The organism is Bradyrhizobium sp. 192 (assembly GCF_023100965.1).
Taxonomy (GTDB): Bacteria; Pseudomonadota; Alphaproteobacteria; order Rhizobiales; family Xanthobacteraceae; genus Bradyrhizobium; species Bradyrhizobium symbiodeficiens.
The window spans coordinates 57,672-173,014 of the sequence record NZ_CP064691.1; the positions used below are offsets into that span (position 1 = coordinate 57,672).

Sequence of the window (115,343 nt, forward strand, 5' to 3'; positions counted from 1 at the left end):
GTCGTCCAGTTGGCGAGATCACCGTCCTTGGACACCTGAAAGGCGCCGAGCACGGCCACGTCGAGATGACCGCCTCGCATCATCGCGAACGAGAGGCTGGAGTCGAAGTAGGAACCGCCGGTTCGGATCGAGATAGGCATCTTCCCTGCATTGATGAGATCCCAGTCCTCTTCGCCCGCCGGTGGCTTCGGACCCACGTTGAGGACTCCGTTCTCGCTGTGAAGGATCACGCCAGACCCCTCCGGCAGGTAGTCAGCGACGTGCGTCGGTGCGCCGATACCGAGATTGACGAATCCCTCCTGCGGCAGATGAAGTGCGACCATGCGGGCCAGCGCATCGCGTGCAAGCGGTGTCATCGGGAGCTCCTTGCGAAAACGCGATCGACGAAGATGCATGGAGTGACTATGGCTTCCGGATCCAAATCGCCGACGTTGACCACGCGGTCGACTTCCACGGCGACCGTCCGGCCGGCGGTCGCCATCACCGCGCAGTGGTTGCGCGCGGTCTTGTTATAGGTGACGTTGCCGAGCGTGTCGGCGAGATGACCTTTGACGAAAGCGAAATCTGCATGAAGCGGTAGCTCAAGAATAAATTCGCGGCCGTCGACGACGATCTTCTCCTTGCCGTCAGCGAATACCGTTCCGACGCCGACGGGAGAAAGGAAGCCGCCGAGACCGGCGCCGCCTGCCCGGATGCGCTCCACCAACGTGCCCTGCGGAACGAGTTCGAGCTCGACCGTGCCGGCACGATATTGTTCGGCGAACTGCTTGGCGCTGCGCGGATAGGAGCAGACGATCTTGCGAACGATCCTGGCTTCGAACCACAGCGACAGATCGTCCTCCGTGGAGCCGGCGTTGTTCGATATCAGCGTCAGGTCGCGGACGCCCCGGTCGAGCACCGCCTTGACCACTCCGAGCGGAAGCCCCGCTCCGCCGAACCCTCCCATCATGACGGCGTCGCCGTCCTTGATGCCTTCCACGGCCGCCGCCGCGTCTTCAACCACTACGTTGCGCATCGTAAATCCGCCGTCTCTGCTACGGGATTGATTTGAGGTACGTCGTTGACAGGCCACGGCCGACCCGGTCGAGCAGCATCTCGTTGGTGCCGTCGGCGTAGGCCGCCATCCGGACCTCGGCGAAATGCATGTTCAGGCGGTGGGCTGCGCCGGCGCCCGTCGCGCCCACGATCCGGACGCACTGATCGATGCCCCAAAGCGCGGTGTCGACAGCGAACTTCTTGGCTTGCGCCGCGAGCGCGACCGGATTTCCCCCGGTCTGTATCTGCTCGGCGGCGCGGAAGACGAGCGCGTTGGCGGCCTCAAGCCGGACCGACACCTCCGCCAGCTCCCAGCGCAGGCCCTGATGTCCGGTCAGCGGCTTTCCGAAGGCCTGCCGGCCTTCGCAGTAGTCCACCGCCTCGCACAGCGCCGCATGCAGAGTTGCGACGCACATGGCGGCCACGTGAACGCGGGCCGCGTTGACCGATGCCATCGATGCCTTGAGCGCGGCGCCGGGCGCTGCGATCAGACACCAATCGGGAATGAAGTGGGCGTCAAAGGCCACTTCGGCCAGACGGAAGGAACGCGCTCCGGGAACGACGATCTCGGTCCGCTTCACCGTCTCGGCTTGGCCGAAAGGCACGTAAAAGCTGGCGATCTCACCGGTCCCCGCAGCGTCTCCGACGCGGGCCAGGACGATCAGACCACCGACCAGCAGGCCGTCGGTCATCCACGCCTTGGTGCCGCTCAGAGCCCAGCCGCCGTTGACTGGAACCGCGGTGGTGGTCAGGGCGGAGACATCGCTGCCACCAGCTGGCTCCGTCATGGCGGTTGTCAGAAGAAGCTCGCCGCGCAACGCGGGCTGCAGCAGGCGCTCGATCTGGATCGACGTACCGGTTTGTGATAGGCGCGTGGCTCCGCCTTGATGGTGGTTCAGGCAGAACGCTGCCGCAAACCCGTGGTGCGCCATTTCCTGCGCAACGCGGACTTTGCACAAATAAGACGCTTCCAAGCCACCGTGAGCGCGCTTGGCCTGGAGGCCCAGCATGCCGAGAGCGGCCCACTCGGCGATCCACCTCTGCGGGAACGCGTCACCTGACACGTGCGCGGCGAAGACGCTCTCGGAGAAGGCACCGGCGCAGAACGCCCGCGCCTTCGCCACGTGATCACGCTCTTCGGCGGAGAGATGAACGTCATACTGGTAATAGAAGTCCACAGGAGATCCTTCGGCGAGCTACTTCTGAAGAGGCGCCCCAATGTCCTTGGCCCACTTATTCCAGTAGGCCTCTTCCTGTCCGACCTCGGCCGTGAAGGTCGAGACCGTTGAACCTGTGATCAGCGTGGCGCCGATCGTTTCCAGTTGCTTCAGGAATTCCGGGTCGCTCGAAGCCTTGTCAAGTGCGGCGCCAATCTTGGCGACGACGTCCGCGGGAAGGTTCGGCGGACCCGCGACCCCGAACCACGGCGAGATATCGAGAGGCTTGCCAGCGGCCTGCTCGATCGTCGGCAGATCCGGGAAGGCCGGCGACCGGTCGGCCGACGTCACCGCGAGCGCCTTCAGGGATCCGGCCTTGACCTGCTGGCCGATCGTGGCTTCGGTGAAGAAGCCCACCTGCAGGATGCCCGACATGCAATCGACGATCGGTTGATTGCCGCCCGAATAGTTGATGAACGTCATCTTCGTATCATAGGCCATGTCGAACAGCGTGCCGCCGACATGGGACGTCGCCCCGAACGTGCCGCCGAAGTTTACTTCTCCAGGGTGCGCTTTCAGATAGGCCACGAGTTCCGGAACAGTGGACACTGGAAGCTTCGGGTTCACCACGAGCAGGTTCCGCTGTTTCGCAACCTTGCGGATATAGGTGAAGCCCTTCTGCTGATCGTAGCGCACCGACGAATACAGTGCCTTTGCGCGAGTATTCGAGGACTCCACCGCGACGAGAAGCGTGTAGCCGTCAGGGTTTGCGCGGGAGACGTTGGACGCGGCGATCATGCCCCCGGCGCCGCCGTTGTTCTCGACGATGACGTTTTGATTCAACTCCTTCGCCAGCAGACGACCGATCACCCGGCCGATGATGTCCGTTGGCCCTCCGGGGGGAAATCCGACGACCAGCTTAATCGTGGTTGAGGGATAAGCATCGGCGGCCTCGATCGGTCCAGCAAGGAAGCCGAGACAAAGAACGGCGGCGCCGGCGCCAATCGACGCAGTTTTTCGGAGCGATCGAAACATGCAGCACCTCCCTCGAAGGACGACCCACCTTCAAGCCAAGGACACTTTGTGTCAAGTGTGAAACGATCGTGATCCGACCAGGAGACGCACATTGACCGGGCAAACGTTGCGGAAAAAGCGTGCATCATGCCTGTTAAGCCACATCTAAGCCGAATGTGCCGCCCGGCAGCCCAACCCTCCAGGGTTGCCAAACCCCGTCGTTGTGTTCTAGACGATCGGTCTACAGAGAACACAAATGGCGAAATCTACAGACAACCACCGCGAGCTCAATGGGCAGGGCCGAAACCAAGTCGGCTATGCGCCGACCCGCGACGTTCTGATCCGTTGCGGAATGGAGGTGATGACCCAACAAGGTTTTGCAGCTACGGGCCTGGACGCGCTGCTGCGCCGCGCCACCGTGCCAAAGGGTTCGTTCTACCACTACTTCGAAAGCAAGGCCGACTACGGCCGCGAAATCATGAAGGCCTACGACTCCTTCTTCCGGCACAAGCTGGACCGCGCCCTGGACGACGAAACGCTTGCGCCGTTGGCGCGCATGCGAGCTTTCGTCGAAGGCGCCAAAGCGGGCATGGCGAAATACAGCTATACGCGCGGCTGCCTCGTCGGAAACCTCAGCCAAGAGGTCGAAGCGCTGCCCGACGATTACAGGTCCGCCTTGGACGAGATCGTCAAAGGATGGCAGCGGAAGGTGGCGCATTGCCTGGAACGCGCATACGAGGCTGGCGAGATCGGCAGCGCGGACTGCGATGCCCTGGCTGAGTTTTTCTGGATCGGTTGGGAGGGAGCGGTGATGCGTGCGCGCCTCGTCAAGAACGGCCTCCCGCTCGATACCTTCATCGCCGGTTTCGTCGCCGGCCTGCCGCGTCCGGACGAGCCGAAGGCCAGGTCCAGAAGAAAATCGTGAAGAGGAGTTGGAGTTGTTCAAAGCCGTGTTGATCGAGAAGGACGAGCGGGGATATCGCGCCGACGTCGCTGAATTACCGGACAGCCGCCTCCCCGACGGTGAGGTGACGGTCGAAGTCGAGTTCAGCACGCTGAACTACAAGGATGGCCTCGCGATTACCGGCAAGGGCCCGATCGTGAGATCCTTCCCGCTGGTGCCCGGGATCGACTTCGCTGGCGTGGTGTCGTCGAGCTCCGACCCGACCTACACGCCGGGGGACCGGGTAGTTCTCAACGGCTGGGGTGTCGGCGAACAACATTGGGGCGGCCTGGCGCAGCGAGCAAAGGTCAAGGCCGACTGGTTGATCAAGCTGCCGCCCTCGATGCCGTCCCGCCGCGCGATGATCATCGGTACCGCCGGGTATACCGCGATGCTGTCGGTCGTAGCCCTCGAGAAGTATGGCATCCGTCCCGGCGCAGGCGACGTGCTGGTGACCGGCGCCGGCGGAGGCGTCGGCAGCATGGCCATCATGCTTCTCCACAAGCTCGGTTTCCGCGTCGTGGCTTCGACCGGCCGACCGGACGAGGAGCCCTATCTCAAGAGCCTGGGCGCTGCCGAGATCATCGACCGGTCACAATTGTCGCAGCCCGGCAAGCCGCTGCAGAAGGAACGATGGATCGCTGCGATCGACTCTGTAGGCAGCCATACGCTCGCCAATGTTTGCGCCGGAATCAAAGCGGACGGAGCGGTCGCCGCGTGCGGCATGGCGCAGGGATTGGATTTTCCCGCAAGCGTCGCACCCTTCATCCTGCGCGGAGTGGCGCTGTTCGGCATCAACAGCGTGACCCGCCCGAAGGCAGAACGGGTCGAAGCCTGGGATCGTCTCGCTTCCCTGCTAACCGAAGCCGATCTGGAGAAGACGGCGGTCGAGATCGGTCTGAACGAGGCCGTCGCCGCGGCTGGCGGGCTGATGAGTGGCCAAGTGCGCGGGCGCACGGTCGTCAACGTCAATAGATGACATCGTCCGAAAAGTAGAGCGATGCGACCGTGGCGGTCCGCCTCGGGGCAAATCTGAAAGCAATGACCGCTCGTCCAAAAATGGGAAGATCCCCAAATATGGCTGCTTCGGAACGAATTGGAACGGATGAACCTGGGTTCGGGTTCTCGACGCGAGCGATCCACCATGGGTATGACCCTGCCCATCACTCTCGCGCGGTATCCCATCCCATTCATATGACCTCGACCTTCGCCTTCGACAGCGTCGCCGAATTAGATGCGGTGGCCGCATTGGGGGGCAAACTGTATGGGCGGGAGTTCAATCCGACGACCGCATTGCTGGAATCCCGTTTGGCAAACTTGGAGGGTGCCGAAGACGCCGTCGTACTGGCCTCGGGAATGGCCGCGTTCGGTGCCTTGGTACTTTCGCTCTTATCCCAAGATGACGAACTCATCGTCCATCGGACCTTGTATTCGAATACGACGACCATGACGGAACAGGGCTTGCCGCGCTTCGGCATAAAGACCATCCCTGTCGATCTCAATGATCCCGCCAATCTGGATACTGTTCTCACATCTCGCAGTAGAGCCGTCTACTTTGAGACGCCGGTCAATCCCACAGGAGACGTGCTCGACATCGAAGCCATTGCGCAACGTGCTCGGCGGGCCGGCCTCTTGGTCATCGTCGACGGCACATTTGCATCTCCCGCGCTGCAGAGGCCTCTCCAATGGGCGGACATCGTGCTCCACTCCCTTACCAAATATATCAGCGGGCATGGAGACGTTCTTGGAGGGGCTCTGCTGGGACGGACCGAGTTGATCGAAAAAATACGTGATCGCGGCTTGCGCTACATCACCGGTGCCGTCATGTCGCCGATGGTTTCTTCTCTGATTTTGCGCGGGATCAAGACGCTTCCTCTCCGAATGGACCGCCACGGGTCCAACGCACTTGCGATTGCGCGCATGCTCGATGCCCACTCGGCGGTAGAGTGGGTGAATTATCCATTTCTGCCGTCCCATCCGCGGCATGCAGTCGCAAAGAGACAAATGTCAGCGGGCTCTGGAATGCTGTCCTTTGGTCTACGCGGGGGTTTTGATGCCGCCCGCTGTTTTCTCGACCACCTCAAGCTCATTACGCTTGCCGTCAGTCTCGGAGATGCTGAAACGCTCATCATGCATCCCGCGAGCCTGGTTCATGCCCGGCGCGCCGTTCGTCCCGAAGCGCGCCTGCAAAGGGGAGTCGGAGATGACCTGATTCGCCTCTCGGTTGGTTTGGAAGACGAGGCAGATTTGCTCGGCGACCTTGAGCAGTCCCTGAATCGTCTTTAGGTCGCCCGCAACGAACGTACGTCAAGGAGAGGCCTAAGATGATTGCGCCGCCGCCAGGACTCGAGCCCGCCATGGACTTTGCTCGAATTACTCTCAGCCCTCAGAAAGAGGTCGTCCGAAAGTTCTACAAGGACATGTGGGACAATGCGGACGTTGCTCTAATCCCCGAAATATTTCAACCTGGGTTCACCTTCCGGGGCTCCCTTGGTCCTGTCCTCGTCGGCTTCGATCAGTTCGCGGACTACGTCAGATGGGTGACAGACTCCCTTGAAAACTACACGTCTGATATCCTCGATCTCCTGGAGGAGGGCAATGCGGTGTCGGGGAAGCTGCGTTTCCACGGCATCCATCGGAAGCCAATGTTCGGCCATGCGGCCACCGGACGCCACGTGTGGTGGTACGGTGCGCCGATCTTCACGTTTCGAGGCGACAAGGTGAGCGATCTGTGGGTCTTGGGCGACATCCACGGACTGATCGGTCGTCTCGCGCCGGATCCAACTAGCAAGCCGGAATTCACAACGGATAAGTAGCCCTGGTCCATGATCGCTCGCGCCAAGCGGGGACTCGAGAATCCTGCGGACCGTGCCGCGGCCCCTCTAATTCCCGTACCTTTCTAGCTTACGGAGGTACGATGTTTGAGCTTCAAACGTTCGCGCTGTTCTTGGCCGCCGCTACGGTCGTGGCGGTCACGCCGGGGCCGGGCATTTTCTACATCGTAGCCCGCACGCTGGCGGGCGGCCGGACCGAGGGATTAGCATCCAGCGTCGGCTTGGGTGTCGGTGGCTTCGTACACGTGCTCGCCGGCGCAATCGGCATCTCAGCCCTGGTGATGGCGAGCGCGGAAGCGTTCACCGCGCTGAAGATCGCCGGCGCGTTCTATCTCATCTGGCTCGGCATCAAGACTTGGAGGCAAGCGCGAGTCCCCGCGCCCGCCGAAGTCCAGACGACCGGCGCAGGCCGTGCATTGCGGGAAGGCATCGTCGTGGAGGCGCTGAATCCAAAGACGGCCGCGTTCTTCCTTGCCTTTATTCCGCAGTTCGTCGACACGAGCGCGAACGTGGCTCTGCAGTTCGTTGTGCTCGGCACGATTTCCGTCGCCTTGAACACTGGCGTAGACCTGATCGTAACCCGTTGGGCGGCCAAAGCGAGGGATGGACTCGCCGGGCGACCCACGCTTATCGCGCGGACGAGACAGATCTCTGGAGCGGTGATGTGCGGACTCGGGGCCACGCTTCTTATCGCGCGTCGCGCAAGCTAGGCTAACGCTTTGTCGCAGTGTCGATCTGACAGTCGTCTTCCCATCAGAACAAGCAAAACACAGGCGCCCGACCCAATCGACCATGGGCGAATGTGGGTAAACTACAGCCAAATGCGCAAGTATGCTCATCCTGCTGTCACACTCAACCTTGTCCGCCGGCGCGATCGTCGATGTAGCGCCGAAGCGCTGCGGCGGCGTTCAACATGTGCGCGCGCATTCTGCGAGAGGCCGTATCGCCATCGCCCTCCGCAATCGCCTGCATGATGGAATCATGCTCGTCACGGGACTTGCGGATGCGGTCGCCCTGCCGCAATTGCGTGCGGCGGAAGGCGCTGAGACGCGCACGGACCTCCTGCGCCTGCTCGGCCATGAACGCGTTGTGCGTTGCGCTATAGATGCCTTCGTGGAACAGCCGATTGAACGCGTCGTAGGCATCGACGTCGTTGGCATCGACCATTGCCAGCGAGCTGTCGTGGAGCTCGATTAGATCGCTGCGCTCCAGCGGCGTCATGCGATAGGTCGCGAGCCTGACACACATCGCCTCCACCTCTGCGCTGGTCTCGAACATGTCCATAATGCGTTCGGGTGTCATCCGTGCCACGACGAGCCCGCGACGGCCCCGCACCTCGACGAGCCCGCTGACGACGAGCTGCCGGAGCGCTTCTCGCACCGGCGTGCGGGAAGCCCCAAAGCGATCGGCAAGCTGCTGCTCTTCCAGCGCCGAACCGGCAACCAGCGCACCGGAGGCAATCTCGTCGGTGAGCGCATTGCGGATGCGATCGGAGAGAAGGCCGCCATCTTCTTCTGCCTCAGCCGCAACTTTGAACAGACCTGCCATTCAGCTTCCTATGATTGCGCGCACCGTAAAGTAGAGAATGGATGGTGCGACGAGGCACCCCAAGCCGGTATGAAATGTCGCCGTCAACGCACCGTAAGGCACCAGACGCCGGTCGGTCGCCGCAAGCCCTCCGGACACGCCGCTGACCGTTCCCATCAAGCCGCCAAACACCATTGCGCTGCGCGGATTATTCAGACCGATCATCTTCGCGACGAAGGGCGTACCGATCATCACGATCACTGCCTTGAATACACCCGTCGCAATCGAGAGCGCAATAACCGGTGAAGATGCTCCGATCGCCGCCCCCGTGACCGGCCCGACGATGTAGGTCACCGCGCCGGCGCCGATCGTCGTCATCGAGACGGCATCGGTGTAGCCAAAGGCGGCTGCGACAATTACGCCGAGGATGAAGGGAACAACCGTTCCCAGCCCAAGCGCGATGGCGCCGATCGCGCCGGCCTTGCGCGCATGAACGACGTCGACCTCGAAGGCCGTGGCGACGATGGCGAAATCCCGCAGCATTGCGCCGCCCATCAAGCCAATCCCCGCCAGCGCCGGCAGGTCGGCCACACCCTTTTCGCCACCGGTGGCCAGCCCTCCGAAAAAGGCCAGGGCAAGGCCGAGCATGATAGCGATCGCGGAGGCGTGGATCCGCCCGAAGGTGAGGTATTTCGAGATCGCTCCCGAGATCCACATCAGGATCCCGACGGCCGCGAAAGCGGTGATCAGCGCATTGGCGGCGAGAACGTGAGATATCATGTTCATCCGATCCTCCCGGATTTGAAGTGAGGCACAGGCCCGGCGAGTGCCTCGGCCTCTCGCGCTTCGATCTCGTCCATGGTCTCGACACGGCCGCTGAGCCGGCCGATCAGGGCCACCATCGCGAAACACACCGCGACCGAGCCGATTCCCGCAATGAGGACGACCGGTCCGCCTTTGACCGCAGCGACCACGTTCTGCTGCGCCGCCATGGCGACCACGATCGGGATGTAGAAGCTGCCCCAGAACTCGACGCCGGTCTTGAGCCCGTGACTGAGCTGGCCATGCCGCATCAGCCAGAGCCGAGCGGCAATCAGGAACATCATCGCGATGCCGACGCCGCCGACATTGGCTTTCACGCCGAGGGCAACGCCAAGCAGGTCCCCCAACTGGCCGCCGAGAAGGGTGCAGATCGCAAGCAGTGCAACGCCGGAAATGGTCACGGGCGCCTCCGCTTGCTGAGCGAGGAACCAAGCCCTGGATATGGCCGCCTTGTATGCAATCGCATCCTAGTTTTCCTCCTGTGTATGCGAACTTCCATCGCTTATGGCTTGGTGCATACACTAATTGACAATGAAAGACAATACGCATACATTAAGGATCGTCGAAGCCAATTCGGCATGCCAAGGAGCCACGATGAGCGATTGGGGTATGCAAAAGGCCGCCCTCGGAGAGCGCCTGACGGCCGGTCGACGGCACGCCAAGGGCAAGATCGTCCCGCTCCCAAACCTGCCCGCGTTTCTCAAGGCGGTGATCAGGTCGGGCGACCGGGTGTGCCTGGAGGGCGACAATCAGAAGCAGGCCGACCTCCTCGCTTCCGCGCTCGCGAACCTCGACCCTGCGGAGGTTCACGACTTGCACATGGTGCAGTCCGGCGTGGTGCTGCCTGCGCATCTCGATGTCTTCGAGAAGGGCATCGCGCGGCGGCTCGACTTTTCCTATTCCGGTCCGCAAGCGGCGCGCATCGCCAAGATGCTGTTCGGCCGCAAGATCGAGCTCGGCGCCGTCCATACCTATCTCGAGCTGTTCGCCCGCTATTTCATCGATCTCACGCCGAACGTCGCGCTGATCGCCGCGGTGAGCGCCGACAAGGACGGCAACCTCTATACGGGACCGAATACCGAAGATACGCCCACGGTGGTGGAAGCGACGAGCTACAAGAACGGTCTCGTCGTGGCGCAGGTCACCGAGATCGTCGACAAGGTGCCGCGGGTCGACATTCCCGGCGACCTCGTGCATTTCGTGGTCGAGGGCGGCCGGCCCTTCTACGTCGAGCCGCTCTTCACCCGCGATCCCGCCGCCATTACCGAGACCCAGATCCTGACGGCGATGCTCGCCATCAAGGGCATCTACGCGCCCTACGGCGTGCGCCGGCTCAATCACGGCATCGGCTTCAATACCGCCGCGATCGAGCTGCTGCTGCCGACCTATGGCGAAAAGCTCGGCCTCAAGGGCAAGGTCTGCACCCACTTCGCGCTCAATCCACACCCCACAATGATTCCGGCAATTGAATCCGGCTGGGTTGAGCAGATCCACTGCTTCGGATCGGAAGTGGGCATGGAGGACTATGTCGCCGCCCGTCCGGACATCTTCTTTACCGGGCCGGACGGCTCGCTGCGATCCAACCGCGCCTTCTGCCAGACGGCGGGCCTTTATGCCTGCGACATGTTTATCGGCTCGACGCTCCAGATCGACCTCGAGGGCCACAGTTCGACGGTGACGACCAGCCGCATCGCCGGATTCGGCGGTGCGCCCAACATGGGATCCGATCCGCGCGGCCGTCGCCACCCGAGCGAACCCTGGCTTAAGGCCGGCGCCGAAGCCGATCCGGACTCCCCGGCTGCACTGCGCCGCGGTCGAAAGCTCGTGGTGCAGATCGGCGAGACCTTTGGCGACCGCAACGCCCCGCTGTTCGTCGAGCGGCTCGACGCGCTCGAGCTGGCGCGCGCGCTCAACCTCGATCTCGCGCCGGTGATGGTCTATTCCGACGACGTCACGCACATCGTCACCGAAGAGGGTATCGCCAACCTCCTGATGTGCCGGACCAAGGACGAACGCGAGCAGGCGATCCGCGGTGTTGCCGGATACACGGACATCGGTCGAGCCCGCGATCCAAAACTGGTCGAGCAGCTCAGGCAGCGCGGTGTGATCCGGCGCCCCGAGGATCTCGGCATCGATCCGCTCGACGCCGATCGGCGTCTGCTGGCGGCCCGCTCGATCAAGGATCTCATGCTGGCCTCCGGCGGCCTCTACCATCCGCCCAGCCGCTTCCGCAATTGGTGAGGAGTTTTGCATGGAAAAGCTCAGCTTCAGACTGTCTTCCCCGAACAGCGCCGGCGGCACCCGCACGCAGGCGATCGTCGGGGTCGTCGCCTCCGGCAATCTCGAAGTCCTGCTGCAACGGGCCTCACCGCCGGATGTCTGCACCATCGAGATCGCGACGGCGGCCCACGGCTTCGGCATGGTGTGGGACGCTGTGGTCCGCGACTTCGTCGCCCGCCGCTCTGCCGGCGGCTTGCGCATCTCCATCAATGACGGCGGAGCCCGACCCGACACGGTCGCGTTGCGCCTCGCGCAAGGCGTCCGCAAGATCGAGGAGCCGGAACAATGACAGCCGTCACAGCCAACACCGTTTCGCTGAGCTGGTACGAGGCGAGCGCCCGGCAACGCGTCGACGCGCTCCTCGATGCCGGCAGCTTTTCCGAATTCATCGGTCCCGAGCAGCGCGAGATGAGCCCGCATCTGGCGATCTTCGACCTGCCGGAGCAGTTCGACGACGGCATCGTCATCGGCCGCGGTCGCCTGGATGGCTCGCCGGTGTTCGTCGCCGCACAGGAAGGACGCTTCATGGGCGGCGCCTTCGGTGAGGTCCACGGCGCCAAGCTCACCGGCCTCCTGCGCGCAGCTCGCACGCTCAAGCAAGATCTGCTGATCCTGTTCGACACCGGCGGCGTGCGGCTCCAGGAGGCCAATGCCGGCGAGCTTGCGATCGCCGAGATCATGCGCGCGATCATCGAGGCACGCCGCGGCGGCATCCACGTCGTCGGCCTGATCGGGGGGCGCGCCGGCTGCTATGGCGGCGGCAGCCTGATCGCGGGCACCTGCTCGCGGCTGATCATCTCCGAACAGGGGCGGCTCAGCGTCAGCGGCCCCGAGGTGATCGAAACCAACAAGGGGATCGAGGAATTCGACTCGCGCGACCGCGCGCTGGTCTGGCGCACGATGGGCGGCAAGCACCGCTATCTCATCGGCGGTGCCGATATCTTCGTCGACGACGAAGCGACGGCGTTTCGCGAGGCGGCCATTGACGCGATCAAAATAGCCAGACGATGCGACGCCGAGATTCTCGAGGCCGAGCAGAAGCGCCTCGAACGACGGCTGCAGCGCTTTGGCGAGGCCGAGGACGCCGTCGATATCTGGGAGACGCTCGGCATCGGGCAGCCGACCGAGATTCCCGCACTTCCGACCGGCGCATTTCTTCGCGCGGCAGCCAACAGGGAGAATGCCGATGACGCTCGATGACATCCTGGCCGGCCTATTCCCGAACGGCCGCAAGATCAAAACGACCGGCGCGATGATCGCGGGGGAGGCGACGCTGCCTGACGGCGGACCAATCCACGTGCTCGGCATCACGCAGGGGCAGCCGCTCGGCGTGGACGAAGCCATCGTGCTCGCGGGGCGGCTGGTCGAGATCGTCCAAACGAAGGACCGTGCGCCGATCCTGTTCCTGGTGGATTCCGCCAGCCAGCGCATGAGCAAGCGCGACGAACTGCTGGGCCTCAGCGAATATCTGTCGCATCTCGCCAAGGCCCTGCTGCTGGCGGAAGCCGAAGGACACCGCACCGTCGGCCTGCTCTATGGCGGCAGCGCCGCCGGCGCATTCATCGCCACCGCGCTTGCCGCCGGCACGCTGGTGGCGCTGCCCGGCGCGCATCCCGCGGTGATGGATCTGCCGTCGATGGCCCGGGTCACCAAGCTTCCGATCGACGTCTTGAAAGCCAAGGCCGAAGCCACGCCGGTGTTCGCGCCCGGGCTCGACAACATGGTGCAGACCGGCGGCATTCACGCCGTCTGGGATGAACATGCGCCGCTGGCGCCGCAGCTTGCGGCCGTGCTGCAACGACCGCACGGACAGGATGATCGCGGCCAGATCGGTGCCCAACGTGGCGGCCGGCGGAAAGCGGCCGAACTTGCCGAGCGCGTTGTCGTCTCAGCCACTTCACATCAAGGAGCGCCAAATGGGTGAAGCTCTCGCGCGCCACAGCATGGTCAAGGTCACAGCCGCCGGCTGGACGGCCGTGATGAAGCGTTATCCGGAACTCGCCAGCGAGCCGATCGTCGCAGGCTGGGCACACGTCGGCCGTCCTCTCGTCGTTCGCCGACCGGCTTGCAGCGATACTGCAGGCCTCGTTCCGCTCGGCCTGCCGCTGCCGCCGAGCCATGGTAAACGTCGTATTGCGGTCTCGCTGGCCGCAGCCGATATCGTCGCGTTCGCTCAGCCTCCGTTGCTGGCCGACGCCGCGGCCGCGGCGCCGACCGCTTGGCGCGAGACGATTGAGAAACTCGTCGAACTCCTGCCGGAGACCCGCGCCTATGGCAGCCTTGCTTGGCAGCACCTCACCGGCCTGCCCTATCTTTCGGACGGCTCGGACCTCGATCTGCTGTGGCCTCTCTCGTCGGCCGACAAGACCGGAATTCTGTTGTCCGGCATCGCGCGGATCGCAAAGCAGTCGCCGATGCGGCTGGACGGTGAGATCACAGGTCCCGCCGGCGGGGTTCAATGGCGCGAACTAACCGGCACTGACGAAGACGAAGTGCTTGTGAAGAGCCCGGCAGGAGTGACCACCACGACTCGCGCGGCCTTCCTCACAGGTCATGTCTCATGACCATTGCGCTCAGATGGCAATCCCAGCCGGGCGGCGCGCTTGATGCCGAGCAGCTCGGTCATCTTGCTTCGCTATGCCTGAAGCTGGAAGTAAAGACCTATCCGAAGCCCGGGCTTGTCAGCCATGTCGACAACGGTGCGCATCGCGACATGGACGCCGGGCTGTTGTGCCTGAGCGCTGAGACCTTGATGCCTTTCTTCAGCGATCTCGCCCTCGCGGGCGCCGCAGGTGCGGGCATGAACCGGCTGCGCGCCATCGGGGTTGCCGCGGAGCGCGCGATGATGGCTGCGACCTCCGGCGTCAACACCCATCGCGGCGCGATTTTCGGACTGGGCCTGCTCTGCGCCGCGGCCGGCTATCGGAATGCCGTCGGCATTTGCAAATCTCTTGGCCGGCTGGTTTCGGAGCGTTGGGGCGAGGACATCCTATCTGGCCCGGTATCGCTGCGCAGCCACGGCGCTGTGGCCGCGCGGCGCTATGGCGCCGGGGGCGCCAGGGGGGAAGCCGCCGACGGTTTCCCGTCTGTCTACGACATCGCCCTACCCGCGCTGCAGGCAGCGCGCGAGCTTGCACCTCATGACGAGGAAGCCGCTCGCGTTCAGACGTGCATGAGCTTGATTACTAGCGTCACCGACACCAACCTCCTGCATCGAGGCGGGCCCGAGGGACTGTGCTTCGCGCAAGCCAGCGCGTCAGCGTTCCTTTCCGCCGGCGGTGTTGGATCACCGGAATGGCGCAGGCGTGCCGCCGACATTCACCAAGCGTTCCTGACCCGCAATCTCAGTCCCGGCGGCTCCGCAGACCTGCTGGCCATGGCGCTATTCGTCGATCGGATAGATCGCGGATGTTAGCACTGCTCTGCGGCGGACAAGGTGCGCTTTCCGGCAAGATCTTTGATCTTGTCGCGGACCAGCCTGCCGCGGAGTCAATCTTCGCCGCGGCGACGGCTTGGCTCGGTGAGGACCCGCGGGAATTCGTTCGGACGCGCAACCCCGAGCAACTGTCCGAGAATTATGCCAGCCAGATCCTGACCGTCACATCGGCTCTCGCGACCCACGCCTGCATCGCTGACCTGTTGACCGAAAAGACCGCTGTCACCGGGTATAGCGTCGGCGAGATGGCGGCCTGGGGTATCGCGGGAATCTGGACTGCCGAAGAAGCGTTGCGGCTCACCAATATTCGTGCCCGGCTGATGGAGAACGCAGCGGGGCCCACCGGTCGCCTGGGTTACATCCGCGGGCTCGACCGGGCTACGATCGAACCTCTGCTTGCAAAGCACCGCTGCGAGATCGCGATCAGGAATCCGGACCTTCTTTTCGTGATCGGAGGCGTGGAGCGGGAGGTCATTGCGCTCTGCGACGAGGCTGCCCGGAAAGGAGCGCGAACGGGGCTTCTGGCCGTCAAAATCGCGTCGCATACGACAAGGCTCGCGCAGGCCTGCCAACCTCTGCAACAGGCACTCGATGTCAACAGGGACGCGGCCGTCGCAAACCATCGCGTCTTACTTGCCGGCGGTGACGGCGAACGCATCTTCTCGGTCGCGGGCGCGACGGTGAAGCTGGCAAACCAGGTCGCCCATCCTATTGATTGGGCGGCAACCCTGGACGCGCTTACAGAGCTGGGCGTCACCGAGGTATTAGACCTCGGGCCCGGACACGCGCTGGCGGAGATGATGCTAGCATCTCAGCCGGACATGCGCTGCTACGCCGCCGACGGCTTTCGCACGATCGAGGGCCTACGTAACTGGGTTGCTGCCGTATAGCAGGAGATCCGGGAGCGAGCCACGCTCGCGTGCGTTGCAAAGCAGGCCGGATCTGCGAGCTGTTGAGGAAACGGTCTCACCGCCCGATCCACGAAGCGGCCGAACGTTGTTAGGCCGCGGTTCAAGTAACACTAACGCACGGACGATCTTGCGTCGATCGGGCCCAGCGCCCATGCTGGATGCAGTCGCGAAGTGGCCCGCGTCTCGCGTAACGGCGCCTTCGCGGCGAGGGGTCGCCGCCGTCACAAGTGACGGCCCCGCCCATGATCAGCTCTAGTCACCGCGCCGCACTGCTCGGGGCACAAACGGCAGTCTCGGAGAAAACGACTTCGCGATCGCGAGAACTGCGGCTTCGTCAGTTTCGAGTGCGATCTTCTGGGCGAGCATCACATCGCCAACTGCCAACGCCCGTTCGGGGAGGAAGCACCACCCCACCTTAGGCTCCAGTTGTTCATCCAGCTCCAAAACATTACTCATCGTGCCCTGATAAATTCGGTATCGACGGCCAGTAAGAGAACCAGCGACTTCAAAAAAGCCATTGGCATCAAATTGCGCGCGCTGTTCTGGAGATAACCATTCCCGCAAAAGACGACGTGCACGCGCTTCCGGGCCATTTTGCTCGTTGAAGTTCCGATAAAGGGCACGCAGGGCACGTAGACGCGCGCCCTGGGCGACGTTACGTCCGAACAAAAACATCTTTGATGCTGGACGGTTCTAACCGCCGACTAAGTGCGGATAGAACAGCGTTTCCTCCGCTGTTGGATCAAACGACCGTATCAGCTTGAGATCGCCGGCCGGCGTCCGAGTGGCAGCGGTAAATCCCTGGGCGGTGAACTTCTTGAAGCGCCGCTCAGCCTCGGCGAGCCCCTTCGGGTCCTCTCGCTCAAAAAAATGTCTGCTGTCGCCTGTGCTGTCCATTACGATCTGGGTAGCCATGGAAGAGAACTCCGCGATCCCTAGCCTCTGATGAAAAGCAAACCTCGCCCCGGTGAATAGTGTTCCTGCTCTCGGCAAATTTCGTTCTGCCGTCTTTTTAGTCGGGATCGTCTGGCTCGCTGAAATCGATGAGAACCTGATCCGCGACCTGAGGGCGGCACAACGGGCGAAGCTGGTCGCAAAGCGGAAGCCGGCTTATGAGGCGGTGCATCCGAGACGAAGAAGGGCGGCGACCGCAGATCAATCCGCCAAATTGGCGGTACGGGCAGCTTCGCAAAGGACACGGCAGAAAAGAGCGGAACACCGCTTCGTACGGTCGAGCGGATAGTACGCGCACTCGGAAGCTAGGCCCCGATCTCGGACCATGTTTCAACAAGTTGCGTACCAACCCTCAGGAAATGGAACGAGCAGCGAGGGGCCGTCCTCGTTGTTATCGTTTGCAGCTTCGGGCCTGCCGGTCGCTAGAGGCTCGGCGGCGAACTCTTCCACCTCAACGGCACTCGCCGCGTGACGCCCGGCGCACCTTAAATCGCTTTGCATGAACAAAACTCCCCACCGGGGTACGATCAAATTTGGAGCGTCTTCAAAGATTTCGATGAAAAGGTTACGGCGACAAAATATCAGGTCTCCTTCCCAAGCGATAGGAGCGCGACCCTGTCCTTTTCGCATCCTAATCGTGCAGCGCCATCGGCGTTGCAGTGCAGCCAAGAGTCGCCCCTCATCGTTTGAGCAACGGACGCTAGTCGCAACGGCGAAGCTCGCTCGCCACAGTCACGTCCATCTCAGACAGCGCACACACAATGTGGAAAGCCGCCCCCGTGATGCTTTGCGGCGGGAGGTGATCGGCCGTCACGACGTCGTCATGGAGCAGCTCGTAGGTAAGGTCATCTTCGTTCTCGAGCCCACTGTTTCGCGAGCACGTAGCACTTTTGAGCCTAGGCCAGAACCGGGGCGCGTCTGCATGTCGTTCTCCCCAACCGCCTCAGCATTGCGCTCGACAGCTTGTGCGACCAGTCCATCGCGCCGCGCTCATCATCGGGCGAGCGCGACCATCCTCGGCCGGATCACGATCGGCCGCGGCTCGACGATTGGGGGCAACGTCTGGGTGACCGAAGATGCGCCGCCAAACAGCTTCGTGACGCAGGCTACGGCCCGCAACAACGGGGCTAGGCCGCTACGGGCGCCTTCCAGCGCATCAAGCGACGTTCCAGCGCCTCGAGGATCGCGTTGAAGACGAGGCCGATCACGGTGATGCCGAGGATGCCGAAATACATCTGCGGGATCAGGAAACTGTACTGGCTGTTGATGATGAGATAGCCGAGCCCGGACTTGGCACCGACCATCTCGGAAGCGACCAACACCAGCATCGCGGAAGCGCTTGCCAGCCGAATGCCGACGAAGATGGTTGGCAGCGACGCCGGCAGGATCACCTTGCGGAACAATTGGCTTGGCGTCGCGCCCATCGTCCGCGCCGACTTGACCAGCAGCGGATCGACCTGCCGCACGGCCGCGATGGTGTTGAGCAGCAGCGGCCAGGCGCAGCTATAGACCACCATCGTGACCTTCGAGAGCTCGCCGATGCCGAGCAACAGGATAAACACCGGCAGCAGCGCCAGCGGCGCCGTGTTGCGCGCGATCTCGATGGTCTGGTTCAGCAGATCGCCAAGCCGGGCGTACCATCCCGTCAGCAGGCCGAGCGGCACCATCACAACGACCGCGATCAGGAATCCGCTCAGCGCCCGCAGCAGGCTCGCACCGACGTCCTCATAGAGTTCACCGCTCTGCGCGAGCTGCCAGCCCGCGGCGATCACCTCGGAGAACGGCGGCAGGAACGTCACGTCGATCAGACCCAGCCGCGGCGCCGTCTCCCAGACTGTCAGGAACAGCACCAGCAGCAGCGATCGCTGCCCGATGACACCGAACCATCGCGCGAAGCCGCCCGGCGCCGCGGTAAGCGCACCGACGCGTTGTGCGGCCCGGTGCTTCGGACTTCCCTCGGCCAGCTCCAGCAGCGTCAGGACCTCCAGATTAGACATGAGCCAGTTCCTTCGCCTTTGCGACGCCCTCGCCGTCCGCTGCGGGGCCCTGAGCTCCTTGTGCCGTCAACACCTCCTCGCGCAGCAAGAACCAGACCTCATGCCGCACACGCCCGAATTGAGGCAACGAGCGGACGTCCTCGGTTTCGCTATGCAGTTCGTCGGGAATATCGACGATCTGCTTGATGCGGCCGGGACGCGAAGTCATCACCGCCACGCGCTGGCCGAGGACGACGGCTTCGTCGATGCCATGCGTGATGAACAGGATGGTCTTTCCGGTGCTGCGCCAGATCCGCAACAGCTCGCCTTGCAGCGTCTCGCGCGTCTGCGCGTCGAGCGCCGCGAACGGCTCGTCCATCAGCAGCACCTCGGGATCGTAGGCGAGGCTTCGCGCGATCGCGACGCGCTGCTTCATGCCGCCCGAGAGCTCGTGCGGATAACGGTCGGCAAAGCCGGACAGCCCGACCAGATCGAGATAGTGCAGCGCCTTCTCCCGCCGCGCCCTGGCCTTCAGGCCGGCGATGTCGAGTCCGAACTCGACATTCTGCGCGGCCGTCCGCCAGGGAAACAGGGCGTATTGCTGGAACACGATGCCCCGGTCGCGCGCCGGTCCGTTGATGGCCTTGCCGTCGAGCAGGATCCGCCCGCTGCTCGGCAGCGAAAGGCCACCGAGCAGATCCAGCAAGGTCGACTTGCCGCAGCCGCTCGGCCCGACCAGCGCAAGGAACTCGCCGGTCCGAACATCCAGCGTGATGTCGTCCAGCGCGGTGAAGCGCTGCGCCGGCCCACCACCCGTACCCCGGACCAGGAATTCCTTCCGGACATGCTCGAACCTGATCTTGGCCTTGGTCATTTGGCCTCCGCGGTCTTGCCGGGGCGGAAATAGTTGAACTCGTTGGTGTAGAGATCAGACGGCTTGAGCTGGTCCGTCTTCAAGAGACCATCCTTGACCAGCCAGTCGACCCACACCTGAAGCTCGGCATCGCCGATCACGCCGCCCTTGGTCGCAACACCCGTGCTCTTCCAGTACTTGATCGGTGTGGCGTCCTCGTTGCGCTTGCGATCGGCGATGATGCGCTCAAAGCGGGCGCGAACTTCCTCCGGCGGCGTCGTCTGCGCCCATTCGATGGCACGGGACACGCCCTCGACCAGCCTGCGCGAGGTGTTGGGATTGTCCTTGATGAACTTGTCCCTCAGCACGTAGGACCCGCCGGTGAAGTTTCCGAAGATGTCGGTATCGGCAAACAGCCTGCGGATGCCGCCGCGTTCGAGCGCCTTGTCGCGCAGCACGCCATTGAGCGTGGTCACCTCGACTTGGCCCTGTCGCAGTACCTGCTCGCCGGTGACGGGCGGGATCGCGACCAGCGTCACCTGCTTCGCCTCCGCCGGCGTCAGGCCATTGCGAGCCAGATACTCGCGCAGCACGAATTCGAGATGTGCACCGAGCGTGTTGACGGCGACCTTCTTGCCGATCAGGTCACGCGCGGTCTTGATCGGGCTGTCATCCTTCACGTAATAGCCGTTGTAGGTGTTGTCGTCCGAGCCGTAATAGCCGACCACCGCCTTGATCGGCGCCTTGGCCGCGATCAGCTTGATGATCGCGCCATAGAACGCGCCGCCGATGTCGATGTCGCCGGTCACCACGGTCTGGATGTCCTGCGGACCGCTGATGGTGTTGCCGATCCATTTCAGCTTGAGCGGCGCGAGATAGCCGAGGTCATCGGCCAGCTCGATAAACGTGACCTGGCCGGCCCAGCCTTGATAGCGGATCTCGGTCCTTTCGAGCTGCGGCTCGGCCATGGCGCTGCCGACGAGCCCTGTCAGCCCGATGGCGGCGAGGCCAAGTTGCCGTCCTCTTGCACGCAGACCGGCGACCAGGCGACGCCAGGTAGAGATAGAAATTCCCATTGTATTCACTCCTCGCTCGTTTCAGGCGGCCTTCGCCTGTGGCTTGGTCGACTTGACGCGGGTGACGCTGTTGCGGCCGTCGATGCTGACCGGCACTTCGCCGTCGATGGTGGCGCGCCGGACGACGCGGTGCTGGTCGCCGTAGTCGTTGACCGCGTAGTGCTGGGTAGCGCGATTGTCCCAGATCACCACATCACCCTGCTGCCAGCTCCAGCGCACCGTATTCTCGGGCGCGGTGATGTGTGACTGGAACAGGTCGAACAGCTTCTGGCTGTCATATTTCGACAGGCCGACGAAGCGCTGGACGAAATTGCCAAGCACCAACGTCCGTTCTCCGGTCTCGGGATGAACGCGAACGACGGGATGCTCGGTCTCGTAGATCGTGCCGGTGAAAACCTCCTCGAAGTGCTTCCTGTCGGCCTCGCTCGCCCGGGTCTTGACGGCGTAGTCATAGGCGTTGCTGTGCACCGCCCAGAGTTCGTCCGCGAGCTTGCGCAGCGGTGCCGGCAGATTGAGATAGGATGCCGCCGTGTTCGACCAGATCGTATCGCCGCCGAACTCGGGAATCACGACGCCGCGCAGCACGGAGATCTTCGGATAGGCGTCGACGAAGGTGACGTCGGTGTGCCACTGGTCGGCGCGGCCGCCGCCGCGTCCGGAATCGAGCTCCAGGATCGACGCCGTTCCCTTGGTCGCGCCGACCGTCGGGTGCGGAACCAGTTTGCCGAGCCTCACGGCAAAACTCTCCTGCCCCGCGTCGTCGAGATGGTTCTGGTCGCGGAAGAAGACGACCTTGTGCTCGAGCAGAACCTGGTTGATCGCCGCGATCGTCGGGTCCGGGAGATCGCCCGAGAGCTTGATGTTCCTGATCTCCGCGCCGATACGTGCCGACCGCTTGACGATATCCGCGCGCGGAATGACGTTGCCGATGGTGATTGCGTCCGTCATGTCATTTTCCCCAAGATCGCGATCCCGTTTGGACAAAGCTCCGCCGTTCGCCGGTCGCTGACGCGATGGCGGAGTAAACACACAGCTGATGGTCGTGATCGATCCTCTTGCAGTATCGCCGTCAGCTCTGGCGGCAATCGGGTCTGGCGGGATCTTCCCCGAGAGGCTGCATCAATGCAGCCTTTCGCTCAGTCACAGGATGCTAACTCAAGGTCCTCGGAAATAACTTCCAAAGTTGGAGGGGGCTGGAAAATAGTTGCACGCACCCGCACGACGTATCCGATTGTTATCTGCGCTTTCTGCTATTCAACCGCGGCGGCGCTCGGGACGCGTCACACCGCGGGCGCATAGAGCGCAGGTTCGAAACCGTCGGCGATCGGCGCATTGATAAGGTGTTGAACGATTTTCCTTGATGGGATGGAGCGGCTCGCGCTGAACAGTCAGAACGTAAAACGAAGCGCGAACGTCTACTTTGATCTTCGTCTAGTGTCGGCGGCGATTTCGCTAGATTCATGCTCGCATCGATCCCAACAACGTAAATCCATTTCATCGACATTCCTGTTGCCGGGGACTTACAGTCCAGCTCGATTGAGCCATGTTAACGGCCTCGTGGAGAACTCGAAAAGCACGTGACGACCCCGGGCTCATCTGCCTCTAACGGGACACGCCCGGAAGCCGGAGCCGCGGGATTCCACTCATGATCCATAATCGTTTCAAGTTTCACCATCGGCCATCGGATCCGGACATACGACCATGAGCAACCAACGCCAGCTTGTTCTCAATCTCTTCATCTATCCCGGCGGCCATCACGAAGCCGCCTGGCGCTACAAGGGATCTGAACCAGACCGCATTCTCGACATCGCCCATTATCAGGAGCTGGCGCAACGGGCCGAAGCCAGCAAATTCGACGCCATCTTCTTTGCCGACGGGCCGGCGCTGGCCGACAATGTTCGCTACGCCCAGCGCTTCCGTTTCGAACCAATCACCTGGCTCGCAGCGATCGCCGCCGTCACCAGCCGTATCGGGCTGATCGCGACGGCGTCGACCACCTATACCGAGCCGTACAATCTGGCACGGCTGTTTGCCTCGCTCGATCATCTCAGCCGGGGCCGCGCCGGCTGGAACATCGTCACCACCAGCGCGCCCCAGGCCGCGCAGAACTTTGGGCTGCCTGAACATCCGCCTCACAACGAGCGCTATGAGCGAGCTCGCGAATATCTCGATGTGATCTCGCGGCTTTGGGATAGCTGGGAGGACGACGCACTCATCAACGATCCGGCTTCGGGCATCTTCGCCGACACGAGCAAGATCCACACGATCGACCATGTCGGCAAGCATTTTCGCGTTCGTGGCCCGCTGAACATCTCGCGCACGCCTCAGGGCCGGCCGGTCTATGTACAGGCCGGCGCCTCCGACGACGGCCGCGCCTTCGCCGCCCGGTTCGCGGAGGCGATCTTCACGGCGCATCAGACGCTGGAGTCGGCGACGGCGTTCTACACCGACGTCAAGCGCCAGGCCCGCACCTTTGACCGCAGGCCCGACGAGATCAAGATCCTGCCCGGCATCAGCCCTTTCATCGGCAGCACGCAGGCCGAGGCGGACCGCCTCCAGGACGAATTCAACGAGCTGATCCAGCCCGAATTCTCCCTGACGCAGCTGCGTCAGATGATCGGTCTCGACCTCACCGGCTATGATCTGGATGGCCCAGTTCCTCGCGATCTGATCGACACAGCGAGCGCGCGCGGAGTCGCAAGCCGCTTCAAGCTCGTGGTCGATATCGTCGATCGCGAAAAGCCCACCATTCGCCAGCTGGTGCAGCGCCTTGCTGGCGCGCGCGGCCACTGGGTCATCGCCGGCACGCCCGAGAAGATCGCGGACAACATCCAGACCTGGTTCGAGAGCGGCGCAGCCGACGGCTTCAACGTGATGCCGCCCTGGCTGCCCGGCGGCTTCGATACATTCGCCGAGCTGGTCGTCCCGATCCTGCGCAAGCGCGGCCTGTTTCGCGAGGACTACACCGGCACGACGTTGCGCGAGCATTACGGCCTCGCCCGCCCTGCCAGCGTCTACTCGAACGCGGTCAAGGCAATCGCCTGACACCGTTTCGGTACCCACATCCAGACTGAGATCAGTAAGCAGATATGAAGACAACGTCGTTTCTCCTCACCGGCCTGTTGGTCCTTGCCCCATTCTCCGCCCGGGAGTCCCTGGCACAGCAACCCGCCAAACCCGAGCTACGGGTCGGTTTCGTACCGGGGCCGTACATTGACGAGTTCAAGATCGGCGTCGAGCCGGAGCTGGAGAAGAAGGGCTACAAGGTTCGCTATGTCGAATTCTCGACCGGCCTTGAAGCCAACAAGCGTTGTTCAAGTCCGAGATCGACGCCAATGTGATGCAGCACACGATCTTCCTCGACTCCTACAATGAACGGCAGAAGACCGATCTCGTCGGAATCGTCCACGTTCCGACGCCACCGATGGGCCTCTATTCGAAGAAGCATCCGCTGGGCAGGCCAATCAAGCCGGGCGCCAGCGTCGCGGTGCCGAACGATCCCGTCAATCTGCAGCGCGCGCTATGGGTGCTGCGTGATCTCGGGCTGATCGAGATCCGTGACAGCAAACCGGTCGACGTCACCGAGCTCGATGTCATCAAGAACCCCGGCGGCATCAAGATTGTGCCGCTCGAGGCCGCGCAGGCGCCACGGGCGCTCGACGACGTCGACTTCGCCGCCGTCCAGGGCAATTTTGCGATCTTCAGCGGACTGAAGCTGACCAACGCCTTCGCGCTGGAGAAGATGACGACGCCCTATATCAACGTGCTCGCGGTGAAGAAGGCCAACGCCAGTGCCGAATGGGCCCAGGACATCGTTGAGGGCTACAAGTCCCCGATGTTGAAGACAGCGATCCAGGCCGACCATTTCTATGACGGCTTCACTCTACCCGACTACATGAATTGAAGGGTCGTCGAGCAACAGCAGCACAGATGGGGCCAGCATGTTCGAATTCACATTGGAATGGACCGGCCTTCGTTCTCCCGCCGAGAAGGCGACCGATGCGAGAGCGTCACGGATCGCATCGGCAGGCATGAGGCATTGATCCTCCCGCTGCTCCTGCTGATCGCGTTCCTGGTCGTGCTTGGCCTCATGACGGGAGCGCATCTGCATGGGCGCGCCGACCGGAGCCTGCTGTATGCATCATTCGGCAGCATGGGCATGCCTATGATGCTCAACGAGTCGGAGTCGTGCCGCAAACCGCCGAACTCCGGTTCCACACCGCACTTTCAGCACGCCGACGGGCTCGCGCTGCTCGCAAACGACTGATCCAACGCCTCCGCGCCCGGTACAACGCGTGAAGATCCTCCCTTGCAAAAAGGTGCTATGGAACTGGCTGTCTTTAAGAAATAGTAGCTTCAGTAAGATCCAGCCAAACTGATCTATTCCAAGCGCGCGATGTTCAACGTGATGTCGCTCGTGGTGGCCTTCCCGGAGTCTCGCCCACAATGTTTCTCGTGACCTCAACATTTCAACCGGTGCGGCGGGATGGATAATCTCAATCTACGCACTCTCCTACGCGGTTTTTGCGCCGCTGAATGCCTGGATGTTCCGGGCCGCAAGCCGCCGCAATGTCCAGATCCTATCCGTTTCAATCTTCATCATCGGCAACGTGATCTGTGCAATCGCTCCGAACTTTGCAACCCTGGCTGCAGCTCGCGTCATTTCAGCCTACGGCGCAGCCATGTTCACCCCGGCGGCCACCGCATTGGCAACCGAGCTCCTGCCGCCCGGTAGCAAAGGGTCGGCATTGTCCCTTATCTTCGGTGGTATGACCGTTTCACAAGTTGCGGGTGTTCCGGCGACCAGCTGGATCGCTGATGCCATCGGCTGGCGTTTTGCCTTCGGTTTCGTGGCAGTTGCGGGGCTCCTGGCATTGCTGATCTTTGCCCCTATGATGTCCGGTGTCTCTGCAAAGGCGCCGGAGCGCGGAAACGGCCCGGCTTCGAAAGACTTTCCCAGGGCTATCTACGGTGTTCTTTCGGTTACCCTATTCGTGGTCATTTCCGAGTTCGTTGTTTACTCCTATGTGAGCGTCATTATCACCGGTTCTCTGCTTACAGGCGTGCCGCTGCTCTCAGCCGCGCTCTTTGCGTACGGTTTCGGAGCTGTGACAGGAAACGCAGCGTGCGGCTTTCTAACCGATCGCTTCGGCCCCTACAAAGTTCTCATTGCGGTGATCGGCGCACAACTAATCGTTCTCGTAGCTCTGGTTGGATTCGGGCATCATGGTGCCTTAACCGTGCTCATCGCATTTCTTTGGGGCAACGCGAGTTACATGTATCTCGTTCCGATCCAGCACCGGCTTCTCGATCTAGCCGGGGAGAGGTCGAAGCTAGTTTTGGCAATGAACAGCTCGACCACCTTCGCAGGAATAGCCATCGGGGCCGTTCTCGGCGGTATCCTCGTCGAAACTAGCGGGGTCACATCCCTTGCTGCAGGGTCGATCCTGATTGGTCTCATCGGCTTCGGACTGGCTGTTGCCTTTATGAGTGAAGTTGCAGCTGCAGAAGCTGCCACTCCGGCAGTCCGTGGGTTCGACTAAGGCATACGACCCTATGACCAGACCTCATAGAGCAACGGCATCCACCACTTGGCACGCTCGACGATCCTTCACCGCGCCCAAAGTAAGAATGCGGTGGCCTGGTCGCGCTGGCCCGCACCGCGGCGGCTGGCTAGGCACCGCGGATGCCGTTATTATGCCGAGCCTGAAAGTGCAGTAACGTACGTGGTTCTTGAGATTGTTGGCCGCCTGGCTATCCAAGACCCGCAGACCTCGATGGCCACATGGGCCAATACTGATTTACTGCGCTCGAGTCAGAAATGCTTTCAATGCCGAGGTGGCGTACTGAGATTGATCGAATTAGTTCAATCAGACCGGGCTGTTAGGGCCCAGTGACTCGGAAAGCCTGAAAATGTTTCAGCCAGAGACCCGGTGTCCAGCTGGAAAGTATGGTTGCATAGAAAGGAGACGCGAACTTGGAAACTCCATCCGAATTGAACGAACTGCGGAGCAGCATCGACAATCTCGACGCGGCCCTTATCCACATTCACGCGGAACGTTTCAGGTGCACTCGGCAGGTCGGAAAACTAAAAGCGCGACTTCAATTGCCTTCGGCAGATGCAGCTCGTGAGGAACGCCAAGTAGAAAGACTACGCACGCTCGCACAGGCAGCTAGCCTTGACCCAGAGTTTGCCGAGAAGTTCCTATCATTCATTATCAAAGAAGTCATCCTGCATCACGACCTTACTCGTGGAGCAAACGCCGACGTGTAAAATTGCTCGACCACGCGCGTTCTCGTCGGAGCCGGTGATCTTCAACTTGGCTGAACAGGTATGCGCTCGATCAGTGTAGGTCGTCTTAGCATGGAGGATCACGCTCGAGCCAGAAGCCCGGCCCGCTAAACCACACATTCTCTAAGTCGTTAAATCTCGGCTCACCTACGTGCAACGCGCGAATTGGAAGGTTGCGAAGCGGCAACCCGTCGATCGCGTTATGTAGACGTCTTGCAGCGTCCTCATCGTGTCCACCCGTGCAAGGATAAATAGAGACGGCACCAATGGAAGAGGCCTCGAAGTGGTCTCGACGCCGTACCACAAGGAGAAGAAAGCCTTTCCAGGTATCGTCGGTCATAGGCATCAGAAGCCGGCCACCTTCGACAAGGCGATCAAGCCAGACACGGGATGGGTGAGTGGCTCCGGCGAACACGATGGCGATATCAACCTCGCCGACATCTACCGCCCGGCCGTCGCCCGAGACGACATCGACCTGGGGCCAGCTCTCGAGGTTCACTCGGGCCCGCGACGCCAACTCTGTGTCGGTTTCGATCGCCGTCACACGACCAGCGGGTCCGACAATCTCGGCCAGCACCGCCGAATAGTATCCGGTGCCGGCACCGACCTGAAGTACCTGCTCGCCGGCGGCGATGTTAAGATGGTCAAAATTGCGGGCCCAGAAGCTGGGCATCCCATTGTTGAGGTTACGACTCGCATCGATCGTCACGAGAACGTCATGGTAGAGCCAGCGCGGGTCGTCATCAGGAGTCAGAAATGGGTCGCTGTATGGGTCGGAGATGATGCTCCACGGCCCAGGGCCTACGAATTGCTCGCGCCGAACGGTGGCGAAGGCCTCGATCAGCTTCGGGTTACGCAGGACCGGGACTTTGTATCCCAGGTCTTCTGCATACCAGCGGCGCGCCGCTGCCAACGTGTCGTCCATGAGGGCTCTCCTGTTGCGATACAGACGATGCGTCTGAACTCCGGTCGGGCAGACACGTCAAAAATGTTTTTCTTCGGCTGTCCGCACTGGGCTGGCTGGAGCGCATAGCACTGTGAACATGGAACCATTGACTATCACTCCCCATCCTGCCAACGCGGTCGCCCATGCGACTGATGTCGCATCTGCGATAGATGCCCTGTCCGATATCGATCTCGTGCGGCTCAAAGCTCTTGCACGATTGTGGAGCCGCGACCTGCCGGGAGGGCTCTCCTGGACCGACATCCTCCACGAGGCGATTGCACGCACCCTCGACGGCTCGCGCCCCTGGCCGCCCGGCGTGCCCATCCTGGGCTTCCTGTCGGGCGTCATGCGCAGCATCTGCAACGACCATTGGCGTCGTGCGCGGCTTGAGCAAAGGCTGTTCGTGAGCCGCGATAACGAGGACCAGCGGAGCGGGCCCGGTGGAGATGCCGACGAGGTGCCCGATCCGGAGCGGATCTTGGTTGCCGCACAGACGCTGGCCAACATCTATCGGCTGTTTGAGGGTGATCCACTGGCGCTGAAAATCATCGCAGGCATGGCTGGTGGTCTGGCGGCTGGAGAGATTTGCAAGATCCATGAGATGTCCGAGCTCGATTACGACACGACACGACGACGGATGAGGCGCACGTTGCTGCGCCAACACCAGTACTGGAACAAGTGATGACACGCTGGCACCCGAGTCTCGATCTGGAGCGACTGTTCGAATCGCTAAGCGTGGAAATCCTTTCCGCCACCGATGAGGAGGTGCGCCAGATGTCCGACCGTCAAGGATGGAAGGTCGCTAATACGGCTCAAGAGCTCAGAAAACTCATCAGGGCTGCGGGGGCGGATGTTGGCGTGAAACAAGACTGCGATGGGCGCGGGAGAACTGGCGTCGGCGGCAGTATTGGCGGCGTTGAGCAAGCGGAGAAAAATCAGCAATAGACAATAGTATGCCGGGGGATATCGTCCGCGAGCCTCCACGATGTCGCCCTTCGGCCCCAGAACTCGGCGGCATTGCACATCGTCGATGCTGACCTGTCAGGTGCGAGCGGGTCTGCCGCGGCGAGTCCAGAGAGCGAGGAGCGCGGTCGCGACTAAGATCATCACGCCGCATGCCATGTAGAGCTGAGCTTCCGTCGTATTCGGAAGCAGAGTGGGAAGCAGGAAGATCAGCGCACCAACCGCTCCGGTTAAAAGACTAGTAAAGGCCTGAACGCGTCCGATTAGCGCCGAATCGACCACGGTTAAGAGATGTCCGTTCGCCGCCGCCCGCGATAGGTTCCACAGCATCCCAGCTGCCCCATAGAGCACAATTGCGACAAGCGGGTCGGTCGCAAAGGACAGGACGAGCAACGAGCCCGCCGCGGCGGCCACAAGGGGCGTCGTCATACGAGCCATTCTTCTGGCCACCGCTGGGATCCCCGCAGCGGCTAGAGCGGCCATGCCCGCAATCGCAGCCGTCATCTCGAGTGTACCGAAGAGGCGACTACCTCCGCCGAGCGAATGACTGACGAATCCAGGTAACAACAGGTTTGTGATCTGAATGACGGCAAATACCAGCCCCACTGATACCGACGCGGATAGGGTTTGGGGCTCGTTCACAAGATAGTTGATCGCTTCACGAGAAGCCGAAAACAGGTTGAGGCGCTTCGCTGCGTGTGTGCGCGTAGGATACGCGGTCAGATTCCTCAACAGGGGCAGAACGGAGATCGCGACGAAGGCAAACAGGGCGGCGGTCGTCGCGCTGCCGACGTGCGCGATGCCGTAGCCGGCCGCACCTGTGCCCAAAGCCATCCCCGCCTGATTGAAGAACGACAATCGCAGGTTAAAGCGCATGCGCTCGGTCTCGGGAATCAGCGACTGCAGGATGCCGCTCATCGCGCCTGCTAGAAGCGCGTAGCCGAAAGCTCCGAGAACTGTTGATAGAAGGAGGATAGGACGCGAGAGCGCATCGGGCAAAACTTGTACCGGAGCCAACATTAGCAAGCCCAAAGCTCTGACGAGTTGTCCCGATGCGGTGACCCTGAGGTGATTGTGACGGTCGACGAGATGTCCGCTAAGCGGCGCCAGGGCAAAACCGGCAAGACTGGAGGCCAGCAGAACCAGGCCCACCAGGTTCGATCCGCCCACATCGAACGCAACCCACGCCGGCATGACAATTCCGGCGCCGACGATGAAGAAGGAGATGGAAGAAAAGCCAATGAAGCAACGTCGCTGCATTACTTGCGAATGGAACCCGTGCATCTCTCTCGTTGGCTCACTGAAAGCGATCTCGGAAAACCCGCCCGTCGGGGCGGTCACAGTTTACGCCTGAGTAGCCTCGAGTGCTGCAGGCAATCACGAATAGATCCTCGCATCAGGAGACAAATGCGCGAAGCTGGCGGTGGGCGGCCTTGCTCACGGTCGTCTTGGCCTGGGTCAGAACATCAGCCCACAGCGCGCCGTCGAGCTCGCAATAGTCAAACAAGAACCGCAGTATGCGCAGCTGGTGTCCAGCCACCATCCGGCACACAAAATAGACAAAGGACTCATTTTCGTCCACGCCATATCCGGTCAGGAAGGCCTTCCACAGTGCGCCAACATGGTCATCGGCCGTGAGTTCTAGCCAAAGCACCATGGCCGCCACGTCGAGCCATTGAGGGCCGCGGCCACAATCATCGAAATCGAAGAATGTGACGCGCTCGTTCTGAACCCGCATGTTCATCGGCCTGACATCGCCATGACAAAGCCCTGTCGGGCCAATCGACTGGCTTGCACCGGCGCCCAGGAGCAGACTTAGTGATTTGCTGATGTCGTCGGCAAGCCTTGGAGACCTCTCGGCGATCATCGCGAGCGTCTCCTTGTCCTTCGCCTCGCTCAGAAGTTCCCTGCTCGGCGCCAGCTTCGTGAGCCTGGTCTGGCGGTGCAAATCGGACAGGGCAACGCCGGCGCGATACCAATCGGCCGGTGTAGCCGCGAGTTCCCGCCCCGCAGCCGGCGCGAAGACGCCAAGAAGGCGCTTGGTGCGGTCAGGCAATTCGAATGTGGAGAACGACCTTCCCTCATGGTCGATGAGGGGCCGAGAAGCGTCAAGCGCAGGCGTACTTTGAAGGGCTCGGAGCACGGCCATTTCGCTGGCCACGTCGGCAGCGGAGCGGCCCCATGTTCGATACAGACGAACGAAAGCCCGATCTTGGGCGCCGTCACGAACCACGAACGTCCAATTCGCACCTTTCACAACTGTCGAGACCCTGCCGGTTAGGCCATAGGTATCGGCAACGTAGGCGTGAATCGCTCGCTCGACGGCCGCGCGTAGTTCCTGTTGCATGTCCACCTATCCGATCGCCGATGCGCCGCCCGGATATCACGAACACCACGCCTCGTCTTGTGACGGCCGACAAGCGCCGAGCAGAGCAGATATGCGAGCATGGAGCTCTGGTCGGATAAGTGGGTGGGCGGCCTGGTCGCGCACCAGCTCGAAGGCGTCGCTTCGTTCGATCGAGGGACTGCCCTTCTGCCGTCACTCGCTTCAGCAAAACAGGCGTTACCTCGCTGCCGTCCTGTTTCTCGTTGCGAGCGCTGTTCGACAAATTTGGGCGATCCAGAGGCACGATGGGGCGAGAGGCAGCTTGAGTATGCCACTTCAGCTACAAACTCCGATACCGCAAAGCTTGGTTCGGCGATCAATCGGGGATGGCAGATGAGTGATGGTGTACGATCTTCCACACGCCGTCCTCGAGACGTAATACGAAGGTGAACCGAGCCGGCGTCGACACCTCATGACCATTCCGCATCCGTGAAAAGACATAATGTCCCACCACCAAAACAACGTTGTACGCCAACGTGACGGAATGCCATACGTCCATTCTTACGGTAGCGATACCATGAAAGTAAGTGCCTATCTCTTTAGCCCCGATGCAGAGCTTAGCACTCGATGTACCCTGAAACAGCGCATCATCGGCGTATAGCACAACCAGACGTTCCGGCGCGTGCACATTGAAGGTTTGCTCCCAGAGCTCCAGGAACTCGTTGACGTCCGGCACCAAGAAGTTGTTTTTCATTACAGATCTCGCTCGACGCTAAGACTCTGAAAAGCTGGAACGCCGTTCCCGTACGCCGTATATCACGGCTGACACCGGCTACTCGCAATCAAGCACTGCCTGTTCGAACCTCCGAGGAGCTCAAAAAAACTGCCAGAGCATTGCATCCGGCCCGCCGCATCACTGCGCCATTTCGACCGAAAGCGTTTCTTCGATAACCGGGAGCAAATCAACGAGCCGAATTCTGTAGTCGAGCCCAAGCAAGGTCAGCTCCTGGTCTCACCGATGAAGAATCAGAGCGTTGTCGGCGATCATTGTTCGGCCCGTAGTGCTTCGTTTCTTAGGGCAGATGTAGCGAAAATGTCCTGAACCATTTTAGCAGGTGACAATACGGACGTTGTTGGTTGCACCTATTTGCCCAAACGGCACGCCGGATACGACGATCATCAAATCACCTGCTTCAAGATAACCTTCGTTGCGCGCCACCGCTGCGGCTATCTGCGTCATCTCCTCGTCGGTGGCGGGATCGTCTGAAACGATGCTGTGCACCCCCCACAGCAGGCACATGCGCCGCGCGACTTTCTCATCTGGAGTGAGAGCAAGAACCGGCACCGGGGGCCACTTGCGCGCGATGCGCGCCGCCGTCGTGCCGCTTGCGGTGAAACCGATGATCGCCTTCGCATTGAGGGTCACCGCAAGGTCTGCACCAGCGGCGGCGACTGCATGCGGTGGGGACATCTCTTCGTCGGCTTGCGAGGCTTGGACCAGCGACCGATAGAGATGATGCCGTTCAGTACTTCTGATTACTTTGTCCATCATGACAACTGCCTCGATTGGATAGGCGCCGCTTGCCGACTCAGCCGACAGCATGACCGCGTCAGCTCCATCGTAGATGGCGGTAGCGACGTCTGAGGCTTCCGCGCGCGTCGCTGTCGGTGCAGCCACCATCGACTCCAACATCTGTGTTGCGACGATCACGGGCTTTCCGGTCAGCCGACAGGCGCGGATGAGTTCCTTCTGTCGGCCCGGCACCTCCTCGGGCGGGATTTCGACACCGAGATCACCGCGTGCGACCATAATGCCGTCTGACAGGAGAATGATATCGTCGATGCGATCGAGTGCCATAGGCGTCTCGATCTTCGCTATCAGACCGGCACGCTCGCCGATCAGCCCGCGCGCCTCTAGGAGGTCGGCAGGCTTCTGGACGAACGACAGGGCGACCCAGTCGACCCCGAGGGCGAGGCCGAAGGCGAGGTCGCCGCGGTCCTTCTTCGTCAGAGGAGATATAGCAAGCAGCGAACCTGGTAGGTTTACCCCTTTGCGATCGCGGATAGCTCCACCGACGAGAACTGTCGCGATGATCTGCCTATCGCCCGGACTCTCAACGCGCAGGCGCACTTGGCCGTCGTCGACGAGAAGAGTCTGGCCCGGACGTGCGGCCGCGAATATTTCCGGATGAGGTAGTGGGATCGATTGCTTTCCGCCCGTAGCTCCGTCGAGCACAAACCGAACCTTCTCGTCGGCGCGTAGATCGAGCTTGCCGCCTTCGACGGCGCCGATGCGGATCTTCGGTCCTTGCAGATCCTGCAGGACGCCTATTGGCGTGCCGAAGTCCCGTTCGAGACTGCGGATCGAGTCATAGACCCGTGCGTGATCGTCCGGGCTCCCGTGACTGAAATTTAGTCGGAACGTATCTGCGCCTGAGAGATAGAGAGCACGCAATCGTTCTGGTGCAGCTGTCGCCGGACCAACGGTCGCAACGATTTTGGCGAGGCGCGAACGACGCATGTTGATTCCAGACGTAAGAGGATGAAACGCGTGTGAATAAAATGCGAAGGGCGGTCTTCGATGACGGCGTTCAGACACTCGCGTGATGGGCTCGCATCCCGCCGCCACAATGCACCTCCGCCGAAGGCGAAATTGATCGCCCCGGTTCAACGCGGTCCGGGAGGCATCCAGCAGAGGTTCGAACAGGAGAACGCCGCCAGAATGAAGACATGGTCCTTGCTTCCCAAAGCAGCAAAATCGACGGCACAAGATGACTGAATTGACCTCTTGTCGCGATACAGATGCCGTGAGACGCGATTTCACGTTGCGGATGCAGGCGCCTTCTGCACGCGATGAGCGGATGCCAGAATGTTCGAAACTGCCCGGTAAGCGAAGACTATGCCGGGGCCGATGGTGATGCCTGCTCCCGGATAAATTCCACGCATTGGTGAGGTCATATCATTGCCGCAGGCATAAAGACCCGGGATTGGCTCGCGTTCTGCGTCCAGAACCTTGCCGTAGCTATCGGTCGCCAAGCCAGCGGCTGTGCCGAGCGTTGCCGGAACGATCGGCAGCGCGATGAAGGGGCCACTCTGGATGGGCCCAAGATTTGGATTTTTCGTTCCTACCAACGGATCGCCAAGCGTGCGGTTGAACGCCGATTCACCGCGTTTGAAGAGCGGATCGACGCCAGCGGCGGCGTGCGCATTATGCTCCTCGACCGTCCTTTTGAGCTCGCCGGGATTCAGGCCGATTTGCATGGCGAGCTCCGGTATCGTTCGGCCCAGTTTGATGTAGCCGAGCCGCGCGTACTTCCGGATATTCAGCGTCCATGGCCAAGGCAGCAGATGTCCCATGCCCCTCAGCCGAACGAACTCGTGATCGCAGACGAAGTAGAACCGCTTGTCTGCGGGATATCCGTTTCCAAACATCGCGAGGCAGATATCGTGGTATGAATTGGATTCGTTGACGAAGCGTTGCCCATTTGGGGCAACCGCGATGACGCCGGGTCGTCCGCGGTCGAGCCATCCGTAGGGGACAATTTGGGAGCCTGTCCCACTCCTGAACATCGAGACTGGAGTCCAGAACCCTGCAGAAGCGACATCCTTGTCGATTGCAGCTCCGAGCTTCGTGGCAAGGTTAATGCCATCGCCTGTAACATCGGCATGAGCCAGCGTGTCGTCATGCTGGTGTGGGCCGCTCAGCTCGGCTCTCAGCTGCGCGTTGCGGGCGAAGCCGCCGGTAGCGAGAATGACAGCGTGGGATGCGCGCACGCGGATCTCAGAATTGCCGCGCTTGACGATTGCCCCTGTGACGCGCCCGTCTTCCATGACGAGCTCAACGAGAGGAGACGCCGGCCATATTTCGACGCCTAACTTCCGCAAACTCACGAGCAGGCGCGCAATCAGGGCATTGCCTCCGCTGAACTCGGTGCCGCGCCTGTAGCTCAAGCGATCCCGCGCGTAGCGAGTCACGCGACGCAAGACATGCTTGAGGGAAGCAAACGATTGGAACGGATTCAGGAAGCTTCGGACTTCGCTGGAAGAAATCATCATCCCCCCGAGCACAACGCGAATGGGGTCGCCGATCAGATCGAAGTCGGGGCCGAGCAGCCGCGCATCGTAGGGTGCAGGGCTGAGTGCCCGGCCTTTGTCGACTCCGCCGACCTGGCTTGAGTGATAATCGGGCGCCGAGGCCAGCGTGAACTTGACGTCTGTCCCGTTCTCGAGAGCGGCAAGCGCAGGCGGCCCGTCCTCAAGGTAGGCTTCGATGAAGTCATGCCGATAGTAATTGCCAAGCTCATGCTCAAGATATGTCCTGGCCTTTGGAAGCGAGTCATCGATCTTGGCGGAGCGCGCCTGAAGCGAACAGGGAACCCAGATCATGCCATTCGACAGCGACGTGGTCCCGCCGAGACGCGAAGACTTTTCGCAAACCGTCACGCGAAGGCCATTCTTTGCGGCGTAGAGTGCCGCCGAAAGGCCGGCTGCTCCGCTACCGACCACGAGCACCTCTGTTTCGAACGTTTGAGTAGCACCTATTGCTGGCAATGCCGCTGTCCTTTGTTCGCCTGATTGGTTGATCGGCTTGTCCATCTCCGCCTCGCTGCGGTGTTTCTTTTTGGATGAACGTCAGTGATGTCGCGGAAGGGGAACGGCTTTGAACTCCTCTGCCGCCGCTTTGACCGAGCGTTCAATCGGTATTCTTTCGATTGAGGAGGCCCCGACAAAGCCGACACACTCGGTCGACCGATAGACCTCGAACGTGTGCTGGGGCTCCGCGACCGCCCCACCATGACAGAGCAGGATGACGTCCGAGCGGACCGCTTGCGCGGCCGCGTTGATCTCGTTGATGCGCCGGATCGCCTCCTGGATTGACTGGCCCTCCTCATGACCCACGAGCCCGCCGCGCGTCGCGCCGACATGTGGGACGATGCAGTCGGCTCCGCTGCTTGCCATGGCTTTGGCATCTTCGGGGCTGTCAACGTAGGCAAGCGAGAAGATGTTCTTCTTGCGGGCAGTCGCAATCATCTCGAGCTCGCGCTCGAAGCCAAGTCCAACGCGACCGCGGCGGTCACGCCATTTCTCTCCCATCGTGGAGATGGTCGGATAGTTGATGACACCGGAAAATCCTGCGGCTAGGAAATTGTCGAGAAGATAGTCGAGATCGAGCCGCAGGGGATCCCAGGCCTCGACGCCGCCTATTACGGGTACGGAAGACACGACGTTGCGGATTTCTGCCGCAAGCTCCAGCGTACGCGCGTTGGAGTCACCGATACGACTGGTGGGGAGCCCCATGAGCCGCGAGAGCCCAGTAGAGTAGACCACCAGCATATCCGCCCCTCCGAGTGCGGCGCATTTTGCGACGAGGCCGCAGCTGCTCGCCGCGGCAAGGATCGCTTTTCGCTCCGCGACCTGACCTGCAAGCCGCGAGAGAATTTCGGTTCGCTCAAACATCCGCACGGGACGAGCCTCCTTGACCTAGTTGTTTGAGGAGCCACGTCACGGCGGCCTCGGCAAATTCGGGGTCGTTGATGTGACAGTCCAGCTCGCAGACAACGATCTCTGGCCGGAGATTGTCCTTAACTGCCTGGAGCCATGCCCCATCGGCATCGGCATCGCGAAAGACGCCACCCTCTCGGTCGTAATCTGACACGCCTTTGGCTGGCCAAAGCACGGCTGCCGGCCCGCGTGATTGCGAGAGCCGCTCGGCCGTAACCCGGCCGATGTTTGCGCTCTCCGCAGGCGTGGTTCGCATCAGTGTCGTGTACGGTGTATGTGAATAGAATTGGCGGCCGCGAAATTGATCGGGAACGCTGGCCGGTGGACCAAAATTGACCATGTCGATCGCGCCGGGCGCGATGACTTGTGGGATTGAGCGGCGCGAGGCCGCCTTGAGCCGATCGGGCCCGGCGCTGGCCGTGCCTCCCATGAGTTCATCGGCCAATTCCGTTGTGGTCAGATCGAGCACGGCATCGAACTCGCCGGCAGCAATCAGCTGCTCCATTTTGCGACCGCCAGCACCGTTGGCGGGAAAAACGATCGCGTCTGCGCCGGCCTCTGCAAGACGTGCTACGCATTGAGTTGCCGCGGGCGTCGTCACACCGAAGGCCGTGATCGCAACAATCTTTCTTTCGCACCCATGCTTGGCCGGCACATAGCGCATGGCCGCAATGGCTCGGCCTGCATTCTCCAGCACCCTTGCCGTGAACGCGTTAATGCCGAAGAAATCGACCAAGGTCGGATAGAGCATGATGTCGTTGTGGATCGCGAGTTCGGCCAGGAGCGCTGGTCTTGCACTGGTCACCAGCAGCTTGGGGAAGCCGTAAGGCAAATCAGACACGACCTCGCCGAAAACAGCGCTTCCCTTGCCTCCTGCAATGGCCACAATCGCGCTGATTGCGCCCGAGGCGAGCAGGCCAGCCACCTTTATGCGGGTAGCTGCGGCAATCTCTTTCAGGAGCTCGGCGGGCGAGGCTGAGCGCGCGCGGCTCGCGTCAGTTGCGTGGGCGGCCTTCACCTCATTATTCGAGGTCCCGATATCGATCAGGATGGTCTTTCGGCCGCATGTTTGGATGATGTCCGAGAGGAAGGATGCTTCGGGGCCTTTGGTGTCCAGCGTAGCCACGATTGCAACCGCGCCTGAGGCGCCGGCCGAAATCCCAGATCGATTACCATCCCGGACCGACCCCTGGTCGCCCGTGCAATGGTGAGACACGATCTTCCTCCCGGATCATTCTTAATAGCATGTGGTCTAAACCGAGCCGACGCTGGCTATAACATCGGCGAGCAGTGTGATTGGGTAAGATTGGGTAGATGCCCTGAAACGGCGGCTTATAGGAAGACTGCCGGCCTCCCCTCAGCTTTTCTCAAAAGCGCGTCCTTTTGGAACTTGATGTAGCGTGTCTGTGGGCTCGACCAAGCAATCCTGCTGTGTCACAGCGCTGGAACGAATCCCTCATCGAGGTTGCGTTGCGCTTGCAGGAGCGCCAGTTCGCCTCCATGCCCCGGAGGTGGAGTGCATTCGGCAAAGGCCGCCGCGCCCTACGAATTGGATGTGAGGACCTCCGTCCTCACCAACAAACCGCGGGGCCCGTAGTGGCTTATTCGTGCTGCACGCCGGCGCAATGCCCGCCCCCCTGCGAAGGTCACACGTTTGCGGGACGTCATCGACTGCGCCGAGACACTCTGTGGCTCTGCGATTGAGCGGGCCTATGTCGACAGGGGCACTGCGGTCAGGACGCACAAAATCCACCTTCGCGTCTTCATTTCCGGGAGAAGCGCGGCGTCTTCGGTGTCATCAGGCGAGAGCTGCGCCGCCGCTTTCCCATCGAGCCCATGATCGGACACACAAAAGCCGAAGGTGACCTCGGCCACGTACCTCAAGTGCAGCGCCGACGATGCCGCAAATGTCATCCTCTCAGCCGTTGGCCACAACGTGCCGCCGCATCCTCGCTGACTCAGACAACGCTTGAGCGGCCTGTTCGCCGACTGCTATGGCGAACCCTCGCCTGCTCCGCCAAGCTCACTTAGCGAGTGAGTTAACTATCTCGGACTGGCGCTAAAAACTAAGGTGCGAGGTACCGCAGAAGTTCCGGATTGCTGCGGACATCGCCTGCCGCGCCGTGCAGCGCGATGCGGCCGCGATCGAGTACGTACGCGTGGCTCGCCACGCGCAAAGCGAGATCCAGGTGCTGCTCGACGATGATCACCGTGATCTCCTTGGTGAGCGCAGTCAGGCGTTCAGTGATCTCCTCGATCACGCCGATCCAAACTCCCTCGGTCGGCTCATCCAGCAGCAGCAGCTTTGGGCTTCCCAGTAGCGCACGCCCGATCGCTAGCATCTTACGCTCGCCGCCCGAAAGAGTGCCGGCTGCTTGATCCAAGCGGTGGCCGAGCTTGGGAAAGATCGTCAGGACCCGATCAATCGCCGAAGCGTCCGTGTTGGAGAGCGATCCCACTGCGAGATTATCACGTACCGAGAGGCGTGCGAACACCGAGTGCTCTTGCGGCACATAGCCGATACCGGCGCGCACACGCTGCTCGGTCCGGAGGCGATTGAAATCGTGGCCATCAAAGAAAACCTCGCCTCTCCAGCTTGGTAGCTCGCCGACGATGGCCTTCATCAGCGTGGTCTTGCCTGCACCATTCCGGCCAAGCACGGCGACACCGCCGCGCCTAGGAATGCCGAGGGTAATGTCAAACAGCACCTGGCTGCGGCCATAACCCGCGTCGAGATGCCTTATGTCGAGGAACTGTTGTTTAAGCACGGCGTAAGTAGATCTCCTGGACACGTTTGTTGGCCTGGATCTCCGCGACGCTTCCTGTCGCAAGCACCTTGCCTTGGTCGAGGACGGTGAGGCGGTCGCAGATATCGCGGATGAAATCGAGATCGTGCTCTACGATAACGAGAGAGCAATGGTCTTTGATTGGTCGCAAGAGTTCGCCGGTGACGCGGCGCTCCTCCAGACTCATGCCTCCGGTGGGCTCGTCCAGCAGCAGGAGCCGGGGCTTGCCCGCGAGCGCCATCGCAATCTCCAGCCATTGTTGCTGACCATGAGAAAGCGCTGCTGCGGCATCAAACGCGCGATCGGCAAGACGAAACTGGGTGAGCATCATCATGACTTGGTCGTGCAACTGTCTGCGGCTGCGCGATAACACAAGATCAAGAAGCGAGCAGTGCCCCTGCAGCGCGAGCAAGATATTGTCGTAGAGGGTGAGGGTTGGCAGCACCGATGTGATTTGGAACTTCAGGCTCATGCCAGCCCGAGCGCGCTCGGTGGGCGTGAATGCGGTGATGTCAGTGTTGATGAAGCTGACCTTGCCTTTCGTCGGCACCTCCGCCCCGGCAATGCACTTCATCAGCGTGCTTTTGCCCGAACCGTTCGGCCCGATCAAACCGTGGAACTCGTTCTCGCCGACCGTGAGAGACGCGCCATCGAGTGCCGTAAGCTTGCCAAAGATCTTTCCAATGCCTGCGGCTTCAAGAAGCGGCATGATGCTGCGCCCTCTTCTTGTTTTGCCCTTTCGCGGCGAAGCCACCCACGCGCTCGCGCTCCGTCAACACTATGCTGATGAGCCCGAGCGGCCGGAAAAGGATCACGAGTAGCAGGAGCAGGCCCAGAATGATCGGCCAGATGTCGCGGTAATTGTCCGACAGCCAGAAGGAGAGGCCTTCGACGATGGCCGTACCGATCACCGCGCCGATCAGCGTGCCGGAGCCGCCGAACAGCACGTAGAGCACGACCTGCGTGGAGACCACAACGCCGATCATGTTGGGCCACACAAAACCCTCGTGGAAGGCATAGAGGCTGCCGGCCAGGCCTGCGATGGCGCCGCTGATCGCGAACACTATGGCCTTCAGATGCTGTGTCTTATAGCCGAAGAAAGCGATGCGCTGCTCGTTCTCGCGGAGGCCAGCGAGCGCGAGACCGAACTGCGAGCGCACCAGGAAGCGGCATGCTAAGTAGACAATGACGAGAAGCCCCAGTGCGAGATAGTAAAAGATCGGCCCTTCCGAGAGTTCGTAGGAGCCGAGCGTCATCGGCGGAATCGAGGGAATGCCGTTCTGGCCGCCAAGATAGTACCAGCCTCGCGCGAGACGATCGGCGGCATAGGCGCCGGTGAGCGTACCGAGCGAAACGAAGATCACGCTGGCTGGATCCCGGCCGAGTAGGAGGAAACCACCGAGCAGCAGCGCGAAGACGAGGCCGATTAGTGTGCCCGCCGGCAGCACTAAAAGGATTGAGGTGATGTCGAGATCGCGTGCAAGCAGCGCGACGCCATAGCCTGCCGAGCCGAAGAAGAGGGCCTGCCCGAAACTCATGATCCCGGCATACCCCCACACCAGATCGAACGAGAGAGCGAAGAGCGCCAGGATCACGACGCGAGTCGCAAACACCGTAAGATAGTCGTGCAGCATCACCGGGAGGACTAGTGCTCCAATCAGCACTAGCCCTTCGATGATGAGCAGGACCCGTCGCGCAGGGCCAACTTGCCCTGCAAAGGCGGTTTCCGCCATTTCAGCCGTCGCACAATTCACTTCTAATGTGGGCACCGATGGCCTCTCTACCACGCTCATCGCATCCACCGCGATTCGTCAGCATTCCCTGGGATCAACAAGCCCATTGCTACGTTCCACGATTTCAAACTTCCCGCTCTTGCACACCGCCGTGTACATGTTCATCTTACAGTGCCGCTTGCCCGGCACCATCTCGGCGGGTCCGCCCGGACCTTCCGCGATCTTGGCGTGATCGAGCGTCGCAGCCACCGACTCGCGATCGACCTTCCCGGCTTCCTTGACCGCGGCCTCCCAAAGTTTCAGACCGCGATAGGTGCTGGGCGCGGCACTGCTCGCGGCAAACAGGGAATCGCCAGGATAGTCCTTTTCATAGGCCGCCTGAATTCTGGCGGAGACGGGATCATCTTTGGCGACTGCTTTGTAATAGTCGAGGCAACTCGCAAGCCCTTCCATCTCATTGACCGGATGAAGGCTAAGATAATTCTCATCCTCATTCACGGCAGCAAGCCGTCCGCCGTTCTTGAGATAGCCCGCTTCATAGAGCTGCTTGAATAAGGGGCCGACACCGGGTGGAATGACAGTGTTGAAGACAGTGTCGACCTTGTTAGAGATAATCCCGTGGACAGTAGCGGAGAAATCGACCTGGTCGAGAGGATAATACTCCTCGAACACGACCTCGCCGCCATTTGCTTTAATCAACTTACGGGCGTATGCATTCAGATTACGCGGCCAGATATAGTTAGAACCTGGAAGGGCAAACCTCTTGCCGCCGTTTTTGATCAGCCAAGGGATAAATGTGTCGCATTGCTGCGCCGGTGTGGCGCCGGTGCAGAACAGGTATGGTGTGCATTCCTGACCTTCATAGAATTGTGGATAAATATAGAGCGTCTTGCCCCGTGATACGATTACATCCTTGATCGCGTTGCGCATCGAGCTCGCGAGGCCGCCGAGGACCATGTCCACCTTGTCGCGCTGGATCAGCTTGCGCACATTGCCCACCGCCACCGATTCATTAGAGGCGGTGTCTTCGATATAAAGCTCGAGCGGCCGGCCCAAAAGTCCGCCGGAATTGTTGATTTCCTTGATCACCATTCTGGCGACGTTGGCATCCGCCTTTCCGGCAAAGCCGATTGGGCCGGTGAGATCGATCGCGATGCCGACCTTGATGGGGCCTTCGGCCGCATTGGCCCAGTCGGGGCGGATCACCCAACTGCTGGCTCCTGTGGCGATCGCACCAGCCGTGAAAGCGAAGTTCGAAAGGAAACGACGACGTGTGAGTTGGACGCGATCAGCAATCATATGACTACACTCCCCTTTGCGCGATGAGGCCTTGCGGGCGGAACTTGATGAAACAGATGGCAAGCACGAAGACGAGCACGTCGGCGACTACCGGTGCCACTGCCCAAGGTAGCGCCGCGGTAAGAGCGCCGATTACGCCAGCCCCTGCCACCGGTCCGATGAAGGAGCCGACGCCACCGACCATGACGGCAACAAATCCCTGGATCAGAAAACGAATTCCGAGATCGGCAAATAGATCGAAAACCGGCACGATAAGCGCACCGGCGAGCCCCGCTAACGCTGCGCCGAAAGCAAAGGTGGCGCCATAGATGAACGTCGTCGAAACGCCAGAGGCGCGCGCCAGCGCTGGATTTTCCAGCGTCGCCCGAACGCGCAGGCCGAAGCTCGTGCGCGACAGGAGCAGATAGCAGGCCCCCATCACCAAACCCGTGATCACGAGTATCGCGAAGCGCCAGGCCGAGATGTGCATCGTGGCGATAGCGATAGATCCGCCGATCGGCTCCGGAACCGTCAGATAGAAGCCGCCAATCAGGCCCCGCACCGTTTCTCGGATGATAAGACCGAGGGCATAGGTGCCGAGCATCGCCACGATCGGTGCCGCATAGAAGCGGCGGATAATGAGTGCTTCGAGTACAAAACCCAGCAATCCGACGAGGATCGGTGCGGCCGCCATACCGACCCAAACGGGGAGACCATGACTATAGGCGAGATACGTAATATAGGCACCGAGCAACACGAACTCGCCTTGGGCAAAATTGAAGATGCCCATCATGCTCGCTATGACTCCGAGGCCCAGTACGATCAGGACCATGATCGCGCCGAAGCTCAGAATGTCGAATGCCGCCATGAATGCGTTAGTCATATGTTGCGATCCACCCGGGGGCCATCGCAGCCCGCCTCACATCTTCTTCCAGTCGCCCATCTGTTCGAAAGCATGGGCGGCGCGGTAGACGGTGGATTCCTCGAAGTAACGGCCGACCAGCATCAGGCCCACTGGTAGGCCGTCGACCATTCCGCAGGGCAGTGACATGGCTGGATGATGCGTAATGTCGAATGGCGCGGTATTGGTGAACATCTCGATCGCGCGCGTGAAATAGTCCTCGCGACTGGCGCCGGCAGGCGGCAGCGGCGTTGCCTTCATCGGCGTCGTCGGCATGAGTAGAAGGTCATAGGTCTCGAGAGCCTTGTCGTATGTTGCAGCGAGGCGGCGGGAAATATTGACGGCCTTGCCGTAAAACCTGGAACCAAACGTGTTGTTGATGTAAGTGCCGAGCAACAGGAACAGCTTGTTCGTCTCGGACAACGAGTCCGCCTGCCGCCGCCATCCGCGATGGAAATCCATCAGGGAGGTTGGGTACAGATCGCCTCGGCTGAGACCATAGCCGTCGCCGAACATCATGGTCTGGACGGCGCCCTCGGTTCCGATCGGGGTCCAGATCGCCGCCCCCAGGAGATGCATCGGAATGGAGACGGTCTCAACAGTCGCACCGAGATCTTTAAAGCGCTTGGCTGCCTCGCGTACGCTTTCATTGACCGCAGCCTCCGCGGACGGCTGCTCGAATCCTTCCTTAAGGATGCCGATCTTCATCCCTTTGATGCCTGCACCCAACGCCTTGGTGTATTCGTCAACCTTTGGTGCCTTGATGCGCGAATCGTAGCCGTCGTCACCGGCGATCACCTCGAGCAGCAGCGCGTTATCGGCCACTGTTGCCGTGATCGGTCCGGTGTGATCAATAAAGACCTCGATTGGCATGATGCCCGTGTAGGGAACGAGACCCCAGGTCGGCTTCATACCGTATGTGCCGCAGAACGAGGATGGCATGCGGATCGAGCCCCCCTGGTCGCCCCCGATCGCCATGTCGACCTCGCCGAGCGCGACCACAACCCCGCTTCCCGAGGAAGAACCGCCGGCCGAATAGCCCATCCTGTGTGGATTATGCACCGGACCGGTCGCATTGGTGTGGCTGCCACCCGAGAGACAGAAGGCCTCGCAGTGAACCTTGCCGGCAATCTCGGCACCAGCATCGAGCATGCGCGTAACGATGGTGGCGTCGAAGTCTGGTACGTAGCCTTCGAGGGTGGCCGACCCATTCATCATGGGCACCCCGGCCAGCATGATGTTGTCCTTCAGGGCCACCGTCTTGCCCTTGAGCTTGCCGCTCGCCGCGCCCTTCACCGTCGACTTGCGGTACCAGGCGTTGCGCGGGTTCTCCTCCGGTGACGGCCGATAGCCCGGAGTGCGTGGATATTTGACCACCGGCAATTCGTCGGGCATTGCAGCGACGAGATTGTACGCTTCGAGCGAGCCCTGCATCAGGCCTCGGAACGAGGCAACGTCCTCATCGGTCAGTGAGAGACCACACTGTTCGGCGATGCTACGAAGCTGGGTTGGCGTGGGAAGGGCGACTGACATGAGGCTCTCCTAAGAAATTTCATCCCGGCATTTGGACGTGCCGCCCATCGATTATTCTACGATGGCCACTTACTCGCCACATACTGCGGAGCAAGTGCATTCGCCCGAAGTGGGCGCGCAACGTGATCTGGGTAATATTGGGTAAAACGACTCCGGTGCTGAATGCGTTTGGCGGTGTGGAGCCCCTGCCGACCCCGCACACCTTGCCACTTCCTGTCGCGGTCACGTCGGATGTTCCGAAGATGCGCGGCGATTCAAGCAAACCAGCATCATCAGCTTGGAGTTGCAATGTGGCAGCGATCTGACAGAGTAACGCGCTGCATTAGCAGCTAGTTTCCGCAGGGAAACATCCAGCTACTTCATCTTGGAGATGTGCCCCAAACATTTAATGGCCAAACGTTGAAGGCTGCGACGTATCGATTCAGTTCCCTTCGGCGCGCCGCCAAGTATGGGGGGCCGTGCCAGTGCTGCGCTTAAATACACGACTGAAGTGATAGACGTCGCAGAAACCGCAGCGTTCGGCGATAGCATCGAGCCCCGCGTCAGTTTCCAAAAGTAACTTTTGCGCCATCAAAATGCGCTCTCGGATCAGCCAGCGCCGCGGACTGATCTGTAGATACCTTTGGAATAGCCGCCGCGTTTGCGCGGCACTGAGCCCGGTGACGGAGGCCAGTTCCTCGGCATGCCAGGATCGCGCTGGAGCCTGCCGCATCTTTGAGACGATGGCGCGCAATGGGTCTGGAAGACGAGACTCACCGTGCTTGGATGAAGGCGCTGCTATGAGGTGCAGCAGTTCTGCCACAAGGTGATTGAGGGCCATATCGACGTTATCATCTCGAGCGCGCAAGACACCAAACAGCTCTTCGAACCACCGGTCGATGTTGTTCGGCGCCGATATTGTTGCGAGGGTTGCACCACCGCCGAACACCTTTCGCCGAATGGCTGCACAGTTTGGTCCGTCGATCCGTACCCATAGAACGGTCCAGGGATCGCTCTCGTCGGGCCAGTGCGCATGCGGTGTCTCGTTGGCGATCCACATCAACTGATTGCGCCCAACACTCAATGTCCTTCCCTCGCTCGATACGAAGCCACGACCCGCTGTGCAGTAGAGAATGTCCTGGCCCGGATAGCTATCTCGCGCGATGTGATGGTCAGGGGCAGTGATGACTTTGCCAGCCCTCAGCACCGTAAAGGCGCAGCGAGTCCAGGCGACATCAGGAAGGACATACTGATGGCTCTCAGGGAAAAATGTGCGCTGCGGTATTTTTACCATGCGCGTTTTATATAAATCAGAGCGTGCTTTGTCCATTTCTACGCACGAGCTGCACATCTATGCTCGCTCACAACGACTAATAAGCAAGCTCGCCGATGGGCCATTCTGGATGCACGTTTTGTCTCCTTGGGCGGCTGCTGCGAGTATTTGGGGAGGAGCTGGTGTCAATACTCAGCGCCCGCGAACAGCGCCGTCACGCTGAGCGCCGCACTTCCCTTATGCCGATATCGTGGAGGCAATCCACACAAGCGCGAGCTTTAAGCACCTTCAAGGGAGGAATCGATGGGTAAACCGAAAATCACCGTCGTTGGCAGCTTCGCAGTGGGACTTACCATTCGGGCTCCGAACATTCCCGTCTTCGGCGTCACAATGCTCGGCAGCAGTTTCGATATGGGGCCTGGCGGAAAGGGCTCAAACCAGGCGGTTGCGACCGCGCGGCTGGGGGCGGACTCCTCGCTGGTGGCCATCATCGGCAACGACAAGTTCGCCGATATCGCAATCGATCTGTTCAAGGCCGAAGGCGTTGGTACAGCGCATGTCAAGCAAATCGCTGAGAGCCCGACGGCGGTGGGCTTCATCATTCTCAACGAGCGCGGTGAGAACTTCATCATCATGGACTATGGCGCAACCAACGCTATGGATCCGCCTTATGTAGATCGCGCCGAGAGCCGCATCCGGGAGAGCGACGTCGTCATGGCGGTGCTCGAACCCCCGGTCGAGGTAGCAATGCGAGCCATGGAGCTGGGCCGAAAACATGGCAAGAAAACTGTCCTTAATCCAGCTCCCGCCGCGCCGCTTCCTGATGAGATTTTCCCGCTAGTCGATTACCTGACGCCGAACGAGAGCGAACTTCGTATTCTGCTCGGTCTACGGCCGGACGATCCGCGCCCTTCGCGCGAGCTAGTGGAGATGCTGCGCAAGCGCGGCGCCGCCAATGTGATCGTAACCCTTGGCGACCGCGGCGTGCTCATTGTGACCGACACGATCGATACAGCCATCCCAGCCGCCGAGGTCGACGTCGTGGACACGACTGGCGCTGGCGACGCGTTTAATTCCGGCTTCGCCGTGGCTCTGGCCGAAGGACGGGATGTGATCGAAGCGGCGCGGTTCGGGGTTTGCTGCGGCGCCCTGGTCTGCACCAAGCTCGGGGTCATTCCTGGCATGGCAACACGTAGAGCAGTCGACGAGATGTATCGTACAAGTTTCGCGTCGGGTTGAAAGGAATCAGAATGAGCCTGAACCACATGCTTCCAGATGCCGACTTGGCCTGCTCCGTCGTCAAGAGAGGCATGAGCGAGGAGAGGATCGGCTGTGAGCCACCATATCCAAACCCGCCGCACTCCGTTCGGCATGGTCTCGCTGTCGCTGCAGGGCATCCGCATATCGAACCATGTGCACAGTGATGGCCGGCGGCTTGACGACTTTGTACATGGACACTCGACCGCAGGACGACACGCAGTTGATAGGTGGCGAGGCGACCCTCCGAAATGCCTTGACAGGCGCCGAATCGACGCGCCGGACCTTTGGCAATAACTTTGAGAGCTAGTGAGCAAGATGCCGCGGATTTACGATTGGGCCGCGCGCGAAGCTGAGCGCACGGTGACCGTAGCCGATCTGTGCGCGGCCCGAGACTCGGGCAAGCGCTACACTCAAGTCACCGCTGAGACGGCGGACGAGGCAGCAGCTGCGGAGGAAGCTGGTGTCCAGATGCTGGTTGCCCGCGCCCGCAACGTGGAGGCCGTGCGCAAGGGTTCGAAACGGCTTTTCGTCACCGCGGCGCTGGGCTTTGCGGATGCCGTAACCCGGGACGATATCCTACGCACCGCATTGAAGGCGCTGACCGACGGCGCCGATGCGGTGATCACGGCACGCGGCATGGCGACCGTCTCTATGCTCGCGGCCGAAGATATCCCGGTCGTGGGGCACCTGGGACTCGTTCCAAGGAAATCGACCTGGGTCGGAAAGCTTCGCGCTTTCGGCAAGAATGCCGACGAAGCCTTGACGCTTTTTCAGCGCTTCCGCCGCCTCGAAGAGGCCGGCGCTTTTGCAGTCGAATGCGAGGTTATCCCCGCCAGAGTCATGGCAGAGATCCGTCGGCGAACCGGACTGGTGACGGTTTCGCTTGGCTCCGGACCTGATGCGGACGTGATCTTTCTCTTCACCGAGGACATATGTGGTGGCGAAGGCCGGCGGCCCCGGCACGCCCGGACCTATGGAAACCTGCAAGCGCTGCAAGAGCGTGTCAAGGAAGAGCGTGTGAAAGCCCTCAGTGCATTTCGCGCTGACGTCAGTGCGAATGCGTTTCCGGGGCCGCAGGAAACCTCGATTATCGACGACGACGAATTCGCCGCGTTTATGTCAAGGCTGAAGCAAGAGGGCTTTTGAGTTTTGATCTGAGTCTCGTGCGGGCGATAACCGCGATGATGTCTCGGCGCCTGAGGATCTGGCCGCGCAGGCGAGCCTCTCTCTTCAAAACGTTGATGGAGTAGCAAATATGGATGACATCTTATACGGGGCGCGCGACAAACGCGGGAATTGGACACCGAACAAGAGGCCCGAACGCGCGCCGATTTTTGTCTGGCCAGTGCAACCGAAGAAAGTTATTCGTTGGTTGCCGGGGTACTTCTTGCCCTGGAATACCCTCTATTTCGTGATCTCGCTTGTATCGTGGATCTATCTGACACCCGCGCTTGATACAATGCGGGAATTCCGCGCTGACTGGATTTTGCTCATTCTGCTGCGCGACGCTGGGCTAACGCTCCTAGTCTATGGCAGCTTTCACTTCATCCTCTATATCCAACGGCGCCAGGAAACCAACTTCAAGTATAATGCAAAGTGGCCCGACACCGACAATACGGCCTTTATGTTCGGAAGCCAGACGGCTGAGAACGTGTTTTGGACCATGTGTAGCGCGGTGCCAGTATGGACCGCATACGAGGCGGCCACCTGGTGGCTCTACGCTAACAGCTATCTGCCGTACGTCGATTTCGGACAGCACCCGGTGTACTGCGCCATCCTCGTGTTGGTGATGCCGGTCTGGCGCGAGTTGCACTTCTATCTGATTCACCGGCTCATTCATATCGGGCCGCTGTACCGCATCGTACACAAAGTACACCACAAGAACGTAAACCCGGGGCCGTGGTCGGGCTTGTCAATGTCTCCCCTTGAACACATCGCCTATTTTTCCGGCGTGCTGATCCATTTCGTCGTGCCCTCCCACCCGGTGCATGCAATGTTTCAGCTCATGCACGCAGGGTTGTCCGCCGCGAAGTCTCACACCGGTTTCGACCGGGTGGTGGTGGACGATGCGAAGGCCGTCAACACGGACAACTTCTATCACTACCTCCACCACAAGTATTTCGAAGTGAACTACGGTGAGCGTCGCATCCCGCTCGACGAGTGGTTCGGCACAGCTCACGACGGTTCTCCGGAAGCGGACGAGAGGATGTACAAACGCATAAAGGCCAAGAAGTGGGCGCGCGGCAGTTAGCTCTGATGTTGCGGAATGTCCGTCCGGCTCTCTTCTTACGAGCACTGCGCACGCGCGGGAGCCTCCCGTCCGCCCGCCAAGGACATCTGCGCCGGTCGCGGATTTGCCAAGGCATCGGTGCAATTGTTGCGATTTAGATTTAGAGGGATACGGAATGACCAGCCAAGGAGAATGGGTTTCCGCCTGTGCTACCAATGCATTGATGCCCGAAGAGACCCTTCGCTTCGATCATGGTAGCCGTACGTTTGTTATTGTTTGCTCTCCCGAGGGAGACTACTTCGCGATCGATGGCCATTGCTCCCACGAGAAAGTCCACCTAGCGGATGGCATCGTCGACGGCGGAATCATTGAGTGTCCCAAGCACTTCGGGACCTTCGACTACCGAACGGGCGAGTCGCGTGCTTTGCCCGCATGCGTCGACTTGCGCAGTTACGAGGTGAAGGTCGAGAACGACACCGTCTTCATCAAGCTCTAAACGGAGCCAAAGGGCGGAATGCAGGACAATGTCGAAGCAGAGCTTGCTTATACTACAGTCCCTTTGGGCGATGGAACGGCGCCAGCCCGACGGGGTCGAACGTTCCATCGATCAGAACATAGCGATGATCCAAGAAGCCGGGTTCGACGGCATTAGCACCTCGTGCACTGATCCTGCGCGCGTCGCCCTGATTGCACGTGCCCTAGACGGCTCGGGACTTGCAGTCGAGGGTATGTGCTTCCCGCAGACGATCGATCACCTGAAAGCTGCCATTGACCTTGCTCGGCGCCTCGACGTCGTGCATCTCGACGTCCAGCCTGACATTCGCCCGCGCCGTGTCGCCGACTGTGTCCCGCTGCTGGAAGGCTGGATCAGGGTGGCGCAAGATGCGAACATGCCGATCTACTTCGAGACGCATCGCAATAGGATGACGACAGATCTCCTGTTTACACTCGAGTTGATGGATCAGGTTCCCGAGATGCGGATGCTTGCTGATCTCTCGCACGTCCTATTGGGCCGCGAGTTTTGGTATCCGATCTCGGACGAAGACGAAGCGCAGGTGCGGCAGGTGCTCGACCGCACCTGGGCATTTCATGGCCGCGTTGCATCGCGCGAGCAGATACAGGTTGAGATCACGTTCCCTCAGCACAAAATCTGGTTGGATCTGTTTCTCTATTGGTGGAAGTATGGATTCAAGAGCTGGCAAAGGCGCGCTGGTGCGGATGCCCGTCTCGCTTTCGTCTGCGAACTTGGTCCGCAGCCTTATGCAATTACCGACCGACAAGGCAACGACAGCACAGATCGTTGGAAGGAAGCTCTCTTACTCAAATCCCTCGTGCGCAACGTGTTCGAGAGTCTGGCAAACGATGCGCCGCCTTCAACTGGCGATCGGGTGGCCACTTGAGTGCAAAATCCACAATAGTGATTGTCGGCGCGGGCGAAGCCGGCACAGCCGCCGCCATCGCCCTGCGCGAACGTGGATGGCGGGGCAGGCTGGCCTTAGTAGGCAACGAAACTATACTGCCATATGAGCGCCCGCCTCTATCCAAGGCGCTCCTGCTCGATGAAATGAACCCTGGACCCAAGCTGATTGTGACGTCACAACGCCTTGCCGAGTTGGAAATAGAGTATCTCCAGGGAAGCGAAGCGGTCTCAATTGATCGCGCGGCCAACATGGTTACGCTCTCAAACGGCTCAGCGAGAGCGTATCACCGTCTCCTACTGGCCACGGGAGGCCGACCTCGGAAACTGAGCGTTCCGATCGCCGAAGGAGCCGAGGTGGCGACACTACGGACGTACGAGGACGCCACGCGCATCCGCCATGTCATTGGTCAAGGATGCGACGTGATCGTGATCGGAGGCGGCTTCATCGGGCTTGAGGTTGCCGCGAGCGCCGTCTCGAGAGGTGCTTCGGTGACCGTACTCGAGGCAGGATCGCGGCTACTTACGCGGGCAGTGCCAGCTTCTATGGCCGAGTTGATCAAAGCCAAGCACGAACGTTCTGGCGTGCGCATCGAGATAGCCGCGATCGTCGAACGCATCGATAGGAGCGAAGGCCGTTCCAAAGTGGTAATGGCCGACGGTCGCTCGCGTGACGCCGATCTCGTGATCGTTGGGGTCGGCGCGACGCCGAATGTCGGCCTTGCGCAAGCGGCGGGACTAGCAATCGAGGACGGTATCGCTCTGGACGAGACGCTCGCGACTTCAGATCCGCACGTTTTCGCGGCGGGTGACTGCTGTTCGTTTCCTCACCGCCTCTACGAAAAGCGAATCAGGCTGGAGGCCTGGCGCAATGCCCAGCGGCAAGGTGCGGCGGCGGCGGCGAACATGTTGGGCGAGAACCGTCCTTACGAGGACGTTCCTTGGTTTTGGTCGGATCAGTACGACGAGACACTGCAAATCGTGGGCCTCGTTCCGGAAGGAGGAATTCCCATAATCAGAGACTTTGGTGCGAGGGCTCAGATCTTGTTTTACCTCGCAGCAGATGGACGCCTGGTGGCCGCATGCGGATTCGGGAGCCTAGGTGTCGTAGCGAGAGAAATTCGTGCCGCCGAAATTATGATCGCGAGGCGGCTTAGACCTCCAGCAGACGCGCTCGCAAGCCCCGAGATGAACATGAAGAAACTAATGGGTTAGAATAGAATTCAGTATCCGAGACCGCCTCAGCGCCGATCCTGATTGCAGCCGGAGAACTGGCGTTAATCCGATGCTGATGCTGCTCGCCGCTCGGGCGCGCTACGCGGCTGGCCTATGTGGCCCTCAATGACGCTGGAGCTATACGAGTGCGGGGCTAGAACGGCTGGATGCTGATCGCTGCGCTCCCTGCGCCAATCAGCTTGCGCTCGACGTCGCGCCAGGATCCATCCCCGGCCGACTTCGGGGGGCGCCGCGGCCACGTTCGAATGGTCCTAGATACGAGGACCGAAAACCTGCCCGGAGTGCCCGCCGAGGGCCTCGTCTAAGACTGCGACTATCGATCACAAACGTCTATAATCTGCGGATGACCCTCGATCCAGAGCAGGCCAAATCTCCGTGTTGCAATCGGTCTGAATGAGAAGGGCCCCGTCAGAATGCGGGGCCCTTCGTGATGTGGATCGTTCACGCTGGGGTAGCCAGAAGTAGGAGACGAAGCCCCGCCGTGCCTAATCCCCGACGTAGACGCCGCCTCGGTTTTTCGCGATCAGATAAATTATGATGCTAAGCAACGCGACGGCCGTGCCATAGAATGGAAACACCCAGGACAGATTAGAGCGTTGGAGCCACAGCAGCAGGAATGGTGTGGTACCGCCGAATATCGTTGCGCCAATAGCGTACCCGAGCGCGACGCCGGTGGTCCGAATATTTCTGGGCATCAACGTTGTGGCAATAAAGTTATAGAGCGCCATATTGCAGCCGACCAGAGTTCCGCCCACCAACATAACGATTGAGAAGGTCAGAATGCTCTTTTCGGCATAGAGCAGGGATAGAAAGAACGACGGGATTAGCAGCAGGCGCATCATCACGAACGCCCGCGACGGTTTCACCTTATCCGCAAAGGCACCGATTGTCGGCGAGAACACCATCCAAATCGCGCCCATGACCGTCACGATGCCATACACATAAGTGCTATTTTCCTTGAATACGCCATTGGCAATGTTAGGCAAACCGAAATTGTACGTGTAATTAGCGATCTGCACGCCGCCAACTACCAGAATCGCGGCCAAAAGGGACAGCCTTGCCTTCCAAAGCGCTTTCCACACTCCGCCAGTCGTTTTTTGGATGCGCGAGTCCTCGTCGACCCGATGCATAGCGCGAGCGATTAGGGTTTCTGGAAGGGTCTGCCGAAGATAGATGATGAGCAAGCCTAGAACACCTCCGACTCCAAACGGAATGCGCCAAGCCCAATCGCGCATGACTTCAGGGGACACGGCGCCGCTGACCAGGAAAGCAACCAAGCTGGCTCCGATCGAGCCCACCATGATGAATGTGCCATTGATCAGTCCGAGGTATCGTCCCTCCTGACCTGCCGGTGCCAATTCGATCGCGATCGCATTGGCAACGCCCGCTTCGGCGCCTACGGCGAGGCCTTGCACCAGCCGAAGGGAAACCAGCACGATGGTGGCAGTGATGCCGAGATCCTTGTAGCCTGGCAGCACTGCGATCATCAGCGACGATAGTGCCATGGCGGAAACAGCGATCAGCATCACGGCTTTGTGGCTGATGCGATCTGCGATGGGGCCGAGCAGCGCCGCCCCTAAAGGCCGTGCGGCAAACCCTGCTCCGAATACTGCCAGTCCCGCGAGCAGCGAGACGACAGGGTCAGTGGCTGGAAAGAAGTGCGGCGACAGGAATGCCGCCATGAAGCCATAGAGCTGCCAGTCGTAGAATTCGAGGGCGACGCCCCCGCCGAGGCCCAGAGTCATTGACCTCGTCGCGACGGACTTTTCAATCTCAACGACGTCCCCTACGGGGTGTGCTGTCAATTGCATGGTTTGCTTCCGCTCCTTTAATCAATACGTCATGGATGATGGGCGCAGGAGTCCGAGGCGAGAGGTCATCGCCGTTCGTGGGCTTCCGTGGCGCTGATGCGGAATACAAGCGAGCACCTCCGCGCTGTGAGCGGCGAACTCAGGCGAGAAGACCGAGGTGCGCGGAGAAGACGTCCCCGAGCCATTTCGTTTTGATATTGTAAGCAGCCTGCATATGCGAGCGTCTGGCTCATTTCACCGTTCCCTCCTGTTGCGCCCGCGCTTTGCGCGTCGCGTTCGTCTTTCTATGGCGATGACGCCGTGAGTTGGCGGCATCCTCCGCGGCGAAAAGTGCCTCTCGCCCACGGTCGCAATTTCCCAACGCCGGTCGTACTTGCCCTAGTCGGTACGTGAGGAGCACAACATGCAGATAGCCCAATGTCAATATTGCGACACAGCAATACGATATTGGGCTAGCTAACGCTAAGTTTGCGATCGGCAGAGCTCCTGGGCAAATATGGCGCGTCTGTAAGCCCTTGGAGAAACACGTGTCCTAGCTCACCTGCCGTATTTCCCGGCCCGCTTGCGCTATCCCAATGCGCGCGTTGCTTGCCTTGCGGGCCTGAAAAGCCGAACGTCTCGACGAAAAACGGCTCCGAACCGCGGACTCCGCGGGAGCGATCAGCGCCCGCCTCTCTCAACGTCCGGCGCAACTGACAACGCCAACAATTCAATTGCTCGAAGAGGAAAGGCAATGGACAGCGGCGTTACGATGGGCTGACTCGGGATCTCCGGTCGCCGTCCATGGGACTCACGCGCACGAGGAGGCGATCGCGTTCGCGGACATGTCGCTGTACTCCCCAACCACCTTGACGAAGCTTAGTGGAAGACAAACGGCTGGGCCGCCGTCATCGAAGGTGTCGGCAATGCTTCAGTAGATTGCTGCGCGGCCCTGTCATACGGCGAAGGCGGTTTGCGCTTTTTTGCGAGGTGCGACGAAGGTGCGCATCACTAACAGTGCGCACGAGTCAGTCGCCGTGGCGTCGCACATCGCCCATTTTAGGTGCTCAGCCACTGGGCACGGTTATCGCGAACCTAATACTGCGAACGGCTCCCTTACTCTCAAGCCGAGAGGGGAGCATGGCCAGGTAGTGGCATTTCAATTGGTAAAGACCGCCGCCTTATGGCTCGTTCTGGTGGAGCCGTTCCGCACCAACGACGGAAGGCAAAGGCCCTTCCGTCGAATATCTCATTCTCCCCGATATCTGGGCGGGCGTTTTTCAAAGAAGGCATCCATGCCCTCTTGCTGGTCCGAAGTCGTGAAGGCCACCCGAATTGCCTGTCGTTCGAATTCCACACCCGCATCCAGAGGCGTCTGATACGCGGCGAGCACCGCTGATTTGGCGAGTTCGACGGAGCGCGGCGGCTTCCGCGCAATGAGGCCTGCGATCTCGAGCGCTCGCGCGCTCGCCGTGCCGGTGGGGACGATGTCCGCGATGAGCCCGGCACGCAGCGCGGCCTGAGCAGAAATTGGCTGGCCGCCCAGAACCATCAACATTGCCAATGATTTTCCTGCTACGCGGGTCAATCGTTGAGTGCCGCCGTCGCCAGGGATCACGCCTATATTGATTTCTGGCTGCCCAAACTGTGCATTCTCGCCCGCCACCACGATGTCGGCGAGCATGGCCAGTTCGTTCCCGCCGCCGAAACATACACCTTCAACGGCTGCTATGATGGGCTTCACGCAGGTCGTAATATCTCTCCAATCATTCCGCCTGGTAGGGTTGTTGATGGCTTCGAACCCGCGCTGCTGCATTTCCTTGATGTCCGCGCCCGCACAAAAGAAGGCGTCGCCTCCTGTGAGCACGATGCAACGTACCTCCTCGTCGGAAACGGCAGCGCGGCAGGCTTGGGCAATATGTGCGATGAGTTCATTGCTCAGAGCGTTTCGTTTCGCATGTCTATTCATGCTCAACAGCCGAACATGTGGGGACGGCGTGGACGCGATGACGAGGTCTGATGTGCTCAAAGGGTGATCCGTGAAGGTTTGGCTTGGAGTTTATGGCGCTTCTTCGCGCAAGCCGCGAACGAAGGTCACGGCGGCTAGCCGAACGCCCTTCTATTGCGGGCATCGGCAATGGTCTCGACTGAGAATCCGAATGAGGACAACACCTCGTCGGTGGCAGCACCGATCGGTGCTGGGTGGATCCGGATGCCTGGCGGGGTACGCGACAGGCTAATCGGAAGACCGGCCAACGGGACGGTTCCGCGCCCCGGTACATCTACTTGCCACATGATGCCATTGTGCGCAGTTTGGGCCTGACTGACGGCGTCCGCGATCTCATTGACGGCCGTGCAAAGGAGATCCACCTCAGACAGTCGCTGCACCACCGCCTCGGTCGTGAGTGAGGCTATCGCCTCCGCGCAATGTTTCTGAACCCTCGAAAGATTCGCAACCTGACCTTCGCGGGTTGACAGCTCAGGTCGCGTGCTGATGTCGGGTAGACCGAGCGCTTGGCACATCAGCCCAAGCGGATTGTCACGGAACAGCATAACCACCGACACCCAGCCGTCTTTAGTTTTGAAGAAGATCGACTGACTGATCCAGTTCGTCTTCGTTCCGTAAATGCTCTCGCTCGCAATTTCACAGAGTTGCATGGCGAGTGCAACATCGTACAGACAGGTCGAAACGACTTGGCCGAGCCCGGAGGTTTGACGTTCAATAAGGGCCGCGAGAACACCTTGTACAAGCGACATAGCAGCGCCGTAGTCAACGATAGGCGAATTGGTCAACTGAGGCGGTTGATGCTCTTCAAGCCCGCCGCGAGCAAGCCCGCTGAAAGCCTGCGCCAACATATCCTGGCCGGGCCGGCTCGCCAGAGGCCCGCTTTCACCGAACCCGAACCCAGCGGCATAGACCAACCGAGGATTGCGCGCGCTCAGTTCGGGGAATCCGAGGCCTAGTCGCTCCATCACGCCCGGTCGGAAGTTATGCATGAGCACGTCGGCCTTATCGACCAGCTGAAGCAGGATTTCCTTGGCGACTGGGTTCTTGAGATCCAGGGCGAGTGTACGCTTATTGCGTCCCATGGCTGCATAGTAGGAGCTCATTCCGCTAACCCGAGTCGCCTCGAAATCGAGCCCACGGGTGATGTCGCCCTGGGGTCTTTCGACCTTGATGACGTCCGCGCCGAGATCGCCCAAGACTTGGCCGGCAAGAGGGACCTGCATCACCATTCCGACTTCCAGCACGACAATTCCATTAAGGGCGCCGGCTTTCGGGGTGAGCGTGTTGTCTGCGGGTTCAGCGATCACTTGGCGACCTCTCTGATGAATCTGATTTTGGTCGGCCACGAGCCGACACACGAAAGCTACAGCACAACCCTAAGCAGGTCAAACGATATGCTAGCCCAATCAGACATTGATATATCCCAATATATGTGGAATTGGATTGCGGGGCGGAGCACTGTCCCGCGGGGAATTCCGCACCGGCGCCGCTGACGCGTAGAGCGATGATGAATTCGCCATCGCGCCCGCATGGCATTTTCCGACGAACCTAATTTGGATGGACACCGATGACTTTGAATTACATCGCCGGGGAATGGCTTGCTGCGTCGAACGCAGTGCCGAACGTGAATCCTTCGAACACGTCCGACGTGGTCGGGGAATTTGCGCAAGCTTCGGCAAGCGATGTGGAGCGAGCGATTGACGCGGCATTCGACGCTTTCCGAGCCTGGTCCCGTTCAACCATCCAAACCCGGCACGATTGCCTCAATGCGATCGCCGCGGAGATCCTTTCACGGAAGGAGGAACTTGGGCGGCTTCTCTCCCGCGAAGAGGGTAAGACCCTTCCAGAGGGGATTGGCGAGGTCACGCGTGCAGGACAGATCTTCCAGTTCTTCGCGGGTGAATGTCTGCGTCTTGCAGGCGAGAAGCTGCCGTCCGTTCGCGCTGGCGTGGACGTCGAGATTACGCGAGAACCCGTGGGCGTTGTGGGGCTCATCACGCCCTGGAATTTTCCCGTCGCGATTCCTGCCTGGAAGATTGCTCCTGCTCTCGCCTGCGGAAACACGGTCGTATTCAAGCCAGCAGAGCTGGTGCCAGGATCGGCGCACGCGTTAACGGAGATCATCTCGCGCGCAGGTATTCCGCCGGGTGTGTTCAACCTCGTCATGGGCCGCGGCTCCGTCGTTGGTGAGGCCATGCTGAAGAATATCAAAATAGCCGCGATTTCATTCACCGGCTCGACCTCCACGGGGGAACATATCGCACAGAGTTGTACGACGGCTCATCCGATGAAAAAGGTTCAGCTTGAGATGGGCGGGAAAAATCCGATGGTCGTTCTGGACGACGCCGACCTCAAGGTGGCCATCGAATGTGCAGTGAACAGCGCCTTCTTCTCGACGGGCCAGCGTTGCACTGCCTCCTCCCGCTTTATCGTGACAGATGGCGTCCATGACGATTTCGTTGCGGCAATGGCAGAACGTATGAAATCCCTTGTAGTGGACGACGCCTGCAGAGCCGGAACCCACATTGGCCCGGTGGTCGATCAGCGTCAGCTCGATCAAGATCTCAGCTATATTCGTCTAGGCCAGGATGAAGGCGCCAAGCTCGTGGCTGGCGGCGAACTGCTTAGTCGAGATATGCCGGGCTTCTATTTATTTCCTGCCCTCTTCGCGGAAGTCGACAATCGAATGCGGATCGCACGAGAGGAAATATTCGGACCCGTTGCAACGGTGATCCGTGCTCGTAACTATGAAAATGCCCTGGAGATCGCAAACGATACCCCGTTCGGACTGTCGTCTGGGATTTGCACTTCGAGTCTGAAGTACGCGAGTCACTTCAAACGCAATGCTCAAGCGGGGATGATCATGGTCAACCTGCCAACCGCGGGGGTGGACTACCACGTTCCGTTCGGCGGCCGTAAGGGCTCGTCCTACGGACCGCGCGAACAGGGCAGATATGCCGCCGAGTTCTACACGACAGTCAAGACGTCCTATTCCTTCGGCGGCAACATCTGACAAGGTGCCACTTCCGGAAGAGACAGCACAACCAGAATGCGCTCGGCGCATTCTGGTTTCAGATGATGGACATGTCAGCTTCGTTGGTGGGCTCTAACGATCCGGCCAATTGCCGCAAGGCCCACTCGAGATCCTCGATACGATCCGGCACGCCGATCGAGATTCGCAATCCCGAGATCAGCGACGGATCGACAAGCAGAGCGGAAGACGGCGTGGTGATCACTCCACGTTGCAATGCTCTGGCGGCAACATGCTCGACGGCGCCACTCGGCAAATCCAGCCAGACGTGAAAGCTCGGTGGATGGTTGGCCCTAACATGCGGCCGTAGGATCTGTGAAGCGAGTTTGACGCGGTTCTTCGCTTCTTGTGCCAACGACTGACGCACCTTAGCGGCAAGGCCGTTCTCGATCCACTCGGAGGCGATCATGGAGGAGATGGGAGACGCCATCCAAACGGTCGCCCGCATGGCCTGATGGATACGGGGTATATACTGTTCGGGCACGACGAGCATGCCCAGGCGTAGGCCGGGCGCCAGACATTTCGACAGCGTATTGACGTAGAACGTCCGCTCCGGAGCCAGCGAGGCGAGAGGAATGCTGGCCTGGTCCAAGAAGCCGTAGGCATCGTCCTCGATGATTAGGATGTCGTGCTTGCGTGCAATTCGCACAATCTCCTGGCGGCGAGCGGCTCCCATGATTGTGGCCGTGGAACTCTGGACCGTGGGCATCGTGAACAGCACTCGCGCATTGCCCGAAGCCGCCGCTCTGTCGAACGCTTCCGGAACGAGGCCTTCGCTATCCATTGGAAGCCCGACCAGCTCAAGCTTGGCGAAATGAGCGTACGATTTCATGCCATGGTAAGTGGCGGCCTCGACGAATACCTTGTCACCCGGCTGACAAATGGCGCTCAGTGTCAACGAGAACCCGTGTTGCGCCCCATTCGTGACGACGAGATTGTCAGGTCCGGTATCGAAGCCGGTATCGCGCAACAGCCTGGCGAACTGGCTACGATGATCCATCACCCCGGACTGAGAGAGGTAGCCGACATAATCGGAGATGTCACTGGGGAACGTCCACCTGCTATCTGCGAGCACTTTCGGCAACCGCGAGGGGCCTGGTATGTTCAAGCTCAGGTCGATCACCCGCCCGCGAGACTGGACGCTCTGGCGCTGTTCTGCAACAAACGTCCCTCGGCCAACGTGGCCAACGAGCAGGCTTCTGCGTTGCCCCTCTGCGTAGGCCTTGATCACCGTGCCGACGCTGAGACCGAGGCGCTCCGCCAAGTCACGCTGAGTCGGGAGTTTCGCCCCGACAGCAAGCGACCCGGACGAAACGTCCTTCTCAATAGCCTCGAGTAAACGGAGAAAAGCGGGTGTCTTGCCGGGGCGCAGTTCGGGATACCATTTTTGCATTTCAACCGCTTATCTTAGAGGACCTTGACCTTCAACTCCCGAGGCCGAGCTCGCAATCATGAATTTGGGCGAGAAGCCGCTGATTTTCAACAGATTTCCGACGTGTCGAAAGACGGCGGAGCGCTCCGGATACAGGAGAGGTCAGTAGCCGCCGCCTCGCCGCACGGTCACTCGCTCCATGAAGGACCCAAGCGTCACTTAGGTAGACCTGCCTCGATTGTGAAACCTAAAGTACCTTGACCGAAAGGAGCTCCGTCTTTTCGTCCGCGATAAGTGGGTTGCGCAATGGTCGGCCAAACGCTTTCGATTCCACCTCGAAGACGTCACCGCTGCGCGGCCTGACCCCGGCGGCGAAGCTCAAAACGCTCGCGCCGAAGAAATGCACGTGAACATCACCCGGCCGACGGAAACCGCGATACTTGAAGTGGTGATGTTCAAGGTTGCGGATGGTATGTGACATGTTGTCTTCGCCGGAAATGAATTTGTCAGACCAGATCGTTGAACCGGCCCGCGATACGCGCACGGTACCCGTTACGTCACTCGGGAGCTCGCCGAGCAAGGCTTCGGGACCGTAAGAGCACTCGCGCAATTTTGAATGGGCGAGATAGAGATAGTTCTGCTGCTCCATCACGTGATCCGAGTACTCGTTGCCGAGGCTGAAGCCCACACGCAGGACCTCCCCTTGGTCGCCGATGACGTAGAGGCCCACGACCTCTGCTTCATCGCCGCCATCTTCGGCCCACGCCGGCAAACTAAGCGGATGCTCGGGAGGCACCGCCCACGAACCATCCCCCTTGTATGCCCACTCGGGCTGCACCCCGATGCTTCCATGATTCGGCTTGCCACCTTCAAGACCGAGTTTGAACATGCGCATCGAGTCGGAGAGATCATCTGCTGCTAATTTTGCGTGCATGGCATCTCGAGATTCGGCGCTTCCGAGATGCGTTAGGCCCGTCACGGAAATGGTGCAGCGGGACGGCTCCGCATGATCGAGCGGCAGAAGCAACCTCTTCTCGGCAACAATTTCGTCATAATCGACTTCTCCCACACCCCCCCGTGCCGAAATAAGTTGTTCCAAGGACGCATCCGAGCGCGCGGCTTCCAGCGCAAGCTCGCGGACGCTCGTCGCATCTTTAACGACCACCGGCTGGGCACCATCATTGAGAATGGCGCCCACCTGCCGACGGCCTTCCGGCGTCACAAATTGAACTAGTCGCATCTCGCGTTCCTTACACCTCAGAGGGCTGCAGGCGACCGCTGAGCATCAGCAGCGCCTCAAACAAATAATAGCTACCGAAGATAAGCTCGGCATTTTTGACGTAGTCCTCGGGCCGAGAATCTTTCCGTTTGTTGAAGCAGCCCTCGACCAGCATGCCGACGGGTCTGTTGTCATCGTCTCCCAACGGGGTGAGATAGCCATCGACGAGAGCGGCGGCCGTCTTTTCCGCAGCATCTTTGTATTTTTGACGCTTGCCTTCACAGGGCGCGACCGAACTCAGCTTGAACAGAGTAGATGCCATGAAGGCGCTCGCGGCTGTGTCTCGTTCAGTATTCGGGGCCGAAGGATCGTTGAAGTCCCAGTAAGAAATGCCATCGGCTGGCACGTGATCAATCCACCAATCCGCACCCTTGACTGCGGCAGCAAGGAAGCGCTCGTCGATGCCTCCCGAGAGGCAACTGATGGTCGCACCCAGCACGCCCCATGCCTGCGCCCTCGCCCAAACGCTGCTTTCGCTGTACCCCTTATGCGTATAGCGTTGAAGCACTTCGCCACTCTGCACGTCTAGGGAAGAGGATTGAACGAAGGCACCATCTTCTCGTTGATGGATTGAGAGAACCCGGGCTGTATGTTTGGCGGCGACGTCCAGCATTTGGCTGTCGTTCGACTCCCTTGCAGCCCAAAAGAGCAGCAGAGATACGACCAAGCTATCGATGCTGCTTGCGGTCGCTCCAACATGTGATCCTTCTTCGGCATTCGCTCCGAGCGGCACCAAACCCAGCTTGGGGTCGAATCGATGTTTGATGTCTCTTGCCGCCGCGAGACCCAACTCTCGCGCTGACTTGCTTCCTCCGAGTAGCGCCCCCAGGCCGGCACCGTAGTAGAACGTCGCAGCCTTGAAGGCTGTGTCGGCATTTACGCGGGATACGAGACGCTTACAGACTTCGTCAGCCAAATGCTTGTAGCGCTCGCCTTCCTCGTCTCGCGACGCAAGCCACAACATTCCGAGCCAGTAGCCGCCGGTCCAATCACCATGAGCTGTCGTTTTCCAGATTCCGGTATTTGGATCAGCCCAATGCGGGAAACCATCGCCCACCTGCTGCGCTGTCGAACGAATGCGATCTTTGATGCGCTCGATCGCTTCATCCCAGTTCCTAGTCATCTCACGTCCTTATTGCCATTTATCGGGCGCCTCAGTGGCCACTCCATACACATGGCAAGGGTTGCACGATTATTGAGATATATCAATTGCGGATTGGTTCAGCTCTCTTGGTTGACATCGGGGCATTGCCCTCTTATGGTCGCCCGACTAGCCCGCACTTGCTTGCCAAATTGCTCGTCGGGTCACGATTGGTGCGACGGTCTCGATCGCTGTCCTAAACGGCGCTCACATGGCCACTCGCGACCGGCTATCGGTCCGAGTCGCAACGGGCATCGGCCTCGAATACTGCGAACGTTCCCCCTGCAGGAGCCGCGCGAATTCGTCCTCACAAGGCTAACGCAACGCCCAACAAGTTTCGGCTACGATCTGGCCGGACGCTTCGCGGTCGGAATGTACGAAGATCGGGCGGCGCCACCCGGCAAGAGCTCTACAATTGGTCAACCCTCTGTCGTGCCTAAGAGGAAGCCGGACATGCCGAAGATCACCCTTCCGAGACTGACGCGCGTGGAGGCTGAGCAGATATCAACGAGCATTGGAACGAAGACCTGCAGGTGCGTCGAGCCTGCGAGCGCCTCGGCCGACATGAGAGACCAGCTTCAGTAGATCGTTCGAGACGAACATTCCGCAGGTCATAGCCAAGATGAACAAGTTCTATCTTGAGCACCAAGAAAGTCTGCGTGCTTCTCCATCGCCGTCCTAGTTGTGTCCGGGATCGAGGACTTCGACTAGGAGGAGATCGCCGCGCCGTACAGACTTATCGGGTGTCGCACGCAGAATGCCGACCTGCTTTTACCTGCAATCTGATTAGTATGTCCGCGGAAGGACCGGATGGAGCCACACTCCTGCGAGTGCTTCGAAGATGGTCCCCCGCAGTTCAAAAAAGCACGCCTGCTCGGAAAGCTTCTGACGGAATGGGTGGCATCGCATGCCCTCACTGGCCCGGAGCCTGAAAAAGAGGCCGCTGCTGGACTTCTCCAACAGCGGCTTAAGTCGAGGGAGGAAGCAGACAAGCCCGGTCTGCCAGCGGATCCGGCGTGCGCTCACATGTAGACCGGGTTCAAATCACGTGTAAGATCGGCGAATGATACGATGAGTAAAATCGGGTATAATGCGTTGAAAGTGACAGGCGTCGGGAAACTTGCCAGTCTTCTGCCCGTCGGCCGTAAAGGTGCGTCGTTGGAAATCTACGCACCATCTTTGCGCAGCCTTCCGAAGGGCTCCATACTCGTGATGGCTACCTTGCCCATTATCGATTGGAATGACTGTCTGCTGCGCGGCTTGCAAAACGTTTCCGAGATAACGCGCGCCCACACGTACGCGGCCATCATGATGATCGATCCGTTCGCGTGTTGGGAGGACGTTGCCGAAGCGTTGAAAAAAGCTGGGGTCAGCGGAGTAGTAAATTTCCCACCAGCGTCCATGATTGAGCGATCTGCGGCTGGCGAACCGGTCGATTCCAGCCAGGAGCTCGAACTTCGGCGCATGGAATGGTTTGCTAGCCTGGGGTTTAAGATCTTGTTCGCCGCTGCCGATGATGCTGCGATGATATCGGCAGAGAGACGACTTGGTCCGCATCTCCATGGCATTGTCTACTTGCCGGAAACGGCTCTCGCGCTGAGGATTTGCGACGAGATGGAATTGGCCAGGCTTGACCAACAGGGGTCGTCGATCCCGAAGTTCGCGCTCTTGGACGTGACAGCTTCAAGGCGGCCGGTGGGCAAAAACAAGAGGGCAACTGCTACTCCAAGATCCTCAGCCCCTTGATCTTGTTGTACAGAGTTTTTCTTGAAAGCCCCAGATACCGGGCAGTCTTCCCTCGATGCAGCTTGTTTCGTTTCAAGCCCTCGATGATCCACTCGCGTTCGGAGAACGCGCTTGTCGGCTTCAGAGGTGATGACGCCGTCAAGAGTGGCCTCAGGACATCAGCCGTAATGTGCGTTTGTTGCAACGTCACCAGCTGATTCACGATCTGGCGTAATTCTCTCAAATTGCCCGGCCAGTTGTGGCCTGCGAGCGCCAAGAACGCAGAATTTTCTATACCGAGCGTCTGGGCATTCGAATCTCCTTTAGCCTCCACCGTGAAATGCTGAACAAGTTGCGGAAGGTCCTCGAGACGATCGGGCAGCGGGGGTAACCCAATATCCAGCCCGGCAAATAGCGCAACAAGCCGAGGGCATAGTACAGCGTTAAGAGCCCCCCCGCGAGCAACGGTTGCAGTTGCAATGATCCGCGCAGAGGAACGTGCCAGTGCTACGCTATTCAGCGGCGTGAAACTGCCGGTTTCTAGATAGTCGGCAAGACGCTCTTGCCCGTCCCGGGACAATTGATCGACATGCATGAGCAGGATCGTAGAATCCGTTGCGGTTTCCAGGAGCGACACTTGGCGTCGCCTGGTCTCAGTCTGCCCGGCGCCGAACAGGACGCCGACCGTATCGATGGCTGGGCCGGGCCGACATTGAAACAGCGCAGGCTTGATCAGTTTCTTGTCGCTGAAGGCGTGGACCAGACTGGCTATTCGTCGCTTTCCTGACCCCGCCTCGCCCCACACCAGCACAGGACTGGGATGGCCTGCCAAGCGCCTTGCGGTCTCGAGCACGCGCTTCATGATTGAGGATTGCGCGATCACACCGTGCCTGAATCCGCTCAGTTGGAGCTGACGCTCGAGAAGATCGACCTTCTCCCGCAACAAGTGAATGGTCTTGAAGCCTGAAGTCACCTCAAGGACCGACATTTCCAACGGGACGCGGTCGAGCGACGAGCCGCCGATGAAGCCCTGAACACCTGTTTCGCGGCAGATATCGAGGAGTTCGTCAGGCTTCGTGATTGGCCCGCCCCCCATCAGGCAGATCGTGTTCCTGTCGATGGATTGAGCGACGCGAGCAACAGCGCTTGTGCGCGCGGCGAGCTCGGACAGGCTGATCGTGGGGTCGCATCCGCTTTCGATCGGCCGGTTGAGATTGAAATTGATGCAGATGGCCTCGACGCCGGCTTCGACCATGCGCCTTGCCTCGGGCTGGGTGCGCGTATAGCCGATTGCCATCAGGCCGTGTTGTGCAGCTTTGACCAGGAGTTCGATTTCCCGCTCGTAGCCAAGGCCGGACTTTTCCAGCAGAGATCTTCTGTAGTCATCGATGTGGATCACGGAAGGAAAGTTGGTGACTCCGGAAAAGCCCCAGCTGATGATGCGCTCGAGAAAGCGGTCGATGTCGAGCTTTGGATCGAAGGTACAGGCCCCGAAAAAGACTGGCAATTTCGTTGAAGGCAGGATCTCGGTCCGACCGAAGCCAGCCACGAATTCGTTGCTGTTGCGGATCGGAAGAATTGAGGCAGGTGAAGAGCCACCCATTGCGCGAAACCGGCCAGCATTGAGCGCAAGCACGAAATCCGCGCCCGCCCGCTCGGCAGCTCTGGCGGCCATGCCTGATCCGATCCCCGCCCCGAGTACAAAAGAACGAGAGTTCCGGAAGAACCGCCTGATCCCGCCGCCCTTGACCTGGTCCACCCGCGTGTGCATGCCGTCCCGCCTCCTGCAGGGCAGGTCGGAAGGCTAGCTCCAATTTGCCGGCGCATGCAACCGTCGCAGCGCATTTCCGTTCATCATGAAGAGGTGGCAGTCCGCCGGCGAAGCCGCAAGACGAACCTTGCCCGACCTACTGGGCGCCGCCGCGTTCGGTGCCTTGGCAACCATCGATTCTCTGCCAGCATTGCCGTAGATGTAGGTGACGCTGCCAAGATGCTCGACGAAATCGACGTCGAGCTCGATCCCAATATCGGTCTTCTCCGCCGCGGATGGAGAGAAATCATCGGGGCGAATTCCGACCGTGATCGGCTTGCCGACAAGCGACTGGTTCGGCTGGACGGGAACGAGGATTGTCGCGCCTGCATCGAGCTTGACGCCCATGCCCGTCGCGTGCGCTGATTCGATGTGGCCGCTGAGAAAATTCATCTTAGGCGATCCGATGAACCCGGCGACAAAGCGAGATGCCGGATTGTGATAGAGGTCGTGCGGACTGCCCACTTGCTCGATATTGCCGTCCTTGAGTACGACGATCTTGTCGGCCATTGTCATTGCCTCAACCTGATCGTGGGTCACGTAGATCATGGTGTTGCCAAGCTGCTTGTGTAACTTGGCAATCTGCACCCGCATCTGCACCCGCAACTCAGTATCTAGATTCGACAGCGGCTCGTCGAACAGGAACACTTTGGGTTCGCGTACAATGGCACGCCCAATAGCTACGCGTTGCCTTTGTCCGCCTGAAAGTTGCCGAGGCTTACGTTCCAGCAGATGATCGATCTGCAAGAGTGATGCAGTCTCGGTGACCCTGGCCTCAATCCCGGCCTTCGGAACTTTGGCCATACGCAGGGGGAAGGCAAGGTTCTCGCGCACGGTCATGTGCGGATAGAGTGCGTAGCTCTGAAACACCATGCCGATGTTTCGGTCGGCGGCATCAACGTCATTGACGACTTCATTGTCGATCAAGAGCCGCCCGCCGCTGATACGCTCGAGCCCTCCGATCATTCGGAGCAGCGTCGACTTGCCGGAACCCGATGGTCCAACGAACACGACGAATTCGCCATGTTCAATGATCAGGTCGACATTCCGCAGGATTTGGATCGTCCCATAGGCCTTATTGATACCTTCCAGGCGAACATCGGCCATCACGCTCTCCTCGGTCGCTGGCTTCCAATGGTGGCTCGGGCTATCCCAACCTCAGACAGGCTGGACACGATGAAATCGGGCGATACCAGTGAGGGATCATCTCGGGGCGGCACGCCGGTCGTGACCAGCACGGTCGGAAGCCCTGCTCTCTTGCCAGCCTGAATATCAGTTTGAATCTGGTCTCCGATCATCAAGGTGGCGCTGCGTACCGTGCCCAGGCGGGAAAGTGCAGTCTCGATCATATGCGGCTCCGGCTTACCAACGATCAAAGGCTCCACTTTCGTGGCAGCAGCCACGGCCGCGATCGTAGCTCCTGCCCCGGGCTCGAACCCGCCTGCCGTCGGCAACAGGAGGTCGGGGTTGGTGCCAATAAAGGCTGCTCCATTTAGGATCGCGTCGACCGCAATCCGCAGCTTCTCATGCGTAATTTGTCGATCGAGCCCCATGACCACGGCGTCGGGCTTTCGATCCGTCACCTCGAGCCCCGCGTCTGTCATGGCTTTCGTAAGGGATGGCGCGCCGATGACGAATATACGCCCAAACTCCGGGTATGTAGCGCGGATGAGCTCGGCGGCGGTGATGGCGCTGGTGACCACGTCCTTCGGCGCAATAACAAGCCCAAGGCCTGCCAGTTTGCTGACGACATCCGCTGGCGTGTGCGTCGAGTTGTTCGTCACGAAGCAGATGGGCAATCCGGCCGCCTGCCACCGTCCAAATGCCTCCACGGAATCGACGATAGCCGCGTTGCCGCGGTAGACGACGCCGTCGAGATCCGAAATGATACCGTCCACTGGCGGCCAAATGGGGGGAGAAGCGACACTAGCCATTCATCAGCATCCCGCCATTCACGTGTACGATCTGCCCGGTCATGTAGGAAGCTGCAGGACTTGCAAGAAAAACAGCAAGACCTGCGATATCCTCCGGCACGCCGACCCGTCCGAGCGGGATACGGCCCCCGTGACGTGCCTCGGTTTCCTCGCGCGGGCGCCCATGCATCGGTGTATCGATGATCCCGGGCGCAATGGCATTCACATTGATCTTGTGTGGGGCACATTCATAGGCGAGCAGCTTGGTGAGGTCGTGAACAATTGCTTTCGACAAACAATAGTCGGCGCCGCCCGCCTGGTAGTTAAAGACTGCACCTTGGGACGATAGCGAGGATCCGATGTTGACGATCCGGCCCCCTTTGTCCTTCATGAAGCGCTCGATCGCGAGCTTTGAGCAGCGCAGGACCGCGACCGAGTTGATCTGGATGGTCCGCTCGATTTTGTCCGCGTCGCCATTCAGGAGCGGTTGGGCAGATTTGACGCCCGCATTGTTAACCAGCACATCGAGCCGGCCAAAGTGCTTGGCGACCGCGTCCAGAACCCTGTTAACATCGTCCTCACTTGCGACATCCATCGCCATCGGTAGTACGCCGTTGCCATGGGGCAGGCTTGCCAGAGTGCTCCTGAGAGTTTCCAGGTTGGCATCGGTGGCAAGGACATTCGCTCCACCAGATCGAAACGCATTCACGATGGCAGACCCGATGCCGCCCCCGGCACCGGTCACGAGCACCGTTCTGTTTGAAACTGAGAACTGTTCGGTCATTCCAACTCCAGGATCGTTTGGGATTTCAGAAACTCGTCAACGGTCTCGGCGCTCGGCATGGAGCTTTGCGCGCCGCGTCTAGTCACACAGAGCGCGGCTACCGCCAGCGCTTTCCTAACCGCTTCTCTCAAGGGCAGCCGTTCGGCCAGTGATGCGGCGAATGCTCCGTTGAAGGCATCGCCTGCGGCGGTAGTATCGACCGCTCTCACGGGAAAGGCTCGCAGGGCAAAAGAGCGGGTCTTATCAGCATAATAGGCGCCCTGTGCCCCGAGGGTGATCAGCGCGGCACCTGGCCCGAGATCAAGAAGCTTGGACGCAGCGTGGGCGGCACCTTCAAAGTCGTCGACCTCGATACCTGTCAGCTCAAAAGCCTCTGTCTGGTTCGGTGTGACGAAATCGACACAGCTCCACGCTGTCGACGGAAGCCCGGACCTCACTGGCGCCGGATTGAAGATCAGCTCGAAGCCCTTTTCCCGCTTCAGCTCGAAGAGCCTGTTGAGCGCTCCGACCGGCATACCCATTTCGGCGACCACGATCGCATTGTGCTGAATGAATTCCGCGGCGTTCTCAATCATCTGCGGCGTGACGTTTAGGTTGGCGCCGGGATCTATGACAATCATGTTAGTGCCGTCGTCACCGACCATGACCAGAGCGGAGCCGGAGACTTCGCCCGGCGCGATTTTGATCGCGTCGGCGCAAACGCCGGCCTCTGTCAGGGACTGCAGGAGCCAATGACCCGCATCATCATCGCCAAGGCGCGTGTAAAAGTGCGGTCTCAAGCCAAGCCGAGCCGCGGCCACAGCCTGATTGGCGCCTTTCCCTCCCGGGTGACGGGTCAGCGTTCCCATCAGGCTTTCACCTGGCGTTGGCAGCCGCTCGACATTGAAGCAGAGATCGAGGTTTGTCGTTCCGAAGAACATCAACGGCCTGGCACTCATTTTACAGCACCAAAGGTAAGGCCACGCTCCAGGTGGCGCTGGCCGATGACGATCAGGATCACGGGAATGATCATCGTCACGACCAATCCTGCCGCCATGACGGGATAGAATTGCACGCCCGGGTTTAGCAGCTTGAGCAGAGCGACGGTTACCGGCGCCTTGGTCGAAGAGAGGATCAGGCCGAGGGCAAAATTGTGCCACGCGAGCAGGAAGATGAGCAGAGAGGCCCCAATCAGACCAGGTTTCAAAAGCGGCAGCACGATGTGCAACACGACCCTGACCGGCTTGGCGCCATCCATGGCAGCCGCCTCTTCGATGTCCTTTGGGATATCTTCGATATAGGAGCGGCTCAGCCAAACGATCATCGGCAGTGTGACGACCTGGTAGACCCAGATCATGCCGATATAGGTGTCATACAGGCCAATCGTCTGGAAAACGCTGAACAGGGGGATGACGACCAGTAGGACCGGGGCAAAGCGGAAGCCCAGAATGAAGAAGGCAATGTCTTCTTTGAGGGGAATGTCCCGCCTTGCCAGCACGTAGCCGGCAGGGACCCCCACGAGCAGGGACACGAAGACAGAGCCAAGCGCTATGACGACGCTGTTCGTGATCGGGGTCAGGAAATCGATCTTGATAGTGCCGTAGCTGGTTGCTCCGGCTTGGGCGACGTCAAACAAGACGCGAAAGTTTTCCAATGTCGGCGAGAACAAGAAGGTCGGCGGCCAGGTCATGACCTCAGCCTGCTGCTTGAGCGACATCATCACGATCCAGCCAAGCGGGAAGGCGAGGATCAATGCGCAAATGCCGACGAGCAGGTTCAGGATCAAATTGACGGAGGCGGCGCGTTTCAGTCGCATACGTTGGCCCTCAGCTAACGCGCTGCCGCACGACGCGCCACAGCTTGACCATGGCGAACGTTCCCACCAGCACGATCATCCAGTTGACGACCATGAGGGCTGCACCACGCCCGAAGGCGAGATTCTGGAATGCGATAATGTAGGCGCGCACGGAAAGAACGGAGGTGCTATCTCCAGGCCCGCCTTGCGTAGTGCCAAAAATGATGTCGAACTGATTGAGTGATTCGATCAGCCGAAACACCGCGGCGATCAGAATGTAGGGAGCGACCAGCGGCAACTCGATATGCACAAAGGTTGCCCACCCTTTTGCGCCATTGACACGCGCGGCCTCCCTCACTTCTTCATTGATACCCTGAAGGCCTGCGAAAATGATCAGCGCAAAGAATGGCGTGTAGGTCCAGACGTCAATCAGGACGAGCGAGAACATTGCGGTGTTGGGATCTGAAATCCATGCAAAGCGGGCGATTCCTGCAAGCGAGAGCAGATAGTTAAGGATTCCGCTTTGCGGGTCCATCATCGTCGTCCACATGAGCGCTACGCTCATCGGAGGCAGCACGAGGGGCAAGAGGATGACCGGCCGCATCAGCCGTGCAACGATGACTTCGGTCGCGAACAATTTTGCAAGTGCAAGACCGAAGGCAGCCTCCGCAACCACCGCCGATCCGGCGTAGACAAGAGTGGCCCGAATGCTGTTCCAGAAATCATCCGACTTGATCAGCGCTGCATAGTTGTTGAGGCCGACGAAGTGGACCAGCGGCCGACCGAACTTGAGATCCGTCAGCGACTGAAAGACGCCATAGAAGAACAGAAAAAGAAAGCCGAGCAATATGGTGATCGCCGGCCCTATCGCGGCGATGCTCCACCAGTCAAGATGCGACTGCTCGGCGCGCGCGACCGCCTTATCGTTTGACGCAACAAGTGGGCTGGCTGAAGACTGCAGCGTCACGAGCCCGTCGGATCCTCGAAGGTCCATCTCAGTCTATCTCTAAAATGCATGGGGCGGCGATGAGCTCGCCGCCCCATTTGTTTCACATTGACGAACGGATTTCCGAGGCAAGTGCGGCCAGCGTCGCCTTCACGTCGGCTCCGTTGACCATTTTCTGCATGGCTACGGCCCAGGCGTTCATTGCTTCGGCAAAGCCGACGCGGGCTGTGAAGGCGAGTTGCGCCCGTTCCTGCACGGTTTTAAACGTGTCTACGAAATTGTTGAACTCTGGCTTTGCCGCATAGTCGAGCCAGGCCTTGTCGCTCCAGGTTGAGGCGCGCGGAGAGTTGACGAGCTTGCCGGCGATGGCGCCGTTCAGCTCGACTTGCTTCGATGTCGCCCATTGGATGAACAGCCAGGCGGCTCCTTTTTTCTGGGACGCAGCGTTCATCGCAAGCGACCAGATCCAGATATTCGACTCGAAGTTCTTGCTAGTCGGAGCGTGCAATGGGGGTGCGAACGCGATTTTGCCGGACGCGGGCTTGCCAGCCACGTCGTTCCAAAACCCGAACATATTAGAATCAATCGCCATCGCGGTGCGCCCTGAATTGATGCCATCAACGACCTGGTACCAGTTGTCATTGGCAAAGGACGGCGCCGCGCATTTCTTGATCATGTCCACATAGTCTTTGTGGAAGGCGATCGACTCGGGCGAATCCAGCCCTGTCTCCAACTTGCCGTTCTGGACGACGAAATCATGCACGCCATAGGACCTGGCAATCGAGATGGCAGCTGTGTGGATGCTGCTCCAAAAGCGCACGCCGCGCACGCCCAAAGGGGTGATGGCGGGATCCGCAGCCTTCAGCTTTTCGCAGGCGGCGGACATCTCTGGCGGAGTCGTTGGGACCCCGATGCCGTATTTTTCAAGTATGTCCTTACGGTAGAACAGCTGGATGTTCTCAAAGCCATGCGGAATCGCCCACACCTGCCCGCTTCCCGGCTCGATTTGGCCTTCCTTGACTTTCCAGGTCAGCGCATCCCGCAATGCAGGGAAGAAATCCTTGTAGTCGTAGCCCGCTGCCGTGAGCTTAGCGTCGTTCAGATACCGATCGAGCGGCTCGAGCAACTGGCCCGGTGCGAGATCCCAGGCCGGTTGAATGCCCGTGCCCACCACGTCCCAGCTGCGGGATTTTGTACTGAGCTGGATGGTCAGCTTATTCCAATAGGCATCGTCGGGATACAGTTCGGGCGTCACCTTGATGCCGGTGAGTTTCTCGAATTCCGGCAACTGGGCCGCGACCGCGTCGGCATACGGATGAATGTCGTAGGCCCAGACGATCGACGTGCCTTCGAACTGGCGCCAGTTGATGTCGTCCGCCTTAGCTTGGGAAAACGCCATGGCCGTTCCGGCCAAAAGCGTGCAGCAGATGAGAGCTTTCTTTGCAAAACTAGCCGTATGGCCGCGCAACGCGGCGAGCGTCCTTGGCATGATTCCCTCCGATGGGCTCTTTGGCCCGCAAACCACGCGCCCCCTCCTCTTCAAGCGGCCGCGGCGTTACCGAGGCTAATCTTCGCGCATCCAACGAAAGCGGCCTTTGAGGCTCGGATTGGGTAAGGTTGGGTAAGTCAAAAAATCGAGCGATTGGGAAGTATCAATTGGAAGAAGCGGAGTTTGGAATGGGCCCCGGTTGACGACAACAGCCTGGCGAGCGCTGTGATGGCTGCGTTTGTACCCCAGTTCGAGACGAACAGCACTAAGGCGCACAGGGCGAGCATCGCGATCGGTGCTCCGTTGCCGTATACGATATACGGCTTCTGGAGCGCGATCCAAGCGGCGATGTGATGGGCGTTAGTGCAGCCAAGAGATATGGGCGCAGCAATATTCGCGTTGAAGCGGTCGCCGCCCTGCACGGCAATCCTGTCAGGAGAAAGCGCTCAAATGAATCTGCACCTACTCCATCCCGTCACAGGTGGAGAAGTCGTGAGATTCCCGGACAGATCGTCGTGCATGGCGGCAATCAGCAAGCAACATAGACTCTAGAGAAGCTTGTGCGGCTTGGACCGCCCGCATACTCGCCTTCAATGAGCCGGCTCAACCATATCAGCAGCGGTCTCGTCTATTGGTTGAGACGGATCCTCCGATCCGTTTGCGGGCAAGAGGTATCAGCAGCCCCGATGGGATTGGCGGGACATCGGTCTCGGCGGGCAGTCTATTGGTCCTCGATCCACGCTACACCTAACCGAAAGTACTGGCGCATTCATGCGACCTCTCCGCTGACGAGGCTAGACGAGCGATCGCTTGCGACAGGTCGGACGAGGCGAGGTACCGCAGCAATCAGACGCTTGGTATAGTCCGCCCGTGGATTGAGGAAAACCTCATCCGTATCGCCACTCTCGACGACGCGTCCATGGCGCATGACCATGACCCGGTCGCTGAGATGGCGAATCACGCCGAGATCGTGCGAGATGAAGAGATAGCTCATACCGAGCTGCGCCTTGAGATCCCCGAGCAGATCGAGCACCTGCGCCTGGATCGAGACATCCAGAGCGGAAACCGGTTCATCGCAGACGATCACGGCTGGCTTTGGCGCGATCGCACGCGCGATCGCGACGCGTTGGCGCTGGCCGCCCGAGAGCTCCAGCGGCCGGCGATCCAGGAATGCTGGCGATAGGCCCACCGACTCGAGCAGCTCAATAATGCGCAGGCGACGCTCCGACCCGGTGTCCACATCAAGGAGGCTGTCAGATATGATGCGGCCGACGGTCCAGCGTGGATCAAAGGAGCTGAGCGGATCTTGATAGATCACCGAGATCGAGCGGCGTCGCGCCCTACGTTTGCGTTCGGCGATTTCGCTCCACGCCTCTCCCTGGAACAGAACGGCTCCCTCGTCGGGAGTATCCAGAGCCATCGCCAGGCGGGCTGTGGTGGATTTACCTGATCCTGATTCCCCCACAAGGCCCAGCGTTTCGCCTGACCGAAGCTCGAAGGACACACCGTCAACCACCGTCCGCGGGACGCCATCAGGGCCGTTGAATCGCTTCACAAGATTGGTCGCACTGAGGATGATTGCAGTGGCTTTGGGCGAGGGTTGTTGTTGCAGCGGGCTCAGAGACTTGGGTGGCCGTGCAATCGCCGTGGACGACAAACGGGAGCCGCGGGGACGTCCCGAGGGTACCGCGTTCAGGAGCTGCGAGGTGTAATCGTGTTGCGGGTCGCCGAAGATCTGCGCAGCTGGTCCACGCTCGACGACCTCGCCTTCGCGCATGACCAGAACATCATCCGCCATGCGCGAGACCACCGCCAGGTCATGGCTGATCAGGATCAGAGCCTTGCCCCGTGCCTTGGTTTCCTCGAGCAGCGCCAGCACCTGTGCCTGCACGGTCACGTCGAGCGCGGTGGTTGGCTCATCGGCGATCAAGAGGTCTGGATCGAGTGCGAGCGCCGACGCAATGAGGGCTCGCTGGCGTTGGCCACCGGACAATTGATGCGGCAGCTGCCGGGCTTTGATCTCAGGCTCAGGAACCCCAACGAGTTCGAGCAGCTCAACCACGCGGCGTTTGAGTTCCTCACGGGAGTGGACAGCACGATGGAGAAGGAGGCCCTCGCCGATTTCCCTGCCGACCTGACGGAGTGGATCGAGCGAGAGAAGGGCGTCCTGCAGCACGAAGCCGATCTTCTTGCCCCGGATGAGCCGCCATGAACGTTCATTGAGGTCAGTCAGGTCTGTCCCTGTGAAGTTCATCTCGTGCGCATGAACATGTGCGCCATGGCCCGCAAGCCCGACGAGAGCGCGCGCGGTTACGCTCTTGCCCGAGCCGGATTCGCCGACGATCGCGAGGCAACGCGCCGGTCGAAGCGAGAACGACACGCCACGCACGGCCGTGCCGTTTGGATTGTCGCGTCCGAATGACACGCGCAGCGAATCTACGTTGAGAAGACTTGGCTGAGGAGGCTGGGGAGGAAGAACATGCAACATGTCAGCCCTTTCCTTCGAGGCGGTTCTGCAGATAACGTCCGATCACCGTCACGCTGAGAGCAAAGATCACCACTGCCAGACCCGGCATGATCTCGAGCCACCACGCATAGATCACGTAGTTGCGGCCAGCATTCAGGAGCGCCCCCCATTCAGGGGCTGGAGGGGGAACACCGAGTCCCAGAAACGCAACGCCCGATGCCCAGATGATGGCCTGGCCGACGCCAAGCGTGATCATCGCGGTCAACGGGTTCATGGCATTCGGGAGGATGTGCCTTCGCACGATACGCCAATAAGGGTGTCCAAGCGCCTTGGCTGCCTCCACATATCCTGCGCCCTTAACAGACAGGACCTGCCCCCTGATCATCCGGGCATAACCCGGGGCCGTTCCGATCCCGACCGCGATGACCAACGTCAGCACAGTCGTGCCGAAAACGGCCACGAACAGAAGCGCAAGGAAAAGCACCGGTAGCGCGAAAAGTGCGTCGAGCAAACGGCTGAGAACATTATCGATGGCTCCGCCGCAAAGACCGGCGGCGAACCCCAGAACGAGTGCAATTGACACGCTCAACGCGGTCGCGCCAAGACCAATGGTCAGGGACTGCCCTGCCCCTTCAACAATGCGGGAGTATAAATCGCGACCGGACTGATCAGTCCCCAGCCAGTGGCTGGGCGACGGGGCCTGTAGTGAGGATGTCAGGTCAATCGCCAGCGGATCATGGGTCTGTAGCAGCCAGGGCGCGGCCGCCGCTGTTAAGAAGAACGTAACGATGGTTATGGCCAAGCAAACCCGCAAAGGAATTGCCTGTGCCGTTGAAAGTGCTTCCTTCCAATAGTGAGATTTGAGAACGTCTGGTAGCGCGGCAGAGCAAGTCATGCCAATTTGATCCTTGGGTCAACGATACTGTAGGCGAAATCGACGGTCACGCTGACAATGACAAACAGGCCAGCGGAGACCAGAATGACGCCGGAGACGACGGGAACGTCGCGCGTGGATGTAGCGGCGACCAGGACGCCGCCAAGTCCCTGTCGGGCAAAGACGGCCTCAATTAAAACGGCACCGGACAGAAGCTTACCGAACGCCCAGCCTGACAAGGTGATTGCTGGCAAAGCTGCATGGCGCAGGACATGACGAAACCGCACGCCGAGATCGCCCATGCCTCGCGTTCGCGCCGAAGTTACAAAGGGCAACTCGAGCAAACGCGTGAACTCACTCGTAACGACTTGCCCGAAGAGCCCAGACAGTTCCAACGCCAGCGCCAGGGTTGGAAGAATGAGGCCGATCGCCGAATTGCCTCCCACCACAGGAAAGATGCGAAGCTGTACGGCAAAGACGACGAGCAGGATGGTAGCTAGCCAGTAAGGCGGCACGGTCGCCAACAGAACCTGCATCCCGCTCAGCAGCTTCGCCCAGAAATTATCTCTCCCGGCTGCAAAAACTGTGGTCAGAATAGTGATCACCCACGCGGTTACGAGCGCGGCGACCGCAAGGAGGACGGTTGGCCCAATCTGTTCGGCAATGATGGCTGTCACTGGCCGGTGCTGGTGGTAGGATTGGCCAAGGTCCCCCTGCAAAATTCCCGAGATGTATTTCGCGTATTGCAAGAAAATCGGCTGGTCGAAGCCATATTTTGCGTTGATTGCCGCAAGCTCTTGTCGAGGGGCCGCCCCTACATTGCCGCTGACGACGTTGAGCATGATCTGGGCGCGGTCACCTGGCAGCAGACATTGGACAAGGAAGGTGAATGTTGCCGCAGCCCATACGGTCGCTGCGGCGGACAGGATGCGATGTGCGAACCACACGGCCCGTCTGCGGGCTGCGACTTTCACGGGGCGGAGTTCTTGTCGAAATAGCTATCATAGAAGACCGGCTCGCCGACGGAGCCGCGGTCGAGCCAAATGTCCTTTAGATGTGCTTGCACAGCTAGAGTGACGTCAAGGACTGCGAACCCCACGACAGGAGCGTCAGCGACGATCTTGCGCTCTGCTTCCTGATAGAGCGCGGTTCGCTCAGCATTGTCGAAGTGTTTTTCGGCCTTCTGAATAATGTCCCACAGTGCCCGGTCCTGGTAGCGTGAGGGATTGAAGCGATTGAGCTCACCATTAAGGTCAGGCTTCCAGGAGATGCGGAAGATTTCAGCGCCGGGAGCAACCCAGTAGAGAAGGACGACCTCGTAATCGTTCGGACCGAGATTTTTCCCGGCGAAGAAATCGGCCTGGTTCGTTGGCTGAAGCCGCACGTCGAAGCCGGCAGCCTTTGCCTGCTGTTGGATCACCTGCACGGCTTGCTCACCGTCGGGCTTCAAGAACGAACTCGAATAGGAGATGCGGACGACGAGCGGCTTGCCATGCTTGAGGCGAACGCCCCTGCTGTCACGCCCGGTCCAACCTGCCTGATCCAGGAGCTGATTGGCTTTGCCGACGTCATACCTGTATGACGGGGCAAGCTCGCTGATATATTCGGGCGAGCTTTGGCTTAGCGCGCCATTGCCTTCAAACGGCAAGGAGCCCAGGAACGAGGACTCGACCGCGGCTTTTCGGTCGGCGGCATAGGCAAACGCCTGGCGAACGAGCAGATCGTCAAAAGGCGAGCGAGCCGTATACAACGCCAAGCGCAGGGGCGTGCCACCCGTAATGTGCCGCAAGACAGTGAAGCGCGAGTTGGCATCTTTCCAAGCGACGGCTGGAACGTCGTAAGCTGCATCAGATTCCCCGGTTAGCAGAGAGCCATACCGAACGGTCTGATCGGGGAAGAACTTCCACTGGATCCCGTCAACGTAAGCCGGTCCCTGGTGCTTGGCTGTTGCCGGCGCGGAGTTGTAGTCGGGATTGCGGCGGAATATAACCTCTTTTCCCCGATTCCACTTCTCGACGATGAATGGACCCGATCCGACCGGGTTCTCGCAGTTCACCGCAAGTCCACGCTTGAGCGCCGTTGGCGACAGAATGCCCTGGGACGACTGGGCCAGAACATTGAGCAACGGCTGGAACGGCGCCTTTAGCGTTAGTCGAAGTGTCGCGGGCGCGATTGCCGCTGCCGATTCAAAGTTGTCGCTGAGGTAAGGAGCGGCCGTCGGATTGCGGAGGTCCGGATTGGTGCTGAGCCAGCCATTGATGTTGTCGGCAACTGCCTGTGCATCGAGCGGTGTCCCGTCGGTGAATTTCACGTTCGGCTTGATCTCAAACGTGTACACTTTCTTGTCGTCGGAGATGGTCCATGATGTGGCCAGCCATGGCACAATCTCCCCGTCCTTGGTCCGGGCGACTAGATTGTCGCTATATTGCCGCTGTAGATACCATTGCTGGACCCATCCTCCGAACAAGCAAGGCGGCTCCTGAAAGTGGCCATATCGAATAGTGCCGCCGCGCCTCGTACTGTCGCTCGAACCGTCCTGAGCAAAAGTGCTGGGCGCATAGGCGATCTGCGACAGCGTGGAGAGCGCGATTGCAATGGCTGCTGCCTTTTGCTTTCTGTAAGCGTGTGGCTGGCCCGCGAGAAACGCACATGATTGTGTGTCGGACAGAGACATATCGAACTCCAAGCTATTGATAGTGAAACCGCGAGGCAGACGGGCGATCAGGCCGTCGCCCGCTCTTGCGACGGAACGCCCCCTGGGAGCGCAAGGCCAAAACGGTCACGCAAGGTTTCTTCCCGATACTCGGTGCGAAACAGTCCGCGGCGCTGCAGTATTGGAACGACATGATCGATGAAGGCGGGCGCACCATCCTCCAACACATCTGGGATGATGTTGAAGCCGTCAACTGCGCCGGCGCGGTACCATGCCTCGATCGAATCGGCGATCTGTTCCGGTGCGCCCGCGATCACGCGATGGCCGAAACCTTGAACGCTGCTTATGATCTCCCTAACTGTCCGGCCTTGGCGTGCCAAGCTTTCGATGGTGCGGTGATGACCGACCGAAAATGGGACATCATTTGGATCGGGCAGCAGTTCCTCCGGAATGGGTTTGTCAAGGCTGAGTTTTTCGGGCGCCACATTGATGCCTCGCGCCAAAGCGACGAGCGCGCCGGGCAGATCGAGTAATTCGTCGATCGCTCTCTTGCGGCGATACGCCTCCTCTTCCGTGCCGCCAACGAAGGTGACCAGGCCCGGCAGTATGATCGGCGCCGTCCGCCGGCCGAGTTGATGCGACAGCGCACGCAGGCGTCCGGCCTCGCGCAGCGCTGTCTCCAGGTCGCCCGCAGCAGCGAACACCAGATCGGCGCTGCGCGCAGCGAGCCGCAATCCGTCGTCCGAGCCTCCCGCTTGAACGATGATCGGGTGCACTTGTGGCGAACCGGGGTGCGTGAGCGGACCGCGGACGCTAAAGATATTGGTGTTGGGGTCGAGCAGTCGAAACTGGGGATTGGCGTAGATTCCAGAGGTCTGATCCCCGACGATTGTTCCATCTCCCCAGCTCAGCCATAGCCCTCGGACGGTTTCGACGAAGTCTTCGGCGCGCTTGTAGCGCTCCTCGCGACCGAGCTCGCGCCCACCGAAATTGCCGACCGTCGCGGGGCTGGAGGTCGTGACAGCATTCCAGGCGGCGCGGCCGCCGCTAATGACATCAAGTGATTGGAAACGACGCGCCAGGTTGTACGGCTCATTGTACGTCGTCGATGCGGTTGCAATCAGTCCGATGTGCTTCGTCTCACGTGCGATTACGGTGAGAACAAGCGTAGGTTCAAGCCCGTTGAGTGGCGGTCGGCGGGTAATATCCCAAGATATTGCCGGGGTATCTGCAAGAAACACCGCGTCGAACAAGCCGCGCTCGGCCACCTTCGCTGCGCGAAGATAATGCTCGATGTCAAAGAAAGCGCTCGGATTGGTGCTCGGCCAACGCCATGCTGCGGCGTGTCCGCCCGCGCCGTGAAGATTAAGCCCAAGATGAAGCGTTCGGATTGCAGAAGACATGAATTCTCCAGGCGCGGGATGGCATGCGCAGTTCAAGGGGTGTGTTGGCTCGGCTACGCTATCTGGCTGCTTCTTCCGCTCCCGCGCAGAGAACGAGCGGCATCCGAGGACGTGGCGAGGCCGCCGGTCGAGATTAGCGGATCAGGTGAAGCAACTCGCGCGCTCAAAGAGCCCGAACACTTGCCCAAGCGCGAGCCAGCTGGACCTCTGACGAATTCGATCGAGCGACGGGTGGCCGGGGGACATCGCGTATTGTACTTGCCCGAACCTCTGCTGGTGAGCCTTACAATGCGTGCAACTCGCGCGATGACCAAAGCTGCTGTCATGACAACTCCACGGCCGACACCGGCGGCCTTCGATCGCGAGAGAATCAAGCGACGGGACATCAAACGCAATAGTTGCGTATTTCAATCTGCTACCGCGCGCTGGCATACTCTTCTACGACAGCCTCGTTGTCTTCGAGCTTGCAGGATTTGTGCGCGTGCAGCCTGCTTGTCCCAGTTTCGGAGCGCGATCCCAAAGTCACGCCGAGGCGAGTGATTGCAAATCTGGTATGTCTCTTGGAGCACCGTCGTTCGGGGCGCGCGCACGGTGTCGGCGATGGGGATCCTCGCGTGTCCCTCGATAGGGTAGAAGAATTCTCGGGCCGATCGGCAAGGGACATAGCCCCGCGGCTTGCCGGGCACCCTTGTTGCGCGGGCAGCGCTCTCCGCCCGAGCATCGCCAGCATGAGCTTTAGTGCGTGGTGTGACTGTCAAAGCGCGTCACTCGAAACGTGATCGACTTGGCGCGCGAGATCAAGCGTCTTGAGCAATCGTCTTGCCTCCTGACCAAGCCTGCGCTCGCATGTCTCCCGAAACCGGCGCGATCAATAGGGTGCTGAGATAGGGCGCTCCGCCAACCCAGCAGCGACGCCGCTGCGCGCTGGTGATAGCTCGTTCGCCGCGGCGCTTTGCTCGTCAATCGCCGCGGGCTGCCGACGTCACATAGTTGCCGACGTTGCTCACGACCTTCTTGATCGAGGCAGGATGCTGACGACTTCGCCGGAGATGCCGTCGGCTCAGCCACCTGGGTTGCGCTGCGCTTCTGGGACACCGACCTGACTGGTCCACCGCTGCTGTTCATTCGTAAGCAGCTCTTGACGTGTAATGGAATTTAGAGCCCGCTTGAAGCGAACCTGTCGCGTGCATCCTGAATAGAATGCGACAGATCCCGCGACAGCTCGATGATCGGTCCAGCTGCGGACGCACCATCAACGTCGCGCATAATGGCCCCGATGCAGCAATTGGCTGCTTCCAGCACCGCTAATGAGACCGACATTTCTGCGGGGTGCGAACCCGAGCAAAATCGAATTGCGCCAGAGCGGCACCTAATCCGCGAAGGTGTTCAGCGGCGGAATTTTACGCTTGCCAACCTGGGTTTGGGAAAGCAAGGAGAAATCTTGTTGGCCTTCTGGGGGAGGAAATCCGCAGCCAAGCGGCAATTCCGGCCCCGAATCGCTTATGTCAGTCGAACGGGACAACGCGTTTCCGTTCATGGGCGAGGCAGGCGTCTCGGCTCGGTGCGGGCGGGCGGGGTCGGTTCCCTGCATCAACACTGCGGGAAACTTGCTCCAGGCCTAGTGTAACTCGCCGGTAACGAACTGGGCTCGTCCCATGCCGAATGACCAATCTTCGTCCGCATTGATCACGAAGCTTATCATGAGGTCAGTTGGCGCTACTCCACAGGACGACGACAGCCTCTCGGCCAGGACGCGATAAAACTCCAATTTGGACGCCTTGTCGCGCGGTCGGCTCGTCAACTGCAACATGACCAATTTATGGGTCCGATTGATATCAAGACCTGTGTCAAGCGCGACGATGCTGGACTTGGGGTGCTGATGCACCACCTGATAGCGGTCGCGGGGCGGCACGTGGAGCGTTTCGACCAGAACTTCGTGAGTGACATCCAAAAGCCGTTGGATCTCCGCATCACTTCGTCCCTCGATCAAATCGAACCGTAAAAATGGCATGGCGATGCTCCTCACTGCCGGCTCAACTAACAAAGCTGCGGCGGGCAACCAAGGTGGACCGAGCAATGAAAAGCTGCAATACTCGTTGTATGTTTTCTCTGCCGAAATCGACATCATCATTCAAGATGACGGTCATCTATCTTTAAGATGGACGACGGAGCACTCCAACTCACGCGGCCCGAACACTTGCCAGGAAGCGATCGACATCCGCTTTCAGCAAAGTGGACTGGTGGTTCAGCCCACCTGCAGCCGCAAGCACACCAGCCGCAGCCACCCCGGTTTGGGCAGACGCCTCGCTCACCCCGACGATGTTGCGCGTTACGTCTTCGGTGCCTTGCGCGACCTTCTGGATGCTGCGTGCGATTTCGCGCGTCGCGACACCCTGTTGCTCCACGGCGGATGCAATCGCAATTGCGATCTCGTTGATCGAGGATATCGTGCCGCTCACGCCCTCGATTGCTTGGACAGCCTCGCTCATGGCGCCCTGCATGCCGTTGACTTGGGTCGAGATCTCCTCCGTTGCACGTGCGGTCTGCCCTGCGAGCGACTTCACCTCGCTTGCCACGACGGCAAACCCCCTTCCCGCCTCGCCGGCACGGGCGGCCTCAATGGTTGCATTTAGCGCCAGCAGGTTCGTCTGGCTTGCGATCGCAGTTATTAACTGAACCACGTCTCCGATCTTTGATGTCGCGGCTACAAGACCTTGAATTGTGATATTAGTCCGTTGCGCCTCTTCAACGGCGCCTCCGGCGACCTTGGTCGAACGCGCCACCTGATTGCCTATCTCGGCGATCGAGGCCGAGAGCTGCTCAGTGGCCGACGCGACCGACTGCACGCTTGAGCTGGCCTCTTCTGCAGCAGTCGCAACCACTCCGGACTGGCGGCTGGCAGATCTCGCCGTCTCCGACATGCCTTGGGACGTCGTCCTCATAGCGGAAGCCGAGTGAGAGAGGGCATCGAGTGACGTGCTTACACCTTGTGCGAACTCATCGGCCAGCTTGCCCAGGAGGCCCCGTTTCTCCGTCTCGGCCATCAATTTCATCTCGTCCTGTTCCTGGCGAAGGCGAGCGGTCTCTATCATGGCGTCCTGAAACACTTTGACGGTCGTCGCCATCTCTCCCACTTCATCCGCACGCGAGAGCGCAGGAATCGCCGATCTTGTATCGCCACTGGCGAGCTTTCGCATCGCCCGCGTGAGACTGGCGATCGGCCGCGTGATACTGCGGCTGAGAAGAATTGACGTGGCCACGACAAGCGCAAGGGCTATAAGGATGAGAAGGCCAATGCGCTTTGCTTCTGCCATGAATATCGCGTCTACGTCGTCCAGATAGATGCCGCCCGCGACTGCCCAGTCATAGGGCTTGAATCCAACAACATAGGCGATCTTGGGAAGTGGGTCGCCGACGCCGGCACGGGGAAAGCTAAACGCGACAAAGCCGGATCCGCCGGACTTCACAAGGTCGACTTGCAGCCGGGAGAAAAAGACACCGTTGGCATCCGCGGTGTCCTTCATGCTCTTGTTCTGAAACTTGGGATTGGGATGCGCGACCAGTACGGAATCCATGTCGAGGGCATAGAAATAGTCGTCCTTGCCGAAATGCATCGATTGAAGCAGTTGCTTGCTCCGTTCCAAGGCCTGCGCATCGGAGAGCCCTGCCGCTCTGGATCCCTGGTAGTCCAATTCAAGCACCTGCTTCGCCAGGAGGACGAGCTGCTGAAGCTTGTCTTTTCGGTCCTCGAGCAGGCTGCTCTTGAGGGCCGACAAGCCGACCCCGGCCACGGATGCAACACCTAGAACAGAGAGAACCACCATCAACATCAGCCTGGAAGAAATCTTGAACTTGGCAAGCATGAAAAATCCTCAACACGCTGAGTCCGACCATCACTCCGCCTCATCTATCGCACATTGATAAAAATTGCCTTTAGCCCACAGGGCCACCTTGATATCAGGGCCAGTCGAACAAGGGCGCAGGGATGCGGGTTTATGCAAGCCTCGTTGCGATCACTGCGGTTCGCGGCGAGCCATTACCAGTTGAGATGACGGTCATCTCTTCTCTAGATGACGACGCGCGCCGCATGGTTCCCCAATGCGTCTTTCACGTGGCCCACATTGGTCGTTAGGATGATTGTGACGACATTCAAAATGTTGCTGCTGCTGGCTTCAAGAGTGGACTGGAATGGATCTCTCCGATCTCAAAGTGTTCGAGACGGTTCTGCGTCTTGGAAGTATCAGCCGTGCGGCAACGCAGCTGTGTACTGCTCAATCCAAAGCCACAACTCGTATCCGAGTGCTTGAGGGCAAGCGTGGCATTTCACTCTTCGAGCGTCACGCACGGGGCGTAACGCCAACCCCGGCAGCCCACAGGGTCCTCCCCTTTGTCGCGAGGCTTTCAAAACTTGCCGCGGATGCCCGAGCTGCGGCACGGGATGATGGTGTGCCGAGGGGCACTCTGCTGATCGGAAGCCTCGAGACGACCACCGCGTTGCGATTGTCTCCGCTTCTGCCAAGGTTTGCCAGCGCCTGTCCCCACGTCCAGCTCACGATCACGACCGGAAACACTACACGCTTGTTGAATGACGTCCTCGAGTATCGTCTCGACGGCGCGTTTGTCGCGGGCCCGGTCGATCACCCGGACCTGCATCAACGGCCTTTCTTCCACGAGGAGCTCGTGCTGGTAACGGCCCCTTCGGTCCGGACAAAGGACCTGGCTGCCATCGGGCCCTTGAAGATGATCGTCTTTCAGACCGGCTGCTCTTATCGCACCCGTCTGGAGACGATGCTGATGGAAATGGGGATCACTCTGTCCGAGCCGCAAGAGCTTGGTTCTCTCGACGCCATCATCAGTTGCGTCTCCGCCGGCCTTGGTGTCACCTTGATGCCGAGAGGTGTCATTGCAGCTGCCGCCCGGGACGGCAGGGTCGCTGCGCATGCGTTGCCGCCTTCCCGGACGGCCGTTGAGACGGTGTTCGTCTGGCGAAAGGATGTCTATGTATCGAGCGCGATGACAGCCCTGTTCGATCTGATCGAATCCTGGCCGTAACTCGAGCCGTCCAGCCTAGGACCGCCGCTCGCCTTCGAAGTAGTTCAATAGGCCCGTGCCTGGTGCGCAGTTGACATACTCGAAAAGCTGGTTGTTCTCCGGCAGCACGAAGACTTCATGCCAGGTTCTGAGCTGGTTCTTCGCGCCGAACTTGCGGTAACGGGCCATTGCGGCGCGGAAGATCGCCCCGTGCGACGGATGATGCTCAGCCCAGTTCTCCATGTGGCCGAGCGAGAGAAAATATCCGAGCGCATGAGTCTCGAGCTCGGGTGCCCCGCCGACATCGCATGTTTGCTGAAACCGCAGCGAGCAGCAACCCGTTGCCTCAGGACTTTCGCGCAAGAAGTCCATTCCGCGTTCGAGGGGAGCTCGCAGGTCGCGCATGTAATCTTCGGTTTGGTCGGCATCGCAGCGCCCCCAAAAGGCCGCCGATCGAATGACGGTGAGGTTCCGGGGCGTAGCGATCCGCCACCGATTGGACCTGGTCTCGCGCGGCGTCGCCGATGGGAGCTCAGGCAGCGCCGACGGCAAGGGATCGACCGCGGCGAGTGGGATCCGGTCGCGCATCGCGCCGTAGTAGCCGCAATACGGTGTCGGATAGAGCGCCACTTCGTTAGAGCGACTCATTCCGGCTGGATAATCGTTCCAATACAGCGTCTCAAGGCGCTCGATCGGAACGGTCAAGCTCTCACGGAAGTAGCCCGTTGCCTCCGAACACCTCGCCGAATCGTTCCACCAATTTGCCACGCGACTATCTTCGAGCCAATCATCACGACGGGTCCGGTCAACCCAATAGCTCGCAACCACATGCGTATAGAGGCCGTTGTGATCGACGAACCACGCATGATCGTGCACGTGCGGGCCGTTCGGCAGGCTGACGGCTTCGGACATCCACCGTATGAGGCCGGACTTGTAGACGGCTTCCGCGTTCGGTCCCTGGATGCCGTGAAATGCAACACACAAGGCGTCGCATTTGCGTGGGAAACCGACGGACCAACGCTGGACCACCGGCTCGAAACCTTTCGGCTTACGCAGCGGATTGATCCGCTCCAACACCTGAAAATTCATAGCGAGCTCCGTTCCCTAATGGATTCCAAAATATGCCTTGTGAAGCTCGGAGTTCTCTTTCAAGAGTTCAGCGCTTCCTTTGGCGACAACGAGTCCTTGTGCCAGCACGTAGCCGTAATCGGCCACGTCGAGCGTTTGACGCACGTTCTGCTCGATCAGCAGAACCGAAAGTCCGGCTGTCTTCAGTTGTCGGACTATTCCGAAAACCTCCGAGACAAATAACGGCGACAGTCCGAGCGAGGGCTCGTCGAAGATCACGAGTTCCGGATCGGCCATGAGCCCTCGCGCGATGGAGAGCATCGACCGCTCACCGCCGGACAGTGTTCCCGCGAGCTGGCTTCGCCGCTCCTTCAGACGCGGGAACACCTCGAACATCTCGTCCATCCGGGCCGCAACGCGCCTGTCGTCACGCATGATCAATCCGCCCACCTTGAGGTTATCAAGGACGCTCATGCGCGGCATCACGCGATTGTCTTCCGGGACCGTCGCGATCCCGAGGGCCGCGATCTTGTGGGTAGGCATGTTTGTAGTCGCTACGTGCCCAAAGCGAACCTCGCCTTTCCGGATCCGGGTCAACCCGAGGATGGCCCGGATCAACGTGCTTTTGCCGGCGCCGTTGGCCCCCAGGATGGCCGTTACCGTACCGGGCCTGACCTCGATGGTCACGTTCTTCAGAACGTCAGCGCGATCGTAGCCGGCGTTGATCGCATTGGCCGACAACGTCCGCGCCGCGGTTCGTCGCACGCTGATCATTGCCCTATCCCGAGATAAGCTGCCTGCACTTCGGGGTCGGCTATCAACCCGTCAAAACTGCCTTCGAAGACTTTTCGGCCGAAATTGAGCACGATGCAGCGATCGGAGACACGCCGGATAACGTCCATTTCGTGCTCCACCAGGACCACGGCGAGGTCCGGCATCTCGGACCTGAATGCGAGGAGATCGTCCATGAGTTCGCGCGTCTCATCCGGGGTCATACCGGCGGAGGGCTCATCCAGCAACAGCAGGCGCGGCCTGCCGATCAGCGCCCGGCAGATCTCGATCCGCCGACGATCGATCATCGGGAAAGAGCTCACAGGCTGGAACAGCCGGTCGGCAATCGCGGCGTTGAAGCGGGACGCAATCTCCCGTGCGCGATTGACCGTCTCCCGCAGCTCTCTGCCCCACCGAGCGCGCCGAAACAGATTTGTAAGGAGACCGAGATCGCAATGGCAGAGGGCTCCGACCGCAATATTGTCGAACACGCTCTGATCGAGCATCAGCCTCGATCGCTGAAAGGTTCGCGCGACACCGGCACGACCGATCATCTGGGGCGCACAGCCGAAGAGGTCGCGGCCATCGAGCCGGATCGTTCCCGCGTTCGGGTCGTAAAGTCCCGTGATGACGTTGAAGAATGTCGTCTTGCCCGATCCGTTGGGCCCGACCAGCCCGATTGTCTCGCCGCGGCCGATTTCGACGTCGAAACGGTCGAGCGCGACCAGCCCGCCGAATGTCTTGGTGAGACCGGCACAATGCAGCAGAGTGCTACTCATTTTGGCGCTCCGTCGATGAAGCGGGACAGGTCCCTCACCGGACGAGGCAGGATGCCGCCCGGGCGGAACAGCAAGATGACGAGCACGAGCAAGGCGAACAGCAACAGGCGGAATTCCTGGATCGACTGCAGTTTTTCCGGCACTTCCAGGATGATCAGGGCGGCTACGACGGAGCCCCACAAATTGCCGATTCCGCCCAGCACCACGATTGAGAGCATCAGCAGGGACTCCCCGAGGCCCGCGCCGTTGGGTGTCACGAACCCGTTCATCATCCCGTAGAGCGCTCCAGCCATGCCGATGATGGCGTTGCCGAGGACAAAGCCGACGACCTTCCACAGCCGGATCGACAGGCCGAACACCGCCGCGGCGGTCTCATCGCTGCGGACAACGTCCAGGGCGATGCCGACCCACGAGTTTTCCAGACGACGGACGAGGATGAACACGAGGCCGAACATGCAGACCGAGAGCGTTGCATAGGGCAGATAGAACGACACGCTCCATGGACCAATCTGTTTGAGCCGGGCGAAATCGAGCCCCATGATCGAGAAGCTTCCGATCTTCAGCCCCTGGGGCCCGCCGAGGACGTCGTTGACTTCGAGCCAGGTCCGCAGCAGCACGCCGAATGCGATCGTCACGAGCGCGGCATAGTGCCCGCGCGTTCGCAGCACCGGCAGCAACAGCACGAGGCCCATTGCACCCGTCACAGTCGCGCCGATCAACGGCGCAAATGTGCGCGGAACGGTGGTGTATGCAGTCACTAGGGCGGCCGTATATGATCCCACGACGAAGAAGGCCGCGCCTGCGAAGTTGGCGATGCCGGCGAATGCGAGCTGCAGGTTGAGAGCGATGCAGGCAGTCGAGAAGATTGCTACCGTTGACAACATGAGAAGCGCGTAGTGATCGGCGTGAAACAGGACAATCAGGATCAACGCACACAGCAATGCCATGCCATTGGCAACGCCTCGGTAGTCGCCGCAGGTGGCGGCAATCTCCCGGCCGATCTGCGTTCGATCCGACACTCCAAACGCCAGAACGAAGGCTGCGAGCAAGGCGAGAACGACGGGCTGGGATTTGGCGTGCATCATCACGCCGCCGCCGGAAAACAGGAGCGCCACCACGGCTGCGACGAGGGCGCGCGGATGACGACGAATCCGTGGGACGGAGAGCGAGGGAGCCGGGCTTGAAAGGCTGCTCATGTCACACCCGTTCGCTGCGCTGTTCTGCAACGATTCCTGTCGGGAACAACGCAATCAGGATGATGATGACGGCAAAGGCCACCACATCGCGATAAGCGCTCGAGATCGGCATCGCCACCACAACCAGCGTCTGCACGCCGGCGAATAGAAATCCCCCGATGATCGGCCCGATCAGGCTTCCAAGTCCGCCCACCACAGCCGAGGCGAATCCGATGATGCCGAGCAGAACGCCCATGTTGAAGCTGATCTCGCGGTAATACAGCCCGAGCATGCAGCCGGCAAAAGCGGCGAGCCCCGATCCCAATGCGAAGGTCCCCAGCACCACGCGCTGCTGGTCGATGCCTGCAAGGCGTGCAACCTCGTCATCCTGGGCCACGGCGCGGATCGAGAGCCCGAACCGGGTGCGGGTCACGAACAGATGCGTTCCCACCACCAACAGCAGTCCGGCACATACGATGATCACACTATCGATACCCACACTGAAGGAACCGGCATTGATCATGCCACTCGGCAACAGAGCCGGAAACGGCTTCGGGTTGCCGCCGTTGGGCACGCCAAGCCGGATGGCCTCGCGTAGCACGGTGCCGGCCATTAAGGTCGCGAGCAGCACATTGATGCTGGGGGCGCCGCGCAAGGGGATCACAAGAATCCTCCCGATCACGATGCCCGCGAGCGCCCCGGCGCCGACCGCAGCCGCCAAACCGGTGAGCAAGGCCAGCGCAGGGGGCAGCGCAAAGAGAGCTCCCGAAACGCCGGCGGCTCCCAAGGCTGAAAAACTTCCGAGCGTCACGACGTCACCATGCGAGAACTTGATGACGTCGAGCACCCCAAAGAACAGCGAAAATCCAACGGCGATCATTGAGTAGATCACCCCCAGCATGAGGCCGTTGAACAGCTGCTGCGCTACGATCCCGATGTCCATCAATGTCTCCGCACGCTAGGGCGACGCATGACGTCTGGTCAATTGAGGCGGAGTTTTCGTTTGCTGGCGGCATATTCGCTATCCGGCCAATAGACCCATTTACCATCCTGGGCGACATAGACGTTGGCCCTCAGAATGTTCTGCCTGTGGTCGTCGAAATTGATCTCGCCGACCAGCGACTTGTATGCCTTGGTCGTATTGAGCAGGTCCTTGACCTTGGCGCGGTCGGGGCCAACCTTCTCGATCGCATCCTTGATCAGAGTGGCGGCGGAGTAGGCGAAGGGGCCATAGGCGTCCGGGTCTTCGCGAAAGCCCGCCTTGGCGTATGCGTCGAGAAACGCTTGACCCTGCTCATATTTGGTGATGGGAGCACCGTTGTGGAAGGAAATCGTTCCTTCCGCCGCGGCACCTGCGCCTTCCAGGAAGCCTGCGTTCATGATGCCAGAGACGCCCGCAAGCTGAGCGGTGACACCGACCCGATCCATTTGAGCCCGCAATCGGACGCCGAGCGGCGTCAGGCCGCCCACCATGATCAGATCTGGCTTCAGCTCCTTGATCTTGGTGAGCTCAGCCGTGAAGTCCTGCTGATCCGGGCTGATCGGAAAAGTCGCGACGATCTCGCCGCCGGACAATTTGAGACATTCGCTGAAATATTTGTTCTGTCCCTTGCCGTAGTCGGTGGTGTCGTGAACGACAACGTATTTCAGGAAACCCTGCTTGGTGAGGAACTCCGCTGCGAGCTTGCCTTCATTGATCATCGTCCCGTTGACGCGATGAATTTCGTGGTAGTCGTTGCCATAGGTGATCTCGGGCAGGATGGCGCCCCACACCACGACCGGCAATCCGAACCGGGCATAGGTATCAACCGTCGCGATGCCTACGGCAGAGCAATAGTGGGTCACACCGGCGATGATGCTACGATCCGATGCGGCCTTGGTTGCGACCTGGATGCCGATATTCGGCTTGCATTCGTCGTCCAAGGTGACGAGCTCGAAAATGTACTTTGCCGATGGGTCGGCGTTTCTCAATTGCACGGCCAACTGCGTGGAATTGCGGCCCCCGATACCGGGAGCTGAATTCCCGCCCGACAATGGTCCAATAAACGCAAGCTTTACGGTCTCCTTGGCCAAGACCGGAACTGTTCCGGTCGCCACCGCGACCAGCGCGCCGCATGTCAGCAGCAACAATTTGTTTATCAGCTTCATTGGCAATGCCCTCCCCTGCTCGGAAAAACTGTATCCATCCCGCACGAGCGAGACAGTGCGAATTTTCGCAAATGGGCGTGCGCAACGGAGCACGAGCAGGTGGACCGGCGATGATCGCCTACAATCGAGACAGATTGCTGCTGCTTTGGGCAACGGGTTGCCTTCGACGAGGCGGATGCGGACGCAAAAAAAACACCCCGTTGCAATCGGCAACGGGGTGACTGGGTCGCAGGACATCTGCGACAAGTCGAGGGAGGTAGTCGTCGCAATCACGACAGCCAGGGGCTCATCGCAGACGTCGAATTACTCCTTCATACCATCGCCACGGCAAATTCCCGCGGGGTGTTCGTGCAAAGGGTCTTGCACGAACACCTTGATGGCAATTGGCGGCTCATGCGATCTGGCGGCTGGCTGCCGGTGTGTTGCCAAATTCACTGGAAAGGTCGACTGCGACAGTCTTAGGCAGGCAGAGGACATTAACCGCCGCGGTCATCAGTGCGATCGGGATGGGATAGATCAGGCCGGCGTAGATGTTGCCGGTGTAGCTGACTAGCGAGAGGCTGATCAGCGGAACGAAGCCGCCGAATATCCCGGTGCCGATGTGATAGGGAAGCGACAGCGAAGTATATCGCAGCCGCGCCGGAAAGAGCTCGACGAGAAATGCGGCATTCGGCCCGTAGACCAGCGCTACGAAGATGAGTTGCGCCAGGATTAGCGCGGTGACGACCACGTAATTGTGCGCAGCCGTGGCGCTTGCAATCCCCATGTAGATGGGGACGTAGAGCGCGGCGGCGAGCAGCAGGCCGGTGACAATCAGCGGGCGGCGTCCGATGCGGTCTGACAGGGCCCGCTCACGACGATCAGGGGCGTGCCAAGGGCTAGAGCAACGGCGACGCAGACATTTGCCGTCAGGAAGTCCACCTTGAGAACGCTCTGCAGGAAATACAGCGCATAGAATTGTCCGGTGTACCACACGCATCCCAGACCCGCCGTCGCGCCGAAGAGAGCATAGAGCGCATAACCCAACCCTTGTCTCGTGCCAAAACTTTCGCGAACCGGCGCGCGCGAGACCTTGCCGGCCTGGCGCATCTGCTCGAAAACCGGCGACTCGCTCAGCTTCAGACGAAGATAGACCGAAAACACGACGAGAAGTGCAGACAGCAAGAACGGGATACGCCAGCCCCAAGCACGGAAACCTTCCTCCCCGAGCGATAGCCGACACGCCAGCACGACCAGAATTGCAACGAAGAAGCCCAAGGTGGCTGTGGTCTGGATAAAACTGGTGAAGAAGCCTCGACGGTTTACCGGTGCATGCTCAGCCACATAGATGGCAGCGCCACCGTACTCGCCGCCGATGGCCAAGCCCTGTACCAAACGGAGCAAGACCAACGCGACAGGTGCAGCAAAGCCGATAGTTTCATATGTCGGCAAAAGGCCGACCGCGGTGGTCGAAATCCCCATTAAGATAAGTGTCAGCAGAAACGTGTGCTTGCGTCCCAATCGGTCGCCAAGACTGCCGAACAGGATGGCACCGAACGGCCGGATGACGAATCCGGTCGCAAAGGTCGCAACACTGATCAAGACGGCGGCGGTGGGATCATTGGCGGGGTAAAAAAGGGTCGAAAAGAACACGGCAAGGCTTCCATAGAGATAGAAGTCATACCATTCGATAACCGTGCCTGCACTTGAGGCAAGCACCACCGTCCAGATGCTCAGGTTCGGGGCGTCCGCTTTAGGTTCGCTCATCATATCTCTCCATCGGCCTTGTTGGGCACGTGTTTTCCCGGGCGCGCGCGCCGCAGCGCACGCCCCTTCTCCACCCGGCAATACGTAGAAAGTTGCGGACCCGTTAGGCCGCGATAGAATTTCGGGTCGGCGCATAGCGCGCAAGACATGCGCTTGCTTCTGCCGAAATTCGCTTCACCAGCTCACCGGCGGTTGGAATGTCGTTGATGAGACCGATTGCTTCTCCGACCGTGACATTGGCCGTATCGTAGTCGCCGGAGACCCACGCCTTCTCGACGCGCTGCAGCTCGGCTTCTTGCAGTGTGCGCAGCTCGTCTTCCCGGCCATGCCACCTTTCGATGAAGCCGTTCTTCATCAGGCGTCCAGTGTACTCAGAGGGCCAAGCCTTTTTGCGGACAACGTCGTAGACACGTGTCCGGATCGTTTCATCGCCGGTGGCTGCCAGCACCCTTTCCTTGGCGTTGCGATGAATGACCGATTCTTGCGTGGCCCAAAACCGCGATCCGATCAAAGCACCGTCGGCACCTAGCATTAGCGCGGCGGCGAGACCGCGCCCGTCAGCAATGCCTCCGGCGGCAAGAAGGAGAACGCGCGGCGCTCGTTGCGCGATCATATCGGCGACTGCAGGAACGAACGGCATCGTCGAGCGCGCCGTGAGTCCGTGGCCGCCGGCCTCCGTACCCTGTGCGATGATAACGTCCGCGCCGACGTCGATCGCCCGCTGGGCATGCTCGAGCGTATGCACCTGACAGATCAGGGGGATGCCGGCCTGCTTCACTTTCGGGGCATATGGCGCAGGATCCGAGAACGACAGCATGATCGCTTTCTTGTGCCGCTCCAGAGCGAGATCGAGCAGACCCGGATCGTTCGCCAGCGCCCAGGTGATGAATCCACAGCCGACGTCCGGCCGGCTCACCTTTGCGGACTGTTCTTCGAACCAGGCGCGGTTGGCATAGCCGCCGCCGAGAAGGCCGAGAGCACCTGCCGCGGAAACCGCGGAGGCCAGCTCGCCGCCGGAGGCCGGATCCATCGGCGCCAGCACGATCGGGTGCTCAAGCCCAAAAAATTCGGTCAATCTCGTCTTGATAGCCATGTCTCTTCCTCTCCGCTTATGCCCGTCTTGGATGCCGGGAAGCTAGATTGGCTGTTGACAACATAAAAGTGATTATTATTGATCAGAGTCATCATTCCGGGAGATGACCATATGGACAGCACGGATCTGAATTTCTTTTCCGCGGTCGCCACGGCCGGCGGAATCGGCCGCGCCGCCCACAATCTCCACACCGTGCAATCGAACGTGACCCAGCGAATTCGAGCGCTGGAGAACCAGCTCGGTGTCCGACTTTTTGATCGATCCAAGAAAGGCGTCACGCTCACCTCCATGGGCAACAGGCTGCTTCCTTACGCCAAGCGCATCAGCGATCTGTTGGCCGAGGCGCATTGCGCAGTGAAGGACGAGGCGTGGCCGGGCGGCGAGCTGCGCATTGGATCAATGGAGACGACGGCGGCGTTGCGCCTACCACCGTTGCTCACCCATTACGGCATCGCTTATCCCGATGTTGACGTCCAAATCGAGACAGGCCCGACCGCAGCGCTGGTCGACTGCGTATTGTCTCGGAAGCTTGACGGAGCTTTTGTCTCTGCACCGGTCACGCACGGTGAACTGACCTGCACACCGATCGTGGAGGAGGAGCTGGTGCTGATCACGCCGCCGATGGTGACGTCCCCCCAACACCTCGGCAAATTCCTGGCTTCGGGAAGCGGCCGGAAGGTGATCGTGTTTCGTGCCGGTTGCTCCTATCGACAGCGTCTGTCCGAATATCTTGCGCATCGTGGTTTCGTCGACCTGCGCTGGATGGAAATGGGAACGCTCGACGGAATCATCGGTTGTGTGGCGGCTTCGGTCGGGCTGTCATTGGTGCCGCGCGTCGTCGCTGATTCTGCCGAACGACAGGGCTTGATCCACCTGCATTCGCTGCCGAACGGGACCGGCAGGGCCACCACGGTTTTCGTTCACCGCAAGGACGCATTCGTGTCCTCCGCTCTGCGGGCGTTCATGGAATGCGCCGGATCGGGAACGAACCAAACAGCCCCGCCCGAGCAACCGGCAGTGGCGCTCAAGCAGCCTCGAAAGACGACCTCGCCGCCTTGACTGATGCCACGATAAAGCGATGCACTTCTGCAACCCGCCGCGTTTCGTGCGTATCGGGATGCGACGTCAGCCAGTAATTCCGCACGAAACGAATGTCGGGAAGCAGACGCTGCAATTCGGGATAGCGCTGGGCCACGTAATCATGAAGGATTCCGACGCCGTGTCCACCACGAACGGCCTCCATCTGCGCGACGACGCTACCGCATTCATAGCGTCGCGACATGAGCCGGCCGAGCACTGAGGCATAGTCCAATGCCCTGCTGTAGACGAAATCCTCGACCTGGGTGACGAACAGGCGGCCGGCAAGATCGGCCTGCGTCCTGATGGGACCCTCGCGCGCGAGATAAGCATCAGCAGCATAGACACTGAGCGTGTAGTCGGTGAGTTTGGACAGGATCAGCTTACCCTGCTTGGGCCGGTCCAGCGTGATCGCAACGTCGGCCTCGCGCCTTGACAGGGAGAATGTGCGCGGAAGCGGCACGAGTTGAATGACAAGGCCCGGGTGCTTCGCGGCCAGCGCGCCCAGCCGATCGGCCAGGAAGTAGTTGCCAAGCCCGTCCGGTGCCCCTACGCGCACGGTTCCGGTGAGGGCCTCGGCGGCGCCTCCAATGCTCGATCCCACTTTGAGGAATTCGCTCTCTGCGCGCTCGGCAGCCGCGACGAGCGCCTCGCCCGCCGCCGTCAGCGTGCAGCCTGTAGTGTGTCGTTCTAGCAGTTTGGCATTCAAGCTACTCTCCAGCGCGGTCAGTTGCCGGGCGACCGTTGCATGGTTCAGCCGTAGGCTTTTCGAGGCCTTCAGAATCTGGCCGGCACGCGCCACTTCTAGGAATATCCGAACGCGCTCCCAATCCATTGACTACACTTTCTGCACAACGGAGCCGCGAATTCGGCCGTTGATACCGCATTTTTATGCGCTGCATATCTGGCTCGATCAAGCATCATGTTAGGGAGAGCAGCCAATGCCCGTGACTATTCTGAACTTCATCAATGGCGAGCTGGTGCCGAGCCGCGGCCCTCGCACCGCGCCGGTTTACAATCCCGCGACCGGCGAGCAATCGGCAACGCTCGGACTTGCCACGACGCAAGACGTGCGGTCGGCCGCTGCAGCCGCCCGCAAGGCGTTCCCGGGCTGGGCGAACACACCGCCACTGCGCCGTGCTCGTATTCTCAACCGTTTCCTGCGGATCATGGAGGATCGAATCGATGAACTTGCCCAAGTGATCACCGCCGAACACGGCAAGGTGCTTTCGGACGCGAAGGGCGAGATCCAACGCGGCATGGAGGTGGTGGAGTTCGCGACCGGCGCGCCGCAACTGCTCAAGGGAGAGATCACCGAGAATGTCGGGACCCGTGTCGACAGCCACTCGCTGCGTCAACCGCTCGGGGTGGTCGCTGGCATCACGCCATTCAATTTCCCGGCAATGGTCCCGATGTGGATGTTCCCGGTTGCGCTGGCCTGCGGCAATACGTTTATCCTCAAGCCGTCGGAGCGCGATCCCTCGGCCTCGCTCGTGCTTGCGCAGTGGCTGAAGGAGGCCGGGCTGCCCGACGGCGTGTTCAACGTCGTGCATGGCGACAAGGAAGCGGTGGATGCCATCCTAACGGATCCCGATATCGTGGCCGTCAGCTTCGTCGGCTCGACGCCGATTGCGCAATACATCTATGAGACGGCGACCAGCCACGGCAAGCGCTGCCAGGCGCTGGGCGGCGCCAAGAACCACATGATCGTGATGCCTGACGCCGACATGGACCAGGCCGTCGACGCTCTCATGGGCGCGGCTTATGGCTCCGCCGGCGAGCGCTGCATGGCAATCTCGGTAGCCGTTCCGATCGGCGACACCACCGCCGATCGTCTGATCGAAAAGCTGGCGCCCAAGGTCCGCGCGCTTAACATTGGTCCCGGTACCGACCCCGAGGCCGAGATGGGCCCGCTGGTGACGAAGCAGCACCTCGACAAAGTCCGAGGCTATATTGACGCCGGCGTTGACGAAGGCGCGAAGCTGATTGTGGACGGGCGCGATTTCCATCGCCAGGGCTACGAGAACGGCTACTTCATCGGCGGCAGCCTGTTTGATCGCGCGACCACGGACATGAAGATCTATCGCGAAGAGATCTTCGGACCGGTGCTCGTGGTGGCCCGGGCCAAGTCTTATGACGAGGCGGCCGACATGATCAACCAACACGAGTTCGGCAACGGCACCGCAATCTTTACCAGGGATGGCGATGCGGCGCGTGAGTTTGCGCATCAGATCCAGGTCGGCATGGTGGGCATCAACGTACCGATCCCGGTGCCGATGGCATTCCATTCGTTCGGCGGATGGAAAGCCTCTCTGTTCGGCGACCATCACATGCATGGCCCCGAGGGCGTTCGCTTTTATACCAAGCTGAAAACGATCACGACCCGTTGGCCGACCGGCATCCGGGCCGGCGCCGAGTTCGTGATGCCGACGATGTCCTGATCTTCTCCGAATGGAAGGCCGTGGCAGCTCCACGGCCTTCTTAACCCGCCAGTTGGCCCGGCCCCCAAATGGTGAACTCTGGCAGTCGCGCCAGAGAGCTGAATTCGGCCGATCAATCCGTGAATATCGCCCTAGAATCTCGGGCCGGGATCAGATTGGCCCTGTCGATCTCCATCGGCCGCTCGAGGCTGTCATGCTCGCTCTCCTCAGCTCCATTGGGTCACTGGGAACGCTCACCTCTCGGCCAAGCTCCCGTGGTGAGCGCCCTCGGAGAATATTCGACCACCTCTCCGATGAGAGGGATCGCCGCAGCGCGCACTCTCCGGCCGGCCGTGACATGAAGCCGCCAGGCGCGCTCGGCGCCCTTGAAGCCCTGAATCGGCGGATCATTCCAGAGCAACTCGATCGTCCCGTGCAGGATTAGGACATCGCCGACGACAAAGTCGACAAAAAGCAGTCCCGCCCTGGGATTGGACATAAAATTCCCAAGCGTGTTGAAAAAGGAATTACCCGCAAAGTCCGGAACGGTGATCTGGTTATCCGCCACGTGAATGAAGCCTGGCTTACCGCCGCGGTGAGAAATATCGCAATCGAACGATGATCCGTCATCTGAAGCCGCACATGAGGCGACGAAGAAGGTCGCCGACTGGCGGATCAGCTCTCGTGCCGCATCGTCCAAGACGGCGAACGCCTCGACCTCGCCGGGACCGAGTTGCTCCGGCGCAGCGGATGGTGCCGCGCTGATATGGCGCGTGTGGATGTATTGAGGGCAATTGCCAAAGCTCTGCACGACCGCCACCTCGAAACTTGTCTGGTCGAGGGTGATCAGCGTTCCGTTCATGCGGTTTCGCCGACGATTGGTCAGGTCTATGCCCAGCACTCCCAAGCTGGCGCCCACGGAAAGATTCGTTCCGAGCAGGTCGAAGGTTTTCGGTAACGATCCGATGCGCAGCCGTCCTGGATCCGGTGAAGAGACGAATCCGCGCGGGCCAAACAGGACCGAAGGGATCGGCCAGCCCGCTCGGTCCGACGAGCCGACAAGGAGGTATTCGAGTCCTGCGAAGAATTCACGGTGCTGATCGGGCATCCATGTGCGGATGGAGGTTTTCCCGCGCTCGCTCATTCTGTCGGCCACGCCGACGCGTCGCTGCACGTCGATCTCGCCCTGGTGAAAAGGAGACGAGCTCCGTTCGGAAAGGCTGGTCATGACCGCACCTCGAAGAAGATTTGCCGATCAGCTCGCAGGCGCGCTTGGCATCCGCTGAAAATTCGGAAGTGCTTCCAGCCGCCCCAGCCAGGCGACAATGTTCGGGTAGGAGGACAGTTCAATGCCTCCCTCCGGAGCGGCCCGTGTGTAGCTGTAGCAAGCGAGATCAGCCACGGTCGGATGGGTTGCCGCGAGAAATTCGTGCTTCGCAAGATGACCATCCATCACGCTGAACAGACTGCTGGCGACCCCGGCCGCTTGCCGGCCATCGACGGGCAAGTTGAACACCTTGCCCAGCCGAGCTGTCGCTGGTCCATATGCCAGCTGTCCCGCTGCCACGGACAGCCAACGTTGCACGGCAGCCGCACTGACCGGATCTTCCGGAAGCCACGTCTCGGTAGTGTCGTAGCGCTTGGCCAGATAGATCAGGATTGCGTTGGAATCGGCAACGACGGTGCCGTCATCATCGACGACAGGTATCTGCCCGAACGGGTTCATTGCGAGATAGGCCGGCGTCTTCCGCTCGGCAGGGGGCGTTGGGATCAACTCGTAATGAAGCGAGAGAAGCCCGAGCATGAGCTCGACCCGGTGGCTGTGTCCCGACAATTTACCGCCATAGAGCTTGATCGTAGCTGACATTCCCAACTCGCTTTCGCTATTCAAACGATGTCTCGGTACTTATCATTTCCCATTCGGACGATAATCGAATGTTCCTTCAATTTACCATTGCGGTTTTTGCAACGATCCAGACGAGCAGAATGACTGGCTGCCTTTTTTCCCTCTGAACTCGCGCAACGTTCTTCTGAACCTCTCCGATCGTATTCCGGGCAGCTCGCTCACGCAGAAATCGTTGATCGGCAGGTTGTAGGGAACCAGCCGTCCTTCAGCACCGCCACGCCATCCCTTTCCCCTGCAGCGCCTCCTGCCGTCGGGACGGCGGCCGCGACAACTCGCTCGCCGAAATCAGGATGTGGCAGTCCGACGACGGCGCTTTCGAGCACATCTGGAATGCGGTCGATCTCGAGTTCGAACTCCTTCGGATGAACGTTGTAACCGCCCGAAATGATCACATCCTTCGCGCGCCGACCTTCAAAGGGAGCCGACGGCGGAACGCACGAGTTCTGTCGGTCGCTGCTCCAACAGCTCGCTGAGAACGCGCTTCATCTCGGCCCCCTTTGATGGATCACTCAGTCCGCAACTGCCCGCTCAAGCTCGGCCACTCTGGGTCTGACCGTCTCCTGCTGCGAGGACTGAACCGGCCGTTCGTCCCCCTCGCCTGTTTCCCTGTCGATAAAAACGGCCGGCTCGCGCTGTGAACGGTCAATCGTCAGCGAAAACACATCGAAACGATTGTAGTAGCCTACGACATCGTGAAATTGCTTCGGTTCGACGCATTGCGCGACGTCAATATCGGCATATGCGATGCCTTCGCTGTCTGAGAGGACGTCGCTGATAATCTGCCCTGTTGGATCGAGGATCATCGATACAGCATGCGGTGTGCCCTCGATCAGATCCAGCATGGCGGGGTTAGCCTGTCCGAGCGCGTCCTTCATACCTACGTCCATGCAGGCGGACGAAACGATGTTGAAGCATTTGGCTTCAAACGAATGAGCTCCAGCCCGGATCTCGATGGCCCTGCGTAGGTCATAGCCCCCCTTCTCCTTGGAGGGACGCGTCGGCCAGATCGGCGGGTAGGTCGAAATATGAACTTGCTCGCCCTGCGCCATCAATGAATAGCGGGCAAGTGGATTCGTATTCTCACCACAAATCAGCATGCCAATGCGGCCGATGGAGGTCTGCGCGACGCGCAACCCACGCGCATCTCCGGCAGCCCAGACCAGCTTCTCGTAAAAGGTCGGAACGAGCTTGCGATGATGATTCAGGATCGACCCATCTTGGCCGATCAAAAGATTGGAGTTCCAGATACAGCCAAGGCTGGCAACCGTCCCTTCCGTAAAACCGATAGAGACCACGACGTTGTGGCGCTTGGCCGCCATCCTGACCTTTGTCAATTCCGCGCTGTCGAGCCGCAATGCCTGGGCCGACAACGCTCTGAAGAAATCATGAGACATGATCGGCGCCTGCAGCGCCGCCCACACGGGAAAGCCGGGAATGAACGATTCCGGGAAAGCAACCAGCGAGGCACCGTTGCGTGCCGCCTCGGCAACGAGGTCGCAGGCCTTGTCTGCACTTTTGGCCGCGTCGAGGAAAACTGAAGATGTGTGGCACGCGGCAGCTTTGAAGCGCGGCAAATTCGACGGCATTTGAGACGATCCTCTCGGTTTCTGGCACCACAGGTTAGTCTTTCGCCGGCGGGTGGCGAATGCGGAAAATCTGCACGAGCGGTTGCGCGTCTTCAGACGACCAGGACCGGCACGCGATAGATCGCGTTGCGTCGGCCGCCGGCCGGCTGATTCTCGCCCGATCGCGAGATCGCCCGAGACAGGAGACCGCAGCATCCCTCTTTTACTATCCAATCACAGGTGAACTTGGTCCAGGATCGTCCTGACACCTTCTCCAAGCGGCATCCCTGCCAGCTCCGCCCTTCATCGGCGCTCAGTTCGACCGCCGCAATTCCGTCGTCACCCCAGGCCCATCCCCAGACCTGCAAAACCTCGTCACGCCTGAGCTGACGATTCGGCTTTGGCGCCACGATGACCGATTGAGGGGCGATCGCCCACACCGGCTGGGTCGAGCCGTCCGGCGCGAGGTCGTTGTACCATGTGGTGGTGAAGACGCCCGGAGCCCGCTCCGAGCGCAATTCGAGCTTGCGGAGCCATTTGACGCTGTTCGTGCCGTAGAAGCCCGGGACCACCAACCGCAACGGATACCCGTGCTCAGGTAGCAGCGGCGCTCCGTTCATCTCGTAGGCGAGCAAGACGTCGTCGGATATCCGGGAGAGCGGCAGATCCTTGATGTAATGTCCGCACGCGATGCCTCCGAAGTCGCCGGAGTCCGCCCCCTGTGACCAAACGAAATTTGCGCTCCTCGCCACGCCCGCTGATCCTAGCACATGATCCAGACGAACGCCCGCCCAGCGCACGTTGCAGACCCGCTGCGTTGGCTTGTCGGGCGCCAGCGGGCTGCCTGCACATTGATGCACCGAGACCACCTCGGTCTTTGGAAGCGACTTGAGCTGACCGACGGAGAAGCTCGCGGGCGTCTCGACCAGGCCGGCGATTTCCAGCGTCCAATCATCCCCATGAGTGACATCGAGAACACCGAGATGGCACAACACGATGCAGCCTTCGACTGGCGTGATGCGGTCGGTCAGCAGATGCGGTTCAGAGGGAATTCGGCCGAAGAAGCCGCGTACCTTGTACGTAAAGTCGTCAGCCATCGCAGCGCTCCCTCGCGCCGGCATTCTAGTACATCACGGGAGGACGTCGACCGTAAGAAATTCCGCAGATACACTTGCGCGGATTCGATCACTCGAAGTCGTTCAGATATGCTCTGTCCGCCTTGAAGATCTCATGAAGGAACCGCAGCAGCGTACGCACCCTACCCATATATTCGATATCCTCATGGACGGAAATGTAGAGCGACCGCGTGACCACCACATCTTTCATGAGCCATACAAGGCGAGGATCCTTTTTTGCCGAGAAGAAGGGCAGAAGGCCGATGCCACGCCCGACAGCGATCGCATTCTGCTGGGCTGCCATGCTGGTCGATCGAAAGACGACGCTCTCCGGCACCAGGACGTCGTGCAGCCACTGCACCGGCTGGATAGCCACGAGATCGTCGACATAATCAATGAAATCGTGACGCTTCAATTCTTCCATGGTGCCCGGCGTCCCCCGTTCCACGATGTACCTGGACGACGCGAACAGCCCAAGCTTGAACTCGCCAGCTTTTTTGACCGAAAGTTTGGGGCCCACGAGGGGAACGAAGCTGATGCACACATCCGCCTCGCGTTTGGTCAGATTGATCAGATGCCTTTCGGTCACAAGCTCCACGACAACGCCCGGGTGCTTCTCATTGAATTGGACCAATATTTCTGCAAGGTAGAAGGCGGCAATACCCTCCATGCTCGTCAGCCGGACGCGACCCGCGGGCTCGGCGGGCGTGGCGCGGAAATCTTCCGATATCACCAGGGCCGCGCCCTCAATTTTCTCGGCCTCTTGGTAGAGCTTGTGCCCGTCCTCCGTCAGCACGAACCCGTTCGGCTTGCGGTCGAAAATCTTGATACCAAGATCTCGCTCAAGCTCTGAAATGCGCCGGCTGACCGTCGTGTGGTCGACTTTGAGGCGCCGCGCGGCCGGCATCAACCGCCCCTGCCGGGCGAGTTCAAGGAAGAATTTCAGGTCGTTCCAGTCGAACATTCGCTCCTGCGTGCCAATCCGGAAGAGGCCAACGACGAAAATCCGACGGTGGGTGACCGCCCCCCGCCCGATCAAACAGCCTTCTACGGCGGCTTTCAAGATGCCTGAAGGCGATTTCCGTGCCTTCGGTGCCTGAAGCCGCGGGGCGCAGCCCGCTCTCGCGCTCCAGCCGCCACGATCTCGGCTGTTATAGCTCTACCATTCCCTGAGGCACGCATTCTCGTTGATACAGATACTCGAGAATTTCCTTTCTATACTGCAGACTCCCGGCGTGGGTCGCCAGTTTGAGCCGGTCCCGCGGTCGCAAAGTATCAATCTCCCAAATCCGGCCGATTCGCGCAGCCGGTCCGTTCGAGAGCGCGACAATTCGATCGCTCAGGAAGATCGCTTCGTCTATGTCGTGCGTGACCATTACAACGGTGGTCGGGGTCTTTTCCACGATGCGAACCAGTTCGTCCTGAAGGCTCGACTTGGTCAGCGCATCGAGCGCGCCGAACGGCTCGTCCAACAGCAGCACCTTAGGCTCGACCGCAAAAGCGCGAGCGATGCCCACCCGCTGCTTCATTCCACCTGACACCTCGAATGGGTATTTGTTGATGGCGTGCTCCAGGTGAACAAGCTTCAGCGCCTGCTCTGAGCGATCCTTCAATTCGGATGCCGCGGCACCCTTGAAGGCCTGTTTGACCGCAAGGCGAACATTTTCGTAGCAAGTCATCCAAGGCAATAGAGCATGGCTCTGGAAGACCATTGCGCGCTCCGGCCCCGGGCCAGAAATCGTCGTCCCGGCGCAGCGTATTGCACCCTTTGTAGGCGCCAGAAGGCCAGCAACAATGTTTAGCAACGTGCTCTTGCCGCAGCCTGAATGGCCGATCAAGCAGACAAACTCGCTGTCTTCGATAGCGAGCGAGATTCTATCCAGCGCAAGAAGCCCCTTGCCAGAACGGTCAACAAACGACATTGACACATCGTTGATCTCGAGATCCGCCATCGTCCTATTCCCGGAAGCTGAGGCTTTCGCCTATTCGCTTGAGCAAAATATCTAGCGCCAATCCAATACCGCCGACCAGGACGATGGCGACGATCATGCTCGCGATCTGGAGATTATTCCATTCGTTCCAGATGAAGTACCCGATGCCGCTCTGTGCGCCGACCATCTCGGCAGCCACGATGACGAACCAGGCGATACCGATCGAGATCCTCATTCCCGACAGGATCATAGGCACACTGGCGGGAAAGACGACGCGCGTGACATGCTCTAATCGTGGAAGACCGAATACGCGCGAGACGTTCAGCCATTCAGCCCGCACGGAAGCTGTCCCGGTCGCCGTGCTGATCAACATCGGCCAGACCGCACAGATGAAGATGATGAAGATCGTCGAGACGGTGCTGTCACGGAACGTATAGAGCGCCAGCGGCATCCACGCGAGTGGCGATACCGGCCGCAGGATCTGAATGAAAGGATCCAACGCGCGATGGCAAGCAGGCCATAGACCGAGCAGGAAGCCTAGGGGCACCGCGACGAGTAAGGCCAGCGTGAAGCCCAGTGCTACGCGGCCCATGGAATAGGCCAGATGCCATGCGATGCCCAGATTGTTGGGATTGTCGTGATCGAAGGCGTGTGTGATCAGATCCCGGCCGCGGAGCGCGACGATCCACGGTGAGGGGATCGCACCGGCCTGCTGACCCGGCGCGCTCTGGCCGGCAAGGCGGGCATATTCGGCATCGGCAGCGCTAACACCTCCCGACGAACCCGCGGTGAACCAGCCCCAGACGCTTACAAATACGATGAAGATCGCGACCGAGGATACCCAGGGCTGCTGCAGCCGGCGTGACACCTCCATCAGCCCCCCTTCCGGACCGAAGCCAGGTAGTCCTGCGGCTTATTGGAATCGAATTCGTTCCCGAGAATCCTTTCGGTGCCGAAGCCGACCGCTGGCGGCGTCACGCCCTGCTCGCGCATGATCCGAGCGGCATCGGTCGCCAGCATCACCTTTTCGGCGAGCACCTTATAGTCGACATCCTCCTTTAGCATGTTCCAGCGCCGGAGCTGGGTCATCAGCCAAACTGCTGCCGAATATTGCGGAAACGGCTGATAATCAACCCGCCGCGGATCTTTCCGGATTGTGCCAAGGCCGTCGGCATACGTGCCGCTCAAAACCTGCTCGAGGACAATTTCGGGAGCATTGAGATATTGCGGCTCTGACAGCACCTTCGCCATGCCGACCCGGTTCTCCGGCTTCGAGACATGAAGACTGGACGCGATGATGGCGCGGTAGAACGCCATGAATGTGTTGGGATTTTGCTGGATCCAGCTTTCCGCGGCGGTGACAGAGCAACAAGGATGTCCATCCCAGATATCCTTCGAGATCAGATGAATGAAGCCAGCGCCTTCGTAGACCGCGCGCTGACCGCCCGGCTCTCCGCCGAAAAAACCATCGATACTTCCGACGCGAAGGCTCGCCACGTATTCGGTCGGAGGTACGATGCGGTATTTGACATCTTGGTCCGGATCGAGCCCGGCGGCAGCCAAATAGTTGCGCAGCTGCAGGGTCTGGTGACTTTGCTCGAACGGGACCGCGAATGTGAAGCCCTTCCAGTTCTTGGGATCCCGATTGTCCTTGTGCTTGTTGGCCAGGACGAGGGAGTTGCCGTTCTGGTTCAAGATGGTCAGCACCTTGATCGACTGGACGTTCCCGCCGAGGCCGGCTGTCATCGTCAGGGGGACCGGCATCACCTGCTGCGAGACGTCCAGCTCGCCGTTGAGCATCTTGTCGCGGATCAGCGCGATACCGGCGATCTTCTGCAGACTGACATCCAGACCTTCCTTGCGGTAGCTGCCGAGCCTTTCGCCGTAGATCAGCGGAACGGCGCAGGTGATCGGGAGGAAACCAACAGCCAGCTTGGTTTTCTCGAGAGGCCTTCGCTCCTGGGCAATTGCCTTCAAGGTGTCGATTGGCAGGATGCTGGAGAGAGCGCCGATGATCACGCCAGCGCCAACGGTGCGAAGCAGTTCCCGCCGCAAAACTGGCTGCGGGAAAAGGCCATGCAGAAGTGCCTGCTGGACGCTTTCGGACACGGCCTCTTCGACAGTCGGCTGCGCGGGAGCATGCGCTCCGCAACTGCACAGGCTGCCGATGAAACGATGGTGATGTGAGGCGTCGCGCATTTCTGTCCCCCTGGTCAAAATGTCCGGCTCAGAATCGTAACATTGACGCTCGAAGGGCCAACGGCGAAATTGTGCAGGAGCATCTGCAGTTCCGCGCATGCCATTCGGAATTCCCAGCTCTGGTTCACTCCGCCGATTGCGGCATCGTCCTTGAGCGCCCGAACAGGATGCGATGCTGCATCTCGTCGAAGCGGCCATCCGCGTTCGTTTCCCGCGTTAACAACGACACCGCGATCGCCACGGCAAACGACAGCGGCATGCTGATGATGGCCGGGTTACGCAGCGAGACGAACCACCAGGCGCCGCTCACCTGGGCCAGCGGCTTACCGAGCACGTCGACCTGGATGGTCGGTGACAGCGCAATGAGCACCAGCGAGCTTAGCGTGCCGATCATGATGCTAGCGACGGCCGCTGGCGTCGTGAAGCGACGCCAGATGATAGCGAGGACCAGTGATGGAAAATTGGCGGCACAGGCGATGGAGAAGGCGAGCCCGGCCATGAAGGCCACGTTCTGGCCTTCGAAGGTGATGCCGAGCACGATTGCCAGCACCGAGATGGCAACGGTGGCGATCCGCGCCACTTTGAGCTGCTCAGCCTCCGATGCCGTACCGTGGCGAACGACGTTGGTCCAGACATCATGGCACAACGTAGCCACACCGGAAAGCGTCAGGCCTGCCACCACCGCCAGCATGGTGGCAAACGCAACTGCGCAGATAAAACCGAAGAAGGCGTCGCCGCCGACTGTGAGGGCGAGCAGAGGTGCAGCCATGTTGCCGCCACCGCCGGCTTTCATCACCGCCTCCGGGCCGACCAGCACCATGGCCCCAAAGCCGATGATGAACACCATCAGGTGGAAGAAGCCGATCAGCCCGGTGGCATAAAGTATCGATAGTCGCGCGGCCTTGGAGTCCCGAACCGTGTATACCCGCATCAGGACGTGCGGCATCGCCGCGGTGCCGAACATCAGCCCGAGGCCGAGTGAGATCGCGTCCCATTGCCCCGAAACCACCTTCGAACCTGGCTGCAGCACTCTTGTGCCGTACTTCTCCGCCGCTGCGGCGAACAGCTTGAGCGGGTTCATTTCGAAATGCATCAGGACCAGGACTGCCAGGATCACTCCGCCGGCGAGCAGCAGCGCCGCCTTCACCACCTGCACCCAGGTGGTGGCGAGCATGCCGCCGAACAGCACATAGATGAGCATGGCAGCACCGACCAAAGCCACCGACCAAGTGTAGGGCAGGCCGAACAGCAACTTGATCAACGATCCGGTCGCGACCATCTGGGCGATCAGGTAGAACAGGATCACCGCCAGCGTACCGACCGCCGCGGCGAGCCGCACCGGCTTTTGGCTGAGCCGATAGGCGACCACGTCCGCGAACGTGAATTTCCCGACATTGCGCAGTGGCTCGACAATCAGAATGAGGATGATCGGCCAGCCGACCAGCCATCCAATCGAGTAGACCATGCCATCGAAGCCATTCGAGGTGACAATGCCGGCAATGCCGAGCAGCGCGGCCGCGCTGAGGAAGTCGCCAGCGAGCGCCCAGCCATTCTGCCATGCAGTGATCTCGCCGCCCGCGGCAAAGAAGTGCTCCGTGGTACGGGTGCGCCGCGCCGCCCAGTAAGTAATCAGGAGCGTCAGGACCATAAATGCGAAGAAGAAGCCGATCGAGAGCGAGTTGTTGGCCATCGCGAGGTCCTATCGTTCGAGGTCACGAAGGCTGGCATCAAATACCCGGTTCGCCCACAGCACATAGATGAGGCAGAGCAGGAACGATGAAACGATGACGAGAGGGCCGAGCACGATGCAAAGCGAGAGCCCGGGCGCAAGCACAGTGCCCAAAAGCGGCTTGTCGAATGCGAACAATGCCATGAAGCCGAAATAGATCGTGATCATCGTCGCACAAAGCAGCAGCGCGATCCGAAGGCGCCTGCTCGCAAGCGTGACAGAACGAGGCGCGACGCCGGAATTGACGGAAGTCTGCGCGTCCATCCACCCTCCCAGAAGGTCTTGATATCCACTACCGGCCAGCTTCCGCCGAGCCGCAAGCGTCGGGAACCACGAAACTTTGCAATGTACTGTGCAGATTTGCGGCCTCGTCGAAGGCGATGCTGTGTCGTCTCGACGGTCGCGGCGACAACAACCATGCCGGCAATGACGGCGCGCCTGCGACGGCATTGATCCTTGCATGCAAGGATTACGTTGGCGGCGCGGGCTTGGGCAGGCGTGAGGGCGGCACCACGATGGGTGGCGTGAGTCCGAGCTGCGGACATGCAGTCAAACCGGAAACCTCGCAGAATAGCGGGCGCGACCTCCATCGGTACCGGAAGTACAAGAGGAGTTCTATCGGGGTTCTCGCGCAGCGCGTCACACTGCCGATCTACTCGACTTTCCAGGCCCTGCACCGCGTCCGCGGTCGATTTGTCGGTCAGCGCACCCGTCCATCAAACAGACCCGTGCGTTCCTCCTGGAGCGAGGCATGGTGTGCGACAAAGCCTACATTCCCTGTTCGAGTTGCCCGGTATCTTGGCAATTAGCGCCAATGTTTTTCGCCTTGCATGTTGCGCATCATCGAGGGTTTAGCGGAAGACTCGCATCGACTGGATGGGCGTATCGAGGGACTATCGAGCGAGATCGAAACGCTGGCCAGTCAAGACCGGGCCTGCCAGCGAGCCGAGCTAAGCGGACCCCACCAGCATGACGAACACGCTTGCTCATCCCGATGTCACCGGCGACGGCCTCTCTCTTGCGGTCAGGGTCGGAGCCGCGATTGACAAGGATGTGGCCTCTGCCGGCTTCTGGACGCCCGGGTCGGTCTTCAAGAGCGGCAGCGCCTCGCAGGTCGTGCCGTGCGGTTGGCTGGACCGCGGTCGTGCCGGGGCATCGCAGCGCGTCTGAATGCCAAGAGAATTCGTCGTCTTCAGCGTAAAATCAGCCCTATCTGAACGTCATGAAAATGATGGCGAATTTGAAAACCGGAACGTCGGCAGATCACCGGCGCCATGACAGGTTCCATCCCGGACTGACCTGGTCCGCTACTGGAATCGTGGGCCGGGTTCTCTGTCCAAAGTGAACCATTTTCATGATTAATCCGTTGAGAGACTGTTTTTCACGTGGTATGATGGAATTTCGAAATCCAAGCCCTCAGTGACTAAAATTCGAGGACGGGAAATGTTTTTCAGAGGAATGTAAGTGAGCGCAGAATTTTCAGGATCGGTGAATGTTTTTCACGATAGGCGATTGCCTGAGCCCGCTGTCCCCGCGGGTTATGCCGCGCTCATCGACACTTACAAGCTGGCCGTGCCGGTCCCCCGCACCCTTTCGGCCATCGGAGCCCGGCACCGCATCATTGAACAGGATGGTTGGCGGATCTACACGCCTCGCCATGCTCCCCAGGCCTCGCTTGAGGGACACCTGACTTTTGCCCTCAAGAACGAAGGAGTCGATCTTTCCGTCCTGAAGCGACTTTTCCGCGTCGTCAATGAGGGTGATATCGCGGAGCTTGTCCGGCAGAAGCCGACCGGAATTTACACACGCCGCATCTGGTTTCTGTACGAGTGGTTGCTTGGCCGCGAGCTGAATCTGTCGCTTACAGACAAGGTCTCATATGTAGACGCCATCGATACCGACCTCCAGTTCGGAGGGATTGGCACGAATTCCGCCCGGCATCGCGTTCGCAACAATCTTCCCGGCACCCCGGAATTTTGTCCGCTCGTTTTCAAGACGGCCGCGCTGAACCAATTTCTCGCGCAGAACTGGAAGGAGCGCGCGCGCGCTGTCGTCAGCGAAGTCCCGAAGGATTTGCTCGCGCGGACCGCCGCCTTTCTGCTGCTGAAAGATTCAAAGTCCAGTTACATCATCGAAGGCGAAAGGCCGCCTCAGGGTCGCATTCAAAGATGGGGACGCGCCATCGGCGAGGCTGGACGCGCGCCGCTCGATGAGCAGGAGTTTTTGCGCCTGCAAGGCATCGTCATCGGAGACGAGCGTTTCGTGAAGCTCGGGGTCCGGCAGGAAGGCGGCTTCGTCGGAGAGCATGACCGCGATACACAGCGCCCTATCCCGGACCATATCAGCGCGAGGCATGAAGACATCGCCTCTCTTATGGCAGGATTGATCGCATTCGACCTCGCCGCCGAGAACGAGCTCGATCCCATTATCGCGGCGGCGGTGCTCGCCTTCGGCTTTGTTTATATCCATCCATTCGAGGACGGCAACGGACGCATCCATCGATATCTGATGCATCATGTCCTCGCGCGGCGCGGATTTAATCCGGCCGGGGTCCATTTTCCAGTGTCGTCGGCGATTCTAGACCGGATCGCCGAGTACAAAAGCGTGCTGGAAAGCTATTCCAGCAGGCTACTTCCGTGCGTACAATGGGAAGCGACCCCAAAGAATAATGTGAAGGTTTTGAACGACACCGGGGATTTTTACCGCTTCTTCGACGCGACCCCGCATGCGGAATTTCTGTACGAATGTGTACGCCAGACGATTGAGCTGGACCTTCCGAATGAGACGAGCTTCCTGCGCAACTTCGATATGTTCCGATCCGGAGTCGAAAACATCATCGACATGCCCGAGCGAACGCTCAACAACCTGTTTGGCTTTCTGCGACAGAATCAAGGAAGACTTTCAAAGCGGGCACGAGAGAACGAATTCGCCGAGCTCACTCAAGATGAAGTTGTGAAACTTGAGCAATTGTACGCGGACTCATTCGGTCGAAGCGGAGCCTTAAGTGACTAACGGCGCGTCTTGCGCAGAGACAGGAAGCCCATTCTTTCCAGCGGTGGTGCGGGTCGTGTCCACGGTTGTGGTGTAGCTCGGTAGCGCAAAGCCACCCTGTCGTGCGCCTCTAATAGCGCCGTAGCAGGCGGGCGCCATTGCGCTGGCCACCGGAAATTCTCCGGTAGGATCGGGTTGCGACACGCCAACGGCAACAACGCAACCAGAGGAACCACCGATGATCGACGACATAATGCGAGCAGGCGCGACATTGCCGGGGCGCGGCCGATTTGGACCACGAGCAGGCGCTATGGCCTCGATTGGGCTTTGGCTGTGTCGGTTGTATTCGGACGGCTGCTTCGCCACTCAAAACGAGCAAGAAACAACAGCAATTGGCGTCTCCCGGCGACGGCCTATGCGGAAGCCCGATTGACCGACCCGCGTACCCGCTTCAAACCGTGACGTGGCGAGAAAGCTCGGGCGAGACTCACGAAATCCTCGGCCGGCATAGGCCGTCCGAACAAATAGCCCTGGTAACTGAGCTGTCCATGTCGCGCCAGGAACGCATATTGCTCCTCCGTTTCGACGCCTTCGGCAATGACTGAAAGGCCGAGGCTTCTGCTAAGCGCTATGATCATCTGGGCTATCGCGGCGTCGTTAGAGTCAACCAGAACGTCCTTGACGAAGCTGCGATCGATCTTGAGCTGGTCAAGCGGCAAACGCTTCAGATACGAAAGCGCTGAATAGCCGGTTCCGAAATCATCGAGGCTGAAACCGATGCCAATCGCTTTCAATTTGCCCATCTTGGCGATCACATCGTCGACGTTGCTGACTAATGTGCTTTCAGTGAGTTCGATTTTGAGGCGATGGGGATTGGCGCCGGTTTGCTCAATGATCGCGCGGACCTCTTCGACAAAATTCTTCTGACGCATCTGCAGGGCGCTGACATTGATCGCGATGGTCAGGCGTTCGGTCGCCGGATCGCTTGACCAGCGAGCCAGCTGACGGCACGCGGTCTTCAACATCAAGGCGCCGAGCGGAAGGATGAGGCCGGTGCTTTCTGCGACCGGGATGAATTCGCTAGGAGAAATCATCCCTTTATGCGCATGCGGCCAGCGCGCCAGCGCTTCTGCCCCCAGCAGCCTTCCTTCGTGATCGACCTGCGGCTGGTAATGCAGCAAAAGCCGTTCCTTCTTAAGGTCTTCTCGTAGATCGGTCTCGAGGGCAGCGCGGGCCGTAATCATAGTCTGCATGGCCGGGTCGAAAAACCGCAGGCCATTTCGCCCCGCCGTTTTCGCATCGTACATTGCCAGATCGGCTCTCTTGAGCAACTCGTCAACGTTGCACTCATCAGTCGAAAACAAGGTCACGCCAACACTTGCGGTACAGGGATATTCATACGCATCGAGCTGGAAGACCTCGGTGAAGGCTGCGAGTATCTTTTCGCCTATCGCTTCCGCCTGTAAGGCTGCGACCTTTGCTTTCTGTGTACCCAGATTGGCGAGAAGAACGACAAATTCGTCGCCGCCAAAGCGGGCAACTGTGTCATCCGCCCTCACACAATGGGAGAGGCGCTGAGCCGCACATTTCAGCAGCATATCGCCCATGTGGTGACCCAGCGAGTCGTTCAGTGTCTTGAAATTGTCCAGATCAATGAACAGCAAAGCGCCGTAGGATTTGCTGCGGATATTCGCATTGACGGCCTGGCGCACGCGGTCGATTAGCAGGACGCGGTTCGGCAGACCTGTTAGCTGGTCAAAGAAAGCGAGTTCTTGGATCTTTTCCTCAGCGTGCTTCAGTTTAGAAATGTCATAATACGAGCCGATGTAGTTGGTGACCTCGCCCGCCTCGTTTTTCACAGCAGATATAGTCAGCCAGCGCGCACAGTTTTCGCCGCTCCTGGTCCTGAGACTCATATCACCTTGCCAGCCGCCAGTTGCTTGAACGGAACCCCACATACTGCGGTAGAATTCACCATCACGCCGATGAGACCGGAACAGTCTCGGGGTTTGTCCCACCAATTCTTCGATCGTATAGCCGGTTAAGCCCACGAAGGCGCGGTTGGCACTCAAGATTACGCCTTTGGTATCGGTGACGATCATGCCTTCCTGAGCATTGAAAGCAGCCGCGGCTATGCGCAATTCAGAGTTTGACTTGTCCAGAGCCTCTCTCTGTCGCTGCAGGTCGGCCTCAATGGCTTCGCGCCGCCTGATCTCTTGAGAGAGAGCGAGATTGTTTTCGGCCAACTCCGCTCGATGTCGATTGGACTCCACGAACTTGACTTGTAACCGCGCCGCATTTTGACGCATTCGCTCGAAGCCGATCGCCAGCATAAATAGCACGATGGCGAAGAGGCCAAGATAAAAAACGGAAACGGGTGAAAGCGTACGGCCGTATAGTTCATCCTCGCTGGCCAGCCGCAGGACGGAAAGTCGAGTGCCGGTAACTGGCGAGCGAAGTGCGAGATATCCTTTCAGTTCGGAAGCGCTGAGATTTGACAGCGGTTGTATGCGGCCAGACGAAATCTTGGCTAGCGAGGGGCCTTCGGTGACAACGGCCGAGTGCTCTCGCTCGATCGGGAGCAGCACCTGCCCATCGTCTCCCAGGAGGAATTCGCGCGGCTGGCCGAGGTCGTTGGTAGACACCAATGAGGAAAGTAGATTGAGACTGCTCACGGTCTCGACCGTTCCCCTTATCTTGCCCTTCTGGAGTATCGGTACGCTGACCACAATCAGGCGGCGCTTGTCGTCAATCTGAATATATGGTTCGGCCAGGGCGTTACGGCCCGGCGAAGCTGTCGTCGCGCTGGACGAGCCGACATCAACTTGCGCCACGCCGTTGCGATCGTAGAAAGCCAGCCGCAAATAGGCGGCTTGGCCCTGATATTTCTCCTCAACCATCGTCGCCTGAAAGCGGCGCTCGATTGCAGCCAAATTGGCGAAGAGGCCGTATTTGACGGACATTCCGAGATCGAGATTGCTGAAATAGTTGGAAATGTCCTCGCTGGCTGCAAGCCGTGCCGCGGCTTGCCGCCGTTCAGCTAAGAAATCGCTGACCTCCGCGGCGCGCGCTTCACCGAGCGACACCAGACGCGCATCGGCGTTTTGCCGCAACTCCACTTGCGACGTATAGAGATTGCCAATCAGATAAAACATCGACAGCAGAAACGCCGCTGCTGCTATCAAGAGCCAGCGTGGCGCTAACGATCGACTGAATCTAATCAGCGAAGATATCATTAATTCGTTTTCGCGAAATATTCCGGGAAAAATCGACGGATGCCTGGATAATATTTGTCCACCAGCCGGTCATAGAAGCCGGAGGCCTTGATCTCGCTCAAATACGCGTTGAATTCATTGCGCAAAGCTGGCGCGTCCTTCGGAAAGGCGGTTGCCAACGTTTGCTGCTCGGAGATCGGCCCCAGAATCTTGATTTTGCCCGCCCATTTGCGCAAATCCAGAATGGCATCCGGTACGTCGAGCAGTGTCAACTCGGCTTCTTTGTTGAGCATGGCCGGGACCATCTCGTTCAGGTTGGCGCTCTTGTTGTAAGCCTTTAAATCGATACCGACGTTGACCAAACCGTAATTGGATGGATCCAAGCAGGTGCGCTCCATCACGAGTACGCTCTTGGATCCGATCGCTTTCCGGGTGTTGACGATGTCTGCCGC

General features: G+C 60.0%; 102 protein-coding genes and 4 pseudogenes (2 of these 106 cut by a window edge). 34 read left to right on the plus strand and 72 right to left on the minus strand.

All coding sequences use genetic code 11. The annotated features are described in order from the left end of the window. The 4 genes in view from IVB24_RS38785 to IVB24_RS38800 are tightly spaced (at most 19 nt apart) and all read right to left on the minus strand, a layout consistent with a single transcriptional unit that may run on beyond the window. On the minus strand, nucleotides 1-356 hold the 5' portion of the coding sequence (locus IVB24_RS38785; RefSeq protein WP_018456528.1) for a 3-oxoacid CoA-transferase subunit B. The gene continues 322 nt to the left of window position 1, outside the view; only the first 356 of its 678 coding nucleotides appear in the window; it begins with the start codon at nucleotides 354-356; its stop codon lies beyond the left edge, outside the window. Then, nucleotides 353-1,015 carry a 3-oxoacid CoA-transferase subunit A gene (locus IVB24_RS38790; RefSeq protein WP_018456527.1) on the minus strand — a complete coding sequence of 221 codons (663 nt, stop codon included), beginning with the start codon at nucleotides 1,013-1,015 and terminating at the stop codon, nucleotides 353-355. The genes IVB24_RS38785 and IVB24_RS38790 overlap by 4 nt, the downstream gene beginning before the upstream one ends. A gap of 19 nt (nucleotides 1,016-1,034) precedes the next feature. Then, entirely contained in the window at nucleotides 1,035-2,213 is a 1,179-nt protein-coding gene (locus tag IVB24_RS38795; RefSeq protein WP_018456526.1) for an acyl-CoA dehydrogenase family protein, read from the minus strand. Between the two features lie 18 nt (nucleotides 2,214-2,231). Beyond that, entirely contained in the window at nucleotides 2,232-3,227 is a 996-nt protein-coding gene (locus IVB24_RS38800) for a tripartite tricarboxylate transporter substrate binding protein (protein WP_247774350.1), read from the minus strand. Between the two features lie 235 nt (nucleotides 3,228-3,462). On the opposite strand from IVB24_RS38800, the gene IVB24_RS38805 reads away from it, so the two are divergent. The 5 genes from IVB24_RS38805 (at nucleotide 3,463) to IVB24_RS38825 (ending at nucleotide 7,693) form a co-directional block, all read left to right on the plus strand. After that, entirely contained in the window at nucleotides 3,463-4,131 is a 669-nt protein-coding gene (locus IVB24_RS38805) for a TetR/AcrR family transcriptional regulator (protein WP_247774351.1), read from the plus strand. Between the two features lie 13 nt (nucleotides 4,132-4,144). Further along, nucleotides 4,145-5,128: an MDR family oxidoreductase gene (locus tag IVB24_RS38810; RefSeq protein ID WP_247774352.1), complete on the plus strand. Its 984-nt coding sequence runs from the start codon at nucleotides 4,145-4,147 to the stop codon at nucleotides 5,126-5,128. Between the two features lie 98 nt (nucleotides 5,129-5,226). Further along, nucleotides 5,227-6,435, plus strand: a complete 1,209-nt coding sequence (locus tag IVB24_RS38815) for an aminotransferase class I/II-fold pyridoxal phosphate-dependent enzyme (RefSeq protein WP_247774353.1) — start codon at nucleotides 5,227-5,229, stop codon at nucleotides 6,433-6,435. Nucleotides 6,436-6,473: 38 nt separating this feature from the next. Further along, nucleotides 6,474-6,965, plus strand: a complete 492-nt coding sequence (locus tag IVB24_RS38820; protein ID WP_247282263.1) for an ester cyclase — start codon at nucleotides 6,474-6,476, stop codon at nucleotides 6,963-6,965. A gap of 101 nt (nucleotides 6,966-7,066) precedes the next feature. Beyond that, nucleotides 7,067-7,693 (plus strand): LysE family translocator, encoded by a 627-nt coding sequence (locus IVB24_RS38825; RefSeq protein ID WP_247282264.1) that lies wholly within the window; start codon nucleotides 7,067-7,069, stop codon nucleotides 7,691-7,693. Between the two features lie 142 nt (nucleotides 7,694-7,835). On the opposite strand, the gene IVB24_RS38830 is transcribed toward IVB24_RS38825, so the two are convergent. The 3 genes from IVB24_RS38830 to madL are packed head-to-tail and all read right to left on the minus strand — an operon-like array spanning nucleotide 7,836 to nucleotide 9,733. Next, the gene (locus IVB24_RS38830; protein WP_247774354.1) at nucleotides 7,836-8,531 is read right to left on the minus strand and encodes a GntR family transcriptional regulator; all 696 of its coding nucleotides are present in this window, start codon (nucleotides 8,529-8,531) and stop codon (nucleotides 7,836-7,838) included. Further along, nucleotides 8,532-9,296 carry a malonate transporter subunit MadM gene (gene madM / locus IVB24_RS38835; RefSeq protein WP_247282266.1) on the minus strand — a complete coding sequence of 255 codons (765 nt, stop codon included), beginning with the start codon at nucleotides 9,294-9,296 and terminating at the stop codon, nucleotides 8,532-8,534. After that, the gene (gene madL / locus IVB24_RS38840) at nucleotides 9,293-9,733 is read right to left on the minus strand and encodes a malonate transporter subunit MadL (RefSeq protein ID WP_247774355.1); all 441 of its coding nucleotides are present in this window, start codon (nucleotides 9,731-9,733) and stop codon (nucleotides 9,293-9,295) included. The genes madM and madL overlap by 4 nt, the downstream gene beginning before the upstream one ends. A 193-nt stretch (nucleotides 9,734-9,926) precedes the next feature. Between madL and mdcA the strand changes: the two genes are divergently transcribed. From mdcA to IVB24_RS38875, 7 genes are read left to right on the plus strand one after another with little or no spacing between them, the layout of a single operon-like run. After that, on the plus strand, nucleotides 9,927-11,573 hold the full coding sequence (gene mdcA, locus IVB24_RS38845; RefSeq protein ID WP_247774356.1) for a malonate decarboxylase subunit alpha: 1,647 nt from the start codon (nucleotides 9,927-9,929) through the stop codon (nucleotides 11,571-11,573). 10 nt (nucleotides 11,574-11,583) lie between these two features. After that, nucleotides 11,584-11,901, plus strand: coding sequence for a malonate decarboxylase acyl carrier protein (gene mdcC / locus IVB24_RS38850; RefSeq protein ID WP_247282268.1), 318 nt, complete (start codon nucleotides 11,584-11,586; stop codon nucleotides 11,899-11,901). Continuing rightward, a complete protein-coding gene (locus tag IVB24_RS38855) occupies nucleotides 11,898-12,812 on the plus strand; it encodes a biotin-independent malonate decarboxylase subunit beta (RefSeq protein ID WP_247774357.1) in 915 nt (304 codons plus the stop codon). Before mdcC ends, IVB24_RS38855 begins: the two co-directional genes overlap by 4 nt. Then, nucleotides 12,799-13,536, plus strand: coding sequence for a biotin-independent malonate decarboxylase subunit gamma (gene mdcE / locus IVB24_RS38860; protein WP_039799792.1), 738 nt, complete (start codon nucleotides 12,799-12,801; stop codon nucleotides 13,534-13,536). Before IVB24_RS38855 ends, mdcE begins: the two co-directional genes overlap by 14 nt. After that, complete coding sequence (gene mdcG / locus IVB24_RS38865) at nucleotides 13,529-14,176, plus strand: malonate decarboxylase holo-[acyl-carrier-protein] synthase (RefSeq protein WP_247398978.1); 648 nt, start codon at nucleotides 13,529-13,531, stop codon at nucleotides 14,174-14,176. Before mdcE ends, mdcG begins: the two co-directional genes overlap by 8 nt. Next, nucleotides 14,173-15,027: a triphosphoribosyl-dephospho-CoA synthase MdcB gene (gene mdcB, locus IVB24_RS38870; protein WP_247774358.1), complete on the plus strand. Its 855-nt coding sequence runs from the start codon at nucleotides 14,173-14,175 to the stop codon at nucleotides 15,025-15,027. The genes mdcG and mdcB overlap by 4 nt, the downstream gene beginning before the upstream one ends. Further along, nucleotides 15,021-15,938 (plus strand): acyltransferase domain-containing protein, encoded by a 918-nt coding sequence (locus IVB24_RS38875; protein ID WP_247774359.1) that lies wholly within the window; start codon nucleotides 15,021-15,023, stop codon nucleotides 15,936-15,938. Before mdcB ends, IVB24_RS38875 begins: the two co-directional genes overlap by 7 nt. A 273-nt stretch (nucleotides 15,939-16,211) precedes the next feature. Here IVB24_RS38875 and IVB24_RS38880 read toward each other — a convergent pair whose 3' ends face one another. Continuing rightward, a complete protein-coding gene (locus IVB24_RS38880; protein ID WP_247774360.1) occupies nucleotides 16,212-16,634 on the minus strand; it encodes a hypothetical protein in 423 nt (140 codons plus the stop codon). Nucleotides 16,635-16,652: 18 nt separating this feature from the next. Further along, nucleotides 16,653-16,874, minus strand: a complete 222-nt coding sequence (locus tag IVB24_RS38885) for a hypothetical protein (RefSeq protein WP_018457704.1) — start codon at nucleotides 16,872-16,874, stop codon at nucleotides 16,653-16,655. 1,039 nt (nucleotides 16,875-17,913) lie between these two features. On the opposite strand from IVB24_RS38885, the pseudogene IVB24_RS38890 reads away from it, so the two are divergent. Further along, nucleotides 17,914-18,105, plus strand: a pseudogene (locus IVB24_RS38890) (hypothetical protein); the annotation flags it as partial. Here the strand turns inward: IVB24_RS38890 and IVB24_RS38895 are convergent. The 4 genes from IVB24_RS38895 to IVB24_RS38910 all read right to left on the minus strand — a co-directional run bounded on the left by IVB24_RS38895 (nucleotide 18,041) and on the right by IVB24_RS38910 (nucleotide 21,766). Further along, nucleotides 18,041-18,910, minus strand: a complete 870-nt coding sequence (locus IVB24_RS38895; protein ID WP_247774361.1) for an ABC transporter permease — start codon at nucleotides 18,908-18,910, stop codon at nucleotides 18,041-18,043. The pseudogene IVB24_RS38890 and the gene IVB24_RS38895 sit on opposite strands and share 65 nt — an antisense overlap. Then, the gene (locus IVB24_RS38900) at nucleotides 18,903-19,763 is read right to left on the minus strand and encodes an ABC transporter ATP-binding protein (RefSeq protein WP_247774362.1); all 861 of its coding nucleotides are present in this window, start codon (nucleotides 19,761-19,763) and stop codon (nucleotides 18,903-18,905) included. The genes IVB24_RS38895 and IVB24_RS38900 overlap by 8 nt, the downstream gene beginning before the upstream one ends. After that, nucleotides 19,760-20,710: an ABC transporter substrate-binding protein gene (locus IVB24_RS38905; RefSeq protein ID WP_247774411.1), complete on the minus strand. Its 951-nt coding sequence runs from the start codon at nucleotides 20,708-20,710 to the stop codon at nucleotides 19,760-19,762. Before IVB24_RS38905 ends, IVB24_RS38900 begins: the two co-directional genes overlap by 4 nt. Before the next feature lie 129 nt (nucleotides 20,711-20,839). After that, entirely contained in the window at nucleotides 20,840-21,766 is a 927-nt protein-coding gene (locus IVB24_RS38910; RefSeq protein ID WP_247774363.1) for a TauD/TfdA family dioxygenase, read from the minus strand. Nucleotides 21,767-22,519: 753 nt separating this feature from the next. Here IVB24_RS38910 and IVB24_RS38915 point away from each other — a divergent pair. The 5 genes and pseudogenes from IVB24_RS38915 to IVB24_RS38935 all read left to right on the plus strand — a co-directional run bounded on the left by IVB24_RS38915 (nucleotide 22,520) and on the right by IVB24_RS38935 (nucleotide 27,092). After that, nucleotides 22,520-23,863 carry an LLM class flavin-dependent oxidoreductase gene (locus IVB24_RS38915; protein WP_247774364.1) on the plus strand — a complete coding sequence of 448 codons (1,344 nt, stop codon included), beginning with the start codon at nucleotides 22,520-22,522 and terminating at the stop codon, nucleotides 23,861-23,863. A gap of 44 nt (nucleotides 23,864-23,907) precedes the next feature. Next, nucleotides 23,908-24,722: pseudogene (locus tag IVB24_RS38920) on the plus strand (MetQ/NlpA family ABC transporter substrate-binding protein). Between the two features lie 57 nt (nucleotides 24,723-24,779). Next, nucleotides 24,780-25,085 (plus strand): hypothetical protein, encoded by a 306-nt coding sequence (locus IVB24_RS38925; protein WP_247774365.1) that lies wholly within the window; start codon nucleotides 24,780-24,782, stop codon nucleotides 25,083-25,085. Nucleotides 25,086-25,317: 232 nt separating this feature from the next. After that, nucleotides 25,318-26,361, plus strand: a complete 1,044-nt coding sequence (locus tag IVB24_RS38930; RefSeq protein WP_247774412.1) for an MFS transporter — start codon at nucleotides 25,318-25,320, stop codon at nucleotides 26,359-26,361. A 434-nt stretch (nucleotides 26,362-26,795) separates the two neighbouring features. Further along, nucleotides 26,796-27,092 carry a chorismate mutase gene (locus tag IVB24_RS38935; protein ID WP_247774366.1) on the plus strand — a complete coding sequence of 99 codons (297 nt, stop codon included), beginning with the start codon at nucleotides 26,796-26,798 and terminating at the stop codon, nucleotides 27,090-27,092. An 85-nt stretch (nucleotides 27,093-27,177) separates the two neighbouring features. Here the strand turns inward: IVB24_RS38935 and IVB24_RS38940 are convergent, their stop codons facing one another. Then, a complete protein-coding gene (locus IVB24_RS38940; protein WP_247774367.1) occupies nucleotides 27,178-28,035 on the minus strand; it encodes an rRNA adenine N-6-methyltransferase family protein in 858 nt (285 codons plus the stop codon). A 118-nt stretch (nucleotides 28,036-28,153) separates the two neighbouring features. On the opposite strand from IVB24_RS38940, the gene IVB24_RS38945 reads away from it, so the two are divergent. Further along, complete coding sequence (locus IVB24_RS38945) at nucleotides 28,154-28,738, plus strand: hypothetical protein (RefSeq protein ID WP_247774368.1); 585 nt, start codon at nucleotides 28,154-28,156, stop codon at nucleotides 28,736-28,738. After that, nucleotides 28,738-29,001, plus strand: coding sequence for a hypothetical protein (locus IVB24_RS38950; protein ID WP_247407417.1), 264 nt, complete (start codon nucleotides 28,738-28,740; stop codon nucleotides 28,999-29,001). The genes IVB24_RS38945 and IVB24_RS38950 overlap by 1 nt, the downstream gene beginning before the upstream one ends. 96 nt (nucleotides 29,002-29,097) lie before the next feature. Here IVB24_RS38950 and IVB24_RS38955 read toward each other — a convergent pair whose 3' ends face one another. The 7 genes from IVB24_RS38955 to IVB24_RS38985 form a co-directional block, all read right to left on the minus strand. Continuing rightward, nucleotides 29,098-30,360, minus strand: coding sequence for an MFS transporter (locus tag IVB24_RS38955; protein ID WP_247774369.1), 1,263 nt, complete (start codon nucleotides 30,358-30,360; stop codon nucleotides 29,098-29,100). A gap of 55 nt (nucleotides 30,361-30,415) precedes the next feature. Then, nucleotides 30,416-31,366 (minus strand): phosphotransferase, encoded by a 951-nt coding sequence (locus tag IVB24_RS38960; protein WP_247774370.1) that lies wholly within the window; start codon nucleotides 31,364-31,366, stop codon nucleotides 30,416-30,418. 355 nt (nucleotides 31,367-31,721) lie between these two features. Continuing rightward, nucleotides 31,722-32,099: a nuclear transport factor 2 family protein gene (locus IVB24_RS38965; RefSeq protein WP_247405885.1), complete on the minus strand. Its 378-nt coding sequence runs from the start codon at nucleotides 32,097-32,099 to the stop codon at nucleotides 31,722-31,724. Nucleotides 32,100-32,453: 354 nt separating this feature from the next. Further along, entirely contained in the window at nucleotides 32,454-33,866 is a 1,413-nt protein-coding gene (pyk, locus tag IVB24_RS38970; protein WP_247774371.1) for a pyruvate kinase, read from the minus strand. A gap of 299 nt (nucleotides 33,867-34,165) precedes the next feature. Next, nucleotides 34,166-35,941: an FAD-dependent oxidoreductase gene (locus IVB24_RS38975; protein ID WP_247774372.1), complete on the minus strand. Its 1,776-nt coding sequence runs from the start codon at nucleotides 35,939-35,941 to the stop codon at nucleotides 34,166-34,168. Nucleotides 35,942-35,977: 36 nt separating this feature from the next. Continuing rightward, complete coding sequence (locus tag IVB24_RS38980) at nucleotides 35,978-36,802, minus strand: phosphoenolpyruvate hydrolase family protein (RefSeq protein ID WP_247774413.1); 825 nt, start codon at nucleotides 36,800-36,802, stop codon at nucleotides 35,978-35,980. Then, nucleotides 36,795-37,973, minus strand: a complete 1,179-nt coding sequence (locus IVB24_RS38985) for a Tm-1-like ATP-binding domain-containing protein (RefSeq protein ID WP_247774373.1) — start codon at nucleotides 37,971-37,973, stop codon at nucleotides 36,795-36,797. Before IVB24_RS38985 ends, IVB24_RS38980 begins: the two co-directional genes overlap by 8 nt. Before the next feature lie 373 nt (nucleotides 37,974-38,346). Between IVB24_RS38985 and IVB24_RS38990 the strand changes: the two are divergent. Continuing rightward, nucleotides 38,347-38,783 (plus strand): annotated as a pseudogene (locus IVB24_RS38990) (IS5/IS1182 family transposase); the annotation flags it as partial. A gap of 130 nt (nucleotides 38,784-38,913) precedes the next feature. Here IVB24_RS38990 and IVB24_RS38995 read toward each other — a convergent pair. From IVB24_RS38995 to IVB24_RS39025, 7 genes are all read right to left on the minus strand, one after another. Continuing rightward, entirely contained in the window at nucleotides 38,914-39,615 is a 702-nt protein-coding gene (locus tag IVB24_RS38995) for an ABC transporter ATP-binding protein (RefSeq protein WP_247774374.1), read from the minus strand. Then, nucleotides 39,608-40,342 carry an ABC transporter ATP-binding protein gene (locus IVB24_RS39000; protein ID WP_247774375.1) on the minus strand — a complete coding sequence of 245 codons (735 nt, stop codon included), beginning with the start codon at nucleotides 40,340-40,342 and terminating at the stop codon, nucleotides 39,608-39,610. Before IVB24_RS39000 ends, IVB24_RS38995 begins: the two co-directional genes overlap by 8 nt. Beyond that, on the minus strand, nucleotides 40,329-41,366 hold the full coding sequence (locus tag IVB24_RS39005; RefSeq protein WP_247774376.1) for a branched-chain amino acid ABC transporter permease: 1,038 nt from the start codon (nucleotides 41,364-41,366) through the stop codon (nucleotides 40,329-40,331). The genes IVB24_RS39000 and IVB24_RS39005 overlap by 14 nt, the downstream gene beginning before the upstream one ends. Before the next feature lie 78 nt (nucleotides 41,367-41,444). Next, nucleotides 41,445-42,665, minus strand: a complete 1,221-nt coding sequence (locus tag IVB24_RS39010) for a substrate-binding protein (protein WP_247774377.1) — start codon at nucleotides 42,663-42,665, stop codon at nucleotides 41,445-41,447. 4 nt (nucleotides 42,666-42,669) lie between these two features. Further along, nucleotides 42,670-43,527 (minus strand): branched-chain amino acid ABC transporter permease, encoded by an 858-nt coding sequence (locus IVB24_RS39015; RefSeq protein WP_026233434.1) that lies wholly within the window; start codon nucleotides 43,525-43,527, stop codon nucleotides 42,670-42,672. 36 nt (nucleotides 43,528-43,563) lie between these two features. After that, complete coding sequence (locus tag IVB24_RS39020) at nucleotides 43,564-45,078, minus strand: amidase (RefSeq protein ID WP_247360286.1); 1,515 nt, start codon at nucleotides 45,076-45,078, stop codon at nucleotides 43,564-43,566. Between the two features lie 421 nt (nucleotides 45,079-45,499). Then, the gene (locus IVB24_RS39025) at nucleotides 45,500-46,387 is read right to left on the minus strand and encodes an AraC family transcriptional regulator (RefSeq protein ID WP_247774378.1); all 888 of its coding nucleotides are present in this window, start codon (nucleotides 46,385-46,387) and stop codon (nucleotides 45,500-45,502) included. A 246-nt stretch (nucleotides 46,388-46,633) separates the two neighbouring features. On the opposite strand from IVB24_RS39025, the gene IVB24_RS39030 reads away from it, so the two are divergent. The 6 genes from IVB24_RS39030 (at nucleotide 46,634) to IVB24_RS39055 (ending at nucleotide 52,452) form a co-directional block, all read left to right on the plus strand. Then, a complete protein-coding gene (locus IVB24_RS39030; RefSeq protein ID WP_247774379.1) occupies nucleotides 46,634-47,569 on the plus strand; it encodes a ribokinase in 936 nt (311 codons plus the stop codon). Between the two features lie 336 nt (nucleotides 47,570-47,905). After that, a complete protein-coding gene (locus IVB24_RS39035; RefSeq protein ID WP_247774414.1) occupies nucleotides 47,906-48,736 on the plus strand; it encodes a 3-methyl-2-oxobutanoate hydroxymethyltransferase in 831 nt (276 codons plus the stop codon). 109 nt (nucleotides 48,737-48,845) lie between these two features. Then, entirely contained in the window at nucleotides 48,846-49,841 is a 996-nt protein-coding gene (locus IVB24_RS39040) for a sterol desaturase family protein (RefSeq protein WP_247774380.1), read from the plus strand. Between the two features lie 154 nt (nucleotides 49,842-49,995). Further along, a complete protein-coding gene (locus IVB24_RS39045) occupies nucleotides 49,996-50,316 on the plus strand; it encodes a Rieske 2Fe-2S domain-containing protein (RefSeq protein WP_247298923.1) in 321 nt (106 codons plus the stop codon). A 28-nt stretch (nucleotides 50,317-50,344) separates the two neighbouring features. Beyond that, on the plus strand, nucleotides 50,345-51,220 hold the full coding sequence (locus tag IVB24_RS39050; protein WP_247369473.1) for a sugar phosphate isomerase/epimerase: 876 nt from the start codon (nucleotides 50,345-50,347) through the stop codon (nucleotides 51,218-51,220). Then, the gene (locus IVB24_RS39055; RefSeq protein WP_247774381.1) at nucleotides 51,217-52,452 is read left to right on the plus strand and encodes an FAD-dependent oxidoreductase; all 1,236 of its coding nucleotides are present in this window, start codon (nucleotides 51,217-51,219) and stop codon (nucleotides 52,450-52,452) included. Before IVB24_RS39050 ends, IVB24_RS39055 begins: the two co-directional genes overlap by 4 nt. Before the next feature lie 506 nt (nucleotides 52,453-52,958). On the opposite strand, the gene IVB24_RS39060 is transcribed toward IVB24_RS39055, so the two are convergent. The 3 genes from IVB24_RS39060 to IVB24_RS39070 all read right to left on the minus strand — a co-directional run bounded on the left by IVB24_RS39060 (nucleotide 52,959) and on the right by IVB24_RS39070 (nucleotide 57,578). Then, on the minus strand, nucleotides 52,959-54,284 hold the full coding sequence (locus IVB24_RS39060; RefSeq protein ID WP_247774382.1) for an MFS transporter: 1,326 nt from the start codon (nucleotides 54,282-54,284) through the stop codon (nucleotides 52,959-52,961). Nucleotides 54,285-55,512: 1,228 nt separating this feature from the next. Next, entirely contained in the window at nucleotides 55,513-56,292 is a 780-nt protein-coding gene (locus IVB24_RS39065) for an enoyl-CoA hydratase-related protein (protein WP_247774383.1), read from the minus strand. Between the two features lie 74 nt (nucleotides 56,293-56,366). Then, complete coding sequence (locus tag IVB24_RS39070) at nucleotides 56,367-57,578, minus strand: CoA transferase (protein WP_247774384.1); 1,212 nt, start codon at nucleotides 57,576-57,578, stop codon at nucleotides 56,367-56,369. A 260-nt stretch (nucleotides 57,579-57,838) separates the two neighbouring features. On the opposite strand from IVB24_RS39070, the gene IVB24_RS39075 reads away from it, so the two are divergent. Beyond that, nucleotides 57,839-59,284, plus strand: a complete 1,446-nt coding sequence (locus IVB24_RS39075; protein WP_247774385.1) for an aldehyde dehydrogenase family protein — start codon at nucleotides 57,839-57,841, stop codon at nucleotides 59,282-59,284. A 58-nt stretch (nucleotides 59,285-59,342) separates the two neighbouring features. Here IVB24_RS39075 and IVB24_RS39080 read toward each other — a convergent pair whose 3' ends face one another. The 3 genes from IVB24_RS39080 to IVB24_RS39090 all read right to left on the minus strand — a co-directional run bounded on the left by IVB24_RS39080 (nucleotide 59,343) and on the right by IVB24_RS39090 (nucleotide 63,076). After that, nucleotides 59,343-60,695: a PLP-dependent aminotransferase family protein gene (locus IVB24_RS39080; protein WP_247774386.1), complete on the minus strand. Its 1,353-nt coding sequence runs from the start codon at nucleotides 60,693-60,695 to the stop codon at nucleotides 59,343-59,345. 226 nt (nucleotides 60,696-60,921) lie between these two features. Next, a complete protein-coding gene (araD1, locus tag IVB24_RS39085) occupies nucleotides 60,922-61,914 on the minus strand; it encodes an AraD1 family protein (RefSeq protein WP_247483894.1) in 993 nt (330 codons plus the stop codon). A 10-nt stretch (nucleotides 61,915-61,924) separates the two neighbouring features. After that, nucleotides 61,925-63,076 (minus strand): glycoside hydrolase family 88 protein, encoded by a 1,152-nt coding sequence (locus IVB24_RS39090; protein WP_247774387.1) that lies wholly within the window; start codon nucleotides 63,074-63,076, stop codon nucleotides 61,925-61,927. A gap of 1,089 nt (nucleotides 63,077-64,165) precedes the next feature. Between IVB24_RS39090 and IVB24_RS39095 the strand changes: the two genes are divergently transcribed. Next, a complete protein-coding gene (locus IVB24_RS39095; RefSeq protein ID WP_247774388.1) occupies nucleotides 64,166-64,840 on the plus strand; it encodes a hypothetical protein in 675 nt (224 codons plus the stop codon). On the opposite strand, the gene IVB24_RS39100 is transcribed toward IVB24_RS39095, so the two are convergent. The 16 genes from IVB24_RS39100 to IVB24_RS39175 all read right to left on the minus strand — a co-directional run bounded on the left by IVB24_RS39100 (nucleotide 64,815) and on the right by IVB24_RS39175 (nucleotide 84,795). Next, nucleotides 64,815-66,590 (minus strand): phosphoenolpyruvate hydrolase family protein, encoded by a 1,776-nt coding sequence (locus IVB24_RS39100; RefSeq protein ID WP_247774389.1) that lies wholly within the window; start codon nucleotides 66,588-66,590, stop codon nucleotides 64,815-64,817. The genes IVB24_RS39095 and IVB24_RS39100 overlap by 26 nt on opposite strands. Before the next feature lie 33 nt (nucleotides 66,591-66,623). Further along, complete coding sequence (gene ugpC, locus IVB24_RS39105; RefSeq protein WP_247774390.1) at nucleotides 66,624-67,736, minus strand: sn-glycerol-3-phosphate ABC transporter ATP-binding protein UgpC; 1,113 nt, start codon at nucleotides 67,734-67,736, stop codon at nucleotides 66,624-66,626. Continuing rightward, nucleotides 67,736-68,563, minus strand: coding sequence for an HAD-IIA family hydrolase (locus tag IVB24_RS39110; protein ID WP_247483890.1), 828 nt, complete (start codon nucleotides 68,561-68,563; stop codon nucleotides 67,736-67,738). The genes ugpC and IVB24_RS39110 overlap by 1 nt, the downstream gene beginning before the upstream one ends. After that, nucleotides 68,556-69,326: an SDR family oxidoreductase gene (locus IVB24_RS39115; RefSeq protein ID WP_026233437.1), complete on the minus strand. Its 771-nt coding sequence runs from the start codon at nucleotides 69,324-69,326 to the stop codon at nucleotides 68,556-68,558. The genes IVB24_RS39110 and IVB24_RS39115 overlap by 8 nt, the downstream gene beginning before the upstream one ends. Then, nucleotides 69,323-70,264, minus strand: coding sequence for a ribokinase (locus tag IVB24_RS39120; protein WP_247492019.1), 942 nt, complete (start codon nucleotides 70,262-70,264; stop codon nucleotides 69,323-69,325). Before IVB24_RS39120 ends, IVB24_RS39115 begins: the two co-directional genes overlap by 4 nt. Continuing rightward, the gene (locus tag IVB24_RS39125) at nucleotides 70,261-71,121 is read right to left on the minus strand and encodes a carbohydrate ABC transporter permease (RefSeq protein ID WP_247774391.1); all 861 of its coding nucleotides are present in this window, start codon (nucleotides 71,119-71,121) and stop codon (nucleotides 70,261-70,263) included. Before IVB24_RS39125 ends, IVB24_RS39120 begins: the two co-directional genes overlap by 4 nt. A 10-nt stretch (nucleotides 71,122-71,131) precedes the next feature. Further along, complete coding sequence (locus tag IVB24_RS39130) at nucleotides 71,132-72,067, minus strand: sugar ABC transporter permease (RefSeq protein WP_247774392.1); 936 nt, start codon at nucleotides 72,065-72,067, stop codon at nucleotides 71,132-71,134. A gap of 82 nt (nucleotides 72,068-72,149) precedes the next feature. After that, on the minus strand, nucleotides 72,150-73,535 hold the full coding sequence (locus IVB24_RS39135; RefSeq protein WP_247774393.1) for a sugar ABC transporter substrate-binding protein: 1,386 nt from the start codon (nucleotides 73,533-73,535) through the stop codon (nucleotides 72,150-72,152). Nucleotides 73,536-73,672: 137 nt separating this feature from the next. Beyond that, nucleotides 73,673-73,957 carry a hypothetical protein gene (locus IVB24_RS39140; protein WP_247774394.1) on the minus strand — a complete coding sequence of 95 codons (285 nt, stop codon included), beginning with the start codon at nucleotides 73,955-73,957 and terminating at the stop codon, nucleotides 73,673-73,675. Between the two features lie 347 nt (nucleotides 73,958-74,304). Continuing rightward, nucleotides 74,305-76,023: an ABC transporter ATP-binding protein gene (locus IVB24_RS39145; RefSeq protein WP_247774395.1), complete on the minus strand. Its 1,719-nt coding sequence runs from the start codon at nucleotides 76,021-76,023 to the stop codon at nucleotides 74,305-74,307. Nucleotide 76,024: 1 nt separating this feature from the next. Further along, on the minus strand, nucleotides 76,025-76,804 hold the full coding sequence (locus IVB24_RS39150) for an ABC transporter permease (RefSeq protein WP_247774396.1): 780 nt from the start codon (nucleotides 76,802-76,804) through the stop codon (nucleotides 76,025-76,027). Between the two features lie 89 nt (nucleotides 76,805-76,893). Further along, nucleotides 76,894-77,823: an ABC transporter permease gene (locus IVB24_RS39155; RefSeq protein ID WP_247774397.1), complete on the minus strand. Its 930-nt coding sequence runs from the start codon at nucleotides 77,821-77,823 to the stop codon at nucleotides 76,894-76,896. A gap of 23 nt (nucleotides 77,824-77,846) precedes the next feature. After that, nucleotides 77,847-79,550 carry an ABC transporter substrate-binding protein gene (locus IVB24_RS39160; protein ID WP_247774398.1) on the minus strand — a complete coding sequence of 568 codons (1,704 nt, stop codon included), beginning with the start codon at nucleotides 79,548-79,550 and terminating at the stop codon, nucleotides 77,847-77,849. 47 nt (nucleotides 79,551-79,597) lie between these two features. Further along, nucleotides 79,598-80,932 (minus strand): NtaA/DmoA family FMN-dependent monooxygenase, encoded by a 1,335-nt coding sequence (locus tag IVB24_RS39165; RefSeq protein WP_247774399.1) that lies wholly within the window; start codon nucleotides 80,930-80,932, stop codon nucleotides 79,598-79,600. A 1,618-nt stretch (nucleotides 80,933-82,550) separates the two neighbouring features. Next, entirely contained in the window at nucleotides 82,551-82,943 is a 393-nt protein-coding gene (locus tag IVB24_RS39170; protein WP_247774415.1) for a tautomerase family protein, read from the minus strand. A gap of 169 nt (nucleotides 82,944-83,112) precedes the next feature. Next, nucleotides 83,113-84,795, minus strand: a complete 1,683-nt coding sequence (locus tag IVB24_RS39175) for a methyl-accepting chemotaxis protein (protein ID WP_247774400.1) — start codon at nucleotides 84,793-84,795, stop codon at nucleotides 83,113-83,115. A 325-nt stretch (nucleotides 84,796-85,120) separates the two neighbouring features. Here IVB24_RS39175 and IVB24_RS39180 point away from each other — a divergent pair, with 325 nt between their 5' ends. Then, a complete protein-coding gene (locus tag IVB24_RS39180; RefSeq protein WP_247774401.1) occupies nucleotides 85,121-85,984 on the plus strand; it encodes a LysR family transcriptional regulator in 864 nt (287 codons plus the stop codon). 15 nt (nucleotides 85,985-85,999) lie between these two features. Here the strand turns inward: IVB24_RS39180 and IVB24_RS39185 are convergent, their stop codons facing one another. The 8 genes and pseudogenes from IVB24_RS39185 to IVB24_RS39220 all read right to left on the minus strand — a co-directional run bounded on the left by IVB24_RS39185 (nucleotide 86,000) and on the right by IVB24_RS39220 (nucleotide 94,743). After that, nucleotides 86,000-87,052: a phenylacetaldoxime dehydratase family protein gene (locus tag IVB24_RS39185; protein ID WP_247774402.1), complete on the minus strand. Its 1,053-nt coding sequence runs from the start codon at nucleotides 87,050-87,052 to the stop codon at nucleotides 86,000-86,002. 15 nt (nucleotides 87,053-87,067) lie between these two features. Then, complete coding sequence (locus tag IVB24_RS39190) at nucleotides 87,068-87,805, minus strand: ABC transporter ATP-binding protein (protein ID WP_247774403.1); 738 nt, start codon at nucleotides 87,803-87,805, stop codon at nucleotides 87,068-87,070. Beyond that, complete coding sequence (locus tag IVB24_RS39195) at nucleotides 87,802-88,581, minus strand: ABC transporter ATP-binding protein (RefSeq protein ID WP_247774404.1); 780 nt, start codon at nucleotides 88,579-88,581, stop codon at nucleotides 87,802-87,804. The genes IVB24_RS39190 and IVB24_RS39195 overlap by 4 nt, the downstream gene beginning before the upstream one ends. After that, a complete protein-coding gene (locus tag IVB24_RS39200) occupies nucleotides 88,578-89,699 on the minus strand; it encodes a branched-chain amino acid ABC transporter permease (RefSeq protein ID WP_247774405.1) in 1,122 nt (373 codons plus the stop codon). Before IVB24_RS39200 ends, IVB24_RS39195 begins: the two co-directional genes overlap by 4 nt. A gap of 79 nt (nucleotides 89,700-89,778) precedes the next feature. Then, nucleotides 89,779-90,699 (minus strand): branched-chain amino acid ABC transporter permease, encoded by a 921-nt coding sequence (locus IVB24_RS39205; RefSeq protein ID WP_247774406.1) that lies wholly within the window; start codon nucleotides 90,697-90,699, stop codon nucleotides 89,779-89,781. Between the two features lie 38 nt (nucleotides 90,700-90,737). Next, nucleotides 90,738-91,904: a branched-chain amino acid ABC transporter substrate-binding protein gene (locus tag IVB24_RS39210; protein ID WP_247774416.1), complete on the minus strand. Its 1,167-nt coding sequence runs from the start codon at nucleotides 91,902-91,904 to the stop codon at nucleotides 90,738-90,740. A gap of 391 nt (nucleotides 91,905-92,295) precedes the next feature. Next, nucleotides 92,296-93,653, minus strand: a pseudogene (locus IVB24_RS39215) (MFS transporter). A gap of 100 nt (nucleotides 93,654-93,753) precedes the next feature. After that, the gene (locus IVB24_RS39220; protein WP_247774298.1) at nucleotides 93,754-94,743 is read right to left on the minus strand and encodes a nitronate monooxygenase; all 990 of its coding nucleotides are present in this window, start codon (nucleotides 94,741-94,743) and stop codon (nucleotides 93,754-93,756) included. A gap of 111 nt (nucleotides 94,744-94,854) precedes the next feature. Between IVB24_RS39220 and IVB24_RS39225 the strand changes: the two genes are divergently transcribed. Continuing rightward, nucleotides 94,855-95,802 carry a LysR family transcriptional regulator gene (locus tag IVB24_RS39225; RefSeq protein ID WP_247774299.1) on the plus strand — a complete coding sequence of 316 codons (948 nt, stop codon included), beginning with the start codon at nucleotides 94,855-94,857 and terminating at the stop codon, nucleotides 95,800-95,802. Here the strand turns inward: IVB24_RS39225 and IVB24_RS39230 are convergent. Beyond that, entirely contained in the window at nucleotides 95,768-96,655 is an 888-nt protein-coding gene (locus IVB24_RS39230) for a LysR family transcriptional regulator (protein ID WP_247774300.1), read from the minus strand. The genes IVB24_RS39225 and IVB24_RS39230 overlap by 35 nt on opposite strands. Before the next feature lie 106 nt (nucleotides 96,656-96,761). Between IVB24_RS39230 and IVB24_RS39235 the strand changes: the two genes are divergently transcribed. Further along, on the plus strand, nucleotides 96,762-98,261 hold the full coding sequence (locus tag IVB24_RS39235; protein WP_247774301.1) for a CoA-acylating methylmalonate-semialdehyde dehydrogenase: 1,500 nt from the start codon (nucleotides 96,762-96,764) through the stop codon (nucleotides 98,259-98,261). A 220-nt stretch (nucleotides 98,262-98,481) separates the two neighbouring features. Here the strand turns inward: IVB24_RS39235 and IVB24_RS39240 are convergent, their stop codons facing one another. The 11 genes from IVB24_RS39240 to IVB24_RS39290 form a co-directional block, all read right to left on the minus strand. Beyond that, a complete protein-coding gene (locus IVB24_RS39240; protein WP_247369534.1) occupies nucleotides 98,482-99,468 on the minus strand; it encodes a pyridoxamine 5'-phosphate oxidase family protein in 987 nt (328 codons plus the stop codon). Nucleotides 99,469-99,495: 27 nt separating this feature from the next. Then, nucleotides 99,496-100,107, minus strand: coding sequence for a glutathione S-transferase (locus IVB24_RS39245; protein WP_247774417.1), 612 nt, complete (start codon nucleotides 100,105-100,107; stop codon nucleotides 99,496-99,498). A 197-nt stretch (nucleotides 100,108-100,304) separates the two neighbouring features. Continuing rightward, on the minus strand, nucleotides 100,305-100,538 hold the full coding sequence (locus IVB24_RS39250) for a hypothetical protein (RefSeq protein ID WP_247360731.1): 234 nt from the start codon (nucleotides 100,536-100,538) through the stop codon (nucleotides 100,305-100,307). Nucleotides 100,539-100,655: 117 nt separating this feature from the next. Further along, nucleotides 100,656-101,732, minus strand: coding sequence for a carbon-nitrogen hydrolase family protein (locus IVB24_RS39255; RefSeq protein WP_247774302.1), 1,077 nt, complete (start codon nucleotides 101,730-101,732; stop codon nucleotides 100,656-100,658). Nucleotides 101,733-101,824: 92 nt separating this feature from the next. Next, a complete protein-coding gene (locus IVB24_RS39260; protein WP_247285540.1) occupies nucleotides 101,825-102,808 on the minus strand; it encodes a molybdopterin-dependent oxidoreductase in 984 nt (327 codons plus the stop codon). A gap of 88 nt (nucleotides 102,809-102,896) precedes the next feature. Beyond that, nucleotides 102,897-103,790 carry a LysR family transcriptional regulator gene (locus tag IVB24_RS39265; protein WP_247774303.1) on the minus strand — a complete coding sequence of 298 codons (894 nt, stop codon included), beginning with the start codon at nucleotides 103,788-103,790 and terminating at the stop codon, nucleotides 102,897-102,899. A gap of 187 nt (nucleotides 103,791-103,977) precedes the next feature. Continuing rightward, nucleotides 103,978-104,748 (minus strand): ABC transporter ATP-binding protein, encoded by a 771-nt coding sequence (locus IVB24_RS39270; protein ID WP_247768017.1) that lies wholly within the window; start codon nucleotides 104,746-104,748, stop codon nucleotides 103,978-103,980. Between the two features lie 34 nt (nucleotides 104,749-104,782). Next, complete coding sequence (locus IVB24_RS39275; protein WP_018458425.1) at nucleotides 104,783-105,631, minus strand: ABC transporter permease; 849 nt, start codon at nucleotides 105,629-105,631, stop codon at nucleotides 104,783-104,785. After that, nucleotides 105,631-106,956 (minus strand): CmpA/NrtA family ABC transporter substrate-binding protein, encoded by a 1,326-nt coding sequence (locus IVB24_RS39280; RefSeq protein WP_247774304.1) that lies wholly within the window; start codon nucleotides 106,954-106,956, stop codon nucleotides 105,631-105,633. The genes IVB24_RS39275 and IVB24_RS39280 overlap by 1 nt, the downstream gene beginning before the upstream one ends. A gap of 124 nt (nucleotides 106,957-107,080) precedes the next feature. Continuing rightward, on the minus strand, nucleotides 107,081-108,646 hold the full coding sequence (locus IVB24_RS39285; protein ID WP_247774305.1) for a cation acetate symporter: 1,566 nt from the start codon (nucleotides 108,644-108,646) through the stop codon (nucleotides 107,081-107,083). A 9-nt stretch (nucleotides 108,647-108,655) separates the two neighbouring features. Continuing rightward, nucleotides 108,656-108,949: a DUF485 domain-containing protein gene (locus IVB24_RS39290; protein WP_247299963.1), complete on the minus strand. Its 294-nt coding sequence runs from the start codon at nucleotides 108,947-108,949 to the stop codon at nucleotides 108,656-108,658. Nucleotides 108,950-109,654: 705 nt separating this feature from the next. Here IVB24_RS39290 and IVB24_RS39295 point away from each other — a divergent pair. After that, nucleotides 109,655-109,855, plus strand: a complete 201-nt coding sequence (locus IVB24_RS39295) for a hypothetical protein (RefSeq protein ID WP_247774306.1) — start codon at nucleotides 109,655-109,657, stop codon at nucleotides 109,853-109,855. 294 nt (nucleotides 109,856-110,149) lie between these two features. Next, nucleotides 110,150-111,697 (plus strand): Fic family protein, encoded by a 1,548-nt coding sequence (locus IVB24_RS39300; protein WP_247774307.1) that lies wholly within the window; start codon nucleotides 110,150-110,152, stop codon nucleotides 111,695-111,697. 392 nt (nucleotides 111,698-112,089) lie between these two features. On the opposite strand, the gene IVB24_RS39305 is transcribed toward IVB24_RS39300, so the two are convergent. Further along, on the minus strand, nucleotides 112,090-114,831 hold the full coding sequence (locus IVB24_RS39305; RefSeq protein ID WP_247774308.1) for an EAL domain-containing protein: 2,742 nt from the start codon (nucleotides 114,829-114,831) through the stop codon (nucleotides 112,090-112,092). 80 nt (nucleotides 114,832-114,911) lie between these two features. After that, nucleotides 114,912-115,343, minus strand: the 3' end of a protein-coding gene (locus tag IVB24_RS39310) for a transporter substrate-binding domain-containing protein (RefSeq protein WP_247403176.1). Its footprint extends 462 nt past the window's final position; 432 of the gene's 894 nt are visible here — the last part of the coding sequence; its start codon lies off the right edge, out of view; it ends in the stop codon at nucleotides 114,912-114,914.

Excerpts from the sequence above, each read along its gene's own strand:
- IVB24_RS38790 (WP_018456527.1), bottom strand. The coding sequence starts at position 1,015 with ATGCGCAACGTAGTGGTTGAAGACGCGGCGGCGGCCGTGGAAGGCATC.
- IVB24_RS38800 (WP_247774350.1), bottom strand. The coding sequence starts at position 3,227 with ATGTTTCGATCGCTCCGAAAAACTGCGTCGATTGGCGCCGGCGCCGCC.
- IVB24_RS38805 (WP_247774351.1), top strand. The coding sequence starts at position 3,463 with ATGGCGAAATCTACAGACAACCACCGCGAGCTCAATGGGCAGGGCCGA.
- IVB24_RS38815 (WP_247774353.1), top strand. The coding sequence starts at position 5,227 with ATGGCTGCTTCGGAACGAATTGGAACGGATGAACCTGGGTTCGGGTTC.
- IVB24_RS38820 (WP_247282263.1), top strand. The coding sequence starts at position 6,474 with ATGATTGCGCCGCCGCCAGGACTCGAGCCCGCCATGGACTTTGCTCGA.
- IVB24_RS38825 (WP_247282264.1), top strand. The coding sequence starts at position 7,067 with ATGTTTGAGCTTCAAACGTTCGCGCTGTTCTTGGCCGCCGCTACGGTC.
- IVB24_RS38830 (WP_247774354.1), bottom strand. The coding sequence starts at position 8,531 with ATGGCAGGTCTGTTCAAAGTTGCGGCTGAGGCAGAAGAAGATGGCGGC.
- madM (WP_247282266.1), bottom strand. The coding sequence starts at position 9,296 with ATGAACATGATATCTCACGTTCTCGCCGCCAATGCGCTGATCACCGCT.
- mdcA (WP_247774356.1), top strand. The coding sequence starts at position 9,927 with ATGAGCGATTGGGGTATGCAAAAGGCCGCCCTCGGAGAGCGCCTGACG.
- mdcC (WP_247282268.1), top strand. The coding sequence starts at position 11,584 with ATGGAAAAGCTCAGCTTCAGACTGTCTTCCCCGAACAGCGCCGGCGGC.
- IVB24_RS38855 (WP_247774357.1), top strand. The coding sequence starts at position 11,898 with ATGACAGCCGTCACAGCCAACACCGTTTCGCTGAGCTGGTACGAGGCG.
- mdcE (WP_039799792.1), top strand. The coding sequence starts at position 12,799 with ATGACGCTCGATGACATCCTGGCCGGCCTATTCCCGAACGGCCGCAAG.
- mdcG (WP_247398978.1), top strand. The coding sequence starts at position 13,529 with ATGGGTGAAGCTCTCGCGCGCCACAGCATGGTCAAGGTCACAGCCGCC.
- mdcB (WP_247774358.1), top strand. The coding sequence starts at position 14,173 with ATGACCATTGCGCTCAGATGGCAATCCCAGCCGGGCGGCGCGCTTGAT.
- IVB24_RS38875 (WP_247774359.1), top strand. The coding sequence starts at position 15,021 with ATGTTAGCACTGCTCTGCGGCGGACAAGGTGCGCTTTCCGGCAAGATC.
- IVB24_RS38880 (WP_247774360.1), bottom strand. The coding sequence starts at position 16,634 with ATGTTTTTGTTCGGACGTAACGTCGCCCAGGGCGCGCGTCTACGTGCC.
- IVB24_RS38885 (WP_018457704.1), bottom strand. The coding sequence starts at position 16,874 with ATGGCTACCCAGATCGTAATGGACAGCACAGGCGACAGCAGACATTTT.
- IVB24_RS38895 (WP_247774361.1), bottom strand. The coding sequence starts at position 18,910 with ATGTCTAATCTGGAGGTCCTGACGCTGCTGGAGCTGGCCGAGGGAAGT.
- IVB24_RS38900 (WP_247774362.1), bottom strand. The coding sequence starts at position 19,763 with ATGACCAAGGCCAAGATCAGGTTCGAGCATGTCCGGAAGGAATTCCTG.
- IVB24_RS38905 (WP_247774411.1), bottom strand. The coding sequence starts at position 20,710 with ATGGCCGAGCCGCAGCTCGAAAGGACCGAGATCCGCTATCAAGGCTGG.
- IVB24_RS38910 (WP_247774363.1), bottom strand. The coding sequence starts at position 21,766 with ATGACGGACGCAATCACCATCGGCAACGTCATTCCGCGCGCGGATATC.
- IVB24_RS38915 (WP_247774364.1), top strand. The coding sequence starts at position 22,520 with ATGAGCAACCAACGCCAGCTTGTTCTCAATCTCTTCATCTATCCCGGC.
- IVB24_RS38925 (WP_247774365.1), top strand. The coding sequence starts at position 24,780 with ATGGACCGGCCTTCGTTCTCCCGCCGAGAAGGCGACCGATGCGAGAGC.
- IVB24_RS38940 (WP_247774367.1), bottom strand. The coding sequence starts at position 28,035 with ATGGACGACACGTTGGCAGCGGCGCGCCGCTGGTATGCAGAAGACCTG.
- IVB24_RS38945 (WP_247774368.1), top strand. The coding sequence starts at position 28,154 with ATGGAACCATTGACTATCACTCCCCATCCTGCCAACGCGGTCGCCCAT.
- IVB24_RS38950 (WP_247407417.1), top strand. The coding sequence starts at position 28,738 with ATGACACGCTGGCACCCGAGTCTCGATCTGGAGCGACTGTTCGAATCG.
- IVB24_RS38960 (WP_247774370.1), bottom strand. The coding sequence starts at position 31,366 with ATGCAACAGGAACTACGCGCGGCCGTCGAGCGAGCGATTCACGCCTAC.
- IVB24_RS38965 (WP_247405885.1), bottom strand. The coding sequence starts at position 32,099 with ATGAAAAACAACTTCTTGGTGCCGGACGTCAACGAGTTCCTGGAGCTC.
- pyk (WP_247774371.1), bottom strand. The coding sequence starts at position 33,866 with ATGCGTCGTTCGCGCCTCGCCAAAATCGTTGCGACCGTTGGTCCGGCG.
- IVB24_RS38975 (WP_247774372.1), bottom strand. The coding sequence starts at position 35,941 with ATGGACAAGCCGATCAACCAATCAGGCGAACAAAGGACAGCGGCATTG.
- IVB24_RS38980 (WP_247774413.1), bottom strand. The coding sequence starts at position 36,802 with ATGTTTGAGCGAACCGAAATTCTCTCGCGGCTTGCAGGTCAGGTCGCG.
- IVB24_RS39000 (WP_247774375.1), bottom strand. The coding sequence starts at position 40,342 with ATGCCGCTTCTTGAAGCCGCAGGCATTGGAAAGATCTTTGGCAAGCTT.
- IVB24_RS39005 (WP_247774376.1), bottom strand. The coding sequence starts at position 41,366 with ATGGCGGAAACCGCCTTTGCAGGGCAAGTTGGCCCTGCGCGACGGGTC.
- IVB24_RS39010 (WP_247774377.1), bottom strand. The coding sequence starts at position 42,665 with ATGATTGCTGATCGCGTCCAACTCACACGTCGTCGTTTCCTTTCGAAC.
- IVB24_RS39015 (WP_026233434.1), bottom strand. The coding sequence starts at position 43,527 with ATGACTAACGCATTCATGGCGGCATTCGACATTCTGAGCTTCGGCGCG.
- IVB24_RS39020 (WP_247360286.1), bottom strand. The coding sequence starts at position 45,078 with ATGTCAGTCGCCCTTCCCACGCCAACCCAGCTTCGTAGCATCGCCGAA.
- IVB24_RS39025 (WP_247774378.1), bottom strand. The coding sequence starts at position 46,387 with ATGGACAAAGCACGCTCTGATTTATATAAAACGCGCATGGTAAAAATA.
- IVB24_RS39030 (WP_247774379.1), top strand. The coding sequence starts at position 46,634 with ATGGGTAAACCGAAAATCACCGTCGTTGGCAGCTTCGCAGTGGGACTT.
- IVB24_RS39035 (WP_247774414.1), top strand. The coding sequence starts at position 47,906 with ATGCCGCGGATTTACGATTGGGCCGCGCGCGAAGCTGAGCGCACGGTG.
- IVB24_RS39040 (WP_247774380.1), top strand. The coding sequence starts at position 48,846 with ATGGATGACATCTTATACGGGGCGCGCGACAAACGCGGGAATTGGACA.
- IVB24_RS39045 (WP_247298923.1), top strand. The coding sequence starts at position 49,996 with ATGACCAGCCAAGGAGAATGGGTTTCCGCCTGTGCTACCAATGCATTG.
- IVB24_RS39050 (WP_247369473.1), top strand. The coding sequence starts at position 50,345 with ATGTCGAAGCAGAGCTTGCTTATACTACAGTCCCTTTGGGCGATGGAA.
- IVB24_RS39060 (WP_247774382.1), bottom strand. The coding sequence starts at position 54,284 with ATGCAATTGACAGCACACCCCGTAGGGGACGTCGTTGAGATTGAAAAG.
- IVB24_RS39075 (WP_247774385.1), top strand. The coding sequence starts at position 57,839 with ATGACTTTGAATTACATCGCCGGGGAATGGCTTGCTGCGTCGAACGCA.
- IVB24_RS39080 (WP_247774386.1), bottom strand. The coding sequence starts at position 60,695 with ATGCAAAAATGGTATCCCGAACTGCGCCCCGGCAAGACACCCGCTTTT.
- araD1 (WP_247483894.1), bottom strand. The coding sequence starts at position 61,914 with ATGCGACTAGTTCAATTTGTGACGCCGGAAGGCCGTCGGCAGGTGGGC.
- IVB24_RS39090 (WP_247774387.1), bottom strand. The coding sequence starts at position 63,076 with ATGACTAGGAACTGGGATGAAGCGATCGAGCGCATCAAAGATCGCATT.
- IVB24_RS39095 (WP_247774388.1), top strand. The coding sequence starts at position 64,166 with ATGAGTAAAATCGGGTATAATGCGTTGAAAGTGACAGGCGTCGGGAAA.
- IVB24_RS39100 (WP_247774389.1), bottom strand. The coding sequence starts at position 66,590 with ATGCACACGCGGGTGGACCAGGTCAAGGGCGGCGGGATCAGGCGGTTC.
- ugpC (WP_247774390.1), bottom strand. The coding sequence starts at position 67,736 with ATGGCCGATGTTCGCCTGGAAGGTATCAATAAGGCCTATGGGACGATC.
- IVB24_RS39110 (WP_247483890.1), bottom strand. The coding sequence starts at position 68,563 with ATGGCTAGTGTCGCTTCTCCCCCCATTTGGCCGCCAGTGGACGGTATC.
- IVB24_RS39115 (WP_026233437.1), bottom strand. The coding sequence starts at position 69,326 with ATGACCGAACAGTTCTCAGTTTCAAACAGAACGGTGCTCGTGACCGGT.
- IVB24_RS39120 (WP_247492019.1), bottom strand. The coding sequence starts at position 70,264 with ATGAGTGCCAGGCCGTTGATGTTCTTCGGAACGACAAACCTCGATCTC.
- IVB24_RS39125 (WP_247774391.1), bottom strand. The coding sequence starts at position 71,121 with ATGCGACTGAAACGCGCCGCCTCCGTCAATTTGATCCTGAACCTGCTC.
- IVB24_RS39135 (WP_247774393.1), bottom strand. The coding sequence starts at position 73,535 with ATGCCAAGGACGCTCGCCGCGTTGCGCGGCCATACGGCTAGTTTTGCA.
- IVB24_RS39145 (WP_247774395.1), bottom strand. The coding sequence starts at position 76,023 with ATGTTGCATGTTCTTCCTCCCCAGCCTCCTCAGCCAAGTCTTCTCAAC.
- IVB24_RS39160 (WP_247774398.1), bottom strand. The coding sequence starts at position 79,550 with ATGTCTCTGTCCGACACACAATCATGTGCGTTTCTCGCGGGCCAGCCA.
- IVB24_RS39165 (WP_247774399.1), bottom strand. The coding sequence starts at position 80,932 with ATGTCTTCTGCAATCCGAACGCTTCATCTTGGGCTTAATCTTCACGGC.
- IVB24_RS39170 (WP_247774415.1), bottom strand. The coding sequence starts at position 82,943 with ATGCCATTTTTACGGTTCGATTTGATCGAGGGACGAAGTGATGCGGAG.
- IVB24_RS39175 (WP_247774400.1), bottom strand. The coding sequence starts at position 84,795 with ATGCTTGCCAAGTTCAAGATTTCTTCCAGGCTGATGTTGATGGTGGTT.
- IVB24_RS39180 (WP_247774401.1), top strand. The coding sequence starts at position 85,121 with ATGGATCTCTCCGATCTCAAAGTGTTCGAGACGGTTCTGCGTCTTGGA.
- IVB24_RS39185 (WP_247774402.1), bottom strand. The coding sequence starts at position 87,052 with ATGAATTTTCAGGTGTTGGAGCGGATCAATCCGCTGCGTAAGCCGAAA.
- IVB24_RS39190 (WP_247774403.1), bottom strand. The coding sequence starts at position 87,805 with ATGATCAGCGTGCGACGAACCGCGGCGCGGACGTTGTCGGCCAATGCG.
- IVB24_RS39195 (WP_247774404.1), bottom strand. The coding sequence starts at position 88,581 with ATGAGTAGCACTCTGCTGCATTGTGCCGGTCTCACCAAGACATTCGGC.
- IVB24_RS39205 (WP_247774406.1), bottom strand. The coding sequence starts at position 90,699 with ATGGACATCGGGATCGTAGCGCAGCAGCTGTTCAACGGCCTCATGCTG.
- IVB24_RS39210 (WP_247774416.1), bottom strand. The coding sequence starts at position 91,904 with ATGAAGCTGATAAACAAATTGTTGCTGCTGACATGCGGCGCGCTGGTC.
- IVB24_RS39220 (WP_247774298.1), bottom strand. The coding sequence starts at position 94,743 with ATGGCTATCAAGACGAGATTGACCGAATTTTTTGGGCTTGAGCACCCG.
- IVB24_RS39225 (WP_247774299.1), top strand. The coding sequence starts at position 94,855 with ATGGACAGCACGGATCTGAATTTCTTTTCCGCGGTCGCCACGGCCGGC.
- IVB24_RS39230 (WP_247774300.1), bottom strand. The coding sequence starts at position 96,655 with ATGGATTGGGAGCGCGTTCGGATATTCCTAGAAGTGGCGCGTGCCGGC.
- IVB24_RS39235 (WP_247774301.1), top strand. The coding sequence starts at position 96,762 with ATGCCCGTGACTATTCTGAACTTCATCAATGGCGAGCTGGTGCCGAGC.
- IVB24_RS39240 (WP_247369534.1), bottom strand. The coding sequence starts at position 99,468 with ATGACCAGCCTTTCCGAACGGAGCTCGTCTCCTTTTCACCAGGGCGAG.
- IVB24_RS39245 (WP_247774417.1), bottom strand. The coding sequence starts at position 100,107 with ATGTCAGCTACGATCAAGCTCTATGGCGGTAAATTGTCGGGACACAGC.
- IVB24_RS39255 (WP_247774302.1), bottom strand. The coding sequence starts at position 101,732 with ATGCCGTCGAATTTGCCGCGCTTCAAAGCTGCCGCGTGCCACACATCT.
- IVB24_RS39260 (WP_247285540.1), bottom strand. The coding sequence starts at position 102,808 with ATGGCTGACGACTTTACGTACAAGGTACGCGGCTTCTTCGGCCGAATT.
- IVB24_RS39265 (WP_247774303.1), bottom strand. The coding sequence starts at position 103,790 with ATGTTCGACTGGAACGACCTGAAATTCTTCCTTGAACTCGCCCGGCAG.
- IVB24_RS39270 (WP_247768017.1), bottom strand. The coding sequence starts at position 104,748 with ATGTCGTTTGTTGACCGTTCTGGCAAGGGGCTTCTTGCGCTGGATAGA.
- IVB24_RS39275 (WP_018458425.1), bottom strand. The coding sequence starts at position 105,631 with ATGGAGGTGTCACGCCGGCTGCAGCAGCCCTGGGTATCCTCGGTCGCG.
- IVB24_RS39280 (WP_247774304.1), bottom strand. The coding sequence starts at position 106,956 with ATGCGCGACGCCTCACATCACCATCGTTTCATCGGCAGCCTGTGCAGT.
- IVB24_RS39285 (WP_247774305.1), bottom strand. The coding sequence starts at position 108,646 with ATGGCCAACAACTCGCTCTCGATCGGCTTCTTCTTCGCATTTATGGTC.
- IVB24_RS39290 (WP_247299963.1), bottom strand. The coding sequence starts at position 108,949 with ATGGACGCGCAGACTTCCGTCAATTCCGGCGTCGCGCCTCGTTCTGTC.
- IVB24_RS39295 (WP_247774306.1), top strand. The coding sequence starts at position 109,655 with ATGACGAACACGCTTGCTCATCCCGATGTCACCGGCGACGGCCTCTCT.
- IVB24_RS39305 (WP_247774308.1), bottom strand. The coding sequence starts at position 114,831 with ATGTTTTATCTGATTGGCAATCTCTATACGTCGCAAGTGGAGTTGCGG.